General features: G+C 55.1%; 102 protein-coding genes, 3 tRNA genes, 1 pseudogene and 1 riboswitch (2 of these 107 cut by a window edge). Of the genes and pseudogenes, 69 read left to right on the top strand and 37 right to left on the bottom strand.

Annotation, left to right across the window (positions count from 1 at the left end):
- The 4 genes in view from mobF to ABD982_RS07505 are tightly spaced (at most 56 nt apart) and all read left to right on the top strand, a layout consistent with a single transcriptional unit that may run on beyond the window.
- A protein-coding gene (gene mobF, locus ABD982_RS07520) for a MobF family relaxase (RefSeq protein WP_162909124.1) crosses the window boundary here: on the top strand, nucleotides 1–1,814 show its 3' portion. Its footprint begins 1,744 nt before the window's first position; only the last 1,814 of its 3,558 coding nucleotides appear in the window; its start codon lies off the left edge, out of view; its stop codon occupies nucleotides 1,812–1,814.
- Nucleotides 1,815–1,870: 56 nt separating this feature from the next.
- On the top strand, nucleotides 1,871–2,002 hold the full coding sequence (locus ABD982_RS07515; protein WP_345446146.1) for a hypothetical protein: 132 nt from the start codon (nucleotides 1,871–1,873) through the stop codon (nucleotides 2,000–2,002).
- Complete coding sequence (locus tag ABD982_RS07510; RefSeq protein WP_119297045.1) at nucleotides 1,977–2,861, top strand: HamA C-terminal domain-containing protein; 885 nt, start codon at nucleotides 1,977–1,979, stop codon at nucleotides 2,859–2,861. Before ABD982_RS07515 ends, ABD982_RS07510 begins: the two co-directional genes overlap by 26 nt.
- Nucleotides 2,837–4,978, top strand: coding sequence for a DEAD/DEAH box helicase (locus ABD982_RS07505; RefSeq protein WP_119297044.1), 2,142 nt, complete (start codon nucleotides 2,837–2,839; stop codon nucleotides 4,976–4,978). Before ABD982_RS07510 ends, ABD982_RS07505 begins: the two co-directional genes overlap by 25 nt.
- Nucleotides 4,979–5,091: 113 nt before the next feature.
- On the opposite strand, the gene ABD982_RS07500 is transcribed toward ABD982_RS07505, so the two are convergent.
- Nucleotides 5,092–6,105: a DNA-processing protein DprA gene (locus tag ABD982_RS07500; protein ID WP_225984160.1), complete on the bottom strand. Its 1,014-nt coding sequence runs from the start codon at nucleotides 6,103–6,105 to the stop codon at nucleotides 5,092–5,094.
- A 209-nt stretch (nucleotides 6,106–6,314) separates the two neighbouring features.
- On the opposite strand from ABD982_RS07500, the gene ABD982_RS07495 reads away from it, so the two are divergent.
- Both ABD982_RS07495 and ABD982_RS07490 read left to right on the top strand, forming a co-directional pair.
- Nucleotides 6,315–6,680 (top strand): sulfate permease, encoded by a 366-nt coding sequence (locus tag ABD982_RS07495; protein ID WP_119297043.1) that lies wholly within the window; start codon nucleotides 6,315–6,317, stop codon nucleotides 6,678–6,680.
- Nucleotides 6,681–6,689: 9 nt separating this feature from the next.
- Nucleotides 6,690–6,926, top strand: a complete 237-nt coding sequence (locus tag ABD982_RS07490) for a hypothetical protein (protein ID WP_119297042.1) — start codon at nucleotides 6,690–6,692, stop codon at nucleotides 6,924–6,926.
- A 90-nt stretch (nucleotides 6,927–7,016) separates the two neighbouring features.
- On the opposite strand, the gene ABD982_RS07485 is transcribed toward ABD982_RS07490, so the two are convergent.
- Nucleotides 7,017–8,825: an ABC-F family ATP-binding cassette domain-containing protein gene (locus ABD982_RS07485; protein ID WP_119297048.1), complete on the bottom strand. Its 1,809-nt coding sequence runs from the start codon at nucleotides 8,823–8,825 to the stop codon at nucleotides 7,017–7,019.
- Between the two features lie 134 nt (nucleotides 8,826–8,959).
- Nucleotides 8,960–10,300 (bottom strand): annotated as a pseudogene (locus ABD982_RS07480) (ABC-F family ATP-binding cassette domain-containing protein); the annotation flags it as partial.
- Nucleotides 10,301–10,470: 170 nt separating this feature from the next.
- On the opposite strand from ABD982_RS07480, the gene ABD982_RS07475 reads away from it, so the two are divergent.
- The 16 genes from ABD982_RS07475 (at nucleotide 10,471) to ABD982_RS07400 (ending at nucleotide 27,480) form a co-directional block, all read left to right on the top strand.
- Entirely contained in the window at nucleotides 10,471–11,061 is a 591-nt protein-coding gene (locus tag ABD982_RS07475) for an arsenate reductase/protein-tyrosine-phosphatase family protein (RefSeq protein WP_345446138.1), read from the top strand.
- 116 nt (nucleotides 11,062–11,177) lie between these two features.
- Nucleotides 11,178–11,249 (top strand) — tRNA-Gln (locus tag ABD982_RS07470).
- Nucleotides 11,250–11,320: 71 nt separating this feature from the next.
- The gene (gene glmU / locus ABD982_RS07465) at nucleotides 11,321–12,775 is read left to right on the top strand and encodes a bifunctional UDP-N-acetylglucosamine diphosphorylase/glucosamine-1-phosphate N-acetyltransferase GlmU (RefSeq protein WP_345446136.1); all 1,455 of its coding nucleotides are present in this window, start codon (nucleotides 11,321–11,323) and stop codon (nucleotides 12,773–12,775) included.
- Nucleotides 12,775–13,758: a ribose-phosphate diphosphokinase gene (locus tag ABD982_RS07460; protein ID WP_237203909.1), complete on the top strand. Its 984-nt coding sequence runs from the start codon at nucleotides 12,775–12,777 to the stop codon at nucleotides 13,756–13,758. Before glmU ends, ABD982_RS07460 begins: the two co-directional genes overlap by 1 nt.
- A 233-nt stretch (nucleotides 13,759–13,991) precedes the next feature.
- Nucleotides 13,992–14,966, top strand: coding sequence for a glycosyltransferase family 4 protein (locus ABD982_RS07455; RefSeq protein ID WP_345446134.1), 975 nt, complete (start codon nucleotides 13,992–13,994; stop codon nucleotides 14,964–14,966).
- Between the two features lie 133 nt (nucleotides 14,967–15,099).
- A complete protein-coding gene (locus tag ABD982_RS07450; RefSeq protein WP_345446132.1) occupies nucleotides 15,100–16,002 on the top strand; it encodes a glycosyltransferase family 2 protein in 903 nt (300 codons plus the stop codon).
- Entirely contained in the window at nucleotides 16,002–17,009 is a 1,008-nt protein-coding gene (locus ABD982_RS07445; RefSeq protein WP_345446130.1) for a CgeB family protein, read from the top strand. Before ABD982_RS07450 ends, ABD982_RS07445 begins: the two co-directional genes overlap by 1 nt.
- Nucleotides 17,000–18,082, top strand: coding sequence for an RNA-binding protein (locus ABD982_RS07440; protein ID WP_345446128.1), 1,083 nt, complete (start codon nucleotides 17,000–17,002; stop codon nucleotides 18,080–18,082). The genes ABD982_RS07445 and ABD982_RS07440 overlap by 10 nt, the downstream gene beginning before the upstream one ends.
- A gap of 2 nt (nucleotides 18,083–18,084) precedes the next feature.
- The gene (locus ABD982_RS07435; RefSeq protein ID WP_345446126.1) at nucleotides 18,085–18,804 is read left to right on the top strand and encodes an acylneuraminate cytidylyltransferase family protein; all 720 of its coding nucleotides are present in this window, start codon (nucleotides 18,085–18,087) and stop codon (nucleotides 18,802–18,804) included.
- Between the two features lie 5 nt (nucleotides 18,805–18,809).
- Nucleotides 18,810–21,053, top strand: a complete 2,244-nt coding sequence (locus tag ABD982_RS07430; RefSeq protein WP_345446124.1) for an N-acetylneuraminate synthase family protein — start codon at nucleotides 18,810–18,812, stop codon at nucleotides 21,051–21,053.
- Complete coding sequence (locus tag ABD982_RS07425) at nucleotides 21,044–22,189, top strand: glycosyltransferase (protein ID WP_345446122.1); 1,146 nt, start codon at nucleotides 21,044–21,046, stop codon at nucleotides 22,187–22,189. Before ABD982_RS07430 ends, ABD982_RS07425 begins: the two co-directional genes overlap by 10 nt.
- A complete protein-coding gene (locus ABD982_RS07420; protein WP_345446120.1) occupies nucleotides 22,171–23,418 on the top strand; it encodes a hypothetical protein in 1,248 nt (415 codons plus the stop codon). Before ABD982_RS07425 ends, ABD982_RS07420 begins: the two co-directional genes overlap by 19 nt.
- Entirely contained in the window at nucleotides 23,415–24,332 is a 918-nt protein-coding gene (locus tag ABD982_RS07415) for a glycosyltransferase family 2 protein (protein WP_345446118.1), read from the top strand. The genes ABD982_RS07420 and ABD982_RS07415 overlap by 4 nt, the downstream gene beginning before the upstream one ends.
- A gap of 2 nt (nucleotides 24,333–24,334) precedes the next feature.
- Complete coding sequence (locus ABD982_RS07410; RefSeq protein WP_251380704.1) at nucleotides 24,335–25,372, top strand: glycosyltransferase family 4 protein; 1,038 nt, start codon at nucleotides 24,335–24,337, stop codon at nucleotides 25,370–25,372.
- 7 nt (nucleotides 25,373–25,379) lie between these two features.
- On the top strand, nucleotides 25,380–26,324 hold the full coding sequence (locus ABD982_RS07405) for a glycosyltransferase family 2 protein (RefSeq protein WP_345446116.1): 945 nt from the start codon (nucleotides 25,380–25,382) through the stop codon (nucleotides 26,322–26,324).
- A 511-nt stretch (nucleotides 26,325–26,835) separates the two neighbouring features.
- Nucleotides 26,836–27,480 carry a glycosyltransferase gene (locus tag ABD982_RS07400; protein WP_345446114.1) on the top strand — a complete coding sequence of 215 codons (645 nt, stop codon included), beginning with the start codon at nucleotides 26,836–26,838 and terminating at the stop codon, nucleotides 27,478–27,480.
- On the opposite strand, the gene ABD982_RS07395 is transcribed toward ABD982_RS07400, so the two are convergent.
- The 4 genes from ABD982_RS07395 to rfbA form a co-directional block, all read right to left on the bottom strand.
- Nucleotides 27,477–27,773: a PqqD family protein gene (locus ABD982_RS07395; RefSeq protein WP_251380707.1), complete on the bottom strand. Its 297-nt coding sequence runs from the start codon at nucleotides 27,771–27,773 to the stop codon at nucleotides 27,477–27,479. The two genes, ABD982_RS07400 and ABD982_RS07395, sit on opposite strands and share 4 nt — an antisense overlap.
- 13 nt (nucleotides 27,774–27,786) lie before the next feature.
- Nucleotides 27,787–28,638 carry a nucleotidyltransferase family protein gene (locus ABD982_RS07390; protein WP_251380708.1) on the bottom strand — a complete coding sequence of 284 codons (852 nt, stop codon included), beginning with the start codon at nucleotides 28,636–28,638 and terminating at the stop codon, nucleotides 27,787–27,789.
- A 118-nt stretch (nucleotides 28,639–28,756) separates the two neighbouring features.
- A complete protein-coding gene (locus ABD982_RS07385; protein ID WP_345446110.1) occupies nucleotides 28,757–30,175 on the bottom strand; it encodes a tyrosine-protein kinase domain-containing protein in 1,419 nt (472 codons plus the stop codon).
- Between the two features lie 153 nt (nucleotides 30,176–30,328).
- Nucleotides 30,329–31,189, bottom strand: coding sequence for a glucose-1-phosphate thymidylyltransferase RfbA (gene rfbA / locus ABD982_RS07380; protein ID WP_345446108.1), 861 nt, complete (start codon nucleotides 31,187–31,189; stop codon nucleotides 30,329–30,331).
- An 81-nt stretch (nucleotides 31,190–31,270) separates the two neighbouring features.
- Here rfbA and rfbB point away from each other — a divergent pair, with 81 nt between their 5' ends.
- The 7 genes from rfbB (at nucleotide 31,271) to ABD982_RS07345 (ending at nucleotide 37,900) form a co-directional block, all read left to right on the top strand.
- Nucleotides 31,271–32,269, top strand: a complete 999-nt coding sequence (gene rfbB, locus ABD982_RS07375; protein WP_345446106.1) for a dTDP-glucose 4,6-dehydratase — start codon at nucleotides 31,271–31,273, stop codon at nucleotides 32,267–32,269.
- Complete coding sequence (gene rfbD / locus ABD982_RS07370) at nucleotides 32,269–33,681, top strand: dTDP-4-dehydrorhamnose reductase (protein ID WP_345446104.1); 1,413 nt, start codon at nucleotides 32,269–32,271, stop codon at nucleotides 33,679–33,681. The genes rfbB and rfbD overlap by 1 nt, the downstream gene beginning before the upstream one ends.
- Before the next feature lie 258 nt (nucleotides 33,682–33,939).
- Nucleotides 33,940–34,551 (top strand): 50S ribosomal protein L25/general stress protein Ctc, encoded by a 612-nt coding sequence (locus ABD982_RS07365; protein WP_251380713.1) that lies wholly within the window; start codon nucleotides 33,940–33,942, stop codon nucleotides 34,549–34,551.
- Between the two features lie 198 nt (nucleotides 34,552–34,749).
- A complete protein-coding gene (pth, locus tag ABD982_RS07360; protein WP_345446101.1) occupies nucleotides 34,750–35,331 on the top strand; it encodes an aminoacyl-tRNA hydrolase in 582 nt (193 codons plus the stop codon).
- A gap of 116 nt (nucleotides 35,332–35,447) precedes the next feature.
- Nucleotides 35,448–36,749, top strand: coding sequence for a SufS family cysteine desulfurase (locus ABD982_RS07355; RefSeq protein WP_425570031.1), 1,302 nt, complete (start codon nucleotides 35,448–35,450; stop codon nucleotides 36,747–36,749).
- A gap of 71 nt (nucleotides 36,750–36,820) precedes the next feature.
- A complete protein-coding gene (sufU, locus tag ABD982_RS07350; RefSeq protein WP_251380715.1) occupies nucleotides 36,821–37,273 on the top strand; it encodes a Fe-S cluster assembly sulfur transfer protein SufU in 453 nt (150 codons plus the stop codon).
- A gap of 201 nt (nucleotides 37,274–37,474) precedes the next feature.
- Nucleotides 37,475–37,900 (top strand): FAD synthase family protein, encoded by a 426-nt coding sequence (locus tag ABD982_RS07345; RefSeq protein ID WP_345446098.1) that lies wholly within the window; start codon nucleotides 37,475–37,477, stop codon nucleotides 37,898–37,900.
- 84 nt (nucleotides 37,901–37,984) lie between these two features.
- Here ABD982_RS07345 and ABD982_RS07340 read toward each other — a convergent pair whose 3' ends face one another.
- The 10 genes from ABD982_RS07340 to ABD982_RS07295 all read right to left on the bottom strand — a co-directional run bounded on the left by ABD982_RS07340 (nucleotide 37,985) and on the right by ABD982_RS07295 (nucleotide 49,510).
- A complete protein-coding gene (locus ABD982_RS07340; RefSeq protein ID WP_345446096.1) occupies nucleotides 37,985–38,491 on the bottom strand; it encodes a DUF2505 domain-containing protein in 507 nt (168 codons plus the stop codon).
- A 152-nt stretch (nucleotides 38,492–38,643) separates the two neighbouring features.
- Nucleotides 38,644–39,210: a glycosyltransferase gene (locus ABD982_RS07335; RefSeq protein ID WP_345446094.1), complete on the bottom strand. Its 567-nt coding sequence runs from the start codon at nucleotides 39,208–39,210 to the stop codon at nucleotides 38,644–38,646.
- Between the two features lie 15 nt (nucleotides 39,211–39,225).
- Complete coding sequence (pssD, locus tag ABD982_RS07330) at nucleotides 39,226–39,675, bottom strand: PssD/Cps14F family polysaccharide biosynthesis glycosyltransferase (RefSeq protein ID WP_251380719.1); 450 nt, start codon at nucleotides 39,673–39,675, stop codon at nucleotides 39,226–39,228.
- Between the two features lie 19 nt (nucleotides 39,676–39,694).
- Nucleotides 39,695–40,891 (bottom strand): YveK family protein, encoded by a 1,197-nt coding sequence (locus ABD982_RS07325; protein WP_345446090.1) that lies wholly within the window; start codon nucleotides 40,889–40,891, stop codon nucleotides 39,695–39,697.
- Nucleotides 40,892–40,919: 28 nt separating this feature from the next.
- Nucleotides 40,920–42,446: an oligosaccharide flippase family protein gene (locus ABD982_RS07320; protein ID WP_345446088.1), complete on the bottom strand. Its 1,527-nt coding sequence runs from the start codon at nucleotides 42,444–42,446 to the stop codon at nucleotides 40,920–40,922.
- Nucleotides 42,446–43,735 (bottom strand): O-antigen ligase family protein, encoded by a 1,290-nt coding sequence (locus ABD982_RS07315; RefSeq protein WP_345446086.1) that lies wholly within the window; start codon nucleotides 43,733–43,735, stop codon nucleotides 42,446–42,448. The genes ABD982_RS07320 and ABD982_RS07315 overlap by 1 nt, the downstream gene beginning before the upstream one ends.
- Nucleotides 43,736–43,739: 4 nt before the next feature.
- Nucleotides 43,740–44,663 carry a glycosyltransferase family 2 protein gene (locus ABD982_RS07310; RefSeq protein WP_345446084.1) on the bottom strand — a complete coding sequence of 308 codons (924 nt, stop codon included), beginning with the start codon at nucleotides 44,661–44,663 and terminating at the stop codon, nucleotides 43,740–43,742.
- 5 nt (nucleotides 44,664–44,668) lie between these two features.
- Nucleotides 44,669–45,415 (bottom strand): CDP-alcohol phosphatidyltransferase family protein, encoded by a 747-nt coding sequence (locus ABD982_RS07305; protein ID WP_345446082.1) that lies wholly within the window; start codon nucleotides 45,413–45,415, stop codon nucleotides 44,669–44,671.
- Between the two features lie 304 nt (nucleotides 45,416–45,719).
- Nucleotides 45,720–48,764, bottom strand: coding sequence for a fibrinogen-like YCDxxxxGGGW domain-containing protein (locus ABD982_RS07300; RefSeq protein ID WP_345446080.1), 3,045 nt, complete (start codon nucleotides 48,762–48,764; stop codon nucleotides 45,720–45,722).
- Between the two features lie 5 nt (nucleotides 48,765–48,769).
- Nucleotides 48,770–49,510 carry a hypothetical protein gene (locus ABD982_RS07295; protein WP_345446078.1) on the bottom strand — a complete coding sequence of 247 codons (741 nt, stop codon included), beginning with the start codon at nucleotides 49,508–49,510 and terminating at the stop codon, nucleotides 48,770–48,772.
- 374 nt (nucleotides 49,511–49,884) lie between these two features.
- Here ABD982_RS07295 and mfd point away from each other — a divergent pair, with 374 nt between their 5' ends.
- Nucleotides 49,885–53,517 (top strand): transcription-repair coupling factor, encoded by a 3,633-nt coding sequence (gene mfd, locus ABD982_RS07290; protein ID WP_345446077.1) that lies wholly within the window; start codon nucleotides 49,885–49,887, stop codon nucleotides 53,515–53,517.
- A gap of 62 nt (nucleotides 53,518–53,579) precedes the next feature.
- On the opposite strand, the gene ABD982_RS07285 is transcribed toward mfd, so the two are convergent.
- From ABD982_RS07285 to ABD982_RS07270, 4 genes are all read right to left on the bottom strand, one after another.
- The gene (locus tag ABD982_RS07285) at nucleotides 53,580–53,903 is read right to left on the bottom strand and encodes a hypothetical protein (RefSeq protein WP_345446075.1); all 324 of its coding nucleotides are present in this window, start codon (nucleotides 53,901–53,903) and stop codon (nucleotides 53,580–53,582) included.
- Between the two features lie 112 nt (nucleotides 53,904–54,015).
- Complete coding sequence (gene deoC / locus ABD982_RS07280) at nucleotides 54,016–54,708, bottom strand: deoxyribose-phosphate aldolase (protein WP_345446073.1); 693 nt, start codon at nucleotides 54,706–54,708, stop codon at nucleotides 54,016–54,018.
- A gap of 61 nt (nucleotides 54,709–54,769) precedes the next feature.
- A complete protein-coding gene (locus ABD982_RS07275) occupies nucleotides 54,770–56,458 on the bottom strand; it encodes a phospho-sugar mutase (RefSeq protein ID WP_345446071.1) in 1,689 nt (562 codons plus the stop codon).
- 46 nt (nucleotides 56,459–56,504) lie between these two features.
- Nucleotides 56,505–57,290, bottom strand: coding sequence for a purine-nucleoside phosphorylase (locus ABD982_RS07270; RefSeq protein WP_345446323.1), 786 nt, complete (start codon nucleotides 57,288–57,290; stop codon nucleotides 56,505–56,507).
- A 258-nt stretch (nucleotides 57,291–57,548) separates the two neighbouring features.
- Between ABD982_RS07270 and ABD982_RS07265 the strand changes: the two genes are divergently transcribed.
- Nucleotides 57,549–58,967 carry an NAD(P)H-quinone dehydrogenase gene (locus ABD982_RS07265; protein WP_345446069.1) on the top strand — a complete coding sequence of 473 codons (1,419 nt, stop codon included), beginning with the start codon at nucleotides 57,549–57,551 and terminating at the stop codon, nucleotides 58,965–58,967.
- A gap of 62 nt (nucleotides 58,968–59,029) precedes the next feature.
- Here the strand turns inward: ABD982_RS07265 and ABD982_RS07260 are convergent, their stop codons facing one another.
- The 4 genes from ABD982_RS07260 to exaC all read right to left on the bottom strand — a co-directional run bounded on the left by ABD982_RS07260 (nucleotide 59,030) and on the right by exaC (nucleotide 64,824).
- Nucleotides 59,030–60,424 carry an MFS transporter gene (locus ABD982_RS07260; protein ID WP_345446067.1) on the bottom strand — a complete coding sequence of 465 codons (1,395 nt, stop codon included), beginning with the start codon at nucleotides 60,422–60,424 and terminating at the stop codon, nucleotides 59,030–59,032.
- Between the two features lie 169 nt (nucleotides 60,425–60,593).
- Nucleotides 60,594–62,408 (bottom strand): acetyl/propionyl/methylcrotonyl-CoA carboxylase subunit alpha, encoded by a 1,815-nt coding sequence (locus ABD982_RS07255; protein ID WP_345446065.1) that lies wholly within the window; start codon nucleotides 62,406–62,408, stop codon nucleotides 60,594–60,596.
- A gap of 103 nt (nucleotides 62,409–62,511) precedes the next feature.
- Nucleotides 62,512–63,180 (bottom strand): Maf family protein, encoded by a 669-nt coding sequence (locus ABD982_RS07250; RefSeq protein WP_345446063.1) that lies wholly within the window; start codon nucleotides 63,178–63,180, stop codon nucleotides 62,512–62,514.
- Between the two features lie 120 nt (nucleotides 63,181–63,300).
- The gene (exaC, locus tag ABD982_RS07245; RefSeq protein WP_345446061.1) at nucleotides 63,301–64,824 is read right to left on the bottom strand and encodes an acetaldehyde dehydrogenase ExaC; all 1,524 of its coding nucleotides are present in this window, start codon (nucleotides 64,822–64,824) and stop codon (nucleotides 63,301–63,303) included.
- A gap of 144 nt (nucleotides 64,825–64,968) precedes the next feature.
- On the opposite strand from exaC, the gene ABD982_RS07240 reads away from it, so the two are divergent.
- Nucleotides 64,969–66,018, top strand: a complete 1,050-nt coding sequence (locus tag ABD982_RS07240; RefSeq protein ID WP_345446059.1) for a Gfo/Idh/MocA family protein — start codon at nucleotides 64,969–64,971, stop codon at nucleotides 66,016–66,018.
- A 113-nt stretch (nucleotides 66,019–66,131) separates the two neighbouring features.
- Here ABD982_RS07240 and ABD982_RS07235 read toward each other — a convergent pair whose 3' ends face one another.
- From ABD982_RS07235 to ABD982_RS07220, 4 genes are all read right to left on the bottom strand, one after another.
- On the bottom strand, nucleotides 66,132–67,835 hold the full coding sequence (locus ABD982_RS07235; RefSeq protein WP_345446057.1) for a DUF885 domain-containing protein: 1,704 nt from the start codon (nucleotides 67,833–67,835) through the stop codon (nucleotides 66,132–66,134).
- A 77-nt stretch (nucleotides 67,836–67,912) separates the two neighbouring features.
- Nucleotides 67,913–68,239 (bottom strand): acyl-CoA carboxylase epsilon subunit, encoded by a 327-nt coding sequence (locus tag ABD982_RS07230; protein WP_345446055.1) that lies wholly within the window; start codon nucleotides 68,237–68,239, stop codon nucleotides 67,913–67,915.
- A gap of 13 nt (nucleotides 68,240–68,252) precedes the next feature.
- Nucleotides 68,253–69,866 carry an acyl-CoA carboxylase subunit beta gene (locus ABD982_RS07225; RefSeq protein WP_251380739.1) on the bottom strand — a complete coding sequence of 538 codons (1,614 nt, stop codon included), beginning with the start codon at nucleotides 69,864–69,866 and terminating at the stop codon, nucleotides 68,253–68,255.
- Nucleotides 69,867–70,064: 198 nt separating this feature from the next.
- Nucleotides 70,065–70,349: a YciI family protein gene (locus tag ABD982_RS07220; RefSeq protein WP_345446051.1), complete on the bottom strand. Its 285-nt coding sequence runs from the start codon at nucleotides 70,347–70,349 to the stop codon at nucleotides 70,065–70,067.
- Between the two features lie 215 nt (nucleotides 70,350–70,564).
- Between ABD982_RS07220 and ABD982_RS07215 the strand changes: the two genes are divergently transcribed.
- The 9 genes from ABD982_RS07215 to gatB all read left to right on the top strand — a co-directional run bounded on the left by ABD982_RS07215 (nucleotide 70,565) and on the right by gatB (nucleotide 81,590).
- Nucleotides 70,565–71,413: a biotin--[acetyl-CoA-carboxylase] ligase gene (locus tag ABD982_RS07215; protein ID WP_345446049.1), complete on the top strand. Its 849-nt coding sequence runs from the start codon at nucleotides 70,565–70,567 to the stop codon at nucleotides 71,411–71,413.
- A 54-nt stretch (nucleotides 71,414–71,467) separates the two neighbouring features.
- Nucleotides 71,468–71,965 carry a PH domain-containing protein gene (locus ABD982_RS07210; protein WP_345446047.1) on the top strand — a complete coding sequence of 166 codons (498 nt, stop codon included), beginning with the start codon at nucleotides 71,468–71,470 and terminating at the stop codon, nucleotides 71,963–71,965.
- A 181-nt stretch (nucleotides 71,966–72,146) separates the two neighbouring features.
- Nucleotides 72,147–73,268 (top strand): adenylate/guanylate cyclase domain-containing protein, encoded by a 1,122-nt coding sequence (locus ABD982_RS07205; RefSeq protein ID WP_345446045.1) that lies wholly within the window; start codon nucleotides 72,147–72,149, stop codon nucleotides 73,266–73,268.
- Entirely contained in the window at nucleotides 73,265–74,347 is a 1,083-nt protein-coding gene (locus ABD982_RS07200) for a PP2C family protein-serine/threonine phosphatase (protein ID WP_345446043.1), read from the top strand. The genes ABD982_RS07205 and ABD982_RS07200 overlap by 4 nt, the downstream gene beginning before the upstream one ends.
- Nucleotides 74,348–74,466: 119 nt before the next feature.
- Entirely contained in the window at nucleotides 74,467–76,662 is a 2,196-nt protein-coding gene (gene ligA, locus ABD982_RS07195; RefSeq protein ID WP_345446042.1) for an NAD-dependent DNA ligase LigA, read from the top strand.
- Nucleotides 76,663–77,291: 629 nt separating this feature from the next.
- Entirely contained in the window at nucleotides 77,292–77,981 is a 690-nt protein-coding gene (locus tag ABD982_RS07190; RefSeq protein WP_345446041.1) for a transglycosylase family protein, read from the top strand.
- Between the two features lie 207 nt (nucleotides 77,982–78,188).
- Complete coding sequence (gatC, locus tag ABD982_RS07185) at nucleotides 78,189–78,485, top strand: Asp-tRNA(Asn)/Glu-tRNA(Gln) amidotransferase subunit GatC (RefSeq protein WP_251380745.1); 297 nt, start codon at nucleotides 78,189–78,191, stop codon at nucleotides 78,483–78,485.
- Nucleotides 78,486–78,494: 9 nt separating this feature from the next.
- Nucleotides 78,495–80,084: an Asp-tRNA(Asn)/Glu-tRNA(Gln) amidotransferase subunit GatA gene (gene gatA, locus ABD982_RS07180; RefSeq protein WP_345446039.1), complete on the top strand. Its 1,590-nt coding sequence runs from the start codon at nucleotides 78,495–78,497 to the stop codon at nucleotides 80,082–80,084.
- Nucleotides 80,085–81,590 (top strand): Asp-tRNA(Asn)/Glu-tRNA(Gln) amidotransferase subunit GatB, encoded by a 1,506-nt coding sequence (gene gatB, locus ABD982_RS07175; RefSeq protein ID WP_345446037.1) that lies wholly within the window; start codon nucleotides 80,085–80,087, stop codon nucleotides 81,588–81,590.
- 261 nt (nucleotides 81,591–81,851) lie between these two features.
- Here the strand turns inward: gatB and ABD982_RS07170 are convergent, their stop codons facing one another.
- Entirely contained in the window at nucleotides 81,852–84,023 is a 2,172-nt protein-coding gene (locus ABD982_RS07170) for a S9 family peptidase (RefSeq protein ID WP_345446035.1), read from the bottom strand.
- A 210-nt stretch (nucleotides 84,024–84,233) separates the two neighbouring features.
- A riboswitch (SAM riboswitch) is annotated at nucleotides 84,234–84,348 on the top strand.
- Nucleotides 84,349–84,454: 106 nt separating this feature from the next.
- On the opposite strand from ABD982_RS07170, the gene ABD982_RS07165 reads away from it, so the two are divergent.
- The 3 genes from ABD982_RS07165 (at nucleotide 84,455) to ABD982_RS07155 (ending at nucleotide 87,825) form a co-directional block, all read left to right on the top strand.
- A complete protein-coding gene (locus tag ABD982_RS07165) occupies nucleotides 84,455–85,798 on the top strand; it encodes an O-acetylhomoserine aminocarboxypropyltransferase/cysteine synthase family protein (RefSeq protein WP_345446033.1) in 1,344 nt (447 codons plus the stop codon).
- A gap of 18 nt (nucleotides 85,799–85,816) precedes the next feature.
- Nucleotides 85,817–87,067, top strand: a complete 1,251-nt coding sequence (metX, locus tag ABD982_RS07160) for a homoserine O-acetyltransferase MetX (RefSeq protein ID WP_345446031.1) — start codon at nucleotides 85,817–85,819, stop codon at nucleotides 87,065–87,067.
- A gap of 71 nt (nucleotides 87,068–87,138) precedes the next feature.
- Nucleotides 87,139–87,825: an alpha/beta hydrolase gene (locus ABD982_RS07155; protein ID WP_345446029.1), complete on the top strand. Its 687-nt coding sequence runs from the start codon at nucleotides 87,139–87,141 to the stop codon at nucleotides 87,823–87,825.
- Here ABD982_RS07155 and ABD982_RS07150 read toward each other — a convergent pair.
- On the bottom strand, nucleotides 87,822–88,043 hold the full coding sequence (locus tag ABD982_RS07150) for an RNA-binding S4 domain-containing protein (RefSeq protein WP_345446027.1): 222 nt from the start codon (nucleotides 88,041–88,043) through the stop codon (nucleotides 87,822–87,824). The genes ABD982_RS07155 and ABD982_RS07150 overlap by 4 nt on opposite strands.
- Before the next feature lie 138 nt (nucleotides 88,044–88,181).
- Between ABD982_RS07150 and ABD982_RS07145 the strand changes: the two genes are divergently transcribed.
- A complete protein-coding gene (locus ABD982_RS07145) occupies nucleotides 88,182–89,564 on the top strand; it encodes a glycine--tRNA ligase (RefSeq protein ID WP_345446025.1) in 1,383 nt (460 codons plus the stop codon).
- A 126-nt stretch (nucleotides 89,565–89,690) separates the two neighbouring features.
- On the opposite strand, the gene ABD982_RS07140 is transcribed toward ABD982_RS07145, so the two are convergent.
- Together ABD982_RS07140 and ABD982_RS07135 are read right to left on the bottom strand one after the other, a co-directional pair.
- Complete coding sequence (locus tag ABD982_RS07140) at nucleotides 89,691–90,638, bottom strand: cation diffusion facilitator family transporter (protein WP_345446023.1); 948 nt, start codon at nucleotides 90,636–90,638, stop codon at nucleotides 89,691–89,693.
- A gap of 125 nt (nucleotides 90,639–90,763) precedes the next feature.
- On the bottom strand, nucleotides 90,764–91,384 hold the full coding sequence (locus ABD982_RS07135; protein WP_345446021.1) for a GNAT family N-acetyltransferase: 621 nt from the start codon (nucleotides 91,382–91,384) through the stop codon (nucleotides 90,764–90,766).
- A 195-nt stretch (nucleotides 91,385–91,579) separates the two neighbouring features.
- Here ABD982_RS07135 and ABD982_RS07130 point away from each other — a divergent pair, with 195 nt between their 5' ends.
- The 4 genes from ABD982_RS07130 to ABD982_RS07115 all read left to right on the top strand — a co-directional run bounded on the left by ABD982_RS07130 (nucleotide 91,580) and on the right by ABD982_RS07115 (nucleotide 95,053).
- Nucleotides 91,580–92,542: a GNAT family N-acetyltransferase gene (locus tag ABD982_RS07130; protein WP_345446019.1), complete on the top strand. Its 963-nt coding sequence runs from the start codon at nucleotides 91,580–91,582 to the stop codon at nucleotides 92,540–92,542.
- Between the two features lie 22 nt (nucleotides 92,543–92,564).
- Nucleotides 92,565–92,903 carry an MGMT family protein gene (locus tag ABD982_RS07125; protein WP_237203411.1) on the top strand — a complete coding sequence of 113 codons (339 nt, stop codon included), beginning with the start codon at nucleotides 92,565–92,567 and terminating at the stop codon, nucleotides 92,901–92,903.
- A 347-nt stretch (nucleotides 92,904–93,250) separates the two neighbouring features.
- Nucleotides 93,251–94,069, top strand: a complete 819-nt coding sequence (locus ABD982_RS07120) for a PRC and DUF2382 domain-containing protein (RefSeq protein ID WP_345446016.1) — start codon at nucleotides 93,251–93,253, stop codon at nucleotides 94,067–94,069.
- A gap of 99 nt (nucleotides 94,070–94,168) precedes the next feature.
- The gene (locus tag ABD982_RS07115; RefSeq protein ID WP_345446014.1) at nucleotides 94,169–95,053 is read left to right on the top strand and encodes an SDR family oxidoreductase; all 885 of its coding nucleotides are present in this window, start codon (nucleotides 94,169–94,171) and stop codon (nucleotides 95,051–95,053) included.
- A 98-nt stretch (nucleotides 95,054–95,151) separates the two neighbouring features.
- Here the strand turns inward: ABD982_RS07115 and ABD982_RS07110 are convergent, their stop codons facing one another.
- A complete protein-coding gene (locus ABD982_RS07110; protein WP_345446012.1) occupies nucleotides 95,152–95,751 on the bottom strand; it encodes a DUF3887 domain-containing protein in 600 nt (199 codons plus the stop codon).
- Nucleotides 95,752–96,009: 258 nt separating this feature from the next.
- Here ABD982_RS07110 and dusB point away from each other — a divergent pair, with 258 nt between their 5' ends.
- Complete coding sequence (gene dusB, locus ABD982_RS07105; protein ID WP_425570030.1) at nucleotides 96,010–97,221, top strand: tRNA dihydrouridine synthase DusB; 1,212 nt, start codon at nucleotides 96,010–96,012, stop codon at nucleotides 97,219–97,221.
- A 120-nt stretch (nucleotides 97,222–97,341) separates the two neighbouring features.
- The gene (locus ABD982_RS07100; protein WP_345446009.1) at nucleotides 97,342–97,884 is read left to right on the top strand and encodes a GNAT family N-acetyltransferase; all 543 of its coding nucleotides are present in this window, start codon (nucleotides 97,342–97,344) and stop codon (nucleotides 97,882–97,884) included.
- 308 nt (nucleotides 97,885–98,192) lie between these two features.
- Here ABD982_RS07100 and ABD982_RS07095 read toward each other — a convergent pair whose 3' ends face one another.
- The gene (locus tag ABD982_RS07095; protein ID WP_345446007.1) at nucleotides 98,193–98,780 is read right to left on the bottom strand and encodes a TetR/AcrR family transcriptional regulator; all 588 of its coding nucleotides are present in this window, start codon (nucleotides 98,778–98,780) and stop codon (nucleotides 98,193–98,195) included.
- Between the two features lie 75 nt (nucleotides 98,781–98,855).
- Between ABD982_RS07095 and ABD982_RS07090 the strand changes: the two genes are divergently transcribed.
- From ABD982_RS07090 to ABD982_RS07060, 7 genes are all read left to right on the top strand, one after another.
- Complete coding sequence (locus ABD982_RS07090) at nucleotides 98,856–99,569, top strand: GAP family protein (RefSeq protein WP_345446005.1); 714 nt, start codon at nucleotides 98,856–98,858, stop codon at nucleotides 99,567–99,569.
- A gap of 65 nt (nucleotides 99,570–99,634) precedes the next feature.
- Nucleotides 99,635–100,978, top strand: a complete 1,344-nt coding sequence (locus ABD982_RS07085; protein ID WP_345446003.1) for a deoxyguanosinetriphosphate triphosphohydrolase — start codon at nucleotides 99,635–99,637, stop codon at nucleotides 100,976–100,978.
- 23 nt (nucleotides 100,979–101,001) lie between these two features.
- The gene (locus tag ABD982_RS07080) at nucleotides 101,002–101,196 is read left to right on the top strand and encodes a hypothetical protein (protein WP_237203420.1); all 195 of its coding nucleotides are present in this window, start codon (nucleotides 101,002–101,004) and stop codon (nucleotides 101,194–101,196) included.
- 32 nt (nucleotides 101,197–101,228) lie between these two features.
- Entirely contained in the window at nucleotides 101,229–103,136 is a 1,908-nt protein-coding gene (dnaG, locus tag ABD982_RS07075) for a DNA primase (protein ID WP_345446000.1), read from the top strand.
- A 115-nt stretch (nucleotides 103,137–103,251) separates the two neighbouring features.
- Nucleotides 103,252–103,324 (top strand) — tRNA-Asn (locus ABD982_RS07070).
- Between the two features lie 224 nt (nucleotides 103,325–103,548).
- On the top strand, nucleotides 103,549–104,319 hold the full coding sequence (locus ABD982_RS07065) for a sulfite exporter TauE/SafE family protein (protein WP_345445998.1): 771 nt from the start codon (nucleotides 103,549–103,551) through the stop codon (nucleotides 104,317–104,319).
- Between the two features lie 23 nt (nucleotides 104,320–104,342).
- Nucleotides 104,343–104,927 (top strand): rhodanese-like domain-containing protein, encoded by a 585-nt coding sequence (locus tag ABD982_RS07060; protein WP_345445996.1) that lies wholly within the window; start codon nucleotides 104,343–104,345, stop codon nucleotides 104,925–104,927.
- A gap of 73 nt (nucleotides 104,928–105,000) precedes the next feature.
- Here the strand turns inward: ABD982_RS07060 and ABD982_RS07055 are convergent, their stop codons facing one another.
- Nucleotides 105,001–105,258, bottom strand: coding sequence for a metal-sensitive transcriptional regulator (locus ABD982_RS07055; RefSeq protein ID WP_345445994.1), 258 nt, complete (start codon nucleotides 105,256–105,258; stop codon nucleotides 105,001–105,003).
- 116 nt (nucleotides 105,259–105,374) lie between these two features.
- On the opposite strand from ABD982_RS07055, the gene ABD982_RS07050 reads away from it, so the two are divergent.
- The 4 genes from ABD982_RS07050 (at nucleotide 105,375) to ABD982_RS07035 (ending at nucleotide 109,357) form a co-directional block, all read left to right on the top strand.
- Nucleotides 105,375–106,766 (top strand): MBL fold metallo-hydrolase, encoded by a 1,392-nt coding sequence (locus tag ABD982_RS07050; protein ID WP_345445992.1) that lies wholly within the window; start codon nucleotides 105,375–105,377, stop codon nucleotides 106,764–106,766.
- Between the two features lie 124 nt (nucleotides 106,767–106,890).
- A complete protein-coding gene (locus tag ABD982_RS07045; RefSeq protein WP_251380768.1) occupies nucleotides 106,891–107,799 on the top strand; it encodes a phage holin family protein in 909 nt (302 codons plus the stop codon).
- Nucleotides 107,800–107,994: 195 nt separating this feature from the next.
- The gene (locus ABD982_RS07040) at nucleotides 107,995–109,200 is read left to right on the top strand and encodes a glycosyltransferase (RefSeq protein ID WP_345445989.1); all 1,206 of its coding nucleotides are present in this window, start codon (nucleotides 107,995–107,997) and stop codon (nucleotides 109,198–109,200) included.
- A gap of 83 nt (nucleotides 109,201–109,283) precedes the next feature.
- A tRNA-Ile gene (locus tag ABD982_RS07035) sits at nucleotides 109,284–109,357 on the top strand.
- A 100-nt stretch (nucleotides 109,358–109,457) separates the two neighbouring features.
- Here ABD982_RS07035 and ABD982_RS07030 read toward each other — a convergent pair.
- Nucleotides 109,458–109,799, bottom strand: coding sequence for a M23 family metallopeptidase (locus ABD982_RS07030; RefSeq protein ID WP_345445987.1), 342 nt, complete (start codon nucleotides 109,797–109,799; stop codon nucleotides 109,458–109,460).
- Nucleotides 109,800–109,964: 165 nt separating this feature from the next.
- On the opposite strand from ABD982_RS07030, the gene ABD982_RS07025 reads away from it, so the two are divergent.
- The 7 genes from ABD982_RS07025 to ABD982_RS06995 all read left to right on the top strand — a co-directional run.
- A complete protein-coding gene (locus ABD982_RS07025) occupies nucleotides 109,965–110,267 on the top strand; it encodes a hypothetical protein (RefSeq protein ID WP_345445985.1) in 303 nt (100 codons plus the stop codon).
- Between the two features lie 477 nt (nucleotides 110,268–110,744).
- Nucleotides 110,745–111,557 carry a 30S ribosomal protein S2 gene (gene rpsB, locus ABD982_RS07020; protein ID WP_251380773.1) on the top strand — a complete coding sequence of 271 codons (813 nt, stop codon included), beginning with the start codon at nucleotides 110,745–110,747 and terminating at the stop codon, nucleotides 111,555–111,557.
- 119 nt (nucleotides 111,558–111,676) lie between these two features.
- On the top strand, nucleotides 111,677–112,507 hold the full coding sequence (gene tsf / locus ABD982_RS07015) for a translation elongation factor Ts (RefSeq protein ID WP_251380774.1): 831 nt from the start codon (nucleotides 111,677–111,679) through the stop codon (nucleotides 112,505–112,507).
- 178 nt (nucleotides 112,508–112,685) lie between these two features.
- Entirely contained in the window at nucleotides 112,686–113,420 is a 735-nt protein-coding gene (pyrH, locus tag ABD982_RS07010) for a UMP kinase (RefSeq protein WP_237203470.1), read from the top strand.
- A 100-nt stretch (nucleotides 113,421–113,520) separates the two neighbouring features.
- Entirely contained in the window at nucleotides 113,521–114,078 is a 558-nt protein-coding gene (gene frr / locus ABD982_RS07005; RefSeq protein WP_251380776.1) for a ribosome recycling factor, read from the top strand.
- 5 nt (nucleotides 114,079–114,083) lie between these two features.
- On the top strand, nucleotides 114,084–114,929 hold the full coding sequence (locus ABD982_RS07000) for a phosphatidate cytidylyltransferase (RefSeq protein ID WP_345445980.1): 846 nt from the start codon (nucleotides 114,084–114,086) through the stop codon (nucleotides 114,927–114,929).
- Between the two features lie 29 nt (nucleotides 114,930–114,958).
- On the top strand, nucleotides 114,959–115,343 hold the 5' portion of the coding sequence (locus ABD982_RS06995) for a DivIVA domain-containing protein (RefSeq protein ID WP_345445978.1). It continues 206 nt past the right edge of the window; 385 of the gene's 591 nt are visible here — the first part of the coding sequence; its start codon is at nucleotides 114,959–114,961; its stop codon lies off the right edge, out of view.

Genomic DNA, 115,343 nt, shown 5'->3' with positions numbered 1-115,343 from the left:
TCGGGCTGGCTCCCTCTGCCGTGGCGGCGCAGGTCCTCGGCGATGATCTCGGGATCGCGACCGAGAACACGGCGAAGTGGTGGCAGAACCACCTTCTCCGCGGGGAGACGTTCCAGGCCGGGCAGCTCGTCATCATCGACGAAGCCAGCCTCGCGGGCACTCTGTCGCTGGAGCGCATCACCGGCCTCGCAGCCGAGACGGGCGCGAAAGTGCTGCTGGTCGGCGACTACGGACAGCTCCAATCCGTCGATGCGGGCGGGAGCTTCGGGATGCTCGTGGCCGACCGCGACGACGCCCCCGAGCTCGTGGACGTGCACCGCTTCGTCCACGAATGGGAGAAGACCGCCTCCCTCGATCTGCGCCACGGCCGCACCCGCGTGATCGACACCTACGCAGGTCACGGCCGCATCAGCGACGGCGATGCCGAGGACATGATCGATGCCGCCTACACCGCTTGGCGTGCCGACCGCGACGCCAGACGGGCCTCGGTGCTGATCGCCGAGACCCGTGAAGACGTGACCGCGCTCAACGCGAGGGCCCGCGCCGATCTCATCCTGGCCGGGAAGATCAAACCCGGCCGGGAGGTCGCACTGGCCGAGGGCACGTCCGCTGGCGTCGGGGACACGGTCATCACCCGCCGCAACGATCGACGCCTGCGCACCGGCACGGGCCGGGGATGGGTGCGCAACGGCGCGCGGTGGCAGGTCACCGACGTGCGCGATGACGGGTCGATCACGATCCGCAAGCCCGGCCGCAGGTTCGGGTCGATCGTGCTGCCGGCCGACTACGTGGCCGAGCACGTCGATCTGGGATACGCCGTCACTGCGCATAGGGCGCAGGGCATCACCGTCGATACCGCGCATGTGCTGGTCGAGCCGTCCTCGACCCGTGAGAACGTCTACGTCGCGATGACCCGCGGCCGCGAGTCCAACCACGCCTACGTCGTCCTCGACCGCCCCGACGACCACGCCGCACCGCACCCCTCGGACAACGAGGAAGCCACCGGCCGCTCGGTCCTCTACGGAGTGCTGCAGCACTCGGGAGCCGAGCTCTCCGCGCACGAGACGATCACCGCCGAGCAGGACCAGTGGGGCTCGATCGCCCAGCTCGCCGCCGAGTACGAAACCATCGCCGCAGCCGCCCAACACGACCGCTGGGCCGCCCTCATCCGCGACTCGGGCCTGACCGAAGAACAGGCCGACGCCACGCTGGGCTCGGTCGCGTTCGGAGCGCTGACTGCCGAGCTGCGCCGCGCCGAGGCCAACCACCACGACGTCGATACGCTCTTCCCGCGCCTGGTGGCTGCTCGCGGCTTCGATGACGCCGAGGACATCGCCAAGGTCATGCATTACCGTCTCGCACGCGCCACCGCCCAGCCGGCCGGGTCGGGGCGCATGAGGAAGACCCCGCGGCTGATCGCCGGCCTCATCCCGCACGTGCAGGGCCCGATCGCGGCAGACATGCTCCAGGCCTTGACCGAGCGACGAGAGCTGATCGAGACCCGCGCCGACGCGATCCTCGACACCGCCCGCCAGACCGGCGAACCGTGGACCCAGCCGCTCGGTGACCCGCCGTCCGGTGACCGCGAACAGGCACGCTGGCGACGTGACGCCCGGACCATCGCGGCCTACCGCGACCGCTATCAAATCAGCGACGACACCCCACTCGGCCCGGCACCCCAGAGCGCGGCGCAGAAGATTGACCGCGCCCGCGCAGCGGCAGCCATACGTCGGGTAGCTGCGGATACTCCTCAGACCGGAGACTCTGTCGCCCAACGTTCTGTCAGCGTCAGGAGGCAAGAACGATCCCTGTGACATCTGGTGACACTCACGCCAGAGGACCTCTTGGCTACAGCCGAAGAGGATAGGATGTGACTCAACCGCATGGCTGCGGCACGCGTAGCTATGACAGCAACTTCGACCTCATGGGCACCTCCGTTGAGCGTCTTCAGCTATCCACGGAGGTAACTGTCGGCAATGGCTACGAAGCTCCCAGTTCCTGAGACGATCCTTGAACTCGTCGTAGATCACACCGACAGTCTCTTACCATCTGCAACGTTTTGCGCCGGTTTCGAAGATGGAACATGGCGCTCCGATGACCTCAGCGTCGATCTGATCAATTGGGCAGCAGATTGGATTCTTCCTACGCAAGAACTGGAAGGGTACAACCACGCTACTGGCACAGCACTGCTCGGGAAGGCTCTCAGTCGTGTCTACGCCACCATTGACTTTGAGAGAAGAGGAGAAATTGGTGAACTCCTCCTTCACATGATTCTGCGCAAGTTCTATGGAAGTTCGAGACTTATATCCCGGATCTACTTCAAAGACGCTGCCAACGACACTGTCAAAGGTTTCGACTGTGCCCACATTGTCGATACAGGAGCCTCCGGGGAACTGGAACTCTGGCTTGGCGAATCGAAGCTCTATAAAGACAGCTACGGTGCAGCCAGCGCAATATATGATGAGCTGAAGCTACATCTCAGTCGCGACTACCTGCGGTACGAATTTGCCGCCATAACCGACAAGATTCCTGACGACTATCCTCACCGGGACAAGATCACCGCGCTGTTGTCTCGAAAGACCTCGTTGGACAGAACATTCAAGAGTGTCGTAGTTCCTATCTTCATTTCCTATGACAGCGAAGCTGCGGGCAGGCACAAGGAGAGCACTGAGGAGTACCTCGCTGATCTACGAACCGAGGTCATGAACAACTGGAAGAGTCTGCGAGACAGGTACGAGAACTGGACACTTCCTCGTCAGATCAGGGCACACGTGTTTTTCTTCCCAATGGACACCAAGGCCGAACTCACGTCCGCTTTCGATGGGAGGTTGAAAGCATGGCAGGCTCTCACGCAGAACTGACATCTCTGCTACGCGGTGAGGTTGACGACGCGTTTGAGATCCTATCCGATATTGCTGCTTTCACTTCAATTAATGGCATCGGATCTGAAAGCACGGATCTTGTAATTCGAGCGCTTGAGAAAATCAGTAGGACGGGACCCGAGGGCGAAATCCTTCGAAGTTTAGCAATGCTGCACGGACTGTACCCCTATGCCGTTCAAGGTGCAGACCATGACTCTCTTCGGGATGCGGTCATCATGGAAATGAACCGACCCAACCCAGCCTCTGAGACCGTCTTCCACCGCATTCAGTCTCAAGTATTTCACCGCCTGGTTGAAGGAGAGAATGTAATTCTCTCGGCGCCAACCAGCTTTGGAAAGAGTGTGGTTATAGATGCACTAGTTCAAACTGGCAGGTACAAGAACCTGGTACTCGTGGTTCCTACAATCGCACTTCTGGATGAGACCCGCCGACGCCTCTCCCAATTTCGTGAGTACAAGATTGTCACCCACCCGAACCAGGAGTTGAGTGAACGCAACATCCTGGTCATGACACAGGAGCGGTTGCTCGCGGTTCCTCAACTCCCTGCGGTTGATTTCTTCTTCATTGACGAGTTCTACAAGCTTGCGGAGGAGAGCGAAGGCACTCTAGAACAACGCGCATCAATGTTGAATCAGGCATTCTTGCGACTCGCTAAGACTGGCGCCCAGTTTTACTTTGCGGGTCCAGTCGTGGAGGGCCTCGCATCAGTCCTCCCTTCTAACCTTCGTGCTTCTTTCATCAGAACTGATTTCTCCACCGTTGCTGCTGACACCAGAAAACTCAAGGCTTCAAACGACGAAGAACGCCTCGCGATAGTAGCCGAACTGATTGGTTCGTCCTGTGACCCCACATTGGTATATTGCCAAAGCCCAGCAAAGACGCGAAAGGTTTTGGAAGCGCTGATCGAACAGCGGTCAAGTGGCGCGACCGTTAGTCGGGGCTTACCGGAAGTAGCCGAGTGGATCGAAGAGAACTACCATCCGGATTGGATTGTCTCAAGAGCGCTGCGACGTGGAGTGGGTGTGCATCATGGACGCCTTCCTCGTTGGCTCGCACAAAAGATGGTACAGGGATTCGAAGACGGTGATCTTGACACGCTTGTCTGCACGAACTCTCTGATCGAAGGAGTCAATACCCGAGCAAAACGCATCATAATTCTTGATCGCAAAGTTGCTAATAGGGCATACAACTACTTCACATTCGCCAACATACGTGGCCGTGTTGGCAGAATGTTTAAGCATTTCGTGGGTGAGATCGTGCTCTTTCATGATGCCCCGACGAGAGAGTTTCCCGAGATTGACATTCCTGGAGTCAGCCAAAGCGATATTGCCCCGAGTTCACTACTCGTGCAGATCGACGAAGGAGATTGGAGCGACGAGACCAGGGAGCGGGTGTCACCTGTATTAGAAGAGTCGGGCCTTAGCCTGAAGGTTCTGCGCTCGATAAAGGGTGTGGAACCGGAAGCTGCAACCGAGCTTGCGAAGCATATTCGCACGCTGCCCACGTCACGGCTTCAGCCGCTGCAGTGGTCTACTTCCTACCCAAAATGGGCGGAGCTTCGGGCAGTCTGCGAACTGATATGGAACTACATTCCTCCTTCGTATCATCGTGGGCACGGCGCATACAGCGCGCAGCAACTCGCTTATCAAGTCAATCAAGCGTCTCTTGTTGAAGGCCGAATGAAGGACATTATCGCGGGGTTTGTTGAGAACGAACATGATCAATCTTCCAGCGTTGACGAGAAGATTGAGGCGGCGTTCGATTTCGTGCGGTACTGGCTAGACCACAATTTTCCCACTGCGTTGAGGGCGCTCGATGTAGTCGTGAGCGAGATTCTTGAGGAGCGCGGATTGGAATCTGGGTCATTCGACGGTTTCGCGGCCCGAGTTGAGAGCATGTTCTCCGCTCCGCATCTCACTACGTTGGAGGAGTACGGCCTGCCTCTTGAGATATCGCGACAGTTGGTACGCGGACTTGGGAACTCCCGAAGTCTCGATGAGATGCTTGAAGCAATTCAGGCGTTGCGTGGCACAGAGAGAATACCGCTTACTAGTTTTGAACGTTCGCTTCTCGGAGAAGTAGTGGCAACGATTTAGTTTCCGCTGCACTCAACCCATCAACCGAGTGAAGGGCACCTCTGCCGGGATGACTGCGCTCCACAGAGACGGCTTCTCGCCCGTGTGGTCTCGACGTTTTCAGCGTGGCGATCCTAGAACTGACGAATTGTCGGCAACCCGAAAGAAGCGGGCTCCTGAGTCTCGAACGGCCGATAGGCTGCCTGGCGGTTCAGCAGCCGGCCTGGATCATCCAGCGAATCCAGCAGGGCGGTCACGTCCGCGGTATCGGTGATGATCTCGGCGCGTCCGCGCTTGATGAGCTCATGCGGACCCGCACTCGCCGCCGACGTGACCGGGCCGGGGACCGCTCCGACGGCGCGGCTATGCCGGTGGGCTTCTGTTGCCACCAGCAGCGATCCCGACCGGAAGCCTGCCTCTGGGATCACCGTCGCGCCCGAGAGCGCACCCAGCAGACGGGCGCGGGCCATGAACCGCCACCGGGTCGGCGTCGCCCCCGGAGGAGCCTCGCTGGCCAGCACCCCCAGATCGCCGATCCGGGCCAGCAGGTCCGAGTTCCCGCGCGGGTAGGGACGGTCAATGCCGCCGGCCAGTACCGCGATCGTGCCTCCACCGTCGGCGAGTGCCGACCGGTGTGCTGCGGCGTCGATGCCGTAGGCGCCGCCGGCGACGATGGTGCGCTCCTGTTGGGCCAGGTCTCCGGCGAGATGCCCGGCGACCTGGACGCCGTACTCGCTGGCCGCCCGGGAGCCGGTCATCGTGACCCGATCCGTGAGAGCGCCTGCGAGGAAGGAGGTCGCCCCGCGTGTCCACAGCAGGTACGGGGCGCGGGAGCCGAGGTCGTTGAGCGCGTGCGGCCAGTCCGTATCGGTCGGGATGAGCGTGGACATACCGGCTCGTTCCGCCTCCGCAACTCGTGCCGAGATGTCGCCCTCAATGCGCGGGGCGACGCGGTTGAGCCAGGCGATCGCATCGGCGCGGTTCATCTCCGGCACCGCGGCCTGGTCGTCTTCGAGCAGCCGGAGCGTCTCGACCCCGCCGAGTCGGTGCAGGATGCGGCCGGTGGCCGCGTCGTCAGGCTCGGCGATCATCGACAGCATCATCCGTGCCTGCCGCTCACCCTTCGCCTGCTCTGCCAGCTTCGCCATGATCTGTGTCCCTTCCCAGACGGTCACCGGCAAGGTGCACCGCCAGCGACCGAGCACGGCCCGCGGGGGCTACCGCGCGTCGTACGCGCGGCGTAGAGTGAGAAGCACAGAGGCAGATTCGCCCCTCACCATGTAGGCCCCCTTTTGGGGCCGTCCTTCGGGACACTCCACACGTACTGCCTCATCACAGTTGCGTGCTTGGAGGCATCATGTTCCGACTCATCTGGTTCGCCAGCATCCATATCCGCGTCTTCATGCGCCGCCGGATGCCGACCAACATCGTGCTCGACAAGGTCCGCACCCGTCGCGGCCTCAAGTGGGGCATCCCGGCGATGCTGCTCGCGATCCCGTACCTCTACGCCGCGAGCCTACTGACCGTCATCATCCGTGACGGCGGGCCGGGCTGGCTCAACCTCATCGTGCTGGTCGCGATCTGGTCGGGGCTCAAGTTGCTCTGGATCGGCCCCGTCAGCCTGGTTCTGCTTGCCCGCGTGCGCATCCACGAGCACACCGAGCGGCGCACGGAGCGTAACTCTCGGGAGCACGTTATCGCCGAACCGACGGTCTCGGCGTAGGAGTGCACGATGGGTAAGTACGTGAAGAAGACCTCGCGGCGTCGGTACGACGAACGACATTTCTCTATCAGGGCGGTGCATCGCGAACCACCCGATCTGCACAAGCTGTCGGAGATGCTGATCCGTCTCACGTTGCAGGAGATCGGAGAATCACGAGCCAGTCGTCGCGCCGAAGAGGTTCCCGAGACCTACCGAGAACCCACCCCCGCCGAAACAAGAAACGAGCACAGACCGCCGCAGGCCTGATCACCCCGGTCATCGGGATCAGCATTCGCGCCTGTCGCTCACGAAGCGGCAGGCGCGAACCTCTGTCTGCGGGGCGGGAGCCCTGGCCCGTCAGCTGATCGACTCGGACAGCTCCAGCCACCGCTCTTCGAGCTCGGCGACCTCGCCCTCCGCCTCGCGCAGCTCATCGGTATGGCCTTGCAGGCCCCCGTAGTCGCTCTGATCGTGGTCGGCGAGACGCTGATGGATGCGGTCGATGCTTCCCGACAGCTTCTCCAGCCGGCGTTCGATCGCGCCGATCTCCTTCTGCACCGCCCGGCGCTCCGCACCCGACAACTCCGAAGACGAAGGCGACGATGGTTTCTGTTCGGCGGCCTGGGCGCTCATCGGCGACGGGGTCACGGCCTGCTGCTCCTGCGCGGCTCGCAGCCGCAGGTACTCATCCACCCCGCCCGGCACATGCCGCAGCCCGTCGTCCAAGATGGCGTACTGCTGGTCCGTGACCCGCTCCAGCAGGTAGCGGTCGTGCGAGACCACGATCAGCGTGCCCGGCCAGGAGTCCAGTAGGTCTTCCAACGCGGCGAGCATGTCCGCATCAACGTCGTTCGTAGGCTCGTCTAGTAGCAGCAAGTTCGGCTCACTGAGCAGCAGCATCAGCAGCTGCAGCCGCCGCTTCTGCCCGCCGGAGAGGTCATCGACGCGTGCCGAGAGGTGTTCGCGGGCGAAGCCGAGCCGTTCCAGCAGCTGCGCCGGGGTGAGGTCTTTCCCGTCGATCTGGAACGTGGTCTTGGTGCGGGCCAGGACCTCGCGCACCCGGTCACCGCCGATATCGGCGAGCTGGGAGAACTGCTGATCGAGGATGCCGACCTGCACCGTCTTACCCCGCTTGACCCGTCCCTCGGTCGGCTCCAGGGTGCCGCAGATCAGTCCGAGCAGCGTCGACTTGCCCGCACCGTTCGCGCCCAAGATGCCGGTGCGCTCACCAGGGGCGATCCGCCAGGTCACGTCATCGAGGATCGTCCGGTCCCCGAAGCTCACGCTCGCGTCTTCCAGGTCCACGACCTGCTTGCCCAAACGTGCGACAGCGACCCGCTGCAACTCGATGGGGTTGCGCACCGGCGGCACGTCAGCGATCAGCTCGTTGGCCGCGTCGATCCGGAACTTCGGCTTCGACGTGCGCGCCGGAGCGCCTCGCCGCAGCCACGCCAGCTCCTTGCGCATCAGGTTCTGCCGCTTGCTCTCGGCCGCAGCGGCCATCCGATCTCGCTCGACCCGCTGGAGCACGTAGGCGGCGTAGCCGCCCTCGAACGGCTCGACCGTGCCGTCGTGCACCTCCCACGTCTCGGTGCAGACCTCATCGAGGAACCAGCGATCGTGCGTGATGACCAGCAGTCCGCCGCTGTTCTTGGGCCAGCGTCGCTTCATGTGCTCAGCCAGCCAAGCGATACCCTCCACATCAAGATGGTTCGTAGGCTCATCTAGCGCGATGAGCTCGTAGTCACCCACCAACAAGGCGGCGAGGGCCACGCGCCGCCGTTGCCCTCCGCTGAGTCGGCCGATCACCGCATCCCAGGAGATATCCGAGACCAGCCCGCCGATCACATCGCGGATGCGGGCATCGCTGGCCCACTCATGCTCCGGCGCGTCGCCGGCGATCGAGTACCCGACCGTGGCCTCCGGATCGAGGTCGTCACTCTGACCGAGCACGCCGAACCGCACGCCGCCGCGCCGGGTCACCCGACCCGCCTGCGGCTCGATCTGCCCCGAGAGCATCCCCAGCAGGCTCGACTTGCCGTCACCGTTGCGACCGACGATCCCGATCCGGTCGCCCTCCTCGATCCCGACCGAGAGCGAGTCGAAGACCACCCGCGTCGGGTACTCCAAGTGCAGCCCTTCGGCCCCCAGAAGCGGTGTAGCCATCAGCGACCACCCCTCCCGACCGGCGCGGTGCGACACGGCACGCCATACCGTCTCCCAAGGAGCCGACGTCGAGCATCAGGGCGTGACGTTGCCCTGCCACGACGGTAGAATCGAGGTGTCCGGAACGAACAACCCATCGAATTGTTGGGTTCATCCAGAATCAGGACGTTGGGTTCATCGAGCAAAATGAGAAGAAGCTGCAGACGTCGTTTCTGGCCACCTGACAAGTCCTTAACAGGAGTAGATAGCTGCGCTGAGGTGAAGCCAAGACGCTCCAACAACTGCCCGGGGGTCATTTCTTTCCCGCCGGTTACATAGGTGGTGCGTTTGCGGCCAATGACATCCGAGACCCGGTCATTTTCGATGTCTTTTAGCTCATCGAGCTGCTGAGTAAGGGTGGCTACCTTAACGGTTTTACCGTGCTTAACTCTGCCGGTGCTGGGCTGGACGGAGCCCGTGACCAGACCCAGGAGCGTTGACTTACCGGCACCGTTGACGCCCATAATACCGGTGCGTTCACCGGGGGCTATGCGCCAGGTAATTTTCTTGAGCACCTCTTTGAAAGAACCTGGGCGCTGGGCATCCGGGTAGCTGACTGAGACATCTTCGATATCAACGACGTCCTTACCCAAGCGTGAAACCGCCATTTGTGATAGTTCAACCTTGTTGCGCACCGGGGGAACATCAGCAATTAGACTATTAGCGGCATCAATGCGGAACTTAGGCTTGGATGTACGGGCGGGTGCGCCACGGCGTAGCCAGGCCAGTTCCTTACGCATGAGATTCTGACGCTTAGCTTCAATGGTTGCTGCTTGACGGTCACGCTCAACACGCTGCAGGATGTAGGCGGCGTAGCCTCCCTCAAAGGGTTCAACAATGCCGTCGTGTACTTCCCAGGTCGCGGTGCAGATTTCATCGAGGAACCAGCGGTCGTGGGTCACGGTGAGCAAGCCGCCAGCGTTTTTGGGCCAGCGGTTCTTCAAATGCTGGGCAAGCCAGGTGATAGCTTCAACATCAAGGTGGTTGGTGGGTTCATCAAGCATGAGAACATCCCACTCGCCAGCTAGCAAGGCGGCCAGAGCTACTCTGCGGCGCTGGCCGCCGGAGAGCGAACCAATAGGGGCGTTCCAGTTGAGGTCTGAGACCAGGCCCGCGATCACGTCGCGCACTTTGGCGTCGGAGGCCCACTCGTATTCGGGGGTATCGCCCACAATCGTTTGACCCACGGTGAGGTCATCATTGAGGACGTCCGCTTGGTCTAGGTAGCCGATACGGGTCCCTGAACGAACAGTCACCTTTCCTGAGTCAGGCTCGAGCCTCCCCCCTAAAAGTGAGAGCAGGGTTGATTTGCCGTCTCCATTGCGACCTACGATGCCGATACGGTCACCTTCGTTAAGTCCAACGGTTACACCCTCAAAAACAGTACGGGTGGGGAATTCGATGTGCAGCTCTTCGCCGCCTAATAAATGTGCCACCTCTCTAGGCTACAGGCACCCGGTGGTTCTGCTCTAGAAAAGTATGTATCTGCAGACAGAGACCGTTCTTACGAGTGGTGAAGATGTGGGGTGCCCTACTTCCTCGGCAGGTAAAATAATGGCGGGTAAGGCACAGCCCCACCTAACGGGACCATAATGAGCGGAGCGCCATGTCAGATTTTAATGTTTCAACCCTTTTACACAGGTTTGGGTACAAAAAATCCTCTGATTCTGTGGTGCCGCTTGTAAAAAAACAAGTTCTTTTTATCTGTACCGGAAATATAGCTCGTAGCGCGTCTGCGCAATATATCTCCCGCTCTAAAATTTCACCGGATGCGCAGTGGACCTTTGACAGTGCTGGGACTGGTGCTGTGGTGGGCTCCGGTGTGGCCCCTCATATTGATAGAGAACTAGATGTTCGTGGCGTTGAATGTGGTGCTCACCGGGCCAAACAGGTAACAGAAAGAATGATCGCTGAGTCTGCCTTAGTCCTGGTGATGGAGAAGGAGCATCTTCGCTGGTTGGTCCAGGAGTGGCCGCAGTATCGCTCAAAAATTCACCTATTGGGGCAAATGGCACGGCTGAGGAAGCATGCTGGACGGCGCGTTGATCCGGTCGCCTTCATGCAGCAGCGCGTTGAAGAGCCTTTAGCAGCCGATGAAATAGCTGACCCTTACCTCAGAGGTAAACCTGCTGCCCAGAAGGCTGTTCAGGAAGTTGAGAACGCACTTGATGTCATCATTCCCTGGCTGGGGTATTAAACTTTTGCGTGCGTTATAGCTCACTGTATTTCGTATCAGGGCATGACTTTGATACTATTTTGACTGTCTGTTCTCAAGGAGTTTTACGTGAGTTCACCTCCAGAGCCAGTCAGTGATCCGCCATGGTGTAATTGGCAACACAGCGGCCTTTGGAGCCGTTATTCAAGGTTCGAGTCCTTGTGGCGGAGCTAGTCACCACGTTAAGCGTTGGGATAACCACCGGTGACGATTCCCATATCACTCGAGGAGTCCACACATTGTGAGCACTGCAGTAGCGAAAGCACCGTCAGCCGTCATCGTTCTAGCAGCAGGTGCTGGAACCCGTATGAAGTCAGAGACTCCCAAGGTGATGCACCCTATTGGTGGGCGTTCCATGGTTGAGCACGCGATAGCAGCTGCTCAGGACCTTCATCCCCAGCGTCTAGCTGTTGTGGTGCGTCACCAGCGTGACAAGGTAGCAGCCCACGTTACTGCCTTTGACCCTTCTGTCACCATTGTGGATCAGGATGACGTTCCTGGCACCGGTCGTGCAGTTGAAGTGGGTCTGCTGGGTCTTGACGAGAGTGCCACCGTTAAGGGAACCGTTGTCGTCACCTATGGCGATGTTCCTCTACTCCGCTCAGAAACACTTAAAGAACTCATCGCGGTTCATGAGCTTGATGGTAACGCGGTCACAGTTCTTACCACTAATATTGCTGATCCCGGTGCATACGGCCGCATCATCCGCAACGCTACTGGTGAAGTAACCGCCATCGTTGAGGCCAAGGACGCAACTGATGAACAGCTAGCTATCACTGAAATCAACTCGGGTATCTACGCCTTTGATGCTGCTGTTCTCCGCGATTCGCTCAAGCAGGTGACCACCGATAATTCCCAGGGTGAAAAGTACATCACCGATGTCTTGGAGATTGCTCGCAACGCAGGTCACCGCACCAGTGCACTGGCGATTGAAGACCGTTGGGAAGTTGAAGGCGCTAACGACCGCGTACAGCTGGCCCAGCTGGGCCGTAAGCTCAATGACCGTCTGCTGGAGATGCATATGCGCAACGGCGTGACCATCGTTGACCCGGCAACCACCTGGGTTGATGTCACCGTCACCATCGAAAACGATGTCACCGTGCTACCTGGCGTCCAGTTGCAGGGAACCACCAGCATTGCCACTGGCTCCACGGTTGGCCCTGATTCCACTCTTAAAAACATCACCATTGGTGCTGGCGTTATTATCGAACGTACCCACGGTTCTGAGTCAGTGATTGATGACGGCGCTACCGTTGGCCCTTTCGCCTACCTGCGTCCCGGCACCCATCTGCACGAAGACGGCAAGATTGGCACCTTTGTAGAGACCAAGAATGCTGAAATCGGTAAGGGCTCTAAGGTGCCTCACCTGTCTTACGCGGGGGATGTCACCATCGGTGAGAACTCCAACATTGGCGCGGCGTCCATCTTCGTTAACTACGATGGTGTCAACAAGCACCGCTCCACCGTAGGTAATAACGTGCGCATGGGCTCCGATAACATGTACGTCGCTCCTGTCACTATCGGTGATGGGGCGTATTCTGGAGCTGGGACCGTTATTCGCCAGGACGTCCCCGCTGGCGCCCTTGCAATCAACGAAGCCCCCCAACGCAACATTGAAGGCTGGGTTACCAAAAACCGAGCGGGTACTGAGGCTGCAGCTGCAGCCGAGGCAGCAACCTCTGAGGAGAACAAGTAATGACGGAGATTACTAATCCGGGCGAAAAGAAGATGGCCTTGCTGAGTGGTAGCGCCCACCCAGAACTTGCACAGCAGATTGCAGCTGAGCTGGGCAACGAAGTTCTACCTAGCTCCTCTTACGTTTTTGCCAACGGGGAACGCTATGTGCGCTTTGAAGAATCAGTGCGCGGTGCAGATGCTTTTGTGATTCAGGCGCATCCTGCTCCCATCAATGAGTGGCTGATGGAACAGCTCATCATGATTGACTCCCTCAAGCGTGCATCGGCTCGTTCCATTACCGTGGTTTCGCCCTTCTACCCCTATGCCCGTCAGGACAAGAAGCACAAGGGCCGTGAGCCTATCTCTGCTCGTCTCATCTCGGATCTCTACAAGACTGCCGGTGCTGACCGTCTGATGAGCGTTGACCTGCACACTGCTCAGATTCAGGGCTTCTTTGACGGTCCTGTGGACCACCTGATGGCGATCCCCCTACTGGCAGAGTACGTAGCAAGCAAGGTTGATACCAAGAACGTCACCGTTGTTTCACCCGATACCGGCCGCGTGCGCGTTGCTGAAGAGTGGGCAGAGCTTCTGGGCGGAGCGCCTCTTGCCTTTGTCCACAAGACCCGCGATATTAATGTCCCCAACCAGGCTATCTCAAAGACCGTGGTGGGCGATATTGAAGGCCGTACCTGCGTGCTCATCGATGACATGATCGATACCGGCGGTACCATTGCTGGCGCGGTGAAGGTGCTCAAGGATAACGGTGCAAAAGACGTCATTATCGCAGCTACCCATGCTGTCTTCTCACACCCTGCCGCTGAGCGTCTGGGCTCCTGCGGCGCCAGTGAGGTGGTAGTGACTAACACCCTGCCGCTACGCGATGACCAGAAGTTCGAGAACCTGACAGTTCTATCGATTGCCCCTCTCTTGGGCCGGGCTATCAAGGAAGTCTTTGATGAAGGCTCCGTCACCAGCCTGTTTGAAGGCAAGGCCCACTAGCTACCATCACCTATGATCGTGCGGTTCCAGCTCAGTAGCTGGTGCCGCACGTTTTCATATTCTGACTTGTCTCGGAGTAGTTGCCGAGTCACTACAAAAGGAGTCTGATCATGAGAGTAGGTATGTTGTCTTCTTGGGATATGGAAGATCCATCCTCATGGTCTGGGGTAGTTTTGCCTGCTTGCCAAAGTCTTGCTGAAAAAGTTGAATTAGTACCTTTACAGGTGCCAAAAATGCGTGATTCTATGGTGGATCGTCTTCTTACACGGTTGCTCGGTCTCCTGAAGATTACCTACCTACCAGGTGATTCTTTCGCCACCTCCTTCCGCAAGGCACGGGCTGTGAGAAAGTTGCTGAATCAGCATCAAGTAGATGTAGTGGTATCGTTCGCAGCTGCCAAAGAGTCCTTGGGTGTGCCTGCCCATATTCCTCTAGTTCAGGTAACTGATTCGTCTTTTAAAGCCATAGTTAAGGCGTATTTTAAGCACGACCGAGTATCCCGCCTAACCCTGTTTCAAGGTGTAATGTTGGATCGTTGGGTAGCGCGTAGAAGTGATTATTTCTGTGTAGCCAGTGAATGGTCTGCCCAACAACTGATCAATGATAACGGGGTGAACCCAGCAGCTATTCGCGTGCTTCCTTTCGGTCCGGGAACTCCACCTGTATCTGGTCCTTTAGGCTCTACATCTACTGACCTAGGTATTGCTGTTCTCTTTATTGCATCTAACTGGGCCCGCAAAGGTGGGGAGCGGGCTCTGAAGAGCTTTAGAAAAGCCCGTCTTGTGCGTCCTGAACTCACGCTCACAGTGGTGGGGGCACCACCTCCTGTCACTGAAACAGACGGAGTGACGTTTTTACCGCGCCAAACCCGTGAAGAATTATCTCGCTTGTATCGTTCCCACCACCTCTTATTAGAACCAACCGAGGCAAGCGCAGGTGGAGTGGTTGTGACTGATGCTCTCAACCACGGGTTGCCCGTACTTTCTACCCTGGTTGGTGGCATCCCCACCCTGGTTCGCCAGGGTGAAACTGGTTGGCTAGTATCGCAGGACAACGCCGTTAAAGAAATGGCAGAGCTGTTGGTAACTCTGACACCGGCTGAACTGACCCGAGTTTCAGCAGCGGCGGAGCAGGACGCTTCCCAACGTTTGACCTGGGAGAACTGGTCACAAGGAATGCTAGAAGTCTGTGAAAAATTGGCTGCTTAGTGATTCTAAACCTGGCTGAGAATATGGAGTCTGAACCCAAAACGTCGCCGCTACCACGGCAGATGATGTTGGTATCCGCCCCGCAACATGATTCGATAGGGGAGTGGAGAGTATGCGAAGAAGAGGAGGCCCTGTGCCATTACTTTCGGTCATTATCCCTTTTTATGGGGACCCCACCGATACCCTAGCGCTACTTGCAGAACTTGAATCTCAGGGAATCCCAGATTCCGTTGAAATTATCGTGTCAGATGATTGCTCACCCATCTCCTTCCCATCACATCAAGGTGTTAAGGTAGTGCGCCGTAGCTCAAACGGTGGTTTTGGGTCCAACGTCAACACCGCTGTTGCTGTTGCTAGGGGAGAGTGGGTGTTGATTCTCAACAGCGATTTGACCCCACCAGAAAACTTCTTAGTACGCATGATCCAGGCAGCCCAAGAGGAAGGGACAGCCCTGCTGAGCCCTCACATTGTAGACCACCGGGGTGAAAGTCAGTGGGTAGGGAGGAAATTCCCCCTCACTCGCCATCACATATGGGAGTGGTTTACTCCGGTGGCGCGATTCCGCTCAACCGTATTCTGGCACGCGATGGTGGGGCACGATGTAACCTGTGTCAGCGGCAAGCGAGCTGAGCCCGATTGGCTGATGGGAGCCTGCATGATGCTCCGTCGTCAGGACTTCAACGCTGTAGGCGGCATGGATGAGCGATTCTTTATGAATAGCGAAGAAATTGACTTGCAACGGCGGTTGGCGGAACGGGGCACGAAGAGAGTCTTTCGCGGAGATATCGTAGTGGAGCACCTGGGTGGAGGCTCATCGGGGGCGTCCGCTCAACGTCGTCAGTGGGTATTGGACTCTCGTTTTATCTACAACGCTAAATGGGGTGAAGGGCAACACCTGGCGTTAGCCCTTAGAATGACGAGCTATGCAAACTTTTTCTTTAACATGATCCGAGTCATCCGCAATAAAGCGGTGACCCCGCGCGCTGGTCTGCGCGAGGAGCTGGCCTTCATCAAGAGAGCAGAGCACAAAAAATAATGTCAAAAAAACTGCTGATTATCAGCCCTGCCTTTCACGGCTACTGTCACTCTATTGCCGATGGTTTCAGGGGCTTAGGTTACGAGGTCACTGTTCATTGCTATGATGCCTTTGACACGGTGAAAGATAAGGTAAGAAATAAGGCGCTCTACGAGTTGCCCTCAAAGCTTGGATTTGACGGGCAGAAAGCTGCAGAAAAAGCAGCGACATCTAAAGCGCTTGAAGTCATAGAGCAGGTTAAACCCGATAAGCTGATCGTCATTAAGGCTGATACTCTGGGCGACAACTTTTGGCAGGCTGTTTCGGATCGAAAAGTCCCCTACTTGCTGTGGCTCTACGATGACTTGAAACGTCACCGCTACACCTTTGAGTTCCTACGCAGCCTTCCAGCTGTGGTCAGCTACGCGCGGTCTGAGGCAGAAAGTTTTGCTGCTGAGGGAATCAACGCTCACTTCGTAGCTAATGGATACGACCCCAAGCTGGCAGCTTTTCCGACAACCCGCGTCCCTGAAATTGTGTTTGTTGGATCCCGCTACGAAAATCGGGAAACTATACTCCTCGCTTTGAAGGACGCTGGTCTGTCGGTGCGTGCCTACGGCCGAGGCTGGTCACATCATCCCTTTGACCGCCTAAGAACGTGGGAACTTAAGCGCCCTAATCTCCCGGCTGAGCGTGATATTCCCTTGCACGAAGCCTACCGGGTACAGGCAGCTGCTGCTGCATCTTTGAATGTACATGGGTTACAGGCGGGTCTTGCCATGCGCACTTTCGAGGTGCCCGGTATGAATGGTCTTCAACTGATTGATCGCCCCGATGTTGCTGAGTTCTATGAGATTGGCAAGGAAGTCCTGCTCTATCAGAGCACAGAAGAATTGATTGAGCTGTGCCAGCATATTATTGCCGATCCCAGGTGGAGCGATTCCATCCGTGCCGCCGGTCTCAAACGTAGCCAGGCTGAGCACACCTTCTTCCACCGAGCACAGAGCATGGATGCGCTATGGGTCTAAAATACCCCACCGATCTTGAAGCATGGGGCAAATGGCAAGCAAACTCTAAACCAGAACGCAGAGTAAAAGACTTTGTTCAGGTTTGCTTGAGGTTAGTACCCGGAAAAAACAGTGGGGTTGCCCAAGAAGCGGCTGAACCTCAAGCCGGAATTCTGCACCTTCGCGGCTCGTCTCCACGCCTGCTGGTTGTAATGGACTCTACTTCACCTACATCTTTAAGCTCTCTGGTGCGCCCTCTGCAGTTTCTCGGCGATGGAGACATCGCGGTGTGGGCTCCGCAGGATGTCTCGGCTCAACTACCTGGTCAAAGTGATAAATGGCGCTGTGAACCGGCTAGCGAGATGGATCTTTGCGCACTCACAGAAGTGGTGACCGTGATGGCTCTCGGGCACTACATGGGATTTGGGGGTGCAGCATACCGGCTGACCCAGCGCACCGGCGCCCGGTTCGTGACCGTTCAGCATGGTCTGCACACTCCTTACGCCCCACCTTTGGCTCCAGGCACTCACCTCTTAGCTTTCAGCGAGGCTGATGCTCATTTCTGGATATCGGACCGAACTGATGTTACCTATGATGTGGTGGGTTCTCAGCTCTTCTGGGATGCAGCGCAGAAGCCCAAGGTAGATATAACGGAGCTGGGGGAGCCGGTAGTCTTCCTGGGTCAAATGCACGGTGCAGAGTTGCCGCGCGCCTCCTTTGTGCGGGCCACCCTTAAGTTCGTTAAAAAACACAGGGCAGTCTATCGACCGCACCCTCAGGAGAAAGATAAACTATCAAGAGTAGTTCATGCCCTCATGAAAAAGATAGGTGTGACGATTGATGAATCTCAACAGCCTTTGAACCAGGTGAATAACCCTGTTGTTGCTATCTTTTCAACAGGCATCATTGAAGCGGCTATTCGCGGCGTGCCCTCCTGGGCTTATCACCCTGACCCCCCGGAGTGGCTCACGGAGTTTTGGGAACGTTATGGCATGAGTCAATGGGGAGATTCTCCGACACCGTCTCCTTCGCTTCCGCACATAGAACCGGCCCGATCAATCGCTACTATCATCACTCAACAATTGGAGAAGTAAAGATGCGTGTGTTGTGTGTTATTCCGGTTCGCGGCGGTTCTAAAGGCATTCCTCGCAAAAATATCAAGCCGATTGCGGGCAAGCCGCTGGTAGCCTGGACTATTGAGCAGGCTTTAGCCGCTCAGACCGCTCTCGCGGGTGAACACACGGTTGATGTGCTGGTTTCAACCGATGACGCTGAGATAGCAGAGGTAGCTCGCGCACACGGCGCCCAGGTACCTTTCATGCGCCCCACCCACCTGGCAGAAGACACCACTGCCACCGAGCCTGTGGTTGAACACGCCATCGAGTTTTACACAGCCGCGGGTCAGCGTCCGGACGCAGTAATGCTCTTGCAAGCAACCAGCCCGGTGCGCCTGCCGGGAACCCTAGAACGCGCTATCCGTCAGTTTTCTGTCTCGGGCTCAGACTCTATGGTGGGCGTTATTCCTATTGGTCCTTTCATCTGGACTGCTACCGAACCGCCCACCGCCCAGTATGAGGTCATGGCCCGCCCCCGCCGCCAAGAACTGACCCGTGAGACCTTTCGCTACCGTGAAAACGGGTCTATGTACATCACTAAAACCGAGCTCTACGAGACCCTACATAACCGTTTAGGCGGAGCAATTGAGCTGTTTATGCTTGATGAGGTAGAGGGTGTGGACATTGACGCCATGATTGACTTCACCGTAGCTGAACATCAACTTAAACAGACTTTCTCAACAGAAGAAAACGAAGGTTAACCCCGATGATTATCGAACGTAATATCACCCCCTACATCGTTTTCTCTGAGGATCCGGTATTAACCGCTCTGCAGAAGATTTCTGCCAATCAGCAGCGCATTATCTTCCTGGTCAATGAGTCTGGCTACCTGCAAGGTGCCCTATCTGATGGGGATTTCCGCCGCTGGCTCATCGCTAACCCGGCTGCCAGCCTAGAAACTTCAACCTTTGAGGTCGCCAACCTCACCCCCAAAACCGCTCCCTTCGGGGCATCCCCTGCAGAGCTCCAGAGTGAGTTTGCCCAGGGAATTTCCCTGCTACCTCTGGTCGATGAGCGTGGCCACTTGGTAGCTATTGCCGTGGACGAGCAGAACGTTCTGCGCATTGGACGAACCGAAATCTCTGAGGACTCACCCGCTTTCATTATTGCCGAGATCGGCAATAACCATCAGGGTGACGTTGACTTTGCCAAGCGCCTGGTTGACCTGGCCGTTGAAACCGGCGCTGATGCCGTGAAGTTCCAGCTACGAGATATGGACGCTCTCTACCGCCAGGCTGGCTCAAAAAGCGCTGGCGAGGACCTGGGCGTGCAGTACACCCTTGATCTGCTGCGTCGCTTCTCATTTAATGTTGATCAAATGTTTGAGGTCTTTGACCACGTCAAGCAACACGATATGGACATCATGTGCACCCCTTGGGACGCTCCCTCGGTACAGGCACTGGTGGACTACGGTGTGCAGGGCCTGAAGGTAGCATCTGCTGACCTCACCAATCACGAACTTTTGCGGGATATGGCTTCTCGTGGTCTGCCCATGCTGGTTTCAACCGGTATGAGCCGTGAGGAAGAAATCCGCGAATCGGTCAACCTGTTGCGTTCAGCTGGTGCTTCCTACGCCCTGCTCCAGTGCCAGTCCACTTACCCGGCGCCCTTCAAAGATGTCAACCTGGCCTACATGGATCGCTTGGCTGAAATTGGTCAGTCACTAGTGGGTTACTCCGGCCACGAACGCGGCTACCACGTTCCCATTGCGGCTGTTGCCCGCGGCGCAAAAATCATTGAAAAGCACTTCACCACCGATAAAACCCTGGAAGGCAACGATCACACTGTCTCGTTACTACCTGAAGAGTTCAAGGCTATGGTGACCCAGATTCGTGAAGTTGAAGAGTCCATTGGCACCGCAGCACCACGCGAGGTTTCTACCGGTGAGCTGATGAACCGCGTCAACCTGGCCAAATCGCTGGTAGCTACCCGCACCATCGCTCAGGGCGAGGTGGTCTCAGAAGCCGATGTTGAGGTTAAATCACCCGGCCGCGGTCTGCAGCCCAACTACCTGCCTCAGCTGGTGGGCCGCACCATGCAGCGTGAGGTTGAGGTTGGTAGCTTCTTCTTCGAAGGAGATCTTAAAGATGATCTGGTTACCCGCCGAGATTTCAAGTTCGACCGTCCTTGGGGTCTGCCGGTTCGTTACCATGACTACAAGCCTCTGATTGAGGACGCCAAGCCTGACTTCTTGGAATTCCATTTCAGCTACAAGGACCTCGAAATCAATATCGATGATGTCTTTGACCGCAAGTTGGGCATGTCCTTCACCACCCACCTGCCCGACCTCTTCGCAGGTGACTTCTTGGTAGACCTGGCATCCCGTGACCAAGATATCTGGGAACGCTCAATAGCTGAAGTTCAGCGCACTATCGACATCACCCGCGATCTGACCCGCTACTTCACCCTGGATAATGACCCCATTATGGTGGTCACTATGGGCGGCTTCACCAAGGACGGCCACATCGCACCGGCAGCCCGCGTTGATAAGTATGAGCGCATCGGTGAAGCGCTGAAGCACCTTAATACCTCAGGTGTGCGTCTTTCGGCTCAGACCCTGCCCCCTTACCCCTGGCTCATGGGTGGGCAACAGTTCCACAACCTCTTCCTTGACCCTAAAGACACCGCTGACTTCTCAGACACCTACGACACCGAGCTCTGCTTGGATATCTCCCACACCATGCTGGCCGCTAACTTCCTTAAGATGCCGCTGAGTGAAGCTGTTGAGCTTCTAGCGCCGCGCTCTAACCACCTGCACCTAGTGGACGGCGTTGGTGTGGACGGCGAAGGCGTACAGGTCGGTGAAGGTGACGTGGACTGGGCAGCCCTGGGCAAGCAACTGCGAGAACTCAACCCCACCGCTTCCTTTATTCCCGAAATCTGGCAGGGGCACGTTAACAACGGTGAGGGATTCTTCACCGCACTAGATCGGTTGGAAAAGTGGCTGTAAGCCATTCTTTACCGGTGGCGCTCCACTGTGTACCGGTCCCAGGCTTTGGTGGCGTAGCTCGGCATATCAGCGATATCGCTGAAACCGGGCTACCCGGTTACCGCCTGGTGGTGCTCTGCCCGCCAGGTGCACTTTCTGCTCGGCTTAAAGAACTAGGTGCTGAGGTGCTGGAAGCAAACTTTGGCACAGACGCTGGGCTCAGGGTGTCTTTACGCACCCTCACCAGCATCATCGAAAACCTACAGCCGGCTATCGTTCATAGTCACCTAGCCTACGCCGATGTAGTGGCAGCTATCGCGGTCAACCGGCTCAAAGCGCGCAGGGTGTTGCACCGCTCCGCCCATCTCCCACAGCTCTTTACCACCGAGCACGGCATCGCCGGAGACGACACCGTGTACCACGGCTCATCCTGGCGCTCACGTCTCATGCAGACGGTCCACCGGGCCCGGCTCTGGGGCACAGATGGGGCACTCGCTGTTTCACAGTCCACCGCTGATCAGATGAGGCGTCAATGGGGCGCTCGCAAGGTGGGCGTGCTGACTAACGGTATTGACCTTTTGGGTATAACTCAGGCAGTTGCGTCGCAGCGAGTTGTCCCTGATTCCCACCAGTTGAGGGTGCTTTCGCTCTCCCGTTTAGCTCCTGAAAAAGGGCTGGATGTTCTGATTGATGCCTTTGCTCTGCTGCAGCAACAGGTACCGGGTGCATCTTTAGAGATAGCGGGTGAAGGTGAGCTTTTACCCCAACTTCAGCAGCAGATTAAAAAGCTCGGACTTGAAGAGTCGGTGAGTTTCCCCGGTTTTGTTGATTCTCTAGCTGCTATGGGCCGCTCTGATGTTTTGGTTCAGCTTTCGGTGTGGGAGAACTGCTCCTACACCCTGCTGGATGCCAAGGCCGCTGGTCTAAAGGTGGTAGCAACAGCGGTTGGCGGTAACCCTGAAATTCTCTCGGGTGCAGAGATGGTTCCATCACTGAGGCAGATGAACCGCGATGTAGCTGCAGCGCTGGTTGTCAAGAAGGTACGAGAGGCACAAGATCTACCTAACACAACCTTCGAATGGGCTACTACGGAACAGATGGCCAGCCACTTGGCTGATTACTACGGGGAGGGGGCAAGATGTCTATCATCGGAATAAGCGATGAAGGAAAACTGACCCTGAGGCAGAAAACTATGGGGCAGCAGGTCAAAGATTGGGGCCAGCGCGCCAAGGTTGAGGTCTCCCAGGTTCGTATTCCTGAGTTTCTGCTTTTCGCGTCCCTGATTTACGGGCAACCTGTACCGGGTGTGGGCCTACCCTTTAACCAACTCATGGTCTTTATCATTGTGCTTTACGCAATGACCCACAAACCGCTTTTCTCATTAGGTAAATGGTCCCGTCTCTTTATTCTGTTCGGCGCTATATTGAGCTATATTGCCATGGTCTCCGCGTTCGCTGACCCCAGCGATTACGCAGCGGACTGGACGAGGCGGTGGCTGCGCCTTGCTGCAACAACCCTTCTGATTTACGTTATAGCGGTGGGCCAAATTCACCTGCGGTCAGCGATTTTAGGCTACTCTGCAGCGCTGGTCGTTAACGCGGCGCTCTTCTTTGCAGGGATAGCCCCTGACACCTACGGCGGTTATCTGACAGGTTATCTGGGCGATAAGAACTATGCTGGTCTGGTTCATGTTCTCTTCGGGTTGCTGATTATGACGGCTTTTACTAAACGGTGGCAGCAGGTCACGGTTTTCTTGATTTCCTGCGGTCTGTTATGGACCACAGGTTCCCGTACGTCCTTAGGTGCATTGGTTTTTGCATATCTTTGGATTCTTATTGCTCCTCGTCTGGTGCCACTTGCTAAGGTGGCTCTGATGGGCGCTTTCTGGTGGCTCCTTGGCTTTTTAACGGAAGATTACTCCCAGGCAGAAGTTTTTGGCGATCGAGCGGGAACCGACGAACTACGGTCACGTATTGATGCTATGTCATGGGCCAAGGTGCAGGATACCGGATTCTTCGGTCGGGGACTGGGCGAGGCGTATGTCTACGATGTGGCTGATGAACGTACCTGGTTCTTTCACAACTCCTACTGGTCAGCTTTCGTTGAAGGCGGTTGGCCTTGGGCTATAGCTCTGGTTGCTATTACCCTTTTTGTTGCTGTGCGCCCCCTGAGCAAGAACCCGGGCTGGAATAAATACCAAGTTATTGCACAGGGCCTAGGTATTGCGTCGTTGGTATGTGCCCTGCGCTTGGGCGAGGTCTTCTATACACTTCCTTGGGCTATCGTAATGGGCTACGTCTTGCGTGCTTGGGTGATTAGTCTACCGAGCAATGAAAAGGTTCCCCTGTTCGGGTACGACAAAGAGATAGTGGATGTTAAACGATGAGTAGTCCATTGCAGGCCTCGGTTATTATCTGCGTCAAAAATGGTCAGGATTTCTTGAGGAGACAGCTCGATGCTGTGACAGCCCAAGTCACAAACCCTAGAATCAGCTATGAGATTATTGTGGTTGATAACGGGTCAACTGACGGAACCCTGCAGGTGATTCAAGAGTGGCTAAAGACAGTTAGAGCGAACGGTCTCGTCAAAACTTTCTCTCAGCCTCATCTAAAGGGGATTCCCACTGTAAGAAACTTCGCAGCGCAACAGGCTGAAGGGAATCTCTTGCTTTTTTGTGATGCTGATGATGAGGTGTCAGATTCTTGGGTTCAAGCCTATATTGACAGACTAAACGGGCAAGAAGCACTTGCTGGTGGTTTGATAGAAGCTTATGATTCTGCAGGGGCAGCTCATCCGGGCCTTTTCCCTCACAGTCTTATACAGACGACATATTTACCGCATGTTGGTAACTGCAATTGTGCAGTAAGTCGATCTATCTTTTTCGCTGTGGGTGGCTATGACCAATCATTACCTACCTATGGTTTTGAAGACGTTGATTTCTCATGGCGGGTGCAAGAGGCCGGTTTCCCCATTATCTTCGTTGAAGAAGCCCGTATACGGTTTCAAATGAGCGGTTCTACTGCGTCCTTTAGAAAGAAATTCCTTTTGGGAAAGGGGAGGGTCCTGATGGCCCGTCGGTACCCTAGCTATGATTCTGAAACCTATAGTGTCGGTTATTGCACCAAAAAAATCATCAGAGTTGCTTCTGAAATTATCCACAAATTTCGTAAAGAAAGAACCTTTAACCGGCGTGAGCTATCAGTTCTAGTAGCGAGCTTCGGTAATCTATACGGTGCTCTTTTCTATTCAGGCAAGAACAGACAACCCGCCCGTGAACTTCTACCACTTTCTGAGGTATAGCTGTGGATATTGTTATTGCTACAAACAATGGTGATATGGGGGGCGGCGAGGTCATGCTACTCAACATCGCCAGAGCGCTCCGTACTCTGGGCCATAAAGTGACCGTTGTTGGCCCCGCCCAACCCGATGAGCTACTTGACGCTGCACGAGATGAAGGCTTTACCACCCTTGCCTTACCGGCAACAGACCGCAAGACTTACATGGCTCAGTTACGAGCATGGCGCGCTCGTAACCGTAATGCTTTGCTGTGGTGTAATGGACTGGTGCCTTCACTTGCCACGGCGGGCGATAAAAACCGAATTGTTCACCTCCACCAGCTCCCCGCCGGTTCCCAAAAGGTAGCTTACCGGTTGGCAAAAAAAGGAGCCCGCGCCGTCCTAGTACCCAGTCACTTCATGGCGTCTCACATTAAAAATGCAACCGTTCTAGAAAACTGGGTTACGGGAGCATCCCAGCCACTAGCGAGGGCGGTACCTGCTTCACGGATTCGAGTGGGCTTTCTAGGGCGTCCCTCTTTGATCAAAGGGACTCACACCTTGAGTGTTGCCCTTACTTCCCTTAACTCAGCAGGCGGCTATACCTATCAGCTTGTCATCGGAGGGACCGCTAAATTTGTTGACAGTACTAGCCAGGATCAAGTTAAGCAATCCCTGGAAGAGCTTGGCAATCACGTAGAGCTATTGGGATGGGTTACCCCAGAGGAGCTTTTCGCTCAGACCGATGTGCTGGTTGTTCCATCTGAGGTTGAAGAATCTTTTGGGCTGGTGGCTGCAGAGGCTATGAGCGCCCGTCAACCCCTGATTATCTCTAATGCAGGTGCTTTGCCAGAGGTCTTGGGCGAGGGCTACCCCTGGATTTTCCGTCAAGCAGATAGTGATCATCTTGCTGCTGTGCTGGGTTCTATAACAGAGCAGCTGATCACCGGTGATGAGAAGCTAGAGGAGATTCTCTCCCAGAATTACTGGCGTTGGCAAGAGAACTATTCACCTGATGCTGGCAAAGAACGCATTAGGCGCCTACTGCAAGATTTTGAAGGGTAACCCCTCCATGAGCACATATTCAGCTGCCGTCATTATTCCTACACGTGGCGGAGCCTCAAAACTTCACTACCCTCTGGACGCTCTTGAACAGCAAACAGAGAAAGACTTTCAGGTCATCGTTGTGATTGATGGCGATATCGATGATTCAGCTTCGGTAGTGCAAAGATACATCGAGCGTTCTACCCTGAATCTCTCTATAATTGTCTTTGATGAAAACCGGGGTCGAGTTGCAGCTCTAAACGCTGGTCACAACGATGCTGATGCTGATGTGCTGATTCGCTGTGATGATGACTTGCAACCAGCACCCGACTACATAGCGCAACACCTTTCACACCACCGTGGAGAGAAGGAGGTCGGTGTCATTGGTATCTATAAGAATGTACTGCCCGACACGCCCTACGCCAGGTTTTATGGACGATACCGCGATGAAAAGTTTAGGCAAGATGCTTATTCGTGCCCCTCAACCCGCCAGTGGATGTACTGGGCTGGGAACGTCTCTATGTCCCGCAACCTCTTCCAACAGCTAGGAGGTTATGATGAACGCTACCGTCTATACGGATGGGAAGACGTTGATATGGGGTATCGGCTCTACCAGGCAGGCGCAAAAATTGTGATCGATCCCCATCTAGCTACCCATCATTATGTGGCGGCAACAACTACTGCTAGCCGAGCTAAGCGAGCTCTTTACTCAGGGGCTGCGCGGAACATCTTTGTCGACCAGCATGGGAGCACTGCTCTGGGATCACCCAAACCTACGGGGGTATGGGGGCTGGCTGTAAGGTCAATTGCTAAACTTTCCACGGAAACTAATGTAAAGTATGTGGGAAATGCCATTGATACCGTTGCTGATAAGATCCCTCCGCGATTGGCTGAAAAACTGATTTCCTTGATTGTTGAGTCAGCTAGTTATGCAGGGATTACCCACCCTCAACGCGCACAGAAGAACTTCTAACCGAATGACTTTGCTCTCTATACGTTCTCGCACCACCACAGGTGACGGCCAGACAGCTGGCACAGTCCCTCTTGCTATAGCTCATGATTATCTCACCCAACGCGGTGGAGCTGAACGAGTGGTCCTTGCCCTTCACAAGGCTTTCCCCGACGCCCCCATTTACACAACCCTCTACAATCCAGAGAATACTTACCCAGAGTTTAAAGACTGTCAGATTATTACGTCACCTCTGAATCACTTTAAAATCTTCCGCAAAGACCACCGCCTTGCACTCCCTCTTTTACCATTCTTTTCCAGCCGTTTGAAGGTTGATGCCCACAGAGTCGTAGTATCAACTACAGGTTGGGCTCACGGGTTCGACGTTCCTCAGGACGCTTTGGTCTACTGCCACTCACCGGCGCGATGGATCTACCTTACCGATCAATATTTAGGTAACCGCCTCAACAAGGGTCTAGCCAGAATCTTTAAGACGATGAGACCCTTTCTGCGCAGGTGGGACCGGGCAGCTGCTATGAGACTGCCTAATTACGTGGCGAACTCAAGCACCATTCAGCAACGAATCTTTGATGTCTATGGCAAAAGAGCTGATATTATCTTTCCTCCCCACTCGGTGCAGGATGGGCAGCAACAAGAGCCGATTGCCGGTCTCGAGGATTTCATGGAGCGCGGCTATTTCATGATTGTTTCGCGGCTACTTCCTTACAAAAACGTCCAGTATGCAGTAGAGGCTTTTTCAGGTCTTGACCACCAGCTATTAGTGGTGGGGGCCGGTCCTATGCTGGATGAGCTCAAATCAATGAGCACCCCAAATGTTGCTTTCGTATCCAATATTTCTGACGCTCAAATGCGCTGCGCCTATGCGGGTTCTACAGCCTTACTGGCTGTGTCCCACGAAGATTTTGGTATTACCCCTCTTGAAGGTGGAGCTTTCGGCAAACCAACCATCGCACTACAAGCTGGGGGTTTTCTCGATACTATTTCTGAAGGTATCAACGGGGCTTTTATTAATACTCCCAGCGTTCAAGATATTAGAAAAGCTGTCCAAGAATTAGATTCGCAGCAGTATTCTGCAGAGGCGATCAAAGCTCATGTTAAGAGGTTCAGTGAAGAGCGGTTTATCGATCAGATGAAAGCTCGTTTGGTTCAGACCTCTTAGGATTCACTCACACGGTGTAGAAGCCCCTGGTTGAGAAGAGAATCGAGGAAAACGAGCACGCTTTCAGCGATGGTCTCGCGCGGCAATCCGTAGATATCACTGATTTCAGTAACAATTTCCTCGGTACTGGCGGGCTGATCTAAAATTTCCCAGATGACTGTGCTCGGGCCTTTGAGCACAGTAATCTCAGACGTCAGAAGGTTAGCAAGATATGACGTATCGTCGTGAGGTTCTGAGCAGTCAAAGCCCATGATGAAAGCTGTGTGCGGGGAGCGGTATAGTTTTTCTGTCACGATAACAATTTCCCTACTTTCCCCACACCCGAAAACGGCTGAAAAACTTTTCTCGAATTTCCTGAGGGCTCGGTTGGTGTCCTAGCTCCATGGCTAGATGGTCTCTGTTGACTCTAAGAATGCTGAGCAGAACCCTAGTTTTTCTCCTTGGACCTTGAGCGTGATTGAACCGTGCCCGCCACTGAAGATAGAGGGGTGTCTCCTCTGATACCGATTTCCATAGAAGATAATCCGGGTGTTTATCGAATCGCTCTATCTCACCAAGCGCTGCGGCGAAAGCTAATTCAGCCCCCAAATCAGGCACGCGATCCCTCATTGTTTGCCAGTCTGCAGACGTTAAGGAGCTGTGCAAATGGTCGATGTCAGAATTGATCTGAGTTGCAGAACGGGCGGCGTGAACTATAACAAATATCCTGGAGTCAACTAAGGACGGTAGAAAACAGGGGTAGTGAGCGATTTCGCGAACACGGCGATGTTGCCATAGGGTGTCGAAGGCGGAACCCTGAGCGTTCCCGATACCAGGGAAGTAACGATGAATATCTGCCAGACCCCACGAACCGTGATAAAGAGTCATAGCGTGCTCAAAGATAGACCCTGTCTCGAAGTGAGCCTTAATCTCCCACCCGTCTTTTAACGCTGACTGAACTAACCGGTCTAGGTGTTCTGGGCGTACCAGAATATCCACGTCAGTGCTGCTTCTGCCCGGAGGGTAGATTTCTTCAGCGAAGGCGTAACCCTTAATATGCAAGATATCTACGCCACTCTTCTCAGCAAGGTGTTGGAAATAAGCGTGTGACAACTGCATTCGAATATGCAAAGGTACATCAATGACCGGGGAAGTCGGAGAAGCAGGGTTATGAGACATAGCGCCTAGGAGGTTCAAATACAGGTAAATATGTACATACAGTTTATGCCAGCTTACTCGGGGAGTATAGCTGGCATAAACAGGCAAGAGCCCAAAAAATCAGGCACTAACTACGGTACTAGGCCTTAGACTTAGCCTTTTTAGCAGAGCGTTTGCTGCCCTTCTTTGACTGTTGGTCCTTGCCGTAGTAACTGGTATAAGCGCCGTTAGAGCTGTAGGCAAAACCGTAGTAGGAGTTACCCAGACCCGTGCGAGGTGCCCGGTTAATAACCAGCCCAAGAATCTTGGCGTTAACCGCTCGCAGATTCTTAGCTGCTTCTGCCAGGTTTTCTTTGCGAGTCTTACCTACGGCGCCCACGAGTACAACGCCATCTACAGAGTTTGAAAGTAAGGAAGCGTCAGTAACGGGGAGAACCGGTGGAACGTCAATTACTACCGTGAACTCTTGAGAGAGCTCGTGGATGAGCTGACGCATCTTGTCTGAGCCCAGCAGCTCTGAAGGGTTCGGGGGTATGCGACCCGCAGGAAGAATAAAGAGCTGAGTATCCTCAAACTGTTGAACTGCATCAGCCAGCTCAACCTGACCAGCCAATACCTGGGTAAGACCTACCTTTGAGTCCACCTTAAACTTCTTAGCGATGGTGGGGCGGCGTAAATCAGCATCAATAATAACGGTAGGCTGATCAGCATCAGCCAGAGCGCGCGCAAGCGAAGATGAGACAGTTGATTTGCCTTCACCCGGTTCTGCGGAGGTAACAATAAATGAACGAGGGGGGTTATCCACGTTGACGAAGCGCAGATTAGTGCGCATCTGGCGGATAGCCTCTTGCGAGATGTGGTCGCTATTAGTGTAGAGAATGCTCTCTTCACTGATTTCATCTGAGACCGGCAGGATACCAAGCACACCTGCATCAGTCGCTTTCGTGGCGTCGTCTCGCGTCCGAAGTTTAGTATCCACAGTACGACGGAGCATCACAGCAGCCAGCACCAGAGCAAGGCCCAACCCCGCTCCGAGCAGCACTAGCTTAGGGGTATTAGGACTAGTGGGTGAGGGGTTAAGAGCTGCATCTTCAAGAGGAATAACCCTTACGGAGCTTGATCCCTCCAAGTCATTGACAACCTTAGCAACTGCTTCAAGAGAGCTATTGGCAAGAGCCTGAGCTGCTTCGGGGCTGGACGCAGTCGCTGAGACACTAATGAGTGCAGAGTTCGAGTCCACGCTTGCGGTGAGACTTTCTTGAATCTCCCCCCTCGTAAGGTTAATCTCAGGGTTTGCAGCAATAATCTCATCAGCGACGGCTGAGCTTTTAATGAGCGATAGGTAGGCAGTGGCCTTCTCTTTGGCTGCGACCGAGCCAGAGATAACATCGTTTATGCCGCTACCTTCGCCCACCGTCACAAAACCGGTAGACGATGAAGCGTAGACGCGGGGCTGTAGGAGCGAATATCCAAAGCCCATGAGAGCGCCGACGAGCAAGCCAATGAGTAACAGTTTAAGATTGGCACGCACCATGCGCAGAAAATCAAGGATGGTCATAGAAACCTATATCTAATGCAAGTGAGGGGGTGTTTAATCATTGATTTTATCAGTGCAGGGGCACTGAAAGGGATTTCAGTCTGTGAACGGTTTAACACAGCGGGTTCTTTTTTCTCGCCCTTTACCCCCGGGAGCAACGAGTACTCCGAATGATTACTTCATGAGGTTGAGCAAGTACTGGCCATAGCCGCTCTTGATGAGAGGTTGCGCCATTTCTTCAAGCTTCTCGTCAGTAATCCAGCCCATGCGCCACCCAATTTCTTCGGGTGACCCAATGGATAGACCCTGCCGGGCCTGCACGGTGCGAATAAAGCTTGAAGCGTCTGCTAAAGAATCGAAGGTGCCGGTATCTAGCCAGGCCGTGCCGCGAGGTAGTACCTCAACCTGCAGTTTGCCCTGTTCTAGGTAGATTCTGTTGAGATCGGTGATTTCTAGTTCACCGCGAGGTGAGGGCTTAATATTCTTGGCGTATTCAACAACATTGTTGTCATAGAAATATAGCCCGGGGATAGCGTAATCACTCTTGGGTGCCTGAGGCTTCTCTTCGATGGAGATAGCCTTGAAGTTTTCATCAAATTCAACGACACCGTAGGCGGTCGGGTCAGCTACACGGTAGCCAAAGACCGCGGCGCCGTCGACGTCGCTGTATTTACGTAACTGATTACCTAGACCTGGGCCATAGAAGATATTGTCGCCCAGCACGAGCGATACAGACTCCTGGCCGATGTGCTCTTCGCCCAGCAGGAATGCCTGCGCTAGTCCATCGGGTGAGGGCTGAACTACATAGGAGAAGTTAACGCCGAACTGTGAACCGTCTCCCAGCAAACGCTGGAACTGAGCTTGGTCCTGCGGGGTAGTAATGATGAGGATGTCTTGAATCCCAGCCAACATCAGCGTTGAGATGGGATAGTAAATCATCGGCTTGTCATAAACCGGGGTGAGCTGCTTGCTAATGCCTAATGTGATGGGGTGAAGGCGTGAGCCTGTGCCACCCGCGAGTAGAATTCCCTTCATCCTTTTATTGTGGCATGAATGGCAGTGTTTTCACCCCCAAGCCGCAGCAATAAACACCATGATGTACCTTAGTCTGGTTACATGGGTAAAATTCTTGTGACCGGCGGCGCCGGCTTTATTGGTTCTAATTTCGTGCACTACCTGTTGGAGAATACCGACCACAGCGTAGTGGTGCTCGATAAGATGACGTACGCAGCGAACGAGATGTCTTTAGCCGGTTTGCCGGCAGACCGTTTTGAGTTGGTCAAGGGCGATATTGCTGACACGGATATCGTTGACCCTCTGGTAAAGGCCGCAGATGCAGTAGTGCATTACGCAGCGGAGTCTCATAACGATAACTCCCTGAATGATCCCACCCCCTTTATTCACACCAACCTTATTGGTACCTTTACTCTCTTGGAAGCTGTCCGCCGGCATAAGACGCGCTACCACCACATCTCTACCGATGAGGTTTTTGGGGATCTTGAACTCGATGATCCCGCTAAATTTACTGAGACTACCCCCTACAATCCTTCCTCCCCGTATTCCTCCACCAAGGCCGGTTCTGACCTCTTGGTACGCGCATGGGTTCGGTCTTTCGGTATTGAAGCAACGATTTCTAACTGCTCCAACAATTACGGCCCTTACCAGCACATTGAGAAGTTCATTCCTCGCCAAATCACCAATATTTTGGCGGGTATCCAGCCCAAGCTCTACGGTGAGGGTCTGAACGTACGCGACTGGATTCATGCCTCAGACCACTCTTCAGCAGTGCATACTATTTTGGAGAAGGGAAAAATTGGCGAAACTTACCTTATCGGTGCAGATGGGGAAGTCAATAACATCACTGTTCTGCGCTCAATTCTTCGCCTGATGGGTCAGTCTGAGGACGCCTTTGAGCATGTTGTTGACCGCCCTGGCCACGACCTGCGCTATGCCATCGACGGTAGCCGCCTACGCGCGGAGCTAGGCTGGGAGCCTCAGTTCACTAACTTTGAAGCTGGCCTCAAGGACACCATCGCCTGGTACACCGATAACCGTGCCTGGTGGGAACCCCTTAAGGCTGAGGTCGAGGCTAAATACGCTAAGGCTGGCCAGTAATGCCCAAGAACTTGACTGTTCATACCACTGACATTCCCGGGCTGCTGGTTATTGACATACCTCAGCACGGTGATAACCGCGGCTGGTTCAAGGAGAACTGGCAGCATGAGAAGATGGTCGCCGCTGGCCTGCCTGACTTCGGACCTGTGCAGAACAATATTTCCTTCAACGCCGTTGCCGGAACTACTCGCGGCATCCACGCTGAACCGTGGGATAAATATGTTTCTGTGGCGACAGGTCGCATTTTTGGCGCCTGGGTTGACTTGCGCGCTGGGGATTCCTTCGGTGCTACCGTAACCGTTGAACTGGGCCCAGATACCGCGGTCTTCGTGCCCCGAGGTGTAGGTAATTCATTTCAAACACTTGAGGACAACACGGCCTATACCTATCTGGTCAATGATCACTGGTCAGCAGATGCTGTGGATGGCTATAAGTTTCTTAACCTAGCGGATGAAACGGTGGCGGTGCCCTGGCCTATCTCTCTGGAGAAGGCAGAACTGTCGGACAAGGACAGGGCTCACCCACGTCTTGCAGATGTAGACCCCCTGCAACCAGCACCTCTGCTGGTGGTCGGCGCTAACGGTCAGCTGGGGAGTGAACTCGTGCAACAGCTTGAAGCTACGGGTACTCCCTACATCGCGGCAACCCGAGAACAGATTGATGTGGCAGAACCAAGCACGTGGGCTGACGCCTATCGTTGGCGTTCATTGCGGGGCATCATTAACGCGGCAGCTTATACTGCGGTGGATACCGCTGAGACTGAGCAGGGCAGAGCGCAGGCATGGGCCGCTAATGCTACCGGTGTGGTTGCTTTGGCTCGAATTGCTGATGAGGCTGGCATCCCACTGGTGCATGTTTCTACCGACTATGTTTTTGACGGCAGTCTGCCCCTGGGGCAGGAGTACACGGTAGATGCGCCGGTAGCGCCTCTGGGCGTTTACGGTCAGTCTAAGGCCGCCGGGGAAATGGCGGCTCGCAGCGTAGCTCGGCACTATATTGTCCGCACCTCCTGGGTTATGGGAAACGGCAAGAATTTTGTTGAAATCATGAAGTCTCTGGCTGAGCGCGGCGTAGAACCCACGGTGGTAGCTGATCAATATGGACGCCCCACCTTCACCGAAGATCTAGCCGGCGCTATTTTGCACCTAGTCGAAGCAGGCTGCGAGTACGGCACCTACCATGTGTCCAACACAGGCGACGTCATCACCTGGGCTGATCTCGCAAAAACAGTTTTTGAGGCAACTGGCCACAGCCCAGATCGGGTGACCCCGGTGACAACCGAGCAGTACTTTGCCAAAGCTGAAATCTTTGCCCCCCGACCCACAAATTCCGCCATGGATTTATCAAAAATTATTGAAACAGGCTTCAAACCGCGTTCCTACCAGGATGCTTTATCCGCCTATCTCGCATAGATTTGGTAGTCATGCTCTAAGTAGGACGTCGTGTGGCAGCTCACCAGCTTGTCGGCGGCGTCCTGCCTTGTTTAAGCCTGAAAAATCAGCAATACTGGAGGGGTTGTCTTCATCGGCAACAAGCCAAGGCAGTGGAATGCCGGTGGGAAACTCCGGTAGGTCCGTAACTGACGGTGGCTGGTTAGAAAACGATTTCTAGCGCCAGTTCACTTATATAACTTGGCGCATCAACCTCTAACCAGCGAAAGGAATGCACACATGTCAAGTGCAGAAAAAATTTCAGCTAACGTCCGTGATGACTTCGGTAAGGGTTACGCACGTCGTATCCGCATGGCAGGCGACATCCCCGCCGTCATCTACGGTCACGGCGAAGACCCCAAGCACGTAGTTCTGCCCGGTCACCAGACCACCCTCGCAGCTCGTACCCCCAACGCTATCTTCGATTTGGATATCGAAGGAACCAGCGTTCTGGCTATGATCAAGGACATCCAGCGTCACCCCATCCGCCCTGAAATCCAGCACATGGACCTTCTGATTGTTAAGCGCGGCGAGCGCGTCGAAATCGAGGTTCCCCTGCACGTTGAGGGCGAGCCCGCAGTTGGTGCCGTAGCTAACCAGGAAGAAACCGTTCTTCTGGTTGAAGCGGATGCCATCAAGGCACCCGAGTCAATCACCGTTAACATCGAAGGTCGCGAAGTAGGCGCACACGTTCTGGCATCAGACGTTGAACTGCCCGCAGACGTAACTCTCGTTGCAGACGCTGAACTGCTGATCGTCAACATCTCAGAGCCCGAAGAAATCGATCTTCCCGAAGCCGGTGAAGAAGGCGGAAACGCTCCTGAGGGCGACATCGTTGAGGCTGCCGAATAATCAAATTAGGTTGGCGAATCCAACGATTCAGATAACTCAAAGCACTAAAGCTATGAGTCACCTGCCGGCACTCTAAACCGCAGGTACCTGTCAATGCCCGCGCACTTGCACCTAAAATGTACAGTGCGCGGGCATTGATATGTTGAGAGAACCATGAATTTTTTGAGAAAACTTCTTGAGCCGAAAGAGGGCGTTATAGTGGCTGATACCTGGTTGATTATAGGGCTCGGTAATCCGGGGTCTGAATATGAAAAGACTCGTCACAACATTGGTCAGATGGCGGTTGACGAACTAGCCCGTACGGTTGGCGGCAACTTTAGAAAACACGGGCGAGCTCGTGCGCAGGTCCTTGAGGGGCGCTTGGGAATGGGTGGGCCCAAGGTAGTTTTGGCTAAGCCTCTAACCTATATGAATGTTTCTGGAGGGCCGGTTTCTGGCCTCGCCCAGTTCTACGGTATCGACCCTGATCATATTATTGCTGTTCACGATGAATTAGATATCCCCTTTAATACCATCAAGCTCAAAATTGGTGGGGGAGAAGGCGGGCATAATGGTTTACGCGATATGACCAAAGCCCTGGGGACGAAAGACTACTACAGGGTGCGTGCAGGTATCGGACGCCCCCCGGGACGCATGCAGGTGTCTGATTTCGTACTCAAGCCCTTTACCTCAACGGAAGCTAAGGAGCTACCGTTCCTGGTTTCTGCTGCCGCTGATGCAGTTGAAATGCTGATTAAGCAGGGGCTCTTAGATGCCCAGCAGAAATTTCACGGAGCCTAAGGCTCCCCACTCGTCACCCCTCGAGAAAGCCGCACCTAACTACCATTTTTCTCAGCTGAGGAATAGGCTATAAAAGTATGCCGTTATAGAGGCAGAGCCATAGAAAGGGCAGACACGTGGCAATCGAATACCGTACCTCACCCGGCGCACCGCTCACCAACGATTTGGTGCGCGAACTCCGCAAAGACTTCCCCATCCTAGACCGCACCGTGAACGGGAATGCTCTCACCTACCTTGATACCGGTGCCACCAGCCAGAACCCTCTGCAAGTGCTGGACGCCGAGCGTGAGTACTACCTCGGGGCTAACTCCGCAGTTCACCGTGGAGCGCACACCCTTGCTGTTGATGCAACAGATGCCTTTGAGGACGCCCGCCGTACCGTAGCAGGTTTCATTAATGCCACAGAAACAGAGCTTGTCTGGACTTCTAATGCCACAGAAGCTCTCAATCTGCTGACCTACAGCTTCGCCAACGCCTCACAGGGGATTGGCGGCCACGATGCTGCCAGATTCGCCCTGGGGGAGGGCGATGAAATCGTCACCACCGAGCAAGAGCACCACGCTAACATCATTCCCTGGCAGATTCTGGCTGAGCGTACAGGAGCCACTCTACGGTACATCCCCGTGACCGATGAGGGTCTCATCGACTATGAGGCTGCGCAGACCATTGTCAGTGACCGCACCCGCGTGCTGACCTTTACCCACGTCTCAAATGTCGCCGGTTCGGTGACCGATGTTGAAATGTTGGTCTCCTTGGCTCGTAAAGTCGGTGCTATCACCGTGCTGGACGCCTGCCAGTCGGTGCCTCACATGCCGGTGGACGTCAAAAAACTGGGTGTAGACTTCGCAGCTTTCTCAGCCCATAAGATGCTAGCCCCCACGGGCATCGGAGCGCTCTATGGCAGAAATGAGCTTTTGGAGGCGATGCCTCCCTTCCTGACCGGTGGATCCATGATTACCAAAGTGACCATGAACGAAGCCCAATGGATGCCTGCCCCCATTAAGTTCGAGGCCGGAACCCAGCGGGTATCCCAGGCGGTAGCTTGGGCAGCAGCTGTGCGTTACCTGGAGCACCTGGGTATGGATCAGGTGCACGCCTGGGAGGCACACCTTGGCCAACTCTTGGCAGAGGGTATCGCTGAAATTCCCGGCATTCGGCTTATCGGCCCTGCCGCAGGTCAGCCACGTGCAGGTCTTGCCGCCTTCCACGTTGAGGGTGTGCACCCCCACGACGTAGGCCAGCTCCTCGATGAAAAAGGCATTGCGGTCAGAGTAGGCCATCACTGCGCTCAGCCCCTACACCGTGCCCTGGGGCTAACCGCCTCAACACGGGCTAGTGCCTACATCTACAACACCACCGAAGATATTGAACGGTTCGTGGACCAGCTATCAACCGTGCGTGCATATTTCGGCTACTAAAGACAAAACCGGGGTTAGAGCGCCAGCTGATACCCCTAATTTCTAAACCCATACCCAACACAGGAGAATCAATGAGCGGCCTTGAACAGCTCTACCAACAAATTATTCTCGAGCACTCCAAGCAGCGTACCGGCGAAGGTTTGATCGAAGCTGAAGGGAAGCGTGCCGCCAGCAACCACCAGTACAACCCCACCTGCGGCGATGAAATCAACTTGAGAGTCATCCTCAAAGACCAAGAAGAGGTCATCGAGTCTATTTCTTGGGAAGGGAATGGCTGCTCCATCTCGATGGCGGCAGCCTCCGTCCTCTCGGAGATGGCACCCGGTATGACAACTCAGGAGTTCCAAGCTCTGGTCGATGACTTCCGCGAAATGCTACGCTCACGCGGCACCGTAGAACCTGATGAAGAAGTGCTGGGGGACGCGGCTGCCTTCGCTGGCGTCTCTCGGTTCGTAGCGCGTGTGAAATGCGCTATGCTCTCTTGGGTCGCTGCTGAAGAAGCCGCTAAAGAAGCATCTGCATAGCACCTAACCAGACTGGTAAAAACCCTGCCTTCACTCCCGACGGTGGCAGGGTTTTTTGTTGCCTAAAACAAGCTCTGACCTGCGATGTCCCCCAAAAGGCTGGCTCTTCATACTACCCACTAACCTCCCCTTTACCGTACCGTTGAAGAAGACCAAAATACTTCGCGCTCGCACCGTGAAGACCAGTATCTTAGGGGATTAATGAACATCGGTTACGCTGCAGGCGCTTTCGACCTCTTTCACGTAGGGCACCTTAACGTGCTCCGTGAAGCTAAAAAGAACTGCGATTACCTCATCGCAGGCGTTGTTTCAGATGAAATGCTGGAACTCACCAAGGGGCGCAAGCCTATCGTGCCTCTGGCTGAACGTATGGAAATCGTTTCCCACATTGATTTTGTTGATGAAGTACGCGCCGAAACCATTGTCGACAAGCTAGAAACCTGGGAACAGGTGCGTTTCAATACCTTCTTCAAGGGTGATGACTGGAAGGGCACTCCCCGTGGAATCGATCTTGAGAACCGCTTCGCTCAGGTTGGTGTTGATGTCGTGTACTTCCCTTACACAGCTCACACCTCCAGCACCAAGTTACGCGCTGCTTTAGCCGCACTTACCTCTGCAGCTGCCTAACAGAGCTTTAACACTCTCAGCCTTATCAAAAGAACCCGGTCAACATCAAATGTTGACCGGGTTCTTTTGATCATCAGAGAAAGCTTAGTAGTTATTCTTGATAAACTCTTCAGCACTCGATCCGAGGGCTGAGAAAACACGGCCAATCTGAGGCTCAGCGGCGGCCGCAATTTTCTTGCCAACCAGGGGGATGGAGCACTTCACTTCGCCGTTCACAGTGGCAGTAGTGCGATCACCTTCGGAAATCAGTTTCTGCTGCGCGGTACCGGTGACGGGCACACCCTTGACCGAAACCTCTGAATCTACAGTGCGCGAGCCGTCTGCAGCGGGTGCTGAGACACGATCGACCTGAGTCATGGTGATACCGCTGCTCACACCGGGGATTTTCTTCGCCATATCAGGAATACGGTCAGCGGGGATACCGCGAACAGTGGTTGCTGTAAAAGCGCCGGTGTGGTCGCCTTCTACAGAGAAAGATTCGAGAGTGACTCGCACCTTTTCACTGGAAAAGCGTGCAAAGTTTTCGTCAGCGAAAGCCCGTGCTACCTGGTCAATCGGTGCGTTGATAATGGTGGTGCTCTGAACAGCCATAATGGTGCCCCTTTCAAAGGCCTTACTGAAGTGTCCTGTTCATTCTACGTGTGCTGGCACCGTAAAGGTACGGTTTTCTTCCTTTAAAGTATTAGGCGCCCCTTCTCAGAAAAGGGGCGCCCCATACTTCACTCATTCACAGGTCAAGGGTCTTATTTATTTCTTAGACCGCTCACAATCTGCCGTGCACGCCGGATAAAACTGGGGTGCTGCTGCTCCAGAGTCGATAGCTGGTCGCTCAGCTTATCTGCAGCTTCATTATTGCCCGGAACCCTCAAGGTACCCTGAAGGGACTCTGGATTAGCTAAAGCAGCATCTAGTCTACGAGCTAGGTCTTCAGCGCTGGTGACAACGATGGTTTCACCGTGCTCCTCCATGACCCGGGAGAACTCTACCTGGTGGTTATCTACCACTTCATCCAGCTCAGTGCGTCGAGGAACAGCTAGAGGAATTGCACCTACCTCTCGGGCATCCAGAATCGAACCAGGACCGCCCTGAACCAGCACCACCTTTGCTGCTCGATAAAGCTCGAGGAGTTCAGCGCGAGATATACGCTCAACGGCTTCAGCCTGCTGGGGCGCGGCTGTGAAACCGTGTTGTACCAGGCAACTAACATCAGGATGCTCGGCTAGGTAGGCATCCACCCAGCTCACCAAACGGTCAAAGTGGTGGTAGTCGGTGCCTAATGACACCACAAGATCATAATTCTTAGCGGTCACGTTCGACTCCAGTATTTAGAGAATATGGCCGATATTAACGGCTTCGGGGAATGCCTTCTTCTGCTCATCCCACTGCACTACAAAGAGATCGCTCATGGGGTAGCACATACGTCCGGTCATGGTAGGCATAGTGATCCGGTCGTAGGCCTCAATAAAGACTGTTCTGATCCCCAGTATCTTGGCGATGATGAAGAAAGGAACAGCCACAGCGGCACCGGTGGAGATGATGGCGTCAGGGCGTTCTTTGCGAAGAACGCGCCAGGCGACCCCCATATTGCGTACAGCATTAGGGATGTTGCGGGTGGTAGGGAAGTGCACCCAGTAGGTGCGTTCACCCTCGAGAGCTGAGCGTACTTCGGGAAGGTCGAAGGTAGCCCAGGCGCGGTCATGGTCTTTCCAAAATTTATCAAGAGCGATGAGCTGGGCAAGATGCCCGCCGGCGCTAGCGGTGAGGAGCACTTTCATGAGCTTACTTTACTTACTTCTAGAGGTTGGCAGAGGAAGCGTAGTAAACAGGGATGACCTGGGTACCAGCTGAGGGAGTTAGCTCGTCAAAGAGACGGCTGACGCTGGTGCGCTGGCTCTTAGCAGTAAAGGGCAGCAACAACACGCCAGTGCTATCGGCGGCTAACATCACCTGGGCAACTGAAGCGGTAGATGCAGTTTCTACCAGAACCGGTGAGTTCTGCTGAAGCTGGGTACTCATAGCTGAGGGTGCGATGCTATCAAACGTTGTAGCATCCATAAATGAAGTGTTGGTTGCCAATACACCCTGCAGAGTATGTGCCAAGGAGGCAGCGACACCGGGGGTAGGGGAGTAAATCGTGATTCCGCCCAGACCAGCCTTGGCAAGATCGCCTTCGGGCGCACCGATTCGGCGCAGAAGGTGCTGAGCAGATTCCCGTTCTTCACCATCTGCCATCAGAGAAACCTCTGAGCCTGAAATTTCAGAAAGACGCTGAGGGTAGCCGAGACCGCGTGCAGTGCGATCAGCGATGTAAGCAAAGAGAATACCCAGCAGAAGACCGGTAGCTGCACCGATAAAAATAGTCTGAGCCATACTAAAGGAAGCAGACTCCTGAGGCGGCTGGGCCTCCGAAATGATGCTACCGCTGTCAGTTGAGGTAGTTACAACGTTCAGTACTGCTTCGTCCACCACTTGTTTGGTCATATCATCGGCTACAGAATCCACCTTCTCCCGCAGCTCGTCTAGCCCAGCCTGTAAGGTGCCCTTGCGGTGATCAAGGTAAGCCTGAGCGACAGTGTTGGCTGCATTGGCTGCATCCTCGGGAGTATCAGCAGTAACCACGATATCTAAGATGGTGCTGTTGGAGTGCCCGGCAACATCGAGGGTGTCCATGAGGTCCCTGACGTCCATTCCGAGGTCATCTGCTGCTGCCTGAAGGACGGTGCGTGAGCCAGCAATAGCCTCTTCGGTGTCCATATCAACGGAATTGAGCGCTGACCTCAAGGAGGTGCCGCTGCTGGGCTGAACCACATTGATAACAGCTTTAGCCTCGTAACGCTCCGGGAACATGGCGCCTACTAAGGCTCCCAAAGCAGCAAAGATAAGTACAAACAGTAAGACAATGAATTTTTGACGCATAATACGGTGAACAGCGGTGCCTAAGGTAATGGGTGGTGCCTGCTGGTCGTTGCGTGGGCGGTTATATCGCTCCATGGGTGTATGTTCCTTCCCTAGTTTTGGCCTAGCGGCCTAATTTGCGAGTGAGTGATGTGAAGAATTTTTCGAGGCCAACCGCTGTTCTAAAGCGGTATAGCAGTAAGAGATACGTTGGAATGATAACGGCTGCGTAAACCAGTAGAGCTGTGAGACTCTGCCCCCACAGCAGCACACTAAGCGCTCCTCCTAACCCCGGTAGCAGGGCTGCAATAGTGACAGTGGGTAGTATCTCGGTGGGCTGTGGTCTAATACCGACTTTGGTGTACACCTGGTATGTCGCCATTCCACAGTCAACGAGCACCGCAGCCGCCCAGGCCGTGGCCGCGCCTTTTAGCCCCCATACGGGAATCAGGGTGAGATTGAGAGCTACAGCAACGACTAGAGCTGACAGCTTGTTATAGAGCTGCCACCTACTCTTACCGCTCATAAGGAGCACGCTTTGCACACCTCCGGCAGCCATCTGCAGCAGCATGGCTGAGCAGATGATCCAAAAGAGAGGGGCGCCGATCGTGAATTCTTCGCCGAAAAAGCGGAGCAGAGTTTCCCCAAAGATGGCCAGGGTAATGAAAAAGGGCCAGCCAACTGCAATGAGAATACGAGTGGCAGAAACAAAAATCTGACGCGCACGAACCGTGTCAGCTCGCGCAATGGCTGCAGAAATTTCTGGCCCGGTCACCACACGCGCAGTGTGCTCAACCATAGCACCAACGCGCACGCACCGGTTAACGGCTCCGTAGACACCGCTTGCAGCCGGACCCAAAAAGACGCCAATAAGCAACACATCAATCCATTCCAGCGTCGCTTCGACCATGGCAGATACGCCGCGGGCAGAGCTGAAAGACCAGAAGCTTTTCGCCGATTCAGGTGCAGCTACTGAAGCCTGAGGAACCGAAACCACAGCTAGGTGGCGCGGGAGATAATGCGGCAGGTCAGGCTCAGATGGCATATATTTCTTGACCCAAAGCACAGCGAACAAGAGAACCAGCAAGATAGGAAGTGACCAAGCTAGCGCCAAGTAAACTACCGCTCCTGAAAAGCTAACTGCAAGAAGTACTGCGAGAATGCGCAGGGTGGGTAAAACAGTGCTTTGTAAGAAAGTAAATTCAACGGTTTGACCTAAGCCACGGAGTGCTCCGAAAGCCAGCGTCATCCAGGCTGCAATCAACAGAAAGGGTGCCGAGACAAAGATTGCTAATCGGATCTCTGGTTCAAGCTGTGGAGTGATGGCAGGTAGCGCGTAGATGAGCGCAGCAGCAACCACCGCTAAAGCGATAAACGTTGAAGGTACCACCGCAAAACGGATGAGTTGTGGCAGTGCAGAGTAGCGTCCAACGGCCCGTTGCGCGCTCATGGTGCGCACCAGTCCGGTATCGGCACCAAAGACACACAAGGAAGTACCCATAGCGAAAAGCGCCATGACCTGAAAGAAAGCGCCAGCGCCTGCAGCCCCAGCACCGTTAGACACGATGAGTGTAGCTATAAATGCAGCAGCAGAACCGTATATGACGTAAAGGGTTGAAAAAGCCCCACTCTTAGCTAAGGAACGAGCCACTAGAGACCCTCCCCGTACGTTCGAGATCGCATCATCAGCGCAGTACACAACATCAAAACAGAGAGCTGAATAACGTCAAAAGAGTAGAAAGTTACTACTGCTAAGGCCGACACAATCACAGAGTGAACCCATAGACCGGTGTGAGAAGCGATATGCCAGGTGTTAATTAATACGGAAATAACGTAGGTCAAGAAAAGCCCTAGGCCTACAAAACCGAAGCAGAACATGAGAGCCCAAATCTGGCCCTGCGTTCCCATCGAGACACCCACACTGTCAGACATCTGAGACGTTCCGTAACCAACCAGTGGGGAACGCATGGTGTAAGCGAACGTAAGTTCATAGAGCGAAGCTCGACCGCCTGTGGAGTCAGAGTACTCCTGACGCCCCAGAATCTCTTCAACGGCACCTGAGACTGTCAGGTAGGTGACCGTTCCTACCAGTAGGAGTGCGCCGATACCTACCGCTCGCCAGTCACCCTTAAAGAGCAGCCTCATCAAAACGTAGGCGCAAGAAGCACCAAGCCCGATGAACATACCTCTGTTGGAGGTCGCTACAGCCGGTACTAAAGAAAGCACGACGGCGATACCCAAAAAAAGCTTGATCTTGTTTGACTTTACGCCTGCCATCACTCCAAAAACCACAGGGGTCAACAAGGCATACGCCAGACCCCAGGAGTTTGCGTAATTAAAGGGCGCAGAGGGGCGATTATAGGGCACTTCCACGCCCCAGGGCCTCTGTACCTCTGCCATCGCGGGGTAAACGTAGGTGCGCACCATCTCATTGTTAAGCAGACCGCCGGGCATGATAAAGCTCATGGGCGTACGCAAACGGAAGTCAGGGAAAATGAGGGCTAAATGACCCAGGACCACCATAGTGAACCAAACGGTCAGTAAACCACCCAGTAGATGATCGTTGGGGATGCGCTCGCGGGCATTGAAATAGTAGAGAGTGAAGATACCAGCGTTGAAGATATTCATGTAGCGCTGAAACCAGCCCAGGAATTCTGAAGCATTATCAATCGAGACGAGGCAGACCACACCCCAGAACATGAGGGCAAACCAGATCCACATGGTTGAGTGCACCAGTACACGACGACGCATCACCATGTAAACAATCATGATGCTGGACAGAATGGTGGGAGCAAACTGCAGCAGCCCCATCGCCCAGATAACGGGTAGACCGTAAAAAAGAGCGAGCAGGGGCCACGCTGGTAGCGGTGCATTCACTGAGGGATGCACCGCAGCCAGGAAACGGTTTTTTTTACCCGTGGGCGTGATAGCGACTGACATGCAGTTATAGACCTCGCCCTGTTTTCTGTACCAGATCTAGCAGGAACTGGGGCTTGATGAGGCCAGTGGCAATCACATAGGCAGCCCAAGCTCGAAGCTGCTTGACGTCGCGGCGGATGGCTGAGGTCGCAAACTGCTTTGCGAGTTTTTTATTACCCACAGCAGCATGCGCGAAAGCAATCTGCCCCGCGATGCGTGCAAGTCCCTTAGGCTGACGCTCAAATTCTGGGTACTTCTGCAGGATGTAGGTAAGACCTTCAGCCATGGACTGCCAGTGCCCTGCAAAAAATGAGGGGCGATCCCACAGAATGAGGGCGCCGGGTTGTTGGATGGAATGAATATCTCCAAACCGTGTGGCGCGCAGATACATCTCGTAGTCCTCACCATACCCGTGAGGTAGATTCTCATCGACTAGGCCGATACGACCATCGGGGAGGATGTCTTCCCTCTTAAAGAGTGTGGTGCTGGGGTGAATAGCTATGATGCGGGACTCGAGCAAGTCATCGAAGGATGCCACGGCGGGTGCGGAGCGCTCAACGTCCTTACCATCAGTTCGCACCATGATGCTCGATGAGATGGCAACTGCTTCGGGGTTCTGCTGCCAGAGGCTAATTTGAGCCGCGATACGGTGGGGGTACCAGTAGTCATCATCGTCGCAAAAACCAGCATACTCACCGGTTGCTGCTGCAACGGCGGTGTTTCTGCCGCCAGCTAGCCCTTTAGTTTGATTGTTAACTATTGTCCTGAGAGTGCGGTTGGCAGGGGCCGTTAGATCTGAAAGGTCATCAATTTCGACATAATCAAAGACCACGATAATCTCGAGTTCCCCAGCATAGTCCTGATCGAACATGGACTGAACAGTCTTTCGCAGAAGCTGAGGACGCTGACCAGCGGTGGCAATGAGTGCTGAAACTTTAGGGTATGACATAGCGCTTATGCCCCTTTTGAAGTGCTGAGTGAAACGAACTTACGACGCATTGATAGCAGAATGGTCGCGGCATTGGAAAAGAAGAGCAGAGCGTAGACCACGATGAAGACCCAGCCAGTGCCCCAAAAGATGAAGACCCAGCAGAAAGTGCCGGCGTCCATATGAAGGTTGACGAAGGAGCGCAGGTTACCACCAGAGGCAGGTGCTGCTGTACCCCTGTTGTTACGGAGCTGTTCAGCCAGAATCTGACTCATGAAATGCCCGGTGATAATGACGCAGAAAGCTAGGGGGAGCCACCACAGGCCCCAACCAGCCAGAGGCCAAGAACCCTGGTACTTGATGAAGCCAACCAAGATGGTGAGATGCATAGCAGGAGTGCGCATAGCGTCTACCACGTGATCTAGCCATTCTCCGGCGGGTGAAGATGCACCGGTAACTCGTGCAACTTGACCGTCGGCTGAATCCAGTGCATAGCCAAGAGCGAAGAGAAAAGCTGCTACAGCGCCAAGCCATACAGAAGGCGGGAACAAGATTAACAGCAGCATGGCTATCACGGAGGTGAGGGCGCTGATGGCCGTGACGCCGTTAGGGGTAATGCCCCATTTTACGGCTGCCGCCGCAAACACGCGGGCTACGCGGCGGTTGACCCAGCGGGTGTAAGCGGGTACTCCAATTCCAGGTTTCTGGGCTGAACTGAGATGTGAAAGAGTTTCCCTAAAACCATAGGATGTACCTGAGGCGCGTGAAGTCATAGCGGTGCCCTTGAATTCCCTAAAAAGTGCGTGCGTGATGAGTGGAGTTTATGAACATCCCGTGAGTTGACTTAGGCTATACCTGCTGGTCAGGCAGGTAGTCGCGCAAAGTGAAACTCCTGGAAAACCCTAAACCTACCCTTAATTTTAAATGAACAATGAGAGGTGGGGACAGGTGATTTTCTTAGGACAAGTGCCGTAATGATGTATCGCCTTCCCCACGTTTTGTGGGGTGTCATGTGGACACCAACCAAGAAAACAGTGATCCGTCCTAATGGACGGATCACTGCTTCAGACTCAAGAATTACGGATTCTTGAGGGTTGCTTCCATATCGAAAGTGGCGCTTTCTCCACGGCGGTAGGCGTGAACCTGCGCTGCAATGACGTTCTTGCCCTGGTTGAGTTCGCTTGCCGGAATCGTAATGGTGATGGGGCGTAGCTTAGCGTCGCTATAAGCAACTCGCGCCAGTGCCATGGATGAGGCGGTAGCGTTAGTGGCTAGATTCTCACGGTGAACTTCTTTACCGTTCACGTAGATCGCCATACCATCATCAGCGTAGGTGGTCAGAACCAGTGACTGCCCTGTAGCAGGGTTAATGGTGAGTTCTTTACGCAAGAACATGGCGTTGGGTTGGTTCCACCAGTTGAAGCTAAGGTTTGATGCTAGGCTCGGCTCGCCCCAGCCAATGCTGCTGGGCCGGGTGTACCACTGGCGACCCGTGTTGTAGGCGTAGTTGGTATCGCGCCACGTGCGGTCATAAATATTGGTGAGGCCAAAGGTGACATCCCAGCGGTCTCCACTCACAACAAGCTTCTGGTCAGCAGGAGCTTCAGGTTCGACAGGTTCAACCGGATCAGCAGGGTCCGGATTCTCGTCAACTACGGGAGGGGCGGGGTCGTTGGGCGCAGGCTCATCAACGGGAGGGATAACCGGATTTTCCTCGTTATCTACGGGAGGATCAACGGGTTCTTCTACCGGGGGAGCAGGCTCTTCAACGGGAGGATCGACAGGTTCTTCTACCGGGGGAGCAGGTGCAGTAGCCACAGGGGTGGTCTTTGAGTAGTTGCCAACATTATCTACGGAGCGAACGAAATAGCGAGCACCGTCGGTGTGAGCAACCGAGTAGGAGGTGCCACTCTTGACGGTTGCGATGACGCGGTTATCGCGCAGTACCTGGTAGTCGGTGCGGCTACGGGTGCCGCTGGTCCAGGTCAGTTCATCAGTTGTTCCGTCAGTGGTGACCTGTAGGTCACTGGGTGCTGCAGCAGGTGCAACGTCACGAGGGGTAAATCGAACGAACCCCACGGTTGATTGCCCGCCGCCTGAGCCGCGGCTACGGGTGATATCGCCACCGGCCCAGAGAACGCCGTTGGAATCAACAAATGATTCCCACACACCGTAGCCTTTATCACCTGAAATTTCGGGTGAAAACTCGGGTAGAACCTCGCCGGTTTGAGCATCAAAAGCACCTACAAGGCGAATGCGATGGATATCCGACACAGCGGTATTCCAAGGAGTCTGGTAAAGGTCAGCGCCCTCGTATACCCAGTTGCCACAGTGGCAGGCACCGTACATAACATCGGTGTTGGTGTCGAGTTGAAGATCCTGGAAGTCCCCGCCTGACCTCGTGATGGATGAGGACATGCGGGAGAGGTCTGACAGGCTGTACTGGGCAATCAGGTGTTCAGATCCGCCAGCCCAAACTTCTGAGTGAGCTTGCTGTACATCGAATTGGAAGCCACCGTTAGTAGTGTTGATGGGGTAGGAGGGCTTCCAAACCCAGGGCTTAGAGATAGTGCCTGCGGTGGGGCTTAGGTAAGCCAGCTTCACAGTATTTACGTCGTTGACTTTGGTGAAATAGCCAGCAAGTGCAACACCGTCTTCGCTAGCAGATACACCATTGACGGTACCGTTGAGGACCGGGCGCCAGGTGACGTCAACGCCCTTGGTAGACACGTTGAAACGGGCAGCGTTGCGAGAATAGGTGTAGAAGTCACCGGTTCCTCCCTTAACGTGGGTGAAGGAACCACCGATGTAAACGTAACCTCCCTGAACCTGGATAGTTTTAACTACGGGAACAGCGCCAGAAACACGGTTGACAATATCCCAGCCCAGTGAAGTATCGGTTTCACCGGTCACGGGGTTAAGGATCACAAAACCGTTGGCAGGCTGACCATTGACCTCAGTGAACTCGCCACCAACGGCTAGAAGACCACTAGGCAGTGACTCTAGAGCCTTAATTTGCCCATTGAACTTGGGGGTAAAGCTCCGAACCAACTCTGCGGAATTCACATCGTAACCTGCAAGGTAACCCTGTTCAACGGTTTCTCCGCTGGCACTGACAACATTTTTGAAGTCGCCACCGGTGAAGACAGTGTTGCCTACCTGGGCGATAGCCTGCACACGGGTATTTAGTTCACTTACGACGCCGGTGCCCGACTCCATAGAGGTACGCCAACGCATCGAGGCAGTGAAGCTGTTAGGAAGCTGGCGGTTATCTTCCGCTGCTAGACCGCTGTCCGGAATCTGTGCGAAACCAGCATCGTTCTGGTTTATTTTGGGGCGGATAAATACCTGGGTGAATCCCATGGGGGCGGTGCCTGTCGGGGTCCAGAGGTATGAGCTAGCATCGGTGTTGCCACGAACATAGGAGCCGTAAGCAAAGCCATTCTTCCACCCGTGTACAGCTGCTGAAGTGAAACGTAGGGTGTTGTAGCTCTGATTCCAGGAGGCGATACCACCGGTGGTTAACCCGTAGATTCTACTTCCGCCTATTGAAGAAGGGTTCTCGAAACGAACGCCGCCCCAGTTAGTGTTAGCCTGTAGCGTCCAGCTCCAGCTTTCGGTGTTAATGCGCTGAGCGTAGACATTTTGCCAGTCAGTGCCCTCTGCATTGACTGCACGACGGAAGCGGACGCCGTCCTCAAGCGAGTCAACGCGATCACCGTCAAGGAGCTCATCGACGGTTTCTGATGACAGCTGAACAGGGTCGAAAGCTTCAGGGCCGGTGGGCTTAGTAAAGATATCTTCAGCCTTGCCACGGCCAAAGTATTCTTCAGTCCAACCTTCACGGCCGCGGCCAATCATAACCCAGCCGCCGCCGTCAGTTTCCTGATCACAGTAGAACTGAGCAGGGGCGTCCATGGAGGGAGTGTAGAGCCAGTAAGTGCCTGACGTTGACTCGGGGTCATTCTGCTTGACTTCCCAACAGGAAGCAGCAGCAGTTTCTGAGCTCAGGCCGTTGGGAACATACGTGGTATTGGCGCTAGCGCCTGGCAACATGGCTACCGCGACGCCCAGCGCGGTCGCACCAACGGCCAACTTAGAGATAAATGATGGTTTTTTCATATCTGTTAGCAATCTGCGTTGTTGGGGAAGTCTTGTGAAGCGATCTTCCAAGCCCCATTGTCTTCAATAAGAGTAAAAATGTTGAGTGAACGTGGCTTCCCGGTGGGGTTCATCTGCGTGCCAGCTACGTTGACAACCTTGACGTCCGAGGAGTCCAGACAAACCTCAAGGATTTTGGCTGGCTGGCCCTCATATTCGCTATCAGCTAGCCTGGGGTTTCCCACGACCTTAGAGGTTCCCTCTACCTTCCACCCGCTCATGGCGTACTCGGTGGCGGTGGCTACATACTGATCCAAAGCTGATCCGGTTGTTGTTTTTTTCAACTCGTCAACGGTAGCTTCTGAGACGTACTTATAGGGGTCAATCTCTTCGTCAACCTCTGTATTCTCAGCGCCTTCGTCCTGGTTTTTAGGTGGGGCTTGATCTGAGGTTACAACGTCAACTGCCTCAATTTTGGAAAGTACCTGTTGTACGTCCGTGTACAGTTCCTCCGTTGTTTGAACCTCCGCAGTATCTAGCGGAACCTCTTTGGCGGCAGCCAGTTCACCAGACCCTGCGAAGTTCTCTTCAATAGAGGTGTCCTGGCCTTCGCTAGCACTGCCTTCTTGTGATGCAGAGGCTGATGCTGTTGGTGAAGCTGAGGAAGTTGTCGAGGTTTCAGCCGGTTCTGATTCGGCTGCCGAGTTCTCTTGCCCTGCTCCTGAACATCCTGTGAGGATGAGGGTGCTGAGAGCGCCGACTGTCAAAAAGACTGTACGGCTAGAGCTCGTGAAAAAGGGCAGAGTTAACCCGTGTATTTTCATGAATCCCTAATATTCTTTTAGTGCGAGGTCGACCGATTCTCATTAAGCTGTGCGAAGAGCTGTGGTTGCAATGAGTACGGACTGAAAAAGTGTTTCTCTGACGACAATACTACAGCTGAGGATTCATAAATAGCGAGGGTTTTGTGCCGCTGTCACTGTATATGGTGACAGCTTTTTCATGCGCTCATGCTTTATTTCACGACGTAAAATATTTAAATTTTTATCGAGTAAACCTGCCTCTGAGTGGCCCTGCCTGAGGTGATGCCTGTATGGAATAATGAGAGAGCTGTTGTTCCGGGTTTGAAAGGGGAGAATACATGGCTTTACATGGCATAACAGAGGCACTCAAGGGCGAGGGGACCTATGCCGCCATCATGGGTGTCGCTGCCGCTCATCCAACTGCAAGGGCGGATGAATTTGTTATCGGGTGCCCGGAGGGTGCGAGACCCTTTTTACTACAAGGAATTTCGAATGTCACCAGCATGGGGGACACTGTCAGGCCCCCTGTTGTTTTAGTGATTACTGCCACTGATCGAGAGGCGGAGGATACGGTATTAGCCTTGTCCTCTTTGATACCGGCAGAAGAAGCGGTGCTTTTCCCTGCCTGGGAAACCCTTCCTCATGAAAGGTTGTCACCCCGCAGCGATACTGTGGGTCAGCGGCTTTCAGTTCTTCGATCTTTGGCGGGCCTGGGGGCAACCTTTCCTCGTATTGTGGTTGCACCGGTCCGTTCACTGCTACAGCCCCTTGTGGCAGGTTTGGAAAAGATGGAGCCCGTTGAAATCCAAAAAGGCCAAGAGGTCGATTTTAATTTAACTGTGAAACAGCTAACACAAGCTGCCTACTCGCGAGTAGACCTTGTTTCTAAAAGAGGTGAGTTCGCAGTGCGAGGTGGGATTTTAGATATTTTCTCACCAGTTTCAGATTACCCGGTACGCATCGATTTCTTTGGCGATGAGGTTGAAGACATCAGATACTTTTCAGTAGCTGACCAACGCACTATCAACGCCGAGAATCACCCCGGTGTTTTCCTTGCACCACCCTGTAGAGAACTACTCATCACACCCTCCATCATGAGTAAAGCCGCCCGGCTCAAGAACAGCTACCCCGGCGCTGCTGGCATGCTCGAAAAAATTGCCGGCGGTATTTACGTTGAGGGAATGGAATCCCTTATACCTCTACTGGTTGATAACATGGTCACGCTACTAGATCACCTGCCTGAAGGCTCTTTGCCCATCATCATCGAACCTGAACGTGTTCGCTCCCGTGCCGCGGATCTCGTCGCCACCAACGAAGAATTTCTACACGCTGCCTGGGACTCGGTAACAGACGCATCTGACGCACCCATCGATCTGGGACAAAACGGTCTATCGGATTTAGGCTCAGGCAGTTTTAGAACGGTTGCCTCGATGCGTGAACTTGCTCTGGCTAAAAATATGGGCTGGTGGGCCATGACCTCACTTGGCGTTGATAGTGCCATTGATGATGATGTTGACTCAGTTCAGTTTGCCGCTCGAGTGCCCCATACCTATGCCGGTAACGTTACTGAGCTGTTAGATGAAGTAGGCAAAAAAGTAAAAGATGGTTGGCGTATCGCCGTAGTCACCCATGGGCCCGGCCCCCTGGCCCGCTTGCTCGATCTCTTCCAAGAAGCTGAGATTCCGGCGTCCAGAGTGGAGAGTCTCGAACGAGCTCCAGAACCGGGCATTATCGAGATGACCACAGCTAGTGCAGGGCATGGCTTCATGATGGACGGGGCTAAGTTGGGGCTGCTCACGGAGGCTGATATTTTGGGGCGCACATCGCCCTATGCCACCCGTGATTTGCGCAGCGGGAAGTTGCCGTCTAGGCGCCGTAAGAACGCGGTGGATCCCATGAGTTTATCTGCCGGTGACTATGTGGTGCACGAGCAACACGGTATCGGTCAGTTTGTTGAGCTGGTACAGCGTCCTATCGCCGGGGCTACTGTGACTCCAGGGCAACTCAAGCCCATGAAGGAATACTTGGTTCTGGAGTATGCCCCCACCAAACGGGGAGGCCCCAAAGACAGGCTATTTGTTCCCAGTGACCAGTTAGATCAGGTCTCTAATTACGTGGGTGGAGATGCTCCCACTCTCTCAAAAATGGGCGGAAGCGACTGGGCTAAAACTAAGAGCAGGGCACGTAAAGCCGTCAAAGAAATTGCGGCTGATTTGATTAAGCTTTACTCGGCTCGCCAGGCTTCACGCGGCCACGCTTTTGCGGCTGATACACCCTGGCAATCTGAACTAGAAGAAGCCTTCCCCTATAACGAAACTCCCGATCAGCTGGTTGCTATCAACGAGGTCAAGGCTGATATGGAAAAAGAAGTTCCCATGGACCGCCTAATCTCGGGCGACGTGGGGTATGGCAAGACCGAAATCGCGGTTCGAGCTGCCTTCAAAGCTGTGCAGGATGGTAAGCAGGTGGCGGTTCTCGTCCCTACCACCCTGTTGGCGCAGCAGCATTTTGAGACCTTTACCGAGCGCTTCTCTGGATTCCCTATCAGCATCCGCGTGCTCTCCCGCTTCCAGAAGGCTAAAGAATCTGCTGAAACATTAGAGGGCATCAAGAACGGTTCAGTGGACGTTGTCGTGGGCACCCACCGTATTCTCTCGGAGTCCACCGAGTGGAAGGACCTGGGCCTGGTCATCATTGACGAGGAGCAGCGTTTCGGTGTTGAGCATAAGGAAAAGCTCAAGACCATGCGCACTGACGTTGATGTGCTGGCGATGAGCGCTACCCCCATTCCGCGCACCCTGGAGATGTCTCTGACCGGTATTCGCGAGACCTCCACCCTGGCAACCCCACCCGAGGAACGCCACCCCGTACTGACCTATGTTGGGGCTCGTACTGATCAGCAGGTTACCGCGGCTATACGCCGTGAACTTATGCGTGAAGGCCAGGTATTTTTCGTTCATAACCGGGTATCTTCTATCGAAGAGACCGCCAACCAATTGCAGAAGTTGGTACCTGAGGCGCGCATTGCAGTAGCCCACGGTCGGATGAGCGAATCTCGGCTGGAAAAAATTATCGTGGATTTCTGGGAACGTAAGTTTGACGTCCTGGTATCAACCACCATCGTGGAGACCGGCCTCGATATCTCTAATGCCAACACCCTCATTGTTGACAATGCCCAGAATTATGGTCTTTCGCAGCTTCACCAGTTGCGTGGACGCGTGGGGCGCGGGCGAGAACGTGCTTACGCCTACTTTCTCTACCCACCCGAAAAGATGCTGTCCGAAGTCGCTCATGAGAGGCTGAAAGCGGTCGCAACCCACAACGAGCTGGGTGCGGGCATGCGTTTGGCTATGAAGGACCTAGAAATCCGTGGTGCCGGCAACCTCCTGGGAGGCGAGCAATCCGGGCATATCGCTGGGGTAGGGTTTGATCTCTATCTGCGCCTGGTGGGGGAGGCCGTCGCCAACTTCCAGCACGGTGAGAAAGAAGAGACACCAGCGGAAATCAAAGTTGACCTACCGGTCAATGCTCATATGCCGCATGACTATGTCTCTTCAGAGCGTCTGCGGCTTTCTGCCTACCGCCAAATCGCCCAAGCACTGACAGTTGAAGAACTGAACGAAGCCCGCGAAGAGCTGGTAGACCGCTACGGTGCTCTGCCTGAACCTGTAGAGAACCTCTTTACCATTGCTGCCCTGCGCCAACGCGCGCGTGCAGTGGGTTTGAGGGAAATCGTTGCTATGGGGCCAAAGGTTCGCTTCTTCCCGGTTAACAATCTGCCCGAATCTAAACAGATGCGGCTAGAGAGAATGTACCCCGGTGCCCTTTACCGCCAGGTGCCCGGCACCGAGAACTGGCAGATTCTGGTCCCCCGCCCTAAGACCGCTAGGGTGGGTGGAAAAGATTTGGTGGACGCCGCTATGGTTGAATGGACGGAGCAGTTCCTCCACGCCATCTTCGAAACCAGCTAATAGCCGATACGCAAAATGGGACTCCCCAACCGGGGAGTCCCATTTTTATCGTAGCGTGGTGACTACTTCATGTAGAGATCGGTGCCACCTGAATGCACCGCTTCATTGGTCTTTGACGGTAGAACCCAGAGCGGGATTATGAAAGCAAGAGCGTAAAGCACGATTGCGATAGACCACCAGATCCAGCCACCCTCGGGGTAGGTGCCCAGCGCGTAGAAGCAACCGAGCAGAATGCCGAAGCAAAGTACGAAGAGTGCGATGTTGGAGCCCATTTCCTTGGTACCAGAGTGCTGGGGAGTACCTGAACGGGGAGGGTTACCTGATTCCAGGCCGAGTGACTCGACGTTTGAGCGCTTCTCAGCCTCAGAGCGATCGTTATCAGACATAAGATAGTCCTTTGGGTGTGTGTACAGCTTAATGTTTAGTATAGGTGCTCAGGGGCAGCTTCGCACGGTGTGTCACTAAAATGAACGCCAACTTGAGTAGGTGGCGCGTGCTTTAGTAACCGCTTTCGCTTGCCTCGCCCGCACCAATAATAGCGATTCCCTTTGAAGCGCCGATACGGGTCGCTCCGGCAGCAATCATTGCCAAAGCCTCTTCACGGGTGCGGACACCACCAGAAGCCTTAACGCCCAGCTCAGGGCCAACGGTTGCGCGCATGAGGGCGATGTCTTCAACGGTTGCTCCGGCAGAGGAATAGCCGGTAGAAGTCTTCACAAAATCGGCTCCGGCTTCAACGGATGCTTCACAAGCCAGAACTTTCTGATCATCGGTCAGCTCACTGGTCTCGATAATGACCTTAAGAGTGGCACCGCCGGCGTGAACGGCGTCTGCCACAGCCTTGATATCTGCCACCAGAGCAGCGCGGTGGTTAGCGCGGGCGGCTGCAATATTGATAACCATATCAACTTCGCGGGCACCCGCCTCTACAGCGGTTTTAGCCTCGAACGCCTTGACCTCGGTAGCTGAAGCACCAAAGGGGAAACCAACAACTACGCAGGGCACCGACCGGGAGCCAGCTAGCTCCTCGGCGAGAACCGGGGCCCATACAGGGTTAGCGCAGACACTAGCAAAGCCGTATTCGCGGGCTTCGCTACACAAGCGGCGGACATCTTCTTCAGAAGCGTTGGGGGCAAGAATAGTGTGGTCAATCATTGCTGCGAGCTGGTCGCGGGTTAGCTCAGAGGTCATTGTTTCTCCTAATTGGTGCAGGCAAAATTATGCCTGCTTAAAGTACAAATGGTGGGCGGGTTTAGAGCCCCAGGGCTGCCGACATATCGGCTTTGATGATATCGAGCTTGGTGGCTGCGGTTGCGTGAGCGTCAGCTACTGAACCGGTCACTGGAACTACCGCTTCAAGGTAGCACTTGAGCTTGGGTTCGGTGCCCGATGGTCGCACGATGACTCGTGAGTCGTCCTCTGTGTAGTAGCGCATACCGTCGGTGGGAGGCAGGGTTTCGGTACCCTCGGTGAGATCCTCAACAGAGGTTACTGATGAGCCTGCTAACTGGGCCGGGGCGTTATCGCGCAGTCGCTTCATCATGGCAGGAATGAGTGCCAGGTCATCAACGCGAACCGAGAGCTGGTCGGTAGCATAGACCCCGTGCTGGGCTGAGAGATTATCAAGCAGAGCGGGCAGGTTGCTGCCAGCATCCTTGAGCTCCTGAGCGTAAGCCGCCATGACCAGGGCAGCTGAAATACCGTCCTTATCGCGCACCTGGGCATGGTCCACGCAGTAACCCAGTGCCTCTTCGTAGCCAAAGCTCAGGTTTTCTACACGGGCAATCCATTTGAAGCCGGTGAGGGTTTCCACATGTTTGACGCCGGCGGCATGAGCAAGCGCCCCCACCTGGCGTGAGGAGACAATGGAGTTAGCGAAGGTTGCCTCAGCAGGGTTCTCGAGGGTGGAAAGCATGCGGTCGGCTAGGATCGATCCGGTCTCGTCGCCTCGGAGCATACGCCAGGTGCCGCCGTCATTGATGGCAAAAGCCGCGCGGTCAGCATCGGGATCGTTAGCAATAATCAAATCGGCATCCAGCTTCTGCGCCAGAGCAAAGGCCAGGTCGAGGGCGCCGGGCTCTTCGGGGTTAGGGAAAGCGACGGTAGGGAAGGTGGGGTCTGGGTCCGCCTGCTCCGGCACTAGCGTGACATGGGTGAAACCTGCCCCGCGTAAGACAGCTTCGGCAGTTTTGCCGCCCACACCGTGCAGAGGAGTCAGCACAATCTTAAGGTCACGGTCCTGCTGGGGTACGAGCGAGAGGACCTTCACGATGTAGTCATCGGCCACGGTATCGGGCAGGACACTCCAGCCCTCGTCAGCTAGAACTGGCTGGCTAACATCGGCAATAGCCGCCGCGATGTCACCATCGTAGGGAGGGACGATTTGCGCACCGCGAGCACCATCTTCTACTGCCTGACCGCCCAGATAGACCTTATAACCGTTATCGTTGGGAGGGTTGTGAGATGCTGTGACCATCACACCAATTTCAGCTCCGTATTCACGGGTAGCCCAGGCCGTCACAGGGGTGGGTAGGGGAGAGGGCATGAGCTTGACCTCGATACCCGCTGCTGTGAAAATTGCTGCGGTATCGAGAGCGAAGACATTAGAATTCTTGCGGGCATCAAAACCGACGACCGCTGAAATCTGCTCCCACCCTTCGGCCTCAGCACGAGCGGTGGCGTAATCAGCTAGGCCCTGGGCAGCCCGCTGGACTACCACGCGATTCATGCGCATTGGACCAGCACCCAGCTCAGCGCGCAAACCTGCGGTGCCGAACTGCAAAGTACCAGAGAAACGATCAGCTAGATCAGCTGCTGCAACTTCATCGCCAGCCTCAGCCTGAGCCAGAATGCCTTCAAGCTGGGTGCGAGTCTCAGCGTCCGGATCATCAGTAATCCAAGCGCGGGCCCGCTCGACGAGCTGAGGTAAAAGGGTAGACATCAATAAATCCTTAGATTTCATCAGCCACATTATGGCTGGCCAGTGGTTAGAGGGAAGCGATAATGTCTGCCAGAAGGCGGGAAATACGGGGGCCAGCGGCCTCGCCTGCTTCGATCACCTCAGCATGGCTGAGCGGGGTTTCCTGAATACCGGCAGCCAGGTTGGTGATCAGTGAAATACCAAATATCTCAAGCCCGGCGGCACGAGCTGCAATAGCCTCCAAGGCGGTAGACATGCCAACCAAGTCGGCACCTAGAACTCCAGCCATCTTTACCTCTGCGGGAGTTTCGTAGTGAGGACCGGGGAACTGCATGTAGACACCTTCCTGCAAGGAAGCGTCAATGCTGCGAGCGATTTCACGGATGCGAGGGGAGTAAAGATCAGTGAGATCAACAAAGTGTGCACCGGTCAGCGGGGAAGCCGCCGTGAAATTAAGGTGATCAGAAATGAGCACCGGTTCACCGGCGGAGTAAGCGGGATTCAAGCCGCCGCACCCGTTGGTCAGAATCATGGTATTGGCGCCGGTAGCCGCCACGGTGCGCACCCCGTGAACCACCGCGTCCACACCGCGACCCTCATAGTAGTGGGTGCGTGAGCCAATCACGAGAGCACGCTTGCCCTCCGGGGTAAGGATTGAGGTAAGGGTGCCGGGGTGACCCACCACAGCAACCTTATGGAAACCAGGCACCTCAGAAGCATCAAGAGTATGGGTGACCTCGCCGATGAGGGTGGCGGCTTCGCCCCAGCCCGAACCCAGAGTCAGGCCCAGATCGTGCTTCTCAACACCGGTCTTCTCAGCAATAAATTCAGCTGCCTCACGAGCCCGCACCAGCGCGGGATGGTTGGGGTCAGCGGTCGATACAGCGGGGAGATTTGATTCATTCAACACACCTTCTAGCCTACCAATAATGACGGGGCGAGACTAGGTGAATCCGAGGGGCTAGGCCTTTGGTCGAAAGACGCGGCTGACCCAGATGAGAAAAGGGGCAAGGTAAACCAGTGCGCCCAACTTACACCCTTTTAGTGTTCTAGCCCTAAAATTCTGTGCCTGCAAGTTGAGCCATCCTGGGATGTGGGACACAATGGATAGGTGACTCTAAAAACAGATTTTTCTTCCCACAAACTCGTCATCCTCGGCGGCGGCCCCGGCGGCTACGAAGCTGCTCTGGTGGCAGCTAGCCACAGTGCCGACGTTACCATCATCGAAGATAAGGGCATGGGCGGATCAGCCGTGCTCACCGACGTCGTTCCCTCCAAAACCCTCATTACCAGTGCGGACGCCCGCAACCGCTTTGGTAAGGCACAGGAGCTCGCTATCTCGGTGGGCGAAGACGATAACCCGCCTCAGATTTCGGTGGACCTTGCCAAGGTTAATCAGCGCCTCATTGACCTAGCTCTACAGCAGTCCCACGATATTAAGCGCACCCTGGAACGCAACGGGGTGAAGGTAATTGCCGGGCGTGGTATGCTCATTGACCGTAACACTGTTCAGGTAACCGATGCTGACGGGCTGACGTATGAACTCAATGCCGAGTTCATTCTGCTGGCTGTTGGTACCCACCCGCGCGAGCTACCAACTGCACAGCCAGACGGGCAACGTATTCTCAACTGGACCCAACTGTATGACCTCAAAGAACTACCTACAGATTTGATTGTGGTGGGCTCCGGTGTAACCGGCGCCGAATTCGCATCAGCCTATGACGGCCTGGGCTCTAATGTCACCCTTATCTCTTCGCGCGACCAGGTGCTTCCCGGCGAAGATGGGGACGCTGCAACCGTGCTGGAGAACGTTTTTGAACGTAAGGGTGTGCGGGTTCTACCGCGCTCGCGCGCGGAGGGTGCTGAGTACAACGAAGCCGGTGACGGTGTGGTAGTTACGCTCTCTGACGGTCGCAAGGTCGCAGGTTCCCACGTCCTGATTGCCGTTGGATCTATCCCCAACACCGAGAACCTGGGGTTGGATGCAGTCGGTGTTGAGATTTCAGAAACCGGTCACATTAATGTGGATCGTGTTTCACGTACCAATATTTCAAATATCTACGCGGCCGGTGACTGCACCGGTGTTTACCCACTGGCGTCGGTTGCTGCCATGCAGGGGCGGGTGGCGGTCTCCCACATGCTGGGTGACACGGTCAAACCTTTGCGTACCCACCAGGTTGCAGCCAATATCTTTACTGCCCCCGAAATCGCGACTGTCGGGGTCAGTCAAAGCGAAATCGAAGCGGGTAAGTATCAGGCTGATATGGTCATGCTGCCCCTGGCAACCAACGCACGCGCTAAGATGCTGGCGGTAGAAGACGGTTTCATCAAGATTTTTGCCCGTAAACATTCAGGCACCGTCATCGGTGGTGTGGTGGTAGGGCCTCGTGCCTCCGAGCTTATTTTTCCGCTTTCACTGGCAGTGGATAAGAAACTGCACGTGGATGATATCGCCGAGACTTTCGCGGTCTACCCCTCGCTCAGCGGTTCTATTTCTGAGGCTGCCCGCCAGCTGCACATCATGCAGTAGGGTTTCAGCTCCACCAAAAAGTCCACCGAGAAACCTCGGTGGACTTTTTTGTAGTGAGTGATTTACTTGGTGCGGGCCATGGTGGAAAGATCAACATCACGGGTTTCGTGAGTGATTGCCATGAAGATGAAAGTGAGAACCCCAGCACCTGCCAGGTAAAGGCCTACAGCACCCACACCGCCGTTAGCATTCAGCCAAACCGCTGCATAAGGGGTCAGTGCAGCACCCAAAATTGAGGCTACGTTATAGGAGATGCCCGATGCGGTGTAGCGGACGTTCGTGGGGAAGAGCTCGGGCAGGTAGGCCGACATGGAGCCAAAGGTCAGGCCCATGAGCGTCATACCGATTGCCATAAAGAGCACGATGCGGCTGGTGTTAGCTTCAGCGCCGGTGCCCACCACCTCGGGGTTCATGAGCAGGCCAAAGCAGAGGCCGAAGGCGATAATGCAGGCGGTGATGACGAGCTGCGATGAGCGTCGACCGTACTTATCCGCTAGCCATCCCGAGACAGGAACCATAGCTGCAAAGAAGAGGATGGTGATGAGCTGAATAACGAGGAAGCTGCGGTAGGGGATACCCAGTCCACCCTTCTCAGCTGCGCCGATGCCAAAGGAAAGAATCCAGGCAGTCATCAGGTAGAAGAGCACGTAGGTTGCCAGCATGATGAAGGTACCTTGAACCATAGGCCACCAGGCAACCTTGAAGGCCTCAACCAGCGGGGTCTTAACCTTCTCGTCCTTAGCCACCGCCTGCTTGAAGACGGGAGTCTCTTCTAGCTTGAAGCGAACGTAAAGACCCACAGCCACCATGATGACGGAGGCGATAAAGGGAACGCGCCAGCCCCAGACTAAGAAGTTGTGGTCCAGGCCGTCACCGGTAGCGACCGAAGTGAAACCCATCGCTACAGTCAGCAAAAGCATGAAACCGTTGGCGAGGATGAAGCCGAACGGTGCGCCCAGCTGGGGCCACATGGCAGCTCGGGCGCGTTTGCCTTCCTCAGCGTACTCAGTGGCGAGAAGAGCCGCGCCGGACCACTCGCCACCCAGACCCAGACCCTGGCAAAAGCGCAGGATGGTCAGCATGATGGGCGCCCACAGACCGATGTGGTAGTAGGTGGGGAGTAAGCCGATGAGGAAGGTAGCAATACCCATGGTGAGCAGTGCGCCTACCAGAGTTGCCTTACGGCCTACCTTGTCGCCAAAGTGGCCAAAAATTACGGAGCCAATGGGGCGGGCAACGAAAGCAGCCCCAAAGGTCGCCATCGATGCAAGAAGCTTGGCAGTGTCATCTTCACCGGTAAAGAAGAGTGCTGGGAACACTGCCACGGCTGCGGTGGCGTAGATGTAGAAATCATAGAATTCGATGGTGGTGCCGATCAGCGATGCCATGATGACGCGGCTGCGGGGTATGGTGATATCGCTGGCCGACGCGGCCGTTGATGCGGGTGAAGTGGTCACGGAAAGCTCCTGTATATACCGCTGACACGGTGATATGTGGTGTAACAGAAACTCACTGTAAACTGCCTGACTGCTATATGAAACCGGATTTCATATTCTAAGACGTTGTCTGGGGTAAAAAAGCGCCGGGACGCAGCTGTAAGTTGCATCCCGGCGCTCGGATAAAAATTTAGCGAATGGTGGCGATGACTGCCCCGGCAGAGACGGTCTCACCCTGCTTGAGCTTCAGTCCATTGACCTTGCCAGCCTTGTGAGCGGTGATAGGCTGTTCCATCTTCATGGCTTCAAGAACTACGATGAGATCGCCCTCTGCTACCTTGGCGCCCTCCTTGACGGCTACCTTCACGATGGTCCCCTGCATGGGGCTGGTCAGCTCATTGCTGTTGGCCACTGTGGTACCACCACGGGTTGAGCGTGACTTGCGTGCCTTAGCTGCTGCGGGTTTAGATACCGCTGAACCTCCGAATGCGGGAAGCGTGACCTCAAGTCGCTTGCCACCCACCTCAACGGTCACCTTCTGACGCTCATCTCCGTCATCAAGTACGCCCAGGGCTCCGTTGTAGGCGGGTAAGGTGTTATTGAATTCAGTCTCAATCCAGCGGGTATGCACACTAAAGGGCTGCCCATCAGCAGGTGCAAAAGCCGGGTCTTTAATGACGGTGGCATGGAAGTTAGCTACGGTGGGCAGGCCCTCAATCTTAAGCTCCGCCAGTGCCCTGGAGGCACGAGCGAGAGCCTGCTCACGGCTATCACCGGTCACAATCAGCTTAGCTAGCATGGAGTCAAAGTTGCCGCCGATAGTATCACCAGAAACCACACCGGAATCCCAGCGGACGCCGGGGCCCTGCGGCACTATCAGTTTTTCGATGGTACCGGGGGAAGGCATGAAGCTGCGGCCGGCGTCCTCACCGTTGATGCGGAACTCAAAGCTGTGCCCGCGCACCCCGGGGTCGGTAGGGTTGATTTCTTCGCCACGGGCAATGCGGAACTGTTCACGCACCAGGTCGAGGCCGGTGACCTCTTCAGAAACAGGGTGCTCTACCTGTAGACGGGTGTTAACCTCAAGGAAGCTGATGGTGCCGTCGGTACCAACCAGGAACTCGCAGGTGCCTGCGCCCTGGTAGCCAGCCTCTTTGAGGATAGCCTTGGACGCATCATAGAGGCGCTGATTCTGTTCTTCGGTGAGGAAGGGGGCAGGGGCTTCTTCAACTAGCTTCTGATTGCGGCGCTGCAGGGAACAGTCGCGGGTAGAAACCACCACAACGTTGCCGTGGGCATCAGCCAGGCACTGGGTCTCGACGTGACGGGGGGAATCGAGGAAGCGCTCAATGAAGCATTCGCCGCGGCCAAAAGCTGCGATGGCCTCACGTACCGCTGACTCATAAAGCTCGCCGATGCCCTCGCGCTCGCGAGCCACCTTGATGCCGCGTCCGCCGCCGCCGAAAGCTGCCTTAATTGCTACGGGGAGACCGAATTCGTCGGCAAAGGCTTCAACTTCTTGGGGGCTGGTGACCGGGTCTTTGGTGCCGGGAACCAGGGGAGCGCCTACCTTCTCGGCGATATGGCGGGCTGCTACTTTATCACCCAGCCGGTTGATAGAGGCGGGGGAGGGGCCGATCCAGGTGAGGCCAGTGTCGATGACCTGCTGGGCGAACTGGGCGTTTTCAGAGAGGAAGCCGTAGCCTGGGTGTACAGCATCGGCGCCTGAGCGCTGAGCAACTTCAAGGAGCTTGTCCATTACCAGGTAGGATTCAGCAGCAGTTGAGCCACCCAGGGCATAGGCTTCATCGGCAAGTTGAGCATGCTGAGCTTCGCGGTCGGGTTCAGCGTAAACTGCCACCGTCGCGATGCCCTCATCTTGAGCAGCACGAATAATGCGTACCGCAATCTCACCGCGGTTAGCGATTAGAACCTTGGTGACTGGGCCGGTGTGGCGCCCGGTCACCGGGGTGAAATTCTGTCCAGCATCGATAGTTTCAGTCACTCAAAGCTCCTTGGGAAGTATTGCGCCACGTCAAGGCGTCTAGTTGATGGCGCAACGGCTCATTTTAGGTGGCGTTTAGAAAAATTTAACCGCATCTTGAAATTTATCGCGAATTTTTCCAAATGTCGCTGATTGAAACACCGAACGTGGTGAGCATCGTGCGGAGGGCATGTACCGAGAGACCGACGATGGTGTGAAATTCTCCCTCAATACCCTTGATAAAAGCTGACCCAAAACCGTCGATAGTAAAGGAGCCAGCTACCCAGAGTGGCTCACCGGTCGCCACGTAGCTTTCTGCCTCAGCCTGGGTGAAGTGATCAAAGTGCACAGTGGCGCTACGTAACTCACTGGTTTCTACCGGCTGCTGCCCGCGGTGATCAATCAACCAGTGGCCGGTATGCAGAACCCCAGATTTTCCGCTCATCGCGGTTATTCGCTCTAGTGCCACTTCTGCACTGCCGGGTTTGCCGTAGGGCCGCCCCTCAAGTTCAAAGACAGAATCACACCCAAGGACGATTGCCCCCGCGCACTGGGGTAGGGATGCAACAGCGCGGGCTTTAGCCTGAGCCAGTAAAAGGGCAGTCTGTGCCGGGGAGATATCACCGAGCCCCTTAGCGTAGGCATCTTCCTGTGCTGCTGCCAGAACGGCGTCCTCATCAACATCACTGACAAGAACCTCAAAACTAATGCCCGCGTCCTCAAGAAGTTTCTTACGAGCGGGAGACTGAGAAGCCAGTACGAAGCGGGGCTGTTGGGCGGGGATATTATGCATAGCTCTAAGTGTATTGAATAGCCAGCTTTTGTGGTTGCTTAAACCCCGCACCATCCCTCAGCATCCTGCCTGATATGCAGGGGGTAAGAAGGATGGCGCGGGGTCTAAGTGAAGCGGGGCTTAGAAGAGACCCATGGGCTGGTCTGAGTAGGACACCAGCATATTCTTGGTCTGCTGGTAGTGATCCAGCATCATCAGGTGGTTCTCGCGGCCGATGCCACTCTTCTTATAGCCACCGAAAGCTGAGTGAGCTGGGTAGTTATGGTAGTTATTGACCCAGACACGCCCTGCCTGAATGGTTCGCCCCGCGCGGTAGGAGATGAACTGGTCGCGGCTCCAAACTCCGGCACCCAGACCGAAATCGGTGTCGTTGGCGATGCGCATAGCTTCGTCAAAATCGGTGAAGCTGGTGGTAGCTAGGACGGGGCCGAAAATCTCTTCCTGGAAGATGCGCATATCATTATTACCCGCGAAAACGGTGGGCTGAATGTAGTAGCCACCCGCTAGATCTCCGCCCAGTTCGCAGGCTTCACCACCGATCAGGACGTCCGCGCCTTCATCCTTTCCGATTTTAAGATAGCCAGTGATTTTGTCCCACTGTTCCTTGGATGCCTGGGCGCCCACCATAGTTTCGGTATCCAGGGGGTTGCCCTGCTTCATGGCCTTGACTCGTTCGAGTCCAGCTTCAAGGAAAGAGTCATAGATAGGCTTTTGGATCAGGGCGCGGGAGGGGCAGGTACAGACTTCGCCCTGGTTGAGACCGAAAGAGGCAAACCCTTCAAGAGCCTTGGAATAGAAGGAGTCCTCTTCGCGAGCCACATCCTCAAAGAAAATGTTAGGGGACTTGCCGCCTAGCTCCAGGGTGATGGGGACGATGTTCTCTGCGGCAGCCTTCATAATGATTGAGCCAGTAGTGGTTTCGCCGGTGAAGGCAATTTTGCGGATGCGCTTGCTCCCCGACAGGGCAGCGCCTGCTTCAGTACCAAAGCCATTGACTACATTTAGCACGCCAGGAGGCAGTAGGTCCTTCCAGAGGTCAACCAGGAAGAGAATGGATGCCGGGGTCTGCTCTGCGGGCTTGAGCACAATGCAGTTGCCGGTGGCTAGAGCCGGTGCAATCTTCCAGATTGCCATGAGGATAGGAAAGTTCCAGGGGATAATCTGCCCCACGACGCCCAGCGGCTCGTGGAAATGGTAGGCGACGGTGTCCTCATCGATTTGAGACAGACGGCCTTCCTGAGCACGAATGGCTCCTGCAAAGTAGCGCAAGTGATCTGCTGCCAGGGGAATGTCTGCAGCTAGAGTTTCGCGCACCGGTTTACCGTTATCCCAGGTTTCGGCTACCGCGATAGCTTCAAGGTTGTCCTCGATAACCTGGGCTAGTTTGAGCAGTAAGTTGGAGCGTTCGGTGACGGAGGTTTTGCCGTAGGTTTCAAAAGCCTTCCAACCGGCGTCCAGTGCCTTATCGATGTCAGCGGCGGTGCCGCGGGCTACCTCGGTAAAGGGCTTGCCGTTGATCGGTGAGATGTCTTCGAAATACTGGCCTTCGGCGGGAGCCACCCACTCGCCACCGATGAAGTGGTCATAACGGCTCTTGAAGGTAGCAAGTGAATCTGAGGTGCCGGGTGAGGCGTAGACAGTCATGAGGTCTCCTTTGACGAAACTGTTTGTAACACGGGTCACGTTTCAAGAAGTCTAGCCGCTCACTGAGGTAGTCGGCAAGGGTGTATTTTGAGAAAAGAGGCAGTCTTCGCGCTGCACACCTATGCGTTACCCCGGAGGAGAAATATGAATAGCCCCCGCCTCGGTCTCATCGGGACTGGAATGATAACCCAGGAGTTCGTGGCAGCTATCAAAGCTGAGAATGCCTTCGAGCTGGTTGCTGTGATGAGTCGCTCTAGCGCTACCGCACGTTCTTTTATTCAGGATGCTGATCTAGACCGGGTGGGCATCGCTACCGAAATAAGCGAGTTGCTGGAGCATTCGCTAGATGCGGTGTATATTGCTTCCCCCAATTCCTTCCATAAGAATCATGCCTTGGCCGCTATCGATGCGGGGGTGAATGTCATTGTGGAAAAGCCAGCTTTCTGGAACCCCGCGCAATGGCAGGAGGTACACCGTGCTGCTGAAAGAGCCGGGGTCTTGGTCTTTGAAGCCGCGCGGCATCTTTTTGAGCCCGGCTTCGAAACAGTTGGGAAGTGGGTGGATGAACAGAAGTCAAGCGGGCGAGAGGTGACAGGTGCCAGCCTGAACTTTCACCAGTATTCTTCCCGTTGGGACGCTGTGTTGGCAGGCCAGGAACCCAACATTTTCTCGCTGCGTCACGGCGGCGGTGCCCTGGTTGACCTGGGAATTTACACGGTCTATGCAGCGGTAGCCTGGTTTGGGGAGCCGCAGGCTATTTCATACAGAGCCCAGCTGGCGCCAACCGGGGTGGATGCTGCCGGCGTCCTGTTGCTGATCTACCCCGGCTTTACCGCTGAGCTATCTTTCTCTAAAAACCAGGTCTCCCGCCTGCCCAACGAGATTAGGGCAGGACGCTCGGGCTTGTTACTGAATGCGGTGCAGGGAATCGACAGGGTAAAGACAGGCGAAGGGCAGCCCCTCTTTGAAGCAGAGAAACCCGGTGCACCGTTGAGCCAGCTGATGCGCTATGAAGCTCTTGCCTTTGCGGAGCTGGTCGCAGCTCAGAGGCAAGGCAACCTCACCGCGCAACAGAGGGACAACTACCGCTACCTAACTCAGCTGTCGCGCATCGTCAACCGCATCTGCACCGAGGCGCGCTACCAGGCGGGCATCGTATTTAGTGGGGAAATTGATAGCTCTGAAAAGCCCTAACCCGGGGGCTGATGTCCTCGCGAAGAGCGGGCACCTTGTCTGTTAGCTGGCTCGGGGCTAGCGTTTAAGGGTACTAACAGACAGGGTGCCCGCTCATGAGCTAAATACTCAGTCTAATAACCTAGTGCTCGCTTGAGGGTGTCTAGGCCAACAGAACCGAGCATGAGGGCGCGGGTGTGGAAGTCCCTATCTGAGACACCGGCGGCGCGGGCATCCTCACGCAGCTGTAACCAGAGGCGCTCGCCTACCTTATAAGAGGGAGCCTGGCCGGGCCATCCCAGGTAGCGCAGGAATTCAAAACGGCGCTGGCCGTCTGACATGTCCAGGTTGGCCTCCAAGAAGCGGTAGCCGCGGTCGGCGTCCCAGATACCGGGTTCAATGCCGAGTTCCTCAACCCAGCGCTGGGGGATTTCGAAGCCGCAGTGCAGACCGATGTCAAAGACGACGCGTGCAGCGCGCAGGCGCTGGGCGTCCAGCATACCCATGCGGTCGCCGGGGTCTGCCAGATAGCCGAGTTCGTCCATGAGGCGTTCGGCATAGAGAGCCCAGCCTTCGCCGTGGCCTGAGACCCAGCAGGCTGAGGCGCGCCAGTTATTGAGGGATTCTGCCATGGCGGTTGCGGTGGCTATCTGTAGGTGGTGGCCGGGGGTGCCTTCGTGGTAGACAGTGGAGACTTCGCGCCAGGTGCCGAAGGTGTCTTCGCCTTCGGGGACTGACCACCACATGCGACCGGCTCTCTCGAAGTCGGCTGACGGGCCGGTGTAGTAGATGCCGCCTTCTTGGGTGGGGGCGATCATGCACTCGAGATTTCGCAGGGGCCCTTCGATGGTGAAGTGTTCTTTAGAGAGAAAATCCAGAGCTTCGTCGGAGAGCTTCTGCATCCAGGCTTGGAGTTCATCGGTGCCGTGCAAAGTGCGGGCGGGGTCAGCATCCAGTGCTGCCTTGGCCTCTTCGATACTGGCACCGGGCTTAATCTCTTCTGCTACTTCCTGCTGGGCTGCGATGATGTGGTCTAGCTCTTCAATGCCCCAGGCGTAGGTTTCTTCTAAATCTAGGGTAGTACCCACGAACTGGCGGGAGTAGAGGGAGTAACGCTTATGTCCTACAGCGTCTTCTTGGGGCGCTGCCGGGCGCAGGGTTTCTTGCAGATAGGTCAGCAGCTTGCCGTAGCCTGCCTTGGCGGATGCCGCGCCCTCCTTGGCATGGTCGGCGTGGGTGGGAGCTGCTTCGGCAACTTCAGCGGCTAGGGCGTCAAAGAAACCGCCGTCAGCGATGTAGGCGGTGACCTGCTCGATGGCTGTGTCGACCTGACGCACAGCGGCTACGCAGCCGCGGGTGTGTGCTTCTTCGAGGCTCTCGATATAGCCTTCGAGCGCAGAAGCGACGTTGTGTAGGCGACCTGCAATAAAGCCCCAGTCTTCTTCATTATTGCGGTTCATGAGGTCAAAGACTGAACGGATACCCTGAATGGGGGAGGCTAGGTTATTGATTTCCCAGGTTCCCAGCCCAGCCTCATGAAGCTCAAGTTCTAGGCCCAGACGCTCCTGCATGGCGTCGACGGTGACTTTATCGATGTCATCGGTGATTTCTGCCTGATTCAACTGTTCAAGGGTTTCACGGATAACAGCGATATTGGCAGCGGTGCCGGCGGGGGAGAAGTCAGCGTACTCGGTTTCCCTGCCTTTGCGCCCTTCTAGGGTAGCGCTGGCGGGGTCTAGCTCCAAACACTTTTCGTAGTAGGCATTGGCAATTTCATCGACGCGAGTTTGTGTGCGGTTGGTGGTGAAAATAGCGGGTAAATCTGGGTGAATAGTCATGAGACTTATATTACAGTTCAGATGCAGAAAAGGGCCTTCACCTTTGCCGGAGTGAAGACCCTTTTTGAAAAATTGAACTACTGGGGCCGTGCCCGCTTCCAGGAGCCCGGACCTGGTCGCAGACGGGCGCCTAGCTGCTGGGTGGTGTTCAAGCGGCGCTGCCAGTGCTCCAGTGCAGTTTCCCTATTCTGCTCTGCTTGCGCGGCAGAAGCTGCCACCACTGCGGTTAGAGCTGCCAGCTCCTCGTCGGTGGGGTTGCCTTTGACCACGCTCAGCAGGGGAGCCTCCGAAGGGGCAGTTATGCTGCCGGCCTGGCTAGCGTCATCCTGCGCGGTTACAGGGGTGGGTGCTGCTGCCGGTTTCTTACCGAAGCCCAAGAGCGAGAGGGGGTTGGGGGTTGCCATAGAGAATTAGCCTTTACAGAGGAATATTGCCATGCTTTTTGGCCGGGCTTGCTGCCCGCTTATCGTTCAAGGCACGCAGGGCGCTGACGATGCGCACACGGGTCTCTGACGGAGCGATGACCTCGTCAATATAGCCCAGCTCAGCTGCCTGGTAGGGGTTGAGCAGCTCTTCTTCATACTTGGTGATGAGCTCAGCACGGCGGGCCTCGACGTCCCCACCTTCTTCGGCAAGGGCGGCAAGCTCACGACGGTAGAGAATGTTTACCGCGCCCTGAGCGCCCATCACACCGATTTGAGCGGTGGGCCAGGCAAGGTTAATGTCTGCGCCCAGCTTCTTGGAGCCCATCACAATGTAAGCACCGCCGTAGGCCTTACGGGTAATGACAGTAACCAGGGGAACAGTAGCCTCAGCGTAGGCATAGAGCAGCTTAGCACCGCGGCGGATGATGCCGTTGAACTCCTGGTCGGTACCTGGCAAGAAACCCGGTACGTCCACAAAGGTCAGAATAGGAATGTTGAAGGCATCGCAGTTGCGTACAAAACGGGCAGCCTTCTCGGACGCGTTGATATCAAGGGTGCCAGCGAACTGCATAGGCTGGTTAGCCACGATACCAACGGTCTTACCCTCAACACGGGCGTAACCGATCATGACGTTAGGGGCGTAGAGCGCCTGCATTTCCAGGAAGTGCCCGTCATCCACAACCGCCTCAATCACCGAGCGCATGTCGTAGGGTTGGTTGGCTGAGTCGGGAATCAGCTGATCCAACTCAAGGTCATCTACGGTCGGTTCGGGGTCCTGGTCATGGTCTAGGGGCAGATTGACCGCCAGGTTGTTGGAGGGCAAAAATTCGATGAGCTCGCGCACGAAATCGAAAGCGTCCTCTTCATCCTCTGCCAGGTAAGTGGAGGTACCGGTGACCGCATTGTGCTGGCGCGCCCCACCCAGTGTCTCCATATCAATCTCTTCGCCGGTTACGGTCTTAATGACATCCGGTCCCGTGATAAACATGTGACTGGTCTTATCAACCATCACGATATAGTCCGTCAAAGCGGGGGAGTAGGCTGCACCGCCAGCTGAGGGGCCCATAATCACAGAAATCTGCGGAATGACACCTGAAGCGCGCACATTCATGCGGAAGATATCAGCGAACATGGCTAGGGACGCCACACCTTCCTGGATGCGGGCACCACCACCGTCATTGATACCAATGACCGGGCAACCGTTCTGGAGTGCGAACTTCTGCACCTTAACGATCTTCTCGCCGTTGACCTGGGACAGTGATCCGCCGTAAACCGTGAAGTCCTGAGAATAAACAGCCACCAGGCGTCCGTCAATCGTGCCGTAGCCTGAAACCAAGCCATCGCCTAGAGGGCGCTTCTTATCCATACCAAACGCTGTGGTGCGGTGGCGCGCCAGAGCATCAAACTCAACAAAAGAACCTTCATCAAGCAACATCTCAACACGCTCACGGGCGGTCTGCTTACCGCGCTCATGCTGACGATCAATCGGAGCCTGGCCGGTAGGAGCGAGAGTCTGCTCCCGGCGGGCATAAAAATCCTCAATCTTTCCTGCGGTTGTTGAAAGATCTGGCCCGTTGTCAGCCTGCTCGGTGAGATTCTCGCTCATGGTGCCTCTTCACGCTCTTGGTGTGTCTAGGTGCCCCTGGTCAGGGCATTCGTATCAACTATAGTCGTCGCCTGAGCCGAGGGTAAATTTTTTTAGGAATTTTGGGGTGTTTTCTCTAAATAAGAGGGGTAAATGTTTGGTGGACGCACCCGAAGCTGGTTTCGGGTGTGTCCACCAAATACGTGTGGGTAAGGAAAGCTACTGACCTACCTTGCCAATGACTGCGTTCCATTCGCGCACCTTGTAGCCGGTGAGAACGCCGCCGGTGCTCATGGGGTCAGCCGCAATGAGAGCGTCCAGGTGTTCCTTGTTATCGGCAACAAAAATGAGCAGAGCACCAAAAGGCTCCCCATCGGGGTAGGCGCCTGCGGCGTGCAGGTTGCCTTCTTTATGAAGTTTGGCTAGGTACTCGCGGTGGGCTGGGCGGTGCAGCGTCTGAAGATTGGCAGGCCCATAGGAATATTCAACAGCGTAGGTGGTCATAGGTTGCTCCCTAAAATATTGTGAGACTAGATTCAAGAAGTCCTGCTGTGTTACTGGGACCCGTGGGGTGTCTTTGCACCGTTTGGCGCAAGGATACCCCATCGGGTTTCCGTACATCATTGTTGTGCAAGACTGCTGAACTGAATTGCTCCCCCCAGTATCTCACCTCACAGGCTCGCCGCTAGTATTAAGAGGCAGATTAAAGAAAGGTAACCATGACTCAGCTTGACCCCAGCGCTGTTGACCTACCCGGCTTCGACCGGGTAGAAATTCTTGAGAGCATCGGCTCAACTAACGACTACGGGCGGGCCGTACTGATGGGGGATGCTGTGGCTCGGCGCAGCTGGGGCGAGCTGTCCGTCATCTCAACCGGGGACCAAAACGCCGGGCACGGGCGGTTGGACCGGGTCTGGTCAGCACCTCCGGGATCCAGCTTGGCGACAACTTTTGTGGTGCGTCCTCACGCCAACCCCCGTGTGCACATCGCCCCCGATCAGTACCACTGGCTAACCTCCCTAGCCGCACTTTCAGTCCGCGACGCACTGATGCAGGAATTTAGCCTGGTTCCCAGCATTAAGTGGCCCAACGATGTGCTGTTAGGTAACCGTAAGGTATGTGGCATCCTGGCGCAGCTAGTACTAGAACCTGAGGGCGATATCTCGGTAATTGTGGGGGTGGGGCTCAATCTCAATATGACCGCTGAGCAGCTGCCGGTCCCCACTTCAACCAGCACCTTGGTAGAGAGCGGTCAGCTAGCTGACCTGGAGCAGGTGCTTACTTCTTTAGCGACCCGGTTTGAGTATTACTACCGCGAGTTTGCGTCAGGCGGGTTTGACGCATCACAGCCCTTTGGCGGTGCCAGCCTGTTGGAGCGCCTGCGCGGTGCTCTCAGCACCATTGGTGCCCATCTCACCATTCATCTGCCGGGCGATGAGACCTTCCGCGGGGTTGGTGTTGATATCGCTGACACCGGAGAGTTGGTAGTCCGGGCTGAAAACGGTGAAGAACGCCAGTTTACGGTGGGGGATGTCGTGCACGTGCGACCCGAAGGCTATGGCTCCTAGTCTCCCTGGTTGCCTGAAGCAAACATTCAGGTTTAAGCACTACACTCTACAACGATGAAAATTAGAGGTGAGCTCATCCCTGGCGAATATGCTCTAGCGGCAACCCGGTCCCACGGGGTGCTACTTTTGCGCCCCCTTGGTTGGGCACTGGGATCGATGGTGGCGTGGAGCTTTTCCTCAGCGCTTGGAACTGATTCCCGCTGGATCAGTTATTTAGCGCTCGCGCTGGCACTTGGACTGCTTTACCGGGCTGTTAAGAGTGGACTGCGCTGGTGGTTAACCAGCTATGTTCTCACCAGCCACCGCCTTTTAGTGCGTACCGGTATGAAATCTTCTACCGACGTATCAATTCCCCTTGAGATCATTGAGGGTGCTAACCTGAAACGGCTTACACTGATGGGAATAGTGGATGCCGCGCCCATAGTAGTGCGGGTAAGAGGGCAACAGTATATTTTGAAGGCCGTGCCCGATGCTGCCCGTTTCTCGCACGAAATAAGGCAGGCGCAGATGAATGTGCTTGCTATTGGTAAGGGTCGCCCCCAGGGCAACTGATGCCTAGCTTTTCTTAAAAATTGAGAAATGAGATGTGGGCAGGGTTAAGATGGAAGAATGCGCCACAGACTGCGACCAGTCGTAGTCCAGCTCACAAAAGAGTATTCTGGATGTAGACCGTCACCCACCGGTGCCCGTCTGATAACCGCAAACACCAGAGACAGCGAAAGCGAGAGACTCCGTGGAGAAGCCAGCAAACGGCATCGGCTCTGAAGCCGGTACCGAACGCTACAGGAGCAAGCGCCGCAGGCACCGGGTGCAGGGTCAGCTTTACCGCAGCGACGAAGCCCGAGAGGGTGTTTTGGAGCTTGAGCGGGCTTTGCTGGGCGATAACCGCAGTCTCACCCGCGCCGAAGTCGCTGCTGAAGCTGACGTATCGCTCCTGACGGCGCGTAAAATCTGGCGTTCGTTGGGTATCCCCAACCTTAAAGACGACGATGCCTTTTTCACGCATATGGACAGTGAAGCTCTGACCACCATTAGCAATATGGTGCGCGAAGGCAAGCTCACTGAGGACGCCTCCCTTTCAATTACACGATCCGTTGGTCAGATGATGGACCGCATGGTGGTCTGGCAGGTGGAAACTCTGGTTGAAGATATGGTCATTAACCGGGGAATTACTGATGCGGAAGCTCGAGCCGAGTTACTCCACCTCCTCCCTAAACTTCTCGACGATTTAGAACTCATCACCGTCTACGGCTACCGCCGCATGATGAACTCTGCAATCCTGCGTCTAGCTCTGCGCGATGAACAGGACGATGCTGATTTATCTGAAACTGCTTTACCGCTTGCCCGAGGCGTGGGCTTTGTTGACCTAGTTTCCTACACCTCCCTATCTCGTGAGATGAACGAGAAATCTTTAGCGCGTTTGGTCAAGCATTTTGAGCAACGGTGCGCAGAGGTCATCGCAGTAGGTGGCGGCCGCATTATTAAAACGGTGGGGGACGAGGTCATGTACCTGGTAGAGTCACCCGAGGACGGAGCACGCATTGCGCTGACCCTATCTAAACTAATAAGTGAAGATTCACAGCTGCCCGAAGCTCGCGTGGCCTTTGTGTGGGGGCGGGTGCTTCCCCGCCTCGGTGATATTTACGGCCCCACCGTCAACCTGGCGTCACGGCTCGTGGCTCTCACCGAACCCGGCGTCGTGCTCACCGACAGCTCAACGGCTGATGCGTTAGAGGGCGATGAACGATTTGTGCTGATTCCGCAGGGCGTGCGTAACGTGCGCGGCTTTGGCAACGTCAGGCCCGTGGCCATCACCCCGGGAATTGGTAACGAACTGGAGATTGAATTCGAATGAGCACGGCAGAACGCCTGACTGTTTACACTGGCACCGCCACTGACGTTGGGCAGCACAGGGACAACAATGAAGACTCACTGACTGTTGCAGGTACCCTCTGCGTCGTGGCAGACGGTATGGGTGGGCACGAAGCTGGTGAGGTCGCCTCACGTCTGTGCACTCGCACCCTGGCTTACTCTCAAATGTTTACCCGCCCCGGGGGTATGACAGAAGAAGAGGAAACCGAATTTCAGCAGGCTTTAGAGGCTGAAATTCAGCAGAAAACTGAGGAGCCTCAAACTAATCGTCGCTTGCGCCGCCGCAAGGACACCTCGGTGCTCAACCAGCAGATTCTTAAAACTATCGAGAACATCAAGGGCGTTATCTCTGAGGCTGATGAAGCCATCAAAAATACTTTGGGCCTGCGTGCCGGCACCACGTTGACCGGTGCCTGGCTAACTCATATTGGTGAGCAGCAGATGTGGTTCATCTTTAACGTTGGCGACTCGCGCACCTACCGGTTGCTTCGGAGTGAAGACGTAGAGACCGAGGAAGCTCTATCAATCTCTAATGGCCCCATTGAGGGTCTTCGGTTGGAGCAAGTCACGGTTGATCACTCTGAGGTGCAGTATCTAGTAGATACCGGTCAGATTACCGCACTAGAGGCGCTGACCCACCCTCGCCGCAACGTCATCACCCGTGCTCTGGGTACCGGCAACTATTGGGAACCTGACTTTTGGGTTATTCCGGCTAAGCCGGGTGACCGCCTCATGATGTGCTCAGATGGTTTGTCCGGCGAGCTTTCCCACAACTATATGGCGCGTGTTCTAGCGACCGTTGAGCACCCTCAGGACGCTGCGGATGTGCTACAGATGGCAGCCCTGCGCGCAGGAGGTAGGGACAATATCACCGTGGTGGTGGCAGATGCCATCACCGAAAGTGATGCCAAGGTCAGGGCTGAAGAGCTCAAGGAGCTGACCCACACCGATGCCCACAAGATTGCCGCCCGTATCGAAGAATTCGACTATGAGCACACCACTGATACCGAAGAGGAACAGTTCCACCCCGAACGCGAACTGCACCGCGGTATTAACGGCTAGCACCTTTTCTCTATGGTAGTCCAGGACGCCGCACCCCTACCCGGGGTGCGGCGCCCTTTTCCTTAGCTAATCCGCTTTTAGGGCACGCATTTTCAGGGCACAATAGAGGGGTGAGCGATATGAAGAACCTACCCGGTGTAGAAGAAGAGACCGTGCACGGCATTGACCGCGACCTGCTAGAAAGCCAGGGGGTGTCAGCTGAACTTAAAGAAGAATATGCGCAGCTGGTAGACCGTGTGCGCGAAGCTAGGCAACAGTATTATATGGACGACGCTCCGGCGCTGTCAGATGCTGAGTATGACCAGCTCTACCGGCAGTTGGAAGGTTTGGAGGCTAAGCACCCCGAACTGATCGCCAATGATTCTCCCACTCAGGAGGTCGGTGGAGAGGCGTCCAGCGCTTTTGCACCAGTACAGCACCTAGCACGTATGTACTCACTTGAGGACGTCTTCTCGCTGGATGAGCTTGGAGCCTGGCTCGACCGCGCCGAGACGAACGCCGAGCAGATGACAGGTGCGCGCCCCACCTGGCTGACTGAGCTCAAGATTGACGGGCTGGCAGTTAATCTGCTCTACCGTGATGGGGTTTTGGTGCGTGCTGCCACGCGAGGTGATGGCACTATCGGCGAAGATGTCACCCACAACGTTCTGACTATTAAGAGCATCCCCACCCAGCTGACCGGTAGCCAACACCCTGCTGAGATTGAGGTTCGCGGGGAGATTTTCATATCGTCTAAAGATTTCAAAGCACTCAACGAGAGCATGGTAGAGCAGGGTAAAGCCCCCTTCGCCAACCCCCGCAACGCAGCTGCCGGTTCTCTGCGTCAGAAGGACGCCACGCTGACTGCCCAGCGCCCTTTGAGCATGTTTGTGCACGGTATCGGTGCTCAGAGCGGTCTGTCTATTAGCAATCAGTATGAGACCTATGAGCAACTACACCAATGGGGGCTACCGGTCAGCCCTTACTCACGGTTGTTGAATAGCCGTGAGGAGATCCTGGAGTTCATTGCCACATATGGGGAGCAGCGCCACTCCTTGATTCATGAAATCGATGGCATTGTTATCAAGGTCAATGATTTTGATACTCAGGCACGTCTGGGTTACACCTCCCGAGTTCCACGATGGGCAGTGGCCTACAAGTACCCACCCGAAGAGGTTCACACCAAACTTCTAGATATTTTGGTGAACGTGGGCAGGACCGGTCGAGTAACTCCCTTTGGCATGATGGAGCCTGTGAAGGTGGCAGGCTCTACCGTTGAGATGGCCACACTGCATAATCAGGAAGTTGTTAAGGCTAAGGGTGTCTTGATTGGCGACACAGTGGTATTGCGGAAGGCTGGGGACGTCATCCCCGAGATTGTTGGCCCTGTAGTTGCCCTGCGTGATGGCAGCGAGCGGGAGTTTGTGATGCCTACTCTCTGCCCCTCCTGTGGGGAGCCTCTTGCTCCTGCTAAAGAGGGGGATGTTGATATCAGGTGTCTCAACGCTCGTTCCTGCCCATCCCAGCTCAAAGAGAGGGTAAACCATCTGGCTGGGCGTGGTGCCTTTGATATTGAAGCACTGGGTTATGAGGCAGCTCGGGCACTCACCAGCCCAGCGGAGCCAGAGGTCCCCCCACTCACGAGTGAAGCCTTCTTATTTGATCTCACCCCTCACGATCTGGCGGATGTGAAAATCGAGAGGGAGAAGACCCTGCGCGGTGTCACACAGATGGTGCGCGAACCCTATTTCTATAGCAAAGGTACCGCTAAGAAACCCAGTGCACCGAAGGCGAACACACTCAAGCTCTTCGAACAGCTGGAAAAGGCTAAACAGCAACCGCTCTGGCGTGTGCTGGTTGCTCTATCGATCCGCCACGTTGGGCCTACCGCAGCTCGGGCACTTGCCACAGAGTTTGGGTCTATGGACGCTATCCGTGCAGCTAGCGAGGAACGCCTCTCTAATGTCGATGGCGTAGGAGCGATTATTGCCCGCTCGCTCATTGAATGGTTCGAGGAGGACTGGCACCGCGAAATAGTCGATCGTTGGGCTGCTGCCGGGGTGCGCATGGAAGATGAGCGCGATGAGTCTATCCAACGGACACTTGAGGGACTGACCGTAGTCGTCACCGGCTCTCTTGAAGGCTTCACCCGTGACAGCGCTAAAGAGGCCATTATCCTGCGGGGCGGGCGAGCCTCGGGTTCTGTCTCAAAGAAGACAGATTATCTTGTAGCAGGAGCCGCTGCAGGTTCAAAGCTAGATAAGGCTGAAAGCCTGGGGGTCAAGGTGCTAGATGAGGCAGGATTTGAGGCTTTGCTGGCAGGAGACCTATCTTAAACGATGGCAGAGATGTGATTTACGATACCAAATCGTGATTTTGTGGGGGTGCTTGGGTTGCATGTCAGCCCGAGCACCCCTGAAATTCAGGGGTTTCACTCTCAAAAATGGGTCTTGTAAAGACCCCCGCTCTATTTTCGTTACCAAATTGTGACTTTCTGATCTGCTGTGAGGGGGAAAGTTTAAAAAGTTTTGAGAGATTTGAAACTGGATTTAAACCCCAAGAACAGCTCGTCGGAGAGTTAGCTCCAAGTGTCTATCTGCTTCGATAAAGCCCGTCAAATCAGCGGGCAATGCGGTGTGAACCCTGGGGCAAACGGTGCAGGAGGGTTCCGTTGTGAGGGTTTTGTTAGTACAGGGCTAGTGATGGCTTAAAGGTGTTTCATCTCAAAAAGGGGTTGGCATGGCCCTAATCGTTACGTTATCGTTATCAACGAATCGAAAACGCCTTCACTCTGAAGGCTTTATAGTTCGCGGTGGAAGCCGCGAACACATGCTGGGTTATACCGCACACCTGATATCGTCTACAGGGTATAACCTTCACAAGATCCACTCAACATCTTGGGTAGACGGTAACGCACAGACGCCCAGGGATGGGAAGAGCGTAAGGTGGCCTTCGGAGCATATACATGACTTCCAACATTCGTCGTAACGCAGCAGCACTTGCCCTCGGTGGCGCAGCAGCAGTAGCTACTCTGGCAGCTCCCGCAACCTCAGCAAACGCAGCTCCCCTCGAAGCTTGGGATGCACTGGCACAGTGCGAGTCCGGTGGTAACTGGTCAATCAATACCGGCAACGGCTACTACGGTGGCCTGCAGTTCTCACAGTCCTCATGGATTGCAGCAGGTGGCTCAGGCTCACCCGCAGGTGCTTCAAAGGCTGAGCAGATCCGCGTAGCTGAGAACCTCCTGCAGATGCAGGGCTGGGGCGCATGGCCTTCATGCACCGCTCAGCTTGGTCTTTCCGCTTACGGTACCTCTAGCGCACCCGCAAATCTTGCCCCCCAGTCAGACCAGGTTGCAGAAATTGCAGCACCTGCTGTAGTTGAAGCAGCACCTGCTGTAGTTGAAGCAGCACCCGTTGCAGAAGCTCCTGTAGCTGCAGTAGCTGAAGCACCCGTTGCAGAAGCTCCTGTAGCTGCAGTAGCTGAAGCACCCGTTGCTAACACCTACACCGTTGTCGCTGGCGATACCCTTTCAGAAATCGCTTACGCTCACGGCTTCAGCAGCTGGGATGCCCTTCTGGCAGCTAACTCAGAACTGATTACCAACGCTAACGTTATCGAAATCGGCTGGGAACTGACCATCCCCGCCCAGTAAGGTCTTTATCAAGAGGCTTTAGCGTCTATAGCGCATCACAAGGTGCCCGCGTACCCCCAGGGGAGCGCGGGCACCTTTTTGTTTACCTCTTACTATTTGTCTTTCTGCGGATGGACAGAGTCTGGCCATCCGCCCCGGTGGTGGGCGCCCGGGGGCAGTGCGGTAAACTAAGAGACTGAAACCTATGTCTACCTCGTGGAAGTGATTATGTCTGCCATTACGAGTGAGCAGGTGGCGCACCTGGCCATGCTGGCTCATATTGAGATGACCGAAGAAGAGCTTGCTTCGATGGCAGCTGAACTTGATGTCATCGTTGACTCTGTGAAGTCAGTGTCCGATGCGGTATCAGCTGATATCCCCGCAACGTCGCACCCCATCCCCCTGCAGAATGTCTTCCGTGAGGACGTTGTGGGTGAAACTCTCACCGCTGAAGAAGCGCTCTCGGGAGCACCCGATGCCGAAGACGGCAAGTTCAAGGTGCCGGCTATTTTGGACGAAGACTAAGGAGCGGGCATGAACAATATGTTGACACTTACCGCAGCAGAAATTGCTGAAAAGCTTACCGCAGGGGAGCTAACCTCTGTAGAGGTAACCCAGGCTTTTATTGACCGTATTATCGCTACGGATGGCGAGGCACTGGATGCCGACAACCGGGCTGCCGGGAAGAACGGCGTCAACGCTTACCTGCACCTGAATGCTGAAGAAGCGCTGGCTGTAGCAAAGAGCGTGGACGAAGACCGAGCTGCCGGTAAGGAACTGCCGGCTCTGGCGGGCGTCCCCATTGCTGTCAAGGACCTCATCGTCACTAAGGGCCAGCCCACCACAGCCGCTTCCCGCATGCTTGAGGGCTGGATGAGCCCTTACGATGGCACCGTTACCCAGAAGGTCCGCGAAGCGCGCATGCCGATTCTGGGCAAGACCAACCTGGACGAGTTCGCAATGGGATCGACCACCGAGCACTCAGCCTTTGGTGTGACCCGTAACCCCTGGTCGCTGGATCGCACTCCCGGTGGCTCCTCCGGCGGTACCCTAGCAGCACTCGCGGCCTTCCAGGCACCCCTAGCGCTAGGCACCGATACCGGTGGTTCGGTGCGGCAGCCCGCAGCTTTCACCGGCACTGTGGGTATGAAGCCCACCTACGGCTCAATTTCGCGGTACGGTGTGATTGCTATGGCATCATCACTCGATCAGGTGGGCCCCTGCGCCCGCACCGTGCTCGATACCGCCCTGCTGCACGAAGTTATTGCCGGGCACGACCCGAAGGACTCCACTTCACTGCAGACTCCTGTAGGCTCCTTTGCTGATGCTGCCCGTGCTGGTGCGGCTGAGGGCGGGCTTCAGGGGCTGCGCGTAGGCGTTATTAAGGAATTGAGTGGCGAAGGCTTCCAGCCCGGCGTCCTGGCTCGTTTTAATGAGTCTCTTGAACTGCTCAAGAGCGCTGGTGCTGAAATCGTTGAAGTATCCCTGCCCTCTGTCAAGGAAGCCATTGGTGCCTACTACCTGATTATGTCTTCTGAGGTTTCTTCAAACCTCGCTAAGTATGATGGCGTGCGCTTCGGTCTACGCAAGCTGCCTGAAGAAGGCAACGTCACTATCGAGCGCGTCATGGGCGCCTCACGTGCCGCCGGTTTCGGTGCAGAGGCTAAGCGCCGTATCATCTTGGGCACCTACGCGCTCTCAGCAGGCTACTACGACGCCTACTACGGTTCGGCCCAGAAGGTGCGTACCCTCATTCAGCGTGACTACGCTAAGGCATTTGAGGTTGCGGACGTACTGGTTTCGCCGACCGCTCCCACCACCGCCTACAAGCTGGGTGAGAAGACCAAGGGTGACCCTATGGCTATGTACATGGGCGATATCGCCACCGTGCCGACCAACCTGGCTGGCGTGCCCTCTATTTCTCTGCCCGGTGGCCTCGCTGATGAAGACGGTCTACCCGTTGGTATCCAGTTCACCGCCCCCGCCCATGAGGACGAGCGCCTCTACCGCGCCGGCGCTGGGCTTGAAGCTCTGCTGACCGAAAAGTGGGGTGGCCCTCTGCACCAGCAGATGCCTGACCTTGAAACCTTGATTCGTGACTTCAACTTTGAGGGAGCTAAGTAAATGACTGACGACATTCTGTCCTTTGAAGAAGCCATGGAAAAGTACGACCCTGTACTCGGCTTTGAGGTGCACGTAGAGCTCAACACCGCTACCAAGATGTTTGACGCTGCCCCCAACACCTTTGGCGACGAGGCAAACACCAACATTACCCCGGTCTCCCTGGGCCTGCCGGGTGTTCTACCGGTGGTCAATGGTAAGGCAGTGGAGTCTGCTATCAAGCTGGGTCTAGCATTGGGCTGTGACATCGCCCCGGTCTCTCACTTTGCGCGTAAAAACTACTTCTACCCCGATACCCCCAAGAACTTCCAAACCTCTCAGTTTGATGAACCTATCGCTGAGAACGGCTCTATCGATATTGAGCTTGAAGACGGTACCGTCTTCACCATCGATATCGAGCGCGCTCACATGGAAGAGGACGCCGGTAAGCTGACCCACAAGGGCGGCGCCGCTGGACGCATCCAGGGCGCTGACTTCTCGCTGGTGGACTACAACCGTTCCGGTGTGCCCCTCATCGAAATCGTTACCCGCCCCATTGTGGGTGCAGGGGAACGCTCTCCTGAGCTGGCTCGTGCCTACGTAGCGGCCATCCGCGAAATCGTTAAGAACCTGGGTATCTCGGACGCCCGTATGGAACGCGGTAACGTGCGCTGTGATGCCAACGTTTCACTGATGCCCAAGGGCACCACCGAATTCGGAACCCGTTCAGAGACCAAGAACGTTAACTCCCTGCGCTCAGTCGAACGTGCCGTACGCTACGAGATTCAGCGTCATGCTGCCGTACTAGAAGCTGGCGAGAAGGTGGTGCAGGAAACCCGCCACTGGCACGAGGATACCCGCTCCACCACCTCGGGTCGTCCTAAGTCTGACGCGGATGACTACCGCTACTTCCCTGAGCCGGACCTAGTGCCCGTGGTAACCGATGCCGAGTGGATTGAGCGTTTGCGCGCCGAACTGCCCGAGCCTCCCGCTGAGCGCCGCCGCCGTCTCAAGGCTGACTGGGGTTTCTCCGATGAGGAGTTCCGCGACGTGGTCAACGCCGGTGCAATGGACGTCATCGAAGAGACCATTGCAGCTGGTGCCCCCGCTGCTGTGGCGCGTAAGTGGTGGATGGGTGAAATCGCTCGCATCGCTAAGGAACGTGAAGTCGAACTGACTGACACCGGTGCGACTGCTCAGACCGTCCTTGAGCTCAATAAGCTCATTGAAGCCAAGAAGATTAATGACAAGATTGCCCGCCAGGTGCTGGGTTTTGTCATTGACGGTGAGGGTGAGCCCGCTGAAATTGTTGAGAAGCGTAGCTTGGCAGTTGTGTCTGACGACGGTGCGCTAACCACCGCTATCGATGAAGCTTTGGCTGCTATGCCCGATGTTGCCGATAAGATCCGTGCCGGTAAGGTGCAGGCTGCCGGCGCTATCGTCGGCCAGGTCATGAAGGCAACCCGCGGTCAGGCTGATGCCGGACGCGTGCGTGAGCTCATCCTTGAAAAGCTGGGAGTAGAGGGCTAACCCACCCTCCTTGAAAAGAGCAGGGCGCAGGATCTTCTTCCTGTGACCCTGCTTTTTCTTTTAAACTAATAGGCGCCCGTGCAGTAATGGACGGGCGCCTACACTCGCACTACCGGGGTGTGCTGAGAGGGGCACACTCCTCAGGAGGCAGGAGTGATTGAGTGAAATAAAAAGAGCAGGGGATATAAGCGTTGGTTGTTGATAGCCCCTGCTGCTGAGAAAGCACTCAATACTTTTTATGCCCGAATATTTTAAATGTATCTATTTTTTATCGGACAGATGAGATAGCAAAAACGCGTAGTCCCAGGCAATGTCGCGCCAGGCGGTGTACCGCCCTGAGCCTCCACCATGCCCGCCATCCATTTCCGTCTTGAGCAGCGGAACCGGTGAATCTGAAGAGATAATTTCACGCAGTTTAGCTACCCATTTCGCAGGCTCAACATACAACACACGTGTGTCATTAAGAGAGGTGACTGCGGCTATCGCCGGGTAGGCAGTAGCTCGGATGTTTTCGTAAGGGCTGTAAGACTTCATATAGTCGTAAACTTCACGGTTTTCGATGGGGTTACCCCATTCTTCCCATTCCAAAGCAGAGAGCGGAAGCTCTGGGTCGAGGATGGTAGTAAGGGCGTCCACGAAGGGAACCTGGGCTAGGCAGGCTTTGTACTTCTGCGGCGCCATATTCAATACGGCCCCCATGAGCAGACCGCCGGCAGAACCACCCATAATACCTATCCGTTGTTCGTCCACCCAGGGGAGTGAGGCGAGAAAGTCGGTGGAATCAATGAAATCTGTGAAGGTGTTCTTCTTGGTTAGTTTCTTGCCTTCGGTGTACCAGGACCGGCCCATCTCGCCACCGCCGCGGATATGAGCAATCACAAATACAGCGCCGCGGTCGAGGACGCTCAGGCGGGCTACAGAGAAGTAAGGATCCATTGAAGCTTCATAGGAACCATAACCGTACTGAATCACGGGGTGCGGTTGTGTCCTATCCATATCAGCTAGGTGCATGACAGAAAGAGGAACCATGGCGCCGTCGGCAGCTGGCGCCCACATGCGGTAAGCGGTGTACTGATCACGCTCGTAGCCCAGAACCGGTGTTTCCCGGCGTAGCACCAGCTCATCGGTATCAGGGAAGTAGTCATAGACACTGCTGGGCGTGAGGAAGGAGGTGTAGTTGAGGCGAATCACCGGGGACATAATGTTCATCCCTGAACAGGAGGAGGTGTAGAGCTCCTCACTAAAGCCGCCGGGCTGAGTAAACTCGATACCGCGGGGGTTGCCTACGGCGAGCTGATGTGACAGTGAGCTGCGGGGTGCAACAAAGACCTTAACCGTGGTGTTCTCCCGCGCCATGACCGCAAGGTGGTTGCGCGAGAAGCTAACGCTCTCGATGCGTACATCGTCGCGGTGCGGCATAAGAGCCACCCAATCAGCCCGCAGACGCTCAAAGGGTACATAGGCCTCGGGGAGAGGGGCTATGACGATTTCTGAGTTGGGCGCATCAAAGTCATGGGTGAGCACCAGGTAGGCTCTTCCATCGACATCGATGATGTCGGTGCTGTACTCAATCCTTTGCTCCCTGCTAATAATCAGCGTGGGCTCTACCTCGCCTAACTCGTGAATATTGACCACGCGGGTTTCAGTGTACTCAGAGTTACCGGAGGTCAACACCACGTGGGTACGGGAGGACGACATCCCCGCTCCCAGCCACATGCCCTGATCCTCTTCGGTATAGAGAGCAATGTCATCAGCCGGGCTACTTCCCACTCGATGAGCACGAATCTGATAGGGGCGCCAGGAATCATCGGCTACAGCATAGATAAGGTGGTTAGCGCCCGAGGCAAAGAAAGCTCCGGCGAAGATATCTTCAATCTTTTCATCCAGCATCTGGCCGGTTTCAAGGTTTTTAAAGTGCTGGGTGTAGCGCTCATCGCCGGTGTCATCGACCCCAAAGGTCAGCAGTCGTCCGTCGCGAGTAACCTGGAAGGAACCTAGTGAGAAGAAAGGTAGGTCTCGGGCAAACTCGTTGCAGTCCAGCACCACTTCTTCACCCTCAAGCGGCTGACCGGGCACCACCTGCGGTGGTGTATAACGCTCAACAACGCTGCCTTCTGTTAAGGCAGGAACCCGGCACATAATGGGGTACTGCTCGCCGGCCACCGTCCGATTGAAATACCACCAAGCACCCCTGCGGGAGGGAACGGACATATCCGTTTGCTGAGTGCGGCCTTTAATCTCTTCAAAAATAGCGTCGCGCAGCGGCTGCTGATCAGCGGTAACCCCATCGGTGTAAGCATTCTCTGCTGCGAGATGGGCAAGCACCTCTTCGCTCTCTTTATCACGCATCCATTCGTAGTAATCAATGAAAGTATCGCCATGATGAGTGCGCTCGCTGGCGATGCGCGGGGGACGGGGTGGGGTGAGCGTCATGAGATGCCTTTCTGATGGTTTCTTCTCCAGTCTAGTGGAGAGAGGTTTCCCCATAAGAGCAGGAGCGCGCTCCTAGTCCGTGCGTGGTCTTAATCCAAACTGTGTAAGAGTGAAAGTTACACCTGCGTAACTTTTGCAACAAATGAAACATGCTGACATCTTGCGGTGCTTTCTTGACGCCATCAAACCCGCTAAGGAAGACTAACAACAGGTCAAGAGCGCCAGCACTAAGCCTCAGCTAGCTGGCCGGCAACCCTCCACCTGCGGTGGGGTGCCCTGAGTGAAGACCTGACACATCCCAGACGGGCATGTGTAAGCGCGGGACCGATGTGCCTTCTCCTTTGGTGCATCACCTTCCGGTAGACCGGGAGTTACGGCATGCGGCCCCACCTTGCGAGATATTTTCCTCACTAGAGACTGGAGCTACCAACATGACGACCTCACAGAACATCCCTACTCCCAGCAAGCCTGCCGGCTGGAAATTTGAGACCCAGCAAATTCACGCTGGTCAAGAACCTGACCCTGTCACCGGTGCACGAGCTTTGCCGATTTATCAGACCACCTCTTTTGTCTTCAAGGATTCACAGCAGGCGGCTAACCGTTTTGCTCTCTCTGAGCTGGGCCCCATCTATACCCGTATTAATAACCCCACCCAAGAAGCGGTAGAAAACCGTATCGCGGCCCTAGAAGGCGGAGTGGGAGCGCTGCTGCTCGCATCTGGTCAGGCAGCTAATACTTTCTCGGTTCTTAACATTGCCGGGGCAGGGGATCACATCGTTGCCTCGCCCTCTCTTTACGGCGGTACCTACAACCTCTTCAAATACACCCTGGCGAATTTAGGCATTGAAACCACTTTCGTTGATGACCCTGCAGACCCCGACAGCTGGCGCGCTGCTGCTCGCCCTAACACCAAAGCTTTCTTTGGGGAGACCCTACCCAACCCCCGCGGGGACGTGCTGGATATTGAACCCATTGCAGAAGTAGCTCACAGCGTGGGTGTTCCCCTTATCGTGGATAACACCGTAGCAACACCTTATCTGCTGAACCCCATCAAGCACGGTGCTGATGTTGTGGTGCACTCTGCGACCAAATATCTAGGGGGCCACGGAACCTCTGTGGGTGGTGTCATCGTGGACGCAGGCACCTTCGACTACGGCGCTTACCCCGAAAAATACCCCCTCTTCAATCAGCCTGATGAGAGCTATCACGGCCTGGTCTACGCCCGCGACCTGGGTAAAGACGGCGCCTTTGGCGTCAACCTCTCTTACATTTTGAAAGCCCGCGTGTCCCTGCTCCGTGACCTGGGAGCATCAATTTCTCCGACCAATGCCTTTAACATAGCGATCGGGATCGAGACCCTCTCACTCCGCATGGAGCGACACGTGCAGAACGCCGCTGCAGTTGCCCGCTTCTTATCCGAGCATCCCGCAGTTGAATCGGTAGTTTACTCGGGTTTGGAAAGTTCACCCTACTACGGGCTGTCTCAGAAATACCTATCCCGTGGCGCCGGTGCAGTCCTGGGTTTCACTCTCAAGGACGCGGATGCTCCTACCGCCCAAAAATTTGTAGATGCGCTGTCCTTACACTCCCTCCTGGTCAACATTGGCGACGTGCGCAGCCTGGTAGTACACCCGGCGTCCACCACGCACAGCCAATCAACGCCAGATGAGCTAGCCGCCATCGGCATCAATCCCGCCTTTATTCGCCTCTCGGTGGGTATTGAGCATATCGATGATATTTTGGCTGACCTCGAACTGGGCTTCGACGCACTTTAAAGTACGAAAGGTAAATCGATGACGATTAAAACCTCGACCACTGATACCGCTGCTGGCACCCGTGAGGACGGCGTACTTAAGTACGCCCCGATCGGCGACCTAGCCCTTGAAAACGGTGAAACTCTGCCCGATGTCGTCATTGGCTATGAAACCTGGGGAACCCTCAATGAAGCCGGCGATAATGCGGTGTTGATTCTGCACGCGCTGACCGGTGACACCCACGTCTCTGCTGGTCGCGCGGCTTCGGATGCTCCGGCAGAAGTGCGGGCGGCAGCTGAAGCAGGTGGTTGGTGGCCTACCGCTGTGGGCCCAGGGCGAGTCATCGATACCGATAAGTACTTTGTGGTGTCCCCCAATATGGTGGGGGGGTGCTACGGCTCAACAGGACCGGCTTCCCCCTCACCCCTTTCCATAGATCCTGAAGGCAAACCCTGGGGCTCCCGCTTCCCAGCTGTTACCATTCGGGACAGCGTCCACGCCGAGAAGGTACTGGCTGATCAGCTGGGCATTACGTCTTTTCACCACGTGGTGGGCGGCTCACTGGGTGGAGCGCGCGCCATTGAATGGGCGGTGACTTACCCCTCCCTGGTGCGGTCGGTAGCTGTGCTGGCTTCGGGTTCGGCAGCTACAGCCGAACAAATTGCCTGGGGGCACATGCAGAATCTAGCGATACGCCAGGACCCCAACTTTGCCGGCGGCGATTACTACGACGGCCCCGCTCCTGATACCGGGCTGGCCCTTGCCCGACGTATCGCGCACACCACCTACCGTTCGGCGGCTGAACTGCACTTCCGGTTTGGGCGCGACGAACAGCCGGGCCACGAGGTACTTGCCCCCAAGTACAGTGAGCGCGGCCGCTACCAGGTGGAAAACTACCTGGATTACCATGGGCAGAAGTTGACCGCGCGTTTTGACGCCAACTCCTACCTAGCGATCAACGAGGCGCTACTGAGCCACGATGTGGCACGTGGTCGCAGCAATCTTGAGAAAGCGCTGGCTCTTTCCACCTGCCGATGGACGCTTGCCTACGTTGACTCGGACCGCCTCTTCTTCCCATCCGACACCCAGATTATTGCTGCCTCCCTGCCGCAGCCGGTGGAGCCCGCCGTGATCCATTCACCCTGTGGACATGACGGTTTTCTGATTGAACACCGCCAGCTGGAGCGTATTCTGCTGCAGAGTTTTGAGGCGCAGGACGCCGCAGACGGGCAGAAGACTCGCTCAGCCGGCCGCGCCTACCCACACAAGTATTTGAGGGTGGTCGCCTAACTATAATGCTCGGCAAAAGCCCGGGGAAGCTATGTTAGGTTGGAAAAAACACCCCGCCCAAAGGAAAACTTATGTCCCAGTACCTGGTTGATTTTTCAAATGCCGAGCCAGCACGGGCAGGCACCCACCTGGTGGTGCTCTTGCACGGTTATGGTTCTCACGAACGAGACCTTACCGGGCTGATCCCTTACCTTCCATCCGATGAGGTAACCTACGCGTCCCTACGTGCCCCTCAACCGGTAGGGTATGCCCTCCCCGCAGACGCTGAGAGCGCTTATGCTGGCCAAGCTGCCATGGGCTACCAGTGGTGGCCGCTGAATGCTCAGCTAGAAACGGTTGGCTTTCGAGCCATCGAGCTGGCGACCGACTATGTACTGGACTGGCTAGAACCCCTAGCTGCTGACCACAAGAGCGTTACCCTGCTGGGCTTCTCCCAGGGCATGGCCGTGGCGACATCCGTGGCCCGCCGCCGTCCTGAGCTTATTACTGCGGTGGTAGGGCTTTCTGGCTACGCAGTAGATGGCGGTTCTGATTACTTTAGGGACGCCGAGCTCACCGGGAATCAGAAACTACAACTTTTCTGGGGGAGGGGAGACTCAGACCCCGTCATCACCGCAGAGAAGATTGAATTCACCCAGCAGTGGGCGGGGAAGTATACCCGGGTGGAGCAAGAGCTTTACCCCGGCTTAGCCCACGGCATCGCTGCTCAGGAGTTGACTCATATTTCGGCTTATTTGAGTGAAAAGGTGCTGGGTTAGTCCCTTTCTACCTGCACTGCCATACCATTGAGCTCCACGACATCCCCGGGGTGGAGCTGTTTACCGCGCTGTTCACAGATTTCATCGTTGACCTTGACCAAGCCATCCTGAATGACAATGCGGGCGTGGGTGCCATTTTCTACCAGGTTAGCCAGTTTCAAGAACTGACCTAGACGGATTATCTCGTCACGAATAAAAACAGGTTCAATGTTGCTCATACCCCATACTTTACCGCCCCATACGCCCCGGTGTGTGCGGTAGGCTGGTAGGTGCACGCCTCCACAGATGAGCGTGCATTTTTTGCAAATCCAAGCACGCCACAACCGGTGGCGCAGGCTCATAGGAGTATCCAACACATGGCAGCGAAGTCCACGCTCGATAACGTCATCTCACTCGCGAAGCGCCGCGGGTTCGTCTTCCAGGCAGGTGAAATCTACGGCGGTTCCCGCTCAGCCTGGGACTACGGCCCCCTGGGCGCAGAGCTCAAAGAGAACATCCGTCAGCAGTGGTGGCAGACCTTTGTCCGCGGACGCGAAGACATGGTGGGTCTGGATTCCTCCATTATCCTGCCTAAGGCAGTGTGGGAGGCTTCCGGGCACGTAGCAACCTTCACCGACCCCCTGGTGGAGTGCCTCTCCTGCCACTCACGCCACCGCCAGGACCACCTGATTGAAGCCTTTGAAGCCAAGAAGGGCCGCGCACCTGAAAACGGAATGGACGATATCGTCTGCCCTAAGTGCGGCAATAAGGGCCAGTGGACCGAACCGCAGAACTTCTCAGGTCTCATGAAGACCTTCTTGGGCCCGGTGGATAATGAAGAGGGCCTACACTTTATGCGCCCCGAGACCGCTCAGGGTATCTTCGTGAACTTCAACAACGTGGTGACTGCCTCCCGCAAGCGCCCGCCTTTCGGCATCGGTCAAATCGGCAAGGCTTTCCGCAACGAAATCACCCCCGGTAACTTCATCTTCCGCACCCGTGAGTTCGAACAGATGGAAATCGAGTACTTTGTGCACCCCGACGATGCACCCAAGTACTACGACCAGTGGATTGAAGACTGCTGGAACTGGTTCATTGACCTGGGTATCAACCCCGATAATATGCGCAAGTTTGACGTCCCCGACGACGACCGCGCCCACTACTCAGCTGGCACCATGGACCTTGAATACCGCTTCGGTTTCCAGGGCGGCGAATGGGGCGAGCTGATGGGCGTTGCCAACCGCACTAACTATGACTTGGGCGTGCACAATGAGCACTCCAATGCCAAGCTCGAATACTTTGACCAGGGCACGGGCGAACGCTACGTTCCCTACGTCATCGAGCCTTCCTTCGGTTTGACCCGCGCGATGATGGCTTTCCTGGTGGATGCTTATGTCGAGGATGAAGCACCCAACACTAAGGGTGGCGTGGATAAGCGCACCGTGCTGAAGCTGGACCCGCGTCTGGCTCCCGTCAAGGCTGCCGTTCTACCCCTGTCCAAGAAGGAAGACCTGGTTCCTTCAGCCAAGAAGCTGGCCAACGAACTGCGCCGCAATTGGAACATCGACTACGATGACGCCGGTGCAATCGGCCGCCGCTACCGCCGCCAGGACGAAATCGGCACCCCCTTCTGCATCACGGTGGACTTCGACACCCTCGAAGACCAGGCAGTTACCATCCGTGAGCGCGATACCATGGCTCAGGAACGTGTTACTCTCGATCAGGTCACCGCCTACTTGGCAGCTAAGCTAGCTGGCTAAAGAGTAGATAACCTCACATAAAACTCACGAGGGTGCGCTTCACGTCAGCTACAAGGAGCTGACGTGAAGCGCATCTTTTGTTCATTAACCTCAGTGGTTTTGTGCATGAGGGGAAGGGGGCTTGAACTAGGGTAGTTGGTCGTAGTGACCCTCTGCTTGCAGAGATTCAGGCTCAATCTGGAAGGTTGAATGCCTGATACTGACCTCGAAGTGTTCAGCAACGCAGGTCTGTAACCGTTTGAGGGTTTCGACGGCGCACCCATCGGTTAAGCAGTCATCCTTAACGACCACATGGGCGGTTAATATCGGTAGGTCTGAGGAGATTTGGCTGGCATGCAAATCGTGCACAGCCACCACGTGGGGAAGAGTCTCTAGATGCCGGCGCACGTCTTCAACGTCCAGTCCCCGCGGTGCCGATTCTAGGAGTACGCTCACTGTTTCTTTTAGCAGCTTGAGGGTTCGGGGCACGATCAGCAGACCTATGAGAATGGCGGCAAGGGCGTCAGCCTGAAGCCAGCCGGTCAGCGCGATTATTATTGCTCCAGCGATGACCGCAACTGATCCCAGGGCATCATTGAGCACCTCCAAGAAAGCCGCGCGCATATTAAAGTTGCGGCGATCCCCGCCCAGTAAAATCAGCATCATTACCACATTGACGGCTAGGCCGAGTGTGCCAAAGACTAGCAGCTCTCTGGTGGCTAGGGGCTGGGGATCAAAAAAGCGCTGTACTGCTTCAACCACCACAAAAGCCCCGACCCCCAGTAGCATCGCTGCTTGAACCATCGCGGCCAGCACTTCAAGGCGCTTGAGCCCCCAGGTGCGTCGAGCGGACGGCGGGCGAGCAGCCAGATGAGCCACGATGAGGGCAACGGTGACCCCGATAGCGTCGGTGGCAACGTGAACGGTGTCAAAAAGTAAAGCCAGCGAGCCGGTAACCCAGGCACCCACCAACTGGATGATAAAAAGTGACCAGGCAATGAGAACAACTGCTAACAGCTTCCGAGTGTTAACACCGGCAAAGTAATCATGAGAATGCTCAGAGCCATGCTGGTGGGAATGTGAATGCGCTGCCATAATTTCTCCCTTTTTCTTGCGTCTAACCTTTAAAGAAAAACTACCCCGGTGAGACCGGGATAGCAAACGGTGAGCTGAGAGAAAGGGCAGGGGAAGTGTTTGCCCCAGGGGCTACCCGAGCAGACTTATATGGCGACGTGAGTTTCTGATAGCTGCAGGTACCCATTCACGCTGCGAGCCGCCTCCCAATCCTTTCTAATGACAGCCTTGAGAAGGGCGTCATGGAAGGTGCCATCAATGCAGAGCGCCTCGCGGCGGCGCCCTTCGGGTACAAAGCCGCAGGAGGTGTAGACGTGGCGGGCACGAGCATTGAAATCGTAGACTTCAAGCTCAATACGGTTAAGGCCCAGGTGTTCAAAACCGTAGTCCACCATCAGCTTGGTAGCCTCAGTGCCGTAGCCTTTATTCTGCCCGGCCTTGCCGATAGCGATGCGGTAGTTGACCGAGAGGTTGTTGGGATCGTACTCGTTGAACACGACTTCCCCCACATACTGATCTAATTCAGGTATATAAATCGCCAGGTCAAGACGATTCTGCTTTTCGTTGCGGCGGCCGTACCACTCACGGGTACGCGCCTCATCGAAGGAGTGGGTCTCGGTGATACGAGAATGTGCGGTGCCGGTCTTGATGAGTACGTCAGGCTCCTGCAAGATACCAATCATCGCGTCAATGGCACGGTCATCGAGGGGGCGAAGTTCAACTTTAGAACCGCGCAAAATGGGTTTTGTCACAAGAGGTGAGGTCATGACACCAATCTATAGAGAAGGTAAGAAATGCTGGGAACAACCATCATTCTAAGCGGTAGCCGGTAGGTAAAGACAAGTTGAAACTTTCTCGGTTCGCGGTGGGCGTTCAGGGGCAGTGTTGCTGCTCTCTGCACCAGCGCTGGGGCGTCCGCTAGAGTAGGTGAGTACCCCACAATGAGAGACCGGAAGGCACCCGTGAACGACTACATCTACCGCCCCTGGCAGCCTGGCGATGACCTCGAACTTTTGCAGTACTGGAACGACCCCGAAAACCACCAGGTAGCTGCATTCCGCTCGTCCTTCGCTGAGAGTAGCAATGAGCCTTTCATCCGCACTATCGTTGCTGAGCATCAGGGTGTTCCTGTGGGGGCCGGTGTTATTTATGAGACCTCGCTGCATACTCAACGTCTCTGGGCGTATGTAGAGGTTGCCCCCGACCACCGCCGTAAGGGTGTCGGGTCTGCCCTGTTGCAGCATCTCAAAGATGCCGCGCAGCAGGCGCCCAGCGGCGTGACTGCCCTGCGCAGCAAGACCGTGCTGGAATCAGCAGGTCTTGCCTTCGCCGAACATCACGGTTTCAGCATATTGCAGCGCTCTCGCATGGTGCGGGTAGAAGCCGGCGGTGTGCCAGCGGTGCCCCTGCATCAGGACGAGTCGGAGCGCCTTACACAGTCCATTGAGGACATTGCTACTGGCTCGGTGGAACTGACGCAGTGTTTTTGGGAGTTTTATACAGCAGTTCATGCTTGGGACCCTCCTGCCCAGACCTCAGTTGGACGCGTGAACCGTCTCTTCCTTTCCGATGAAGCAGAAGCCCTGGGTGCGGTCGTCCTGCGTGATGACGTACTACGCGCTCAGCGGGAAGGCAAAAAGGGCTTGATCAGTGCCTTTGCCATTAGCTACCGCCCACTAGCAGTAGATGCCGGTCAGATGAAGCTGGCGGAGGATGATGCGACCGATGTCACCATTGGTTACCGCCCCGGTCACCCGGCCGCGCGTGAGGCGATTCTTCAGCTCCTTTCGGTGATGGTAGGGCAGTATGCTGTGAATATCGAGGTGGATGACTCTATGGAGGATTTAGCGGTGATGATTGACCAGCTCATCTCTATGGGCTCTGCGTCGGTGACGAGCACCTCCCTAGTAATTGCTGATAGCTAAAACTAAGAGAGTCTTTCTTTCCATGGATGATGTACGCGTAGAGCGTGTACTGCGGGCTGTTGAGTGCATCCCCTGCGGTTCAGTGGCTACCTATGGAGACATTGGGGACGTAACAGGGGAGTCTGCCCGTGTGATTGGGCGAGTACTGGCTCTTTGGGGGTCAAATGTGCCCTGGTGGCGCGTCTGTAATAGCAAGGGTGAGATTCCCGGTCACAGCGCAGAAGCTCTTGAGCTTTGGTTGGCTGATAAGTTGCCAGTCAAAGCTCAGGGGTCACTAAAATTAGTGGACTGCAGGGTAAACGTTGCAGAGCTGAAAGACCAGGTCGCGACGGTGTTTGATGGTCTTGAGGGCAATTCATGAGGGGTAAAGAAAGCGCCGTCCTCCATGCCTGAATGGAAGGACGGCGCCGGAATCTTCAAAAGAGTCCTCTAATACAATACATGTTTTTAGACCCTAATCCCAGTTTATTATCTGTTCTGGCATGTCAGAAGTATCATGTCTAGACATGTTGGGATTAGTGGGGTTCTGTACTAAGTTTAGGTAAATAGGGGTGAAAAATAATTTAAAAAGCCAGCTTAGGTATTTGCCAAGTATGCTGTTAATGAGTAGTGTTACTAGTGTGCTAGGGCATAAGACTCCTTACAGGTAAGGGTCTCTTAAGCTCTCGTGTATCGTCCATGAAAATACTCCGAAAGGGAGCAAGACCTATGGCTACTAACGAAACTATCGAAACTCTGCGCAACTCCACCGTTTTTGGCCCCGAGGGTGAAAAAATCGGCAAGGTTGGCGAACTTTACCTCGACGCGCAGACTGGTAACCCCACCTTTGTTACTGTAAACACCGGTCTCTTCGGCACCAACGAATCATTCGTTCCTGTTGACCAGGCGCGCTACAGCGGCGACGAAATCCACGTTCCCTTCACGAAGGAATTCGTAAAGGACGCCCCCAACATTGCTGAAGACGGCGAGCTGTCACCCGCAGAAGAGCAGCGTCTCTACGAGTACTACTCAATGAGCGGCACTGCTACCACTCACGATGACGCTCGCACCTCACACGAGGGCCTGGCTGCTGGCACCGCAACCGCTGGCGCTACAGATTTCACAGAAGATCATCGCGATGCGCACGCTACCACCGCTCATGACGGCGATGTTGTTGCTCATGAGGAGCGTCTGAACGTTTCCAAGGCAACCAGTGCAACTGAAACCGGCCAGGTTCGCCTGCGCAAGGTTGTTCACACTGAGAACGAAACTGTTGAGGTTCCCGTCCGCAAGGAAGAAATCGTCGTTGAGCGCACCGACCTCAAGGATGGCAAGACCGTAGATAACTACGATTTTGACTCAGCCGATGCACATGCTGACGTTACTGTTACCGCTCACGAAGAGCGCCCTGTCGTCTCAACCGAGACCGTGGCCACCGAGCGCGTCTCAGTGGGTAAGGAAGTCCACACCGAGACCGAGCGTGTATCCGCAGACGTCCGCAAGGAAGAAATCGTCGTTGACGGCGATGACACCCGTAAGAACTTCTAATAACCCCTAAAACTGTGAGTACCTCATAGTTGATATAAGCCCCGCACCTGCTAATCCAGCGTGCGGGGTTCATTTTTTACCCCCCAGAAAGTGATTCTTATGTCTCATCTCGAAGACCCCCGTTCTAAGTACCCCGTAATTAGCCCTCCCGAGCAAACCCAGCCTGAACCTGGGCTCGATCAGAAAATGGAACCTCTCGCTGATTTGGGCGAGAAAACCTATCAGGGCAATGGTCGCCTTGCTGGGCGTAATGCCCTGATTACCGGAGGTGATTCCGGGCTGGGAGCGGCTGTTGCCATTGCTTACGCCCGCGAGGGGGCCAACGTGGCGATTTCTTACCTGCCAGAAGAAGAGCCCGACGCTGAACTCATTATTAAGGCGATTGAGGAAGCTGGAGTGAAGGCGCTGGCGCTACCGGGGGATCTGCGTGAGCTAAAGCAGTGCCAGGCCATCGTTGGAAAGACCGTAGAAGCTTTCGGCGGTCTCGATATCGTGGTCAATAATGCTAGCCGTCAGGTGTGGCATGAAAGGATTGAAGATCTCAGCGATGAGGACTTCGACCACACGATGAAAGCTAATATTTATTCGGCCTACCGCGTTACTAAGGCGGCTGTGCCTCATCTTAAGCCCGGCTCTTCGATTATTTTTACCTCTTCGATTCAGGCTTATGAGCCCTCAGAGACGTTGCTGGACTACGCCCTGACTAAGGCTGCTCAGAATAACTTCAGTAAGGGGCTGGCACAGGCTTTGGCTCCTCGCGGTATTCGCGTGAATGCTGTGGCGCCGGGGCCCTTCTGGACTCCATTGCAACCCAGCTATGGCCAGCCCGTGGAGAAGCTAACCCAGTTTGGTCAGGACACTCCATTGGGTCGTGCCGGTCAGCCAGCTGAAATCGCAGGTGCCTATGTCTTCTTGGCATCAGATGACGCGTCCTACGTTGCGGGCGAGACCTTGGGTCTTACCGGCGGACGCCCCACCCCGTAGGTCTCACAGCTAGAGCACTGAACCTGCCCCTGACTCAGGGACCTCTAAGGTCTATGAGGCGGGGGCAGACTTTTTGGTGCAGGCCTATAAGGAGGTTTTTACCAGGGGAACTCAGCTGAGTCGTTCAAATAGATGATGAAGCCAATAACTTTCCTGCGGGAGTTGAAGGCAATCTGTCCGACGGGTTTACCGTCTGTATGTTCTAGCGTGAAGTCTGCGATTGCAAAGATTGAGTTGTTGGGGACTTTGATAGTAGCCGAGAAAACCTTGAATTCGTGGGGGTTTGGGGCGTGGAGATTGAGGGAATCAACGCGCTGAAAATCTCCACATCCCTCCAATACTTCTTGCCACACCTCGGCAAGTTTTTTCTTGCTGAGTCCTCGTTTAGCGGTGAAAGAGAAGTAGCTGTGCACCTTCTCCCACTCCTGTTCTCCGATACGGTGAAGAACGGCTTTTGCGGTGTTGATGAGGTGCGCTTGGGTTCCTTCTGAAAAGTGCATGGGGGCGATCTCCTGAATAATCTTTGAGTATTTTTGGGCTGCTGCCTGGCGGCTAACCCCTAACACAGAGCCAATCTCACCCCAGGAGTAGCCATCATTTTTAGCGACCGCAATGCAGTGGTTGAGATGGTGTTCAGAGTCCTGAGCAGCCTCCTGGGCTAGAGCAATGTTTTCGAGTTGGGTGGGCAGATTTCCCATGGGGCCTCCTAGATGTGAAAGTGTCAATTATTTATTTCTCTTTCGCGTTTAATGATGCACATATTAGCGTGGGTGTGTCAAGGTTTTATTTCACTATTACATAGTGGTGCGTGAGCTCTGCATAGAATGGAGGCTTCACATGCTGGAGCGCACCCGGTCAAGCTGTCTAACCCACGCTGGGCCGGGGAGGGCGCCCTTGCCCGCTACTTTGTATCACAGCTGGCACTGTGAGGTGCCACGCTGACCGACTTTGGTCAAATGTGCGAAAATAGCACAGTGACTCTTTCAACTGATACCCCCGCAGAAACCAACGCCGCGCCGCAACTTAAATTACCGCCCTTGCAACTGGGCAAGCTAACCGTTGATACCCCCGTGGTCCTGGCGCCCATGGCGGGCGTAACTAATAAGGCTTTCCGTACCCTCTGCCAGGAGTACGGTGGGGGACTGTACGTGACCGAAATGGTGACTGCCCGTGCCCTGGTGGAACGCAAACCTGAGTCTATGCGCATTATCGACCACGATGACCACGAAAAAATCCGCTCCATCCAGATCTACGGTGTGGACGCTGTGAACGTGGGTAAAGCAATTCGCATGGTGGTTGAAGAAGACCGTGCGGATCATATTGACCTCAACTTTGGTTGCCCTGTACCCAAGGTAACCAAGCGCGGCGGCGGATCAGCCCTACCCTGGAAGACTGACCTTTTTACCGCCATTGTTCAAACTGCGGTGCGTGAGGCGTCGCGCAATGATATTCCCCTGACCATCAAAATGCGTAAGGGTATCGACGAAGACCACCTCACTTATCTGGACTCCGCCAAGATTGCGCGTGACGCCGGTGTTGCGGCTATTGCTCTTCACGGACGTACTGCCGCCCAGCACTATGCGGGCAAGGCCGATTGGGATTCGATTGCTCAGTTGCGTGAAGCTATCCCCGATGTGCCTATTTTGGGTAACGGCGATATTTTCTCGGCCGAGGACGCTGTCGCTATGGTGGAGCAGACCGGTGTGGATGGTGTGGTTATCGGCCGTGGTTGCCAGGGGCGTCCTTGGCTCTTTGGTGATCTTCAGAATGCCTTTGAGGGGACAGCTGAGCGGTATCGCCCCGGTGTTACCGAAGTGGCGGACATGATTTACCGTCATGCTGAATTGCTGGTGGAGACTTTTGCCGATGAGCACCGCGGCTTGCGTGAGATTCGTAAGCACGTTGCATGGTACTTCAAGGGCTACCCTGTAGGTGGGGAGCTGCGCGCGAAGATGGCGACCGTCCCTGATCTGGCCACCTTCCGTGAGCTACTAGGCCAGCTAGACCATTCCATGGGCTACCCGGGTGCCGCTGTTGAGGGCCCGCGTGGCCGTGCCGGCACCCCAAAGGTCCCCTCACTGCCAGATGGCTGGCTCGACTCCCGCATCCTGGGCGACACCGAGCGTCTAGGTCTGGTGGAGGCTGAGCTAGATATCTCCGGCGGCTAGAGTCTCACCTTCGATATCACCGAAACCTTCACCGGCTCTTTCCGTGACGTTTGAGTGACTAAGAGCAGCTGGTGGCTGCATCATCGGCAACGAGCAGTGCGGGCTACTAGACTTAGACTCATGACTACCTACACCATTCGCCCAGAAACCTCTGATGACGCCCCTGCAATCGGTCAGCTTCATAGAGCAGCTTTCGAGACCGGCTACGAGGCACAACTCGTCGAAGATCTGCGCGCCAACCGAAGTGTCTGGGAACCTGGTGTGTCTCGGGTAGCTGTGGGCCAGAGCGGCCAGATTCTTGCTCACGCTCTGTTGACCCGCTGCTGGGTAGGTTCGGTGCCAGTACTTGCGCTCGCCCCGGTGGCTGTAGCTCCCACTCATCAGAAGCAGGGTATCGGCAGCGAGCTGACCCGTAGCGTCCTGTCGGCAGCCCGAGAAAAAGCGCTACAACTTAATGAGCCGGCCTGTGTGCTGGTGCTGGGACATCCAGTCTTTTATAACGCCCTTGGGTTTGAACAGTCGCGTTTTCACGGAATCAAAACAAGTATGGAGGTGCCAGCTGAGGCTTTTATGGTCCTTAATCTTAACCCCGCTTTTGATCTGCCATCTGGCGAAGTTATCTACCCAGCAGAATTTGGGTTGAGCGAAGATGATGATTTATAGAACGCTCTGATACCTTGAGGGTTATTCAAAAACCCCACCAGTCGCATAAAACACCAACCCCCGCACCACCGCAAACAACCTGGTGGTTTTCCGCCTAGTTTCGACCAGGTGGTGTGGGGTGAGCCCCGCCGGTCTAAAGAAGTAGCACATCAGTAAAGTCGTACTACTTAGCAACCGCGCCCCTGAAAGGTAAAAACTCATCTACCCGTAGCACCTCACTACATGGAGATAGGTTAATGGGTAGCAGGTAGTCAATAAGAGGCGCACTCTTTTTTTGGGGGCGGGGGGTTGATAGGACGCGCGTACGTCTAACTCAGGATTTTTTTCAACCCGCTTCTGAGGTCAGCTTTAATATCATCTACTAGCCCTGATCGGCTTGGCATGTTCAGATAATCTAGGGTCAGGCCATTAATGAAGGCTGTTAGAAGCCGGGCGGTGCGAGGAAGATCTTCAGTGGCGACTCCCAAGTTGCCGGTAGAGTGCCAGACGATCAGTGCCTGCATTAGCCGATCCTGAAAAGTGGCTAGCTCCTGTTGATACAACTTGGCTAGCCCGCTGCGTGTTGAAGCCGCTGCGCCCATAGTAATCCAAAGCGTGGAGTCCTCTCGTTGCACCTCTCCAATCGGTAGAAGCTCGAGTAGGGCAGTCGTTAGTCTTTCCAATGGATCAGCGGGTAGTTGTAGATTCTGCACCCGCTCGTGTTGCCGTGCTGTAGAGCGCAAGAGTGCTTTTTCGAGCAACTGATTTTTTGTGCCCATGTAGTACTGGACGGTACCGTGGGCAAGACCTGCTTCTTGGGCCACTTTCCGCACGCTCACTACATCAAACCCTTGTGTAACAATCACGCGGATTGCCGCATCGCTTATAGCGGCTTCTTGAGCAGATGTATCAGACATACATGCACTTTATCAACGAAGATATCTTAACTCTATTTTCTCATACGTTCGTATGATAAAGTCTAATGTGATTGCATGGAGGAGTGGACTTTGGCAAACTTTCTATCATTATTGGCTCTAGCCTTGGTCGATAGTCTCAGTATGGGAACCCTAGTGATTCCTCTGGTATTGCTTATCAAATGGAGGCATGTCCGGGTGGTCCCTTACGGGGTCTATCTGGCTACCATAGCCGCCTCCTACTTCTTGATAGGCATTGCGCTTTTCTTTGGGATGCGCAGGGTGACGGAAATCTTCAGTCAAGTAGCCGTCACCGCCTGGTTTAATTGGGCCTTATTAGCATTGGGTGCTGCTCTGTTCATCTTCGGAGTTTTCTCGCCCAACCCTGTGAAGAAGACAGCGGAGGAGATTATGGATGCCCGGGGGCAACAGGCTGACCAGAAGATCCGGCAGCGTGCAGGTTTACTGGGCATCGTTAGTTTGGCTGTTGGGGCAGCTGTTTTAGAGACGGCAACCATGTTGCCTTATCTTGCCGCTATTGGCATTATTCAGTCGCTACCTGCACCTTTTGCAGTTCAGCTGGGGGTGCTGGGTCTTTATTGTCTAGTGATGGTTGCCCCGGCTGTGCTGATAGGATGTATCGCTCGTCTGTGGGGTGAGCGCGTTTTCGAAAAAATCTTCACAATAATGCCGCGTTTAGAGTACGAAGCCAAAGTAACGCTCCTATGGGTGGCGGCTATTGTGGGAGTATTGCTGGTCAGAAACAGTGCGATACAGCTGGGCTTGTTCTAGGAAGCTTGAACCACCAGATTTCTCTGTACGCCTCCGAGGGGGCATATCCTACTAAACTTGGAGCTATGAGCGTCGAAAAGTCATCAAGTGCGTATCTCAGTGAGCTCGCCCCCAGTCCCGGTTACACCGAGGCGGACGCCGCCCGCTGGGTGCCCGAGCACCATAAGTTTGTTTACCGTTCGCCCTTTGAGCGCGATCGTGCTCGTGTGTTGCACTCGGCCGCACTGCGCCGTTTGGGGGCTAAAACGCAGGTGGTTGACCCCGATACCGATGACTTTGTGCGTACCCGTCTTACTCACTCCCTAGAGGTCGCCCAGATTGGGCGTGAGGTGGGTAGAATGCTGGGGTGCGACCCCGATGTGGTTGACGCAGCCTGCCTTTCCCACGACCTGGGTCACCCGCCTTTTGGGCACAATGGTGAAACTGCCCTGGACAAACTCGCTGCGGACGCCGGCGGGTTTGAGGGTAATGCGCAAACCCTCCGCCTGCTCACCCGTATTGAACCCAAGGTGATGCGGCACGATGGTGGCAGTGCGGGGCTCAACCTGACCCGGGCGTCTTTAGACGCCACCTGTAAGTACCCATGGGGGTATGCCGACGCCCCGCCACGACCGGACGGTAGACCCAACCGCAAGTTCGGTGTCTATGCCGATGACCTGCCGGTCTTCACCTGGTTTCGAGCCGGTGCCCTTGAAGCTGGCGCAGCCTCCACCCAAAAATGTATCGAAGCGCAGGTTATGGATCTTGCCGATGATATCTCCTACTCGGTGCATGACGTTGAGGATGCCGTGTTCGGCGGTCACGTGCAACTGGATGATCTCAAGAACCCCAGTACCCGCGAGATTCTGTTTGAAAAAACTCGCCAGTGGTACCTGCCGGGAGCTGACGATAGTACCCTCGATGCCGCCCTGAACCGTCTAGAAAACCTGGAACGCTGGGTGCCTTTTATGAGCGGTACTCGCAGTTCTCATGCCTCTTTCAAAGCACTGACTTCAAAACTCATTGGTCGTTTTGCGGCCTCGGCAATGAACGCCACCCGTGATGTTTACGGTGATGGGGATTTGACTCGCTACAGCGCCCAGTTGGTGGTGCCCCAAGAAACCGAGCATGAGATTGCCGTGCTCAAGGGCATTGCCACCACCTTTGTCATGACCTCTCGTGACGCCCAGCCTCACTACGAAAACCAGAAAGAAATTCTGGAGTTTCTAGTGGCAGCCTTGCTGGATAACCCTGAATACCTTGAACCTGTCTTTGCTGCTGACCTGCGTGAGCTAGGCCGCAACGATGACGTTGCTAAACTGCGCCTGGTCATCGATCAGGTCGCCTGCCTGACTGACCGCAGTGCCCTTGCCCTCTTCAAACGCATCACCGGGTCGAACTGGTCGGTGGGCAACAAGCCCCTTTGGTAGAACCCTTTCACGGAAGTAGAACAATGAGATATAAAAAATCTTTCAAACAGCTCGCCCTAGCGGCGGTAACCAGCCTCATGATTGGCGTGCTGGTGGGTGCAGTCACCGGACGATGGATATGGGGATTCACCGCCTTTATCGTGACCCTACTCATCGCCCTTTCACCCGAAAGCTTCGGGATGGGACGCACTCGCCCTGGCCCCCTCGACGATGAATAACCGCGTTTGACGCCTTCAACTACACTGGTAGGGTGGCTGGCTTAATTAAACGTGAAGACATCGATGAGGTACGCTCGCGCACCGATATCCGCGAGATTGTTGAAGGATATGTAACCCTCAAAAGCGCTGGCATCGGCTCTTTCAAAGGGCTCTGCCCCTTCCACGACGAGCGCACCCCCTCCTTCCACGTGCGTCCCCAAATGGGTACCTACCACTGCTTCGGCTGCGGCGAATCAGGTGATGTCATTTCCTTCGTAATGGAAATGGACCACACCCCCTTCACCGAAACGGTAGAAAAACTGGCAGCCCGTATCGGCTATGAACTGCATTACGAACAGGGCACCGGCCAGACCAAAGAAGAGGTCGGCCGTCGGCAGCGTCTACTGGACGCCCACAAAATAGCCGCCGAATTCTTTCAAAAAAACCTCTACACCCCCGCCGCTGCCCCGGCTCAAAAGTTCCTGGGCGGGCGCGGGTTTGACCCGGCATCCAGCCAAAAATTCGGGGTAGGTTATGCCCCCAAGGGCTGGGATAATCTGCTCAAATATCTGCAGAATAAGGGCTTCACCACCGATGAGTTACGCGCCACCGGCATGTTCTCAGAGGGCAACCGCGGGCTCTATGACCGTTTTCGCGGCAGGCTGGTCTGGCCCATTCGCGGTATCGCCGGGGAAACAATCGGCTTTGGCGCTCGCAAGCTCTTTGACGATGATCAAGGCCCCAAATACCTCAATACCCCCGAAACCCAGCTCTACAAAAAATCCCAGGTGCTCTACGGCATCGACCTGGCAAAACGTAATATCTCCCGCCAGAAAAAGATTGTGGTGGTTGAAGGGTATACCGACGTCATGGCAGCCCACCTGGCCGGGGTCGATACAGCGGTTGCCACTTGCGGCACCGCTTTCGGCACCGACCATATCAAAATCGTGCGCCGCCTCATCTCGGATGACGGTAGCGGTGGAGAAGTCATCTTCACCTTTGATGGTGATGCCGCCGGGCAAAAGGCTGCCTTGCACGCCTTCGCCGAAGACCAGCGCTTTGTCGCTCAAACCTATGTTGCCGTTGCTAAAGACGGCATGGATCCGTGCGATCTACGTCTAGCCCGGGGAGACGCCGCCGTGCGTTCGCTGATTGAGTCCCGCCGCCCGCTCTTTGAATTCGCCATCGATGCCACCCTAGCTGACTTTGATCTTGATTCCCTTGAAGGGCGAGTACGCGGTATGCGGGCCATCGCTCCTATCATCGCGGGCATTAAGGACGCCGCCCTGCGCCCAGCCTACGTTCGGCAGGTAGCAGGCCAGCTGGGCTTAGACATCGGTGAAGTGCAGCGCGCCGTCACCTATGCCCTTAACCACCCGCAACTCTCTGCTAGCCAAAAAGCTGAAGCTGCAGAAGCTGAACGTGCAGCCCGACAGGCAGGTGAAGAAACAGAGCAGAGAGCCCAAGAAAACCCCTTCGAACAGCCCGACATGAGCGACCCTCTCGCCAAGCTAGAACGCGATGCCCTAGAAATCGTGGTGCAAAAGCCTGACTATCTCAGCGTCGAACAGTGGCAGGAACTCGCCACCGTGCAGTACCGCTACCGCATGCACGCTGGGGTGGGGCAGGGGATTATCGGTGCAGCAAGCACCATGGCCCCCGTTCCCGGTCACGCCTGGGTCAACACCGTCCGAGCCCATTCCCCAGAGGAAGTACACGCTCTCATCGCCCAGCTCACCGTGGCTCCCATCCCCGCGCGCACGGTCGACCAGCTAGTGCGCTACTCCCGCGATATTCTCAACCGTCTCTTTGAGCAACAAATCACTCGCCAAAAATCAGACCTACTCATGAGACTGCAACGGACTAACGCCGCCACCGAACCCGAAGAATACCGACAAATCCAACAACAACTACTGGAACTAGAAATGCAGCGACGCAAAAAAATGCAAGGGCAAGACTAACTTCCACCAATCCGCGTGATGTGTGACTGAGCTTACGGAATTTCGATTTGCGAGGTTGAAGCAACTCCAGTAAAGTTATTACTCGTTGCGGAGATGAAAATATCACCTTAAACATTCCCCCGTAGCTCAATTGGCAGAGCATTCGACTGTTAATCGAAGGGTTACTGGTTCGAGTCCAGTCGGGGGAGCAAGCAATAAGACCCAGCTTTTTAGCTGGGTCTTTTTCTTTAACCAGCAATCACTCCGCAGGTCTTAGAATCCGAGCGTGCACCCTATGCACGAACGTGCGCCCTAAAGGTGCACAGTCGTATTTGGCAACCTTCCCCAACCGCCCTCTTCTGCTTGACCAGTTGAAAAAAAATACCCCTAGGGGTATGGTTTGGGAGGTAGGTTAATCAGCTGAAAGGTATGTATGCTACTCGCTGTGCTGTTAGGAGCCGTTATCGGCCTGCTCATGGGTGCCCTGGGCGGTGGCGGGGCAATTCTTGCTGTGCCAGCTCTAGTGTTTATTTTTGGCTTTGAGCCTCAGGATGCCACGCTCGGCTCACTGGTCGTGATGGTAGCTGGCACACTTTCGGGTATTGTCAACCATGCAAAAAGGGGTTCAGTAGACATAGATAAAGGCGTGCTGTTCGGCGTGCTGGGGATCGCTGGCACCTATGGTGGACGCTATCTTGCTGGGGGAGTAGATGGCAGCGCTCTCATGCTCACCTTTGCTGTCCTTTTGGTAGTGATAGCTAGCCTCATGATCAAAAATGCCGTCGCTGGCTCACGAGTCGACTCAAGTGATAGAAGTGCGGGCAGATTTGCAGGTGCCATTAAAATTACTCTGGCTGCTCTCTTAGTGGGTGTCCTCGTAGGCTTCTTTGGTGTGGGTGGCGGTTTCATGATTGTTCCGATGCTTACTCTGCTGATGGGCTTGAGTATGCGGCGTGCGGTGGGTACCTCGCTGGTTGTCATCTTTATCAATTCCATCGCGGGGTTGGGCGCCGGTTTTGCCCAGTTAAGTCAGCTGGACTGGGGTGTATTGAGTGTTGTGGCCGGCTCGACGGTACTTTCTACACTCATCGGAACCAGGATTGGTGCCAAGGTGCCTCAGAAAATGCTCAAGCTAGCTTTCGCCGCTCTGCTGTACCTTGTAGCTATCTACACCGCTATTAACAGTTTTCTAGCCATCATCTAATTACTACATCAAAGGAAAATGATATGACCATCGAATCATCGTTACCTCAATCAATCGACTCAGCCCGTTTGGAGCAGATGCGCATCGAGGGCAAGGCCCTGCTGCTTGACGTAAGAACAGCTGCTGAGTTTGAAAGTGCCCATATTCCGGGGAGCGTCAATGTGCCTCTGGCGCTTATTGAAAAGCATCCCGAGGATCTCAGCGCTCACATTAATGAGGAAATCATTATTATTTGCCGTTCGGGTGCCAGGGCGCAGAGAGCTCAGAAGCTACTGGCCGGGGTGGGTGTGCTCGACACCAGCGTCTTGACCGGCGGTATTGAAGCGTGGAAATCAGCGCAGGGTGCTATTAAGGCGGGCCCCACTCGTTGGGATCTTGAGCGCCAGGTGCGTTTAGTAGCTGGTTCACTGGTGCTCAGCAGTATTGCCTTGAGTGCAGTAGCTCCTAAAGCCAAGTATGTTGCCGGGGCTATCGGTGGTGGTCTGAGCTTTGCTGCGCTGAGTAATACCTGTGCTATGGGGGCGGCTCTGCAAAAGCTGCCTTATAACCGCCAGGGCGAAGTGAGCTTGAAAGAAGCGCAGGTTCGCCTGCGCCAGCACAACGCTTAGGCGATAGATAAAGCCGCCGGAGCCATAATGGTTCCGGCGGCTTTTTTGCGCCTGTATCGGCAGGTAGTTCTGTTTACGCTAGTGAGAGGAACATCTTTTCTAGTTGCTCTGGGCTCATTTCTGGTTCTTCGGCGGTCAAGCACTGCTGTAGCCCAGCGGCGACGATGGCAAAACTTGCCCGGTCTACGGCTTTGGATGCTGCGGCAAGCTGGTTTACGACCTGCTGGCAGTCTGCACCCTCTTCTAGCATGCGGATGATGCCACCCAATTGCCCTTGCGCTCTCTTGAGGCGGTTGATGGCAGGTCTGATGTTATCTGCTTCAAGTTGCACGATTTTCTCCTTTTGTTGCTCTGTTTAGTATACCCCCGGGGGTTTGACTTTAGGTGGTATTTTGCTATGCTCAATAATACCCCCAGGGGTATTATTTCCAACTGATAGGAGTCACCATGCTTTTTGAACGAATTTATGAAGAGGGACTAGCACAGGCAAGCTACTTCATTGGCTGCCAGCGCAAAGGCCAAGCTATTGTGGTTGATGCCCGCCGTGACATTCAGGTTTACCTTGATCTAGCTGCCAAAAATGGCATGGACATCATTGCTGTCACTGAAACCCACATCCACGCCGACTACCTATCGGGAACCCGCGAATTGGCATCGTCAACCGGCGCCACCGTTTACCTCTCGGGGGAGGGTGGAACTGACTGGCAGTACGACTTTGACGGTACGAGAATCCACCACGGCGACACCATCCAACTGGGCAACATTACCGTTACAGCTCAGCACACCCCGGGTCACACCCCTGAACACCTGTCCTTTCTCGTGACCGACGGTGCGGTGGCAGATCAGCCCGGCTATATGCTAACCGGTGACTTTGTATTTGTGGGAGATTTGGGGCGGCCAGACCTGCTCGATGAGGCAGCAGGTGGCAAAGACACTCGCTTTGCGGGCGCAAAAGATCTCTTTGCAAGCCTCAAGAGAGTCTTCATGCCCCTACCGGATTACGTACAGATTTACCCGGCACACGGTGCAGGTAGCCCCTGCGGTAAGGCCTTGGGAGCTGTACCCACCAGCACCGTGGGCTACCAAAAAGCTTTCGCATGGTGGGCGCCCTATCTTGAAAACGACGATGAGCAAGGGTTTATTGATGAACTTCTGGACGGACAGCCGGACGCACATGCCTACTTTGCGCGCATGAAAAAAGAGAACCGGCTGGGCCCAGCGCTCATAGGACAACCTGCCCATCCCGAAAAGCTGGATGTTGAACAGGTCAAGAATATGTTGAGTGACGGGTCAGCTCTACTGGTTGATACCCGTGACCAGCACAGCGTCCACAGGGGAACTGTTGAAGGTGCATTGAACGTTCCGGCAGGAGGCCAGGCCTCCAATTTTGCTGCCTGGGTGATCGACCCGGAGCGTGAGCAACGCCCCCTCATCGTCACTTTGGATGATGAAGCTAACGCGGCTCAATTTAGGGACGCTCTCTACCGTGTTGGTATTGATACGGTGCGTTTCTTTACCTCTGATATCGCTGAGTTGGCGAACTATCAGCCAGAAACCATCGTTCCGGCTGATTTAGATCACACCGGTTACGATGCCCTCGTTGATGTGCGCGGCAAGGGGGAGTACGCTGCCGGCAGTATCCCTGGGGCACAGCAGCTATCTGGCGGGTCAGCGCTCTGGCGCCTCAATGAGCTACCGCAGACTGGTTCAACCCTGGTGACTTTTTGCCAATCAGGTGTGCGCAATTCGGTAGTGGCTAGTGGTCTGCGTCGAGCAGGTTACAAGGTGCTGGAACTTGAAGGAAGCTACCAGGGCTGGCTGGATGAGCAGGGTGCATAACGATAGGTAAATAATTACCTCCAGGGCGTGAAGTATCTCCCCTAATAGGGCTATAAGCGGAGTAAACTGATAACTTGGTATAAGCAGTACACAAGCACACTTATAATGCAAAGAGAGGTGGCTCATGACCACTCCAATGGATCCTATTGGGCAAACTCGTGCTCAGAGCGTCCGCGCCGATGAAATGCCTGCCGCTAACCGCGGTATCCGCGCGGGCATCAACAACATCAAATCCAGTGCGACCCAGGTTGTTGATGCAGGCAAGGTTCTTACCCGCCTTACCCCCAAACAGCTTAAAGACGAAGTTGCCATTGCCAAAATTGAGGTCAAAGAAAAGGGCATCGCGGTAGGTAAGGGCGCTGCAGTAGCTGCTGTAGCCGTCATCTTCGCACTTTTCATGGCCATCGCTCTGGTCATCCTTGCTTACGTTGGTCTTGCCGCGATTATGCCTAACTGGGCAGCTGCCCTCGTACTGGTGGGGCTTTTCCTCCTGTTAGCTGCCGTGCTGGGCTTCCTCGGTTACAAGATGATCATGAAACAGCTTCCTTTCAAACCTGAATCAGCAATCTTCGGTGTACTCTACGACCTCGGCGTGCTCAAGGAAGGCTCAGCAATGACTTCAAAGCGAGTCAAGCGTGAGCAGGCTGAAAAGGCTGAAGCTAAGAAGGCTGAATCAGAAGAGAATAAGAGCGAGGACTCTGAGAAGACCCCTGCCGCTCCTGCTCCTAACAAGGAACAGCTCATCCAGCGCACTAAGCAGCGCCGTGAACACCTCAAGACCCTGCGCGATGACATCGAAAACCACGCCAACGACGTTCAGACCCGCGCTAAGGGCCTGAGCCAGGAGGCTAAGTACAGTGCCAAGAACACCCCTGCGACTGCGGCATCTACTGCGGCTGCCAACGGCAGGAACCTGGTTAACAATGCATCTGACCCTGAAACCCTGCAGGCCCACTGGAAGTCCTTTGCCGCGCTGGTAGCTTCCCTCGGTGCCTTCTTCGTATTCCTAGGCAAGCTCATTCGTCGCAAGTAAGTCTCCCTGACTTACGAGTATGCGCCCGCCGCCCTTTCTCAGAAAGGGCGGCGGGTTTTTGTTGAAATAGTGGGGTTTACAATCGGGTGAGAGTGAACGAGCTATCTGCACTGAACCTGCAAAAAATCAATCAATCCGGTAGTGTCTTGATGGTAGCAAACACCCTCTCTTCAACCCTTAAAGGTGACCACATCAATGGCCACGCAGCCCCTCACCATTCTTATTGGTGCTGATACCTACCCTCCCGATGTCAATGGTGCAGCGCAGTTCTCCCACCGTCTAGCACGAGCCATGAAAGATCGGGGGCACACGGTTCACGTCATGGCGTCCCGTCAAGAAGCAGGTACAACAACGTCCTTTGACGTAGACGGCCTAACAGAGCACCGTGTGCGCTCGCACAAGGTGGTCACCCACTCCTACATGCGTTTGAGTTTTCCGTGGGAAATTTACAAAGACGCTGAACGTATCGTGCAACGCATTAAACCCGATGTTATTCATGTTCAGTGCCACTACATCATCGGCAGGGTGCTCGCCAGAATCGGTAAGAAATACGGGATACGTGTTATCGCCACCAACCACGTGATGCCAGCGAACATCAACCCCTTCTTGCCCTTTCCTCAGTGGGGCAAGAACCTGGTGGAGAAAGCTTCATGGAGCGATATGCGCCGAGTGCTTTCTCAGGCGGCGGTGGTCACTAACCCCACTCAAATCGGGGCTGATGCTATGCGCGCTTCAGGTAAATTTAAGCTCCTGGTCATGCCGGTGTCTAACGGTATTCAGAGTGAGAACTACGAGCTTGCTCCCGGTGAAACGGTTGAGAAAGACCCTCGGGAGCTTCTGATCTTCTTTGCTGGTCGCCTGGCGGTCGAAAAAAATGTGGATGTTCTCATCGAAGCGCTTGCACTACTTCCTGAGTCTTTGAACCACACGGTTCTTGAAGTAGCTGGCAGCGGTGAAATCCTGGAGAGCTTACAGGTTAAGGCGCATGAATGCAGTGTTGAGCACCGCGTGAGATTCTTGGGGTATGTTACCGACGAGCAGCTACGGGACGGCTACTTGCGCGCTGACGTCTTCTGTCAGCCTGGTACCGCTGAGTTGCAATCTCTCGTCACGCTTGAAGCGATGAGTGCTTCTAAGCCCGTGGTTTTGGCCAACGCACTTGCATTACCCCACCTTGTAGAAGAGGGGCAGAACGGTTACCTCTTCGAGCCGGGCAACCCCCAGGATTTAGCAGAAAAATTAGCTGCGGTGTTGCTTCTGTCAGAGGAAAACAGAACCAAAATGGGCCAACACTCTCATCGAATGATTGAGAAGCACGCAGCCGAGAAGACCTGGCAAACCTTCGAATCTCTCTACGTATCGAACCAGGCTTACCATGATTTTGTAGCTGGTCGTGGTTAGCCACGTAGGCAACAAATTTTTCTAGAGCAGCACCTGTGGGGTATTCTTGATAACGCTTGCACTGCTAAATTGCGTGTGAGCGGGGGGCCTTAGCTCAGCTGGTCAGAGCAGGGGACTCATAATCCCTTGGTCGCGGGTTCAAGCCCCGCAGGCCCTACAGCATAAACCGCTTCCGTTAGGTTAAACGATATAACCTGATGGGGGCGGTTTTTCTATACTGGTCAAAATGCACGTGCTGACCGATGAACCAAAACTACCTAGGCCGCAAAATCATCGCCTATGGGCAGGAGAACGCTGGGATCAGCTAACCCCAAAAAGAGCAGGGGGTTAACGTAGTCGTCCGGTCCTTGACGAACACCCCAGTGTAGGCAGGCCGCAGGCTGGCAGTGAGCTACCTCTTGATCAAGCTGAGCGATAATCTGCCCCGCCTGAACCTCAGTACCTACCGGAAGAGTATCGGTCACCGGTTCAAAGGATGACTTGTGCCCGTCCGGGTGCTCAACGGTCATGACTTGACGGTCCACCACGGTACCTGAAAAAGTGATGACCCCAGCTTCAGGGGAGCGCACCATAAAATTCTCCTGCAGTGTGAGGTCCACACCGCGGTGACCTGGCGACCACTTCAGCTCAGGCTTTTCAAACTCCGTAGCAACGCTTAGCGGACCGATCACCGGGGCTTGCCACCGCGGCGTCTTGCCATCTACCGCATCACTGCTGGGGGCTGCTAGTAGAAAAACGGCAAGCAAAACCACTAAAAGGCATTGATGCTTCACCTTCCGAATATAAAGCTTCATGGTGTCATCTTCCTTCGCTATGAACCTCTTACCCTGCGCCTGGCGAACGCTTTAACCAATACCAATGAAAAAGTGACATGGGAAGATATCCCGCCCTGCAATCTGAGGGAGTTTTCCACTCAAACCCTTGGTATATCAAGCAACCCAGTAACTACCATCACCTTTCCCACGGCAGATGAAACAGTTCATGGTGATGGCAGTATTGACTTGAACTTCTTACGGGGCACCCAACTCACATGGACTGCTAAAGACGGTGTGCAGAGAATTAAGTAGCTATTAAGGGCGGGTTCACCAAGGAATTTTAGACTCATTAGTGTCAGTCAGCGGCAGAGCTAAAAGTGACCTGCTTACCAGACTTAAAACGCCCAAAATCGGTGTTAGAGCAGGCTTTGATGCGGTATAGTTGATGTTTGCAGTTTGCCTTTGTGCCCACTCGTGTGCACACTTTCAGCCTTCAACGGTAGAAAAGAGGCAAAGGGAATCCTTTTACATAGAGACCCATCCGCACCTTGGTGCGGGTTTGACATCGCGTAGTGCACAGCAGTTTTACCACTGATAAGGGACGTTCGGTCCGGGAAACCGGTCGCGGCCTGAGATTACCCGTCTAAACCTTTAACGGGCCGATCTGAGCGCTACCAGGGGAGCGGGTGCAAGCCCATACGCTCCACATGTAAACCGATAACTACTATGCGCGTGGCGTGGTTAGCCTGGAATCAGGGGCCCGCCCGGCACTTTTCAAAAGGAGACGACATGCCCGTCGTAACTATGCGCCAGCTTCTCGATTCAGGTGTCCACTTCGGTCACCAGACCCGCCGCTGGAACCCCAAAATGAAGCGCTTCATCTTCACCGAGCGCAACGGCATTTACATCATTGACTTGCAGCAGTCACTGGCCTTCATTGACCAGGCTTACGAGGCTGTTAAGGCAACCGTTGCACACGGTGGCACCGTTCTCTTCGTTGGTACCAAGAAGCAGGCTCAGGAAGCCATCGCTGAACAGGCTACCCGCGTGAACATGCCCTACGTTAACCACCGCTGGCTCGGTGGTATGCTCACCAACTTCCAGACCGTTTCCAAGCGAATCGATCGTATGAAGGAACTTGAGCAGATCGACTTTGATGACGTAGCAGGCTCACAGTTCACCAAGAAGGAACTGCTGTTGCTCCGCCGCGAGCACGAGAAACTGGAGAAGACCCTCGGTGGTATCCGTAACCTCACCAAGGCTCCCTCACTCATCTGGATTGTAGACACCAAGAAGGAACACCTCGCGATTGACGAAGCTCAGAAGCTCGGCATCCCCGTGGTAGCCATCCTGGACACCAACTGCGATCCTGACGAAGTTTCATTCCCCATCCCCGGCAACGACGACGCTATCCGCTCCGTCAACCTGCTCACCCGCGTTATTGCGGATGCAGCTGCTGAGGGTCTGCTGGAACGCGAAAACAAGAAGGCTGGCAAGTCAGCTAATGCTTCCGAAGAGCCCATGGCTGAATGGGAACGCGAACTGCTCGAACAGCACGAATCCGCTAAGGCTGAAGAAGCTAAGGCAGAAGAAGCTAAGTAAAGCTTGAGAACGATAAGGCACCCGCCCACCTTGGTGGGTGCCTTATCCTCTCACCGCCACCGGTTACGGTGGCACCCAATAGATTTTTGATCTGTTCACAAACCATCAAGGAGTTCACAATGGCGAACTACACCGCAGCAGACATCAAAGCACTGCGCGAAAAGACCGGCGCTGGCATGCTCGACGTCAAGAAGGCCCTCGACGAGGCTAATGGCGATCAGCAGAAGGCAATGGAAATCATCCGCGTTAAGGGCCTCAAGGGCGTTACCAAGCGCGAAGGCCGTGCAACCGCAGAAGGCCTCGTAGCCGCACGCGTTGAAAACGGCGTTGGCTTCATGGTCGAAGTTAACTCAGAAACCGACTTCGTTGCTAAGTCGGACCCCTTCATCAAGTTCGGTAACGACGTTCTCGAGGCAGCAGTTGCAGCTAACGCTTCAACCATCGAAGAACTCAATGCAGCATCCTTCGAGGGTAAGACCGTTGAAGAGCTCACCACCGAAGCTGGCGCACTGCTGGGCGAAAAGATCGTTGTTCGCCGCGTAGCACGCGTTGAAGGCGAAAACGTCGCTGTTTACCTGCACAAGACCTCAAAGGACCTGCCTGCACAGGTTGGTGTCCTGCTGGCTGTTGCTGGTAACGACGTTGAAACCGTTGCTCACGATGTAGCAGTTCACATTGCTGCAATGAGCCCCAAGTACCTCACCTCTGAGTCCATCTCAGCTGAGGACATCGAGGCTGAAAAGCGCGTTGCAGAAGAAACCGCACGCAGCGAAGGCAAGCCCGAGCAGATCATCCCCAAGATCATTGAAGGCAAGCTCAAGTCTTTCTACAAGGAAAACACTCTGGTTGACCAGGACTTCGCAAAGGACTCATCAAAGTCTGTTGCCGCAGTTCTGGAAGAGAACGGTGCAACCGCAACCGCTTTCGAACGTTTCCGTGTTGGTGCATAAATAGAGAAACTCGCTCTTTGAGTAGTTACCTTGCCCTGTCAAAGGGGCACTGTGATACTGCACAGAAAAGTTGAGTACAAAGGGGAGTCCTACACAAGGGGCTCCCCTTTGTCGTATGCTAGAGACGACGCGAGCGCCGGTAGGCGTTGCACCTATCATTGAGTTGCCAGGAGGGCCTATGACCACCACACCTATTCATAAAGATGACACCGGACGCCGCCGAGTCCTCCTCAAGCTTTCTGGTGAAGTTTTTGGTGGCGGACAGGTCGGTATCTCAACCGATGTTGTACGAGGCATTGCTGAACAGATTGCGTCAACCATCGGAAAAGTTGAGGTCGCTGTTGTCGTGGGTGGCGGTAACTTCTTCCGTGGCGCCGAGCTTTCAGAAGCGGGTATGGACCGTTCGCGTGCAGATAATATCGGTATGCTGGGTACCGTTATGAATTCTCTGGCGTTGCAGGATTTCCTGGAGCAGGCTGGTATTGATACCCGTGTGCAGTCGGCTATCTCCATGCACCAAGTTGCCGAGAGCTACATTCCGCGCCGCGCCATCCGCCACATGCAAAAAGACCGCGTTGTGATCTTTGGTGCTGGTGCTGGTTTGCCCTACTTCTCTACCGATACCGTTTCGGCTCAGCGTGCTCTTGAAATTCATGCTGATGAGGTTCTAGTAGCTAAGAACGGGGTAGATGGTATCTATACTGCTGACCCCAACAAGGATCCCAACGCCGAGCGTCTTTACAACCTTACGTACGATGAGGCCCTGAAGCGTAACATCCGTGTCATGGACCAGACCGCTTTCTCCCTCTGCAAGGATAACAACGTGACAATGCGTGTGTTCGGTATGCAGGGTGAGGGCAACGTAGCTAGGGCCATCCTGGGTGACCAAATCGGTACACTGGTGACCGCATAACTACCAGAGATTAGCCCCTACCAGTCTGACGCACTAGACTGGTAGGGACTGAATAAAAAGCCTGCCTAGACGGTGGGCAAGAACCAAAAGGACAACACCGATGGTTGATGAAACCCTCCTTGAAGCCGGCGAAAAAATGGATAAGTCCGTGGAAGCGCTAAAGAACGAATTCGCTAACATTCGCACCGGACGCGCTAACCCCTCGCTTTTTGCTAACCTCAATGCTGACTACTACGGCGCACCCACCCCCTTGCAGCAGCTGGCGTCCTTCCAGACCCCCGAAGCCCGTACCATCCTCATCACCCCCTACGACAAGAGTGCACTGGGTGCCATTGAGAAGGCAATTCGCGACTCAGATTTGGGTGCCAACCCCGCTAACGACGGTAACGTTGTGCGCGTTGTAATGCCTGAAATGACCGAAGAGCGCCGCCGCGAGTACGTCAAGATGGCTAGCCACAAGGCGGAAGATGGACGCGTTGCTGTGCGCAACACCCGCCGTCACGCCAAGACCGCTATCGATAAGCTGGTCAAAGACGGTGAAATCGGTGAAGATGATGGCACTCGCGCAGAAAAAGAACTGGATGCCCTCACCAAGAAGCACACCGATCAGATTGACGCTCTGCTGAAGGTCAAGGAAGCTGAACTGACCGAGGTCTAAACACGATGACTGCTCAGCCTACTGAACAGCCTAAGAAGGCCTCAAAAGCTGGCAGGAACTTACCCGCCGCTATCACCGTTGGCGTTACCCTCGGCGCGGTGCTGGTGGTGGGTTTGTTTTATCTTCCTGCTGTCCTTGTGTTGCTGGCTGCCGCTGCTGTTGCTGTGGGAACGTGGGAAGTTTGCCACGGTCTCAACCAGAAACGCGGCATGGGTGTGCCGCTTATCCCGGCTGTCGCTACGGCCTTCTTCATGCCTTTTGCCGCCTACTACGGCGGTGGGCAATGGTTAATTTTCACGGTGGTTGCCTCAATCCTGGTGCTGATTGGTTGGCGCATCGTTGGCAAACGCGATGGCATGATTATGTCCATCATGGGTTCGATCTTTGTGATGTCCTGGGTACCTTTCATGATCTCGCTAGCTCTTTTGCTCTACCGCGAAGAATCAGGTGCTGGCAAGGTGCTCATGATTTTGCTGATGGCTATCGGCAACGATACCTGGGGTTATATTGCAGGTGTGCTCTGGGGTAAGCACCCGATGGCTCCCAAAATATCTCCCAAAAAAACCTGGGAGGGCTTTGCAGGCTCTATGGTTGGGTCACTTATCGTTGGCATCATCTGCTCAATGGTGATTGGTGATCCTTGGTGGTACGGCATCATTGTGGCCATTTTTCTGGTGATTGCCTCAACGGTGGGTGACCTGGGGGAGTCCATGGTCAAACGCGAAATCGGCATTAAAGATATGTCTAATCTTCTTCCAGGACATGGGGGAGTCATGGATCGTCTTGACTCCATTGTTTTCGCGATTGCAACCGGCTACGTTATTTTTGCTGTACTCGGTGCTATCTTCTAGGTCATGCAGAGAACTTTTAAGGAGTGAACATGTCGCAGCAGGCATCAACTGCCGAGAACTTTAGCAAAGTGGGCCCGCAGGAAAGCGGCTACAGTGTACGTGAGGTCAATGATTTTTTCGGTGCACTCGCCGATGACTATGAGCAGCTCCTAACACACCATGGCACCTCGCAGTCTGCGCATACCTCCCGCACCATCCGAGATAAGGTGTTCACGCCGGAAGCAGGGGGTTACACCCCCCAGGCGGTTGATAGTTATCTAGACCAAGTTGAGGATCGCTTTGCTGAAATCGAGCGTCGGCTCTACATTGAGCGTTATGGCGAGGAACTCTGGCAAGATTCGCTAGAAGAACTGCGTGCGCTTCTGCGGGGGCGCTTAAACCGTCCCGATGGGGAGCGTTTTCGCAGACCCTCCC

This window comes from Rothia endophytica (assembly GCF_039543885.1).
Classification (GTDB): Bacteria; Actinomycetota; Actinomycetes; order Actinomycetales; family Micrococcaceae; genus Rothia; species Rothia endophytica.
The sequence above is the reverse complement of the archived record's forward strand: the minus strand, read 5'-3'. Positions and strand labels throughout refer to the sequence as shown.

Excerpts from the sequence above, each read along its gene's own strand:
- ABD982_RS07510 (WP_119297045.1), top strand. The coding sequence starts at position 1,977 with ATGGCTACGAAGCTCCCAGTTCCTGAGACGATCCTTGAACTCGTCGTA.
- ABD982_RS07505 (WP_119297044.1), top strand. The coding sequence starts at position 2,837 with ATGGCAGGCTCTCACGCAGAACTGACATCTCTGCTACGCGGTGAGGTT.
- ABD982_RS07500 (WP_225984160.1), bottom strand. The coding sequence starts at position 6,105 with ATGGCGAAGCTGGCAGAGCAGGCGAAGGGTGAGCGGCAGGCACGGATG.
- ABD982_RS07495 (WP_119297043.1), top strand. The coding sequence starts at position 6,315 with ATGTTCCGACTCATCTGGTTCGCCAGCATCCATATCCGCGTCTTCATG.
- ABD982_RS07490 (WP_119297042.1), top strand. The coding sequence starts at position 6,690 with ATGGGTAAGTACGTGAAGAAGACCTCGCGGCGTCGGTACGACGAACGA.
- ABD982_RS07485 (WP_119297048.1), bottom strand. The coding sequence starts at position 8,825 with ATGGCTACACCGCTTCTGGGGGCCGAAGGGCTGCACTTGGAGTACCCG.
- ABD982_RS07475 (WP_345446138.1), top strand. The coding sequence starts at position 10,471 with ATGTCAGATTTTAATGTTTCAACCCTTTTACACAGGTTTGGGTACAAA.
- ABD982_RS07460 (WP_237203909.1), top strand. The coding sequence starts at position 12,775 with ATGACGGAGATTACTAATCCGGGCGAAAAGAAGATGGCCTTGCTGAGT.
- ABD982_RS07455 (WP_345446134.1), top strand. The coding sequence starts at position 13,992 with ATGCGTGATTCTATGGTGGATCGTCTTCTTACACGGTTGCTCGGTCTC.
- ABD982_RS07445 (WP_345446130.1), top strand. The coding sequence starts at position 16,002 with ATGTCAAAAAAACTGCTGATTATCAGCCCTGCCTTTCACGGCTACTGT.
- ABD982_RS07440 (WP_345446128.1), top strand. The coding sequence starts at position 17,000 with ATGGGTCTAAAATACCCCACCGATCTTGAAGCATGGGGCAAATGGCAA.
- ABD982_RS07435 (WP_345446126.1), top strand. The coding sequence starts at position 18,085 with ATGCGTGTGTTGTGTGTTATTCCGGTTCGCGGCGGTTCTAAAGGCATT.
- ABD982_RS07430 (WP_345446124.1), top strand. The coding sequence starts at position 18,810 with ATGATTATCGAACGTAATATCACCCCCTACATCGTTTTCTCTGAGGAT.
- ABD982_RS07420 (WP_345446120.1), top strand. The coding sequence starts at position 22,171 with ATGTCTATCATCGGAATAAGCGATGAAGGAAAACTGACCCTGAGGCAG.
- ABD982_RS07415 (WP_345446118.1), top strand. The coding sequence starts at position 23,415 with ATGAGTAGTCCATTGCAGGCCTCGGTTATTATCTGCGTCAAAAATGGT.
- ABD982_RS07405 (WP_345446116.1), top strand. The coding sequence starts at position 25,380 with ATGAGCACATATTCAGCTGCCGTCATTATTCCTACACGTGGCGGAGCC.
- ABD982_RS07400 (WP_345446114.1), top strand. The coding sequence starts at position 26,836 with ATGAGACTGCCTAATTACGTGGCGAACTCAAGCACCATTCAGCAACGA.
- ABD982_RS07390 (WP_251380708.1), bottom strand. The coding sequence starts at position 28,638 with ATGTCTCATAACCCTGCTTCTCCGACTTCCCCGGTCATTGATGTACCT.
- ABD982_RS07385 (WP_345446110.1), bottom strand. The coding sequence starts at position 30,175 with ATGACCATCCTTGATTTTCTGCGCATGGTGCGTGCCAATCTTAAACTG.
- rfbA (WP_345446108.1), bottom strand. The coding sequence starts at position 31,189 with ATGAAGGGAATTCTACTCGCGGGTGGCACAGGCTCACGCCTTCACCCC.
- rfbB (WP_345446106.1), top strand. The coding sequence starts at position 31,271 with ATGGGTAAAATTCTTGTGACCGGCGGCGCCGGCTTTATTGGTTCTAAT.
- rfbD (WP_345446104.1), top strand. The coding sequence starts at position 32,269 with ATGCCCAAGAACTTGACTGTTCATACCACTGACATTCCCGGGCTGCTG.
- ABD982_RS07365 (WP_251380713.1), top strand. The coding sequence starts at position 33,940 with ATGTCAAGTGCAGAAAAAATTTCAGCTAACGTCCGTGATGACTTCGGT.
- sufU (WP_251380715.1), top strand. The coding sequence starts at position 36,821 with ATGAGCGGCCTTGAACAGCTCTACCAACAAATTATTCTCGAGCACTCC.
- ABD982_RS07345 (WP_345446098.1), top strand. The coding sequence starts at position 37,475 with ATGAACATCGGTTACGCTGCAGGCGCTTTCGACCTCTTTCACGTAGGG.
- ABD982_RS07340 (WP_345446096.1), bottom strand. The coding sequence starts at position 38,491 with ATGGCTGTTCAGAGCACCACCATTATCAACGCACCGATTGACCAGGTA.
- pssD (WP_251380719.1), bottom strand. The coding sequence starts at position 39,675 with ATGAAAGTGCTCCTCACCGCTAGCGCCGGCGGGCATCTTGCCCAGCTC.
- ABD982_RS07325 (WP_345446090.1), bottom strand. The coding sequence starts at position 40,891 with ATGGAGCGATATAACCGCCCACGCAACGACCAGCAGGCACCACCCATT.
- ABD982_RS07315 (WP_345446086.1), bottom strand. The coding sequence starts at position 43,735 with ATGTCAGTCGCTATCACGCCCACGGGTAAAAAAAACCGTTTCCTGGCT.
- ABD982_RS07310 (WP_345446084.1), bottom strand. The coding sequence starts at position 44,663 with ATGTCATACCCTAAAGTTTCAGCACTCATTGCCACCGCTGGTCAGCGT.
- ABD982_RS07305 (WP_345446082.1), bottom strand. The coding sequence starts at position 45,415 with ATGACTTCACGCGCCTCAGGTACATCCTATGGTTTTAGGGAAACTCTT.
- ABD982_RS07300 (WP_345446080.1), bottom strand. The coding sequence starts at position 48,764 with ATGAAAAAACCATCATTTATCTCTAAGTTGGCCGTTGGTGCGACCGCG.
- mfd (WP_345446077.1), top strand. The coding sequence starts at position 49,885 with ATGGCTTTACATGGCATAACAGAGGCACTCAAGGGCGAGGGGACCTAT.
- ABD982_RS07285 (WP_345446075.1), bottom strand. The coding sequence starts at position 53,903 with ATGTCTGATAACGATCGCTCTGAGGCTGAGAAGCGCTCAAACGTCGAG.
- deoC (WP_345446073.1), bottom strand. The coding sequence starts at position 54,708 with ATGACCTCTGAGCTAACCCGCGACCAGCTCGCAGCAATGATTGACCAC.
- ABD982_RS07275 (WP_345446071.1), bottom strand. The coding sequence starts at position 56,458 with ATGTCTACCCTTTTACCTCAGCTCGTCGAGCGGGCCCGCGCTTGGATT.
- ABD982_RS07250 (WP_345446063.1), bottom strand. The coding sequence starts at position 63,180 with ATGCATAATATCCCCGCCCAACAGCCCCGCTTCGTACTGGCTTCTCAG.
- exaC (WP_345446061.1), bottom strand. The coding sequence starts at position 64,824 with ATGACTGTCTACGCCTCACCCGGCACCTCAGATTCACTTGCTACCTTC.
- ABD982_RS07240 (WP_345446059.1), top strand. The coding sequence starts at position 64,969 with ATGAATAGCCCCCGCCTCGGTCTCATCGGGACTGGAATGATAACCCAG.
- ABD982_RS07235 (WP_345446057.1), bottom strand. The coding sequence starts at position 67,835 with ATGACTATTCACCCAGATTTACCCGCTATTTTCACCACCAACCGCACA.
- ABD982_RS07230 (WP_345446055.1), bottom strand. The coding sequence starts at position 68,239 with ATGGCAACCCCCAACCCCCTCTCGCTCTTGGGCTTCGGTAAGAAACCG.
- ABD982_RS07225 (WP_251380739.1), bottom strand. The coding sequence starts at position 69,866 with ATGAGCGAGAATCTCACCGAGCAGGCTGACAACGGGCCAGATCTTTCA.
- ABD982_RS07220 (WP_345446051.1), bottom strand. The coding sequence starts at position 70,349 with ATGACCACCTACGCTGTTGAATATTCCTATGGGCCTGCCAATCTTCAG.
- ABD982_RS07215 (WP_345446049.1), top strand. The coding sequence starts at position 70,565 with ATGACTCAGCTTGACCCCAGCGCTGTTGACCTACCCGGCTTCGACCGG.
- ABD982_RS07210 (WP_345446047.1), top strand. The coding sequence starts at position 71,468 with ATGAAAATTAGAGGTGAGCTCATCCCTGGCGAATATGCTCTAGCGGCA.
- ABD982_RS07200 (WP_345446043.1), top strand. The coding sequence starts at position 73,265 with ATGAGCACGGCAGAACGCCTGACTGTTTACACTGGCACCGCCACTGAC.
- ligA (WP_345446042.1), top strand. The coding sequence starts at position 74,467 with ATGAAGAACCTACCCGGTGTAGAAGAAGAGACCGTGCACGGCATTGAC.
- ABD982_RS07190 (WP_345446041.1), top strand. The coding sequence starts at position 77,292 with ATGACTTCCAACATTCGTCGTAACGCAGCAGCACTTGCCCTCGGTGGC.
- gatC (WP_251380745.1), top strand. The coding sequence starts at position 78,189 with ATGTCTGCCATTACGAGTGAGCAGGTGGCGCACCTGGCCATGCTGGCT.
- gatA (WP_345446039.1), top strand. The coding sequence starts at position 78,495 with ATGAACAATATGTTGACACTTACCGCAGCAGAAATTGCTGAAAAGCTT.
- gatB (WP_345446037.1), top strand. The coding sequence starts at position 80,085 with ATGACTGACGACATTCTGTCCTTTGAAGAAGCCATGGAAAAGTACGAC.
- ABD982_RS07170 (WP_345446035.1), bottom strand. The coding sequence starts at position 84,023 with ATGACGCTCACCCCACCCCGTCCCCCGCGCATCGCCAGCGAGCGCACT.
- ABD982_RS07165 (WP_345446033.1), top strand. The coding sequence starts at position 84,455 with ATGACGACCTCACAGAACATCCCTACTCCCAGCAAGCCTGCCGGCTGG.
- metX (WP_345446031.1), top strand. The coding sequence starts at position 85,817 with ATGACGATTAAAACCTCGACCACTGATACCGCTGCTGGCACCCGTGAG.
- ABD982_RS07155 (WP_345446029.1), top strand. The coding sequence starts at position 87,139 with ATGTCCCAGTACCTGGTTGATTTTTCAAATGCCGAGCCAGCACGGGCA.
- ABD982_RS07150 (WP_345446027.1), bottom strand. The coding sequence starts at position 88,043 with ATGAGCAACATTGAACCTGTTTTTATTCGTGACGAGATAATCCGTCTA.
- ABD982_RS07145 (WP_345446025.1), top strand. The coding sequence starts at position 88,182 with ATGGCAGCGAAGTCCACGCTCGATAACGTCATCTCACTCGCGAAGCGC.
- ABD982_RS07140 (WP_345446023.1), bottom strand. The coding sequence starts at position 90,638 with ATGGCAGCGCATTCACATTCCCACCAGCATGGCTCTGAGCATTCTCAT.
- ABD982_RS07135 (WP_345446021.1), bottom strand. The coding sequence starts at position 91,384 with ATGACCTCACCTCTTGTGACAAAACCCATTTTGCGCGGTTCTAAAGTT.
- ABD982_RS07125 (WP_237203411.1), top strand. The coding sequence starts at position 92,565 with ATGGATGATGTACGCGTAGAGCGTGTACTGCGGGCTGTTGAGTGCATC.
- ABD982_RS07120 (WP_345446016.1), top strand. The coding sequence starts at position 93,251 with ATGGCTACTAACGAAACTATCGAAACTCTGCGCAACTCCACCGTTTTT.
- ABD982_RS07115 (WP_345446014.1), top strand. The coding sequence starts at position 94,169 with ATGTCTCATCTCGAAGACCCCCGTTCTAAGTACCCCGTAATTAGCCCT.
- ABD982_RS07110 (WP_345446012.1), bottom strand. The coding sequence starts at position 95,751 with ATGGGAAATCTGCCCACCCAACTCGAAAACATTGCTCTAGCCCAGGAG.
- dusB (WP_425570030.1), top strand. The coding sequence starts at position 96,010 with ATGTGCGAAAATAGCACAGTGACTCTTTCAACTGATACCCCCGCAGAA.
- ABD982_RS07100 (WP_345446009.1), top strand. The coding sequence starts at position 97,342 with ATGACTACCTACACCATTCGCCCAGAAACCTCTGATGACGCCCCTGCA.
- ABD982_RS07095 (WP_345446007.1), bottom strand. The coding sequence starts at position 98,780 with ATGTCTGATACATCTGCTCAAGAAGCCGCTATAAGCGATGCGGCAATC.
- ABD982_RS07090 (WP_345446005.1), top strand. The coding sequence starts at position 98,856 with ATGGAGGAGTGGACTTTGGCAAACTTTCTATCATTATTGGCTCTAGCC.
- ABD982_RS07085 (WP_345446003.1), top strand. The coding sequence starts at position 99,635 with ATGAGCGTCGAAAAGTCATCAAGTGCGTATCTCAGTGAGCTCGCCCCC.
- ABD982_RS07080 (WP_237203420.1), top strand. The coding sequence starts at position 101,002 with ATGAGATATAAAAAATCTTTCAAACAGCTCGCCCTAGCGGCGGTAACC.
- ABD982_RS07065 (WP_345445998.1), top strand. The coding sequence starts at position 103,549 with ATGCTACTCGCTGTGCTGTTAGGAGCCGTTATCGGCCTGCTCATGGGT.
- ABD982_RS07060 (WP_345445996.1), top strand. The coding sequence starts at position 104,343 with ATGACCATCGAATCATCGTTACCTCAATCAATCGACTCAGCCCGTTTG.
- ABD982_RS07050 (WP_345445992.1), top strand. The coding sequence starts at position 105,375 with ATGCTTTTTGAACGAATTTATGAAGAGGGACTAGCACAGGCAAGCTAC.
- ABD982_RS07045 (WP_251380768.1), top strand. The coding sequence starts at position 106,891 with ATGACCACTCCAATGGATCCTATTGGGCAAACTCGTGCTCAGAGCGTC.
- ABD982_RS07040 (WP_345445989.1), top strand. The coding sequence starts at position 107,995 with ATGGCCACGCAGCCCCTCACCATTCTTATTGGTGCTGATACCTACCCT.
- ABD982_RS07025 (WP_345445985.1), top strand. The coding sequence starts at position 109,965 with ATGCTTCACCTTCCGAATATAAAGCTTCATGGTGTCATCTTCCTTCGC.
- rpsB (WP_251380773.1), top strand. The coding sequence starts at position 110,745 with ATGCCCGTCGTAACTATGCGCCAGCTTCTCGATTCAGGTGTCCACTTC.
- tsf (WP_251380774.1), top strand. The coding sequence starts at position 111,677 with ATGGCGAACTACACCGCAGCAGACATCAAAGCACTGCGCGAAAAGACC.
- pyrH (WP_237203470.1), top strand. The coding sequence starts at position 112,686 with ATGACCACCACACCTATTCATAAAGATGACACCGGACGCCGCCGAGTC.
- frr (WP_251380776.1), top strand. The coding sequence starts at position 113,521 with ATGGTTGATGAAACCCTCCTTGAAGCCGGCGAAAAAATGGATAAGTCC.
- ABD982_RS07000 (WP_345445980.1), top strand. The coding sequence starts at position 114,084 with ATGACTGCTCAGCCTACTGAACAGCCTAAGAAGGCCTCAAAAGCTGGC.